General features: G+C 54.3%; 83 protein-coding genes and 2 pseudogenes (1 of these 85 only partly in view). 69 read left to right on the forward strand and 16 right to left on the reverse strand.

All coding sequences use genetic code 11. The annotated features are described in order from the left end of the window. From FHS19_RS03595 to FHS19_RS03605, 3 genes are all read left to right on the forward strand, one after another. Nucleotides 1-399 carry the 3' portion of a class II aldolase/adducin family protein gene (locus tag FHS19_RS03595; RefSeq protein ID WP_145134706.1) on the forward strand. 270 nt of this gene lie to the left of the window's left edge, so the window shows 399 of its 669 coding nt (coding positions 271-669); its start codon lies off the left edge, out of view; its stop codon occupies nucleotides 397-399. Between the two features lie 393 nt (nucleotides 400-792). Continuing rightward, complete coding sequence (locus tag FHS19_RS03600) at nucleotides 793-2,532, forward strand: proline--tRNA ligase (RefSeq protein ID WP_183578678.1); 1,740 nt, start codon at nucleotides 793-795, stop codon at nucleotides 2,530-2,532. 79 nt (nucleotides 2,533-2,611) lie between these two features. Then, complete coding sequence (locus tag FHS19_RS03605; RefSeq protein ID WP_183578681.1) at nucleotides 2,612-3,175, forward strand: GNAT family N-acetyltransferase; 564 nt, start codon at nucleotides 2,612-2,614, stop codon at nucleotides 3,173-3,175. A gap of 84 nt (nucleotides 3,176-3,259) precedes the next feature. Here the strand turns inward: FHS19_RS03605 and FHS19_RS03610 are convergent, their stop codons facing one another. After that, on the reverse strand, nucleotides 3,260-4,006 hold the full coding sequence (locus tag FHS19_RS03610; protein ID WP_183578684.1) for a hypothetical protein: 747 nt from the start codon (nucleotides 4,004-4,006) through the stop codon (nucleotides 3,260-3,262). Between the two features lie 150 nt (nucleotides 4,007-4,156). Further along, nucleotides 4,157-4,726: a GNAT family N-acetyltransferase gene (locus tag FHS19_RS03615; RefSeq protein WP_183578688.1), complete on the reverse strand. Its 570-nt coding sequence runs from the start codon at nucleotides 4,724-4,726 to the stop codon at nucleotides 4,157-4,159. Nucleotides 4,727-5,017: 291 nt separating this feature from the next. On the opposite strand from FHS19_RS03615, the gene FHS19_RS03620 reads away from it, so the two are divergent. From FHS19_RS03620 to FHS19_RS03695, 16 genes and pseudogenes are all read left to right on the forward strand, one after another. Beyond that, nucleotides 5,018-6,619 (forward strand): S-layer homology domain-containing protein, encoded by a 1,602-nt coding sequence (locus tag FHS19_RS03620; RefSeq protein WP_246426408.1) that lies wholly within the window; start codon nucleotides 5,018-5,020, stop codon nucleotides 6,617-6,619. A gap of 200 nt (nucleotides 6,620-6,819) precedes the next feature. Then, nucleotides 6,820-7,872, forward strand: a complete 1,053-nt coding sequence (locus FHS19_RS03625) for an ArsR/SmtB family transcription factor (protein WP_183578690.1) — start codon at nucleotides 6,820-6,822, stop codon at nucleotides 7,870-7,872. Continuing rightward, nucleotides 7,865-9,145, forward strand: a complete 1,281-nt coding sequence (locus FHS19_RS03630; protein WP_183578695.1) for an MFS transporter — start codon at nucleotides 7,865-7,867, stop codon at nucleotides 9,143-9,145. Before FHS19_RS03625 ends, FHS19_RS03630 begins: the two co-directional genes overlap by 8 nt. 45 nt (nucleotides 9,146-9,190) lie before the next feature. Next, a complete protein-coding gene (locus FHS19_RS03635) occupies nucleotides 9,191-10,060 on the forward strand; it encodes an MBL fold metallo-hydrolase (protein ID WP_183578698.1) in 870 nt (289 codons plus the stop codon). A gap of 99 nt (nucleotides 10,061-10,159) precedes the next feature. Further along, on the forward strand, nucleotides 10,160-10,642 hold the full coding sequence (locus tag FHS19_RS03640; protein WP_183578702.1) for a hypothetical protein: 483 nt from the start codon (nucleotides 10,160-10,162) through the stop codon (nucleotides 10,640-10,642). A gap of 80 nt (nucleotides 10,643-10,722) precedes the next feature. Then, nucleotides 10,723-11,649, forward strand: coding sequence for a DMT family transporter (locus FHS19_RS03645; protein ID WP_183578705.1), 927 nt, complete (start codon nucleotides 10,723-10,725; stop codon nucleotides 11,647-11,649). A gap of 375 nt (nucleotides 11,650-12,024) precedes the next feature. Continuing rightward, a complete protein-coding gene (locus tag FHS19_RS03650; RefSeq protein ID WP_183578708.1) occupies nucleotides 12,025-12,732 on the forward strand; it encodes a metal ABC transporter ATP-binding protein in 708 nt (235 codons plus the stop codon). After that, the gene (locus FHS19_RS03655; RefSeq protein ID WP_281382502.1) at nucleotides 12,669-13,571 is read left to right on the forward strand and encodes a metal ABC transporter permease; all 903 of its coding nucleotides are present in this window, start codon (nucleotides 12,669-12,671) and stop codon (nucleotides 13,569-13,571) included. The genes FHS19_RS03650 and FHS19_RS03655 overlap by 64 nt, the downstream gene beginning before the upstream one ends. Further along, nucleotides 13,568-14,614, forward strand: a complete 1,047-nt coding sequence (locus tag FHS19_RS03660; RefSeq protein ID WP_183578714.1) for a metal ABC transporter substrate-binding protein — start codon at nucleotides 13,568-13,570, stop codon at nucleotides 14,612-14,614. The genes FHS19_RS03655 and FHS19_RS03660 overlap by 4 nt, the downstream gene beginning before the upstream one ends. 25 nt (nucleotides 14,615-14,639) lie before the next feature. Further along, entirely contained in the window at nucleotides 14,640-15,836 is a 1,197-nt protein-coding gene (locus FHS19_RS03665) for a GTP-binding protein (protein ID WP_183578717.1), read from the forward strand. Between the two features lie 224 nt (nucleotides 15,837-16,060). Then, nucleotides 16,061-17,197: pseudogene (locus FHS19_RS03670) on the forward strand (zinc-dependent alcohol dehydrogenase). Nucleotides 17,198-17,428: 231 nt separating this feature from the next. Beyond that, complete coding sequence (locus FHS19_RS03675; protein ID WP_183581402.1) at nucleotides 17,429-18,166, forward strand: ABC transporter ATP-binding protein; 738 nt, start codon at nucleotides 17,429-17,431, stop codon at nucleotides 18,164-18,166. Continuing rightward, nucleotides 18,163-19,008 (forward strand): DUF2705 family protein, encoded by an 846-nt coding sequence (locus FHS19_RS03680; protein WP_183578720.1) that lies wholly within the window; start codon nucleotides 18,163-18,165, stop codon nucleotides 19,006-19,008. The genes FHS19_RS03675 and FHS19_RS03680 overlap by 4 nt, the downstream gene beginning before the upstream one ends. Nucleotides 19,009-19,021: 13 nt before the next feature. Continuing rightward, nucleotides 19,022-19,792, forward strand: coding sequence for an ABC transporter permease (locus FHS19_RS03685; RefSeq protein WP_183578723.1), 771 nt, complete (start codon nucleotides 19,022-19,024; stop codon nucleotides 19,790-19,792). 24 nt (nucleotides 19,793-19,816) lie between these two features. Beyond that, nucleotides 19,817-20,512 carry a response regulator transcription factor gene (locus FHS19_RS03690; RefSeq protein ID WP_183578726.1) on the forward strand — a complete coding sequence of 232 codons (696 nt, stop codon included), beginning with the start codon at nucleotides 19,817-19,819 and terminating at the stop codon, nucleotides 20,510-20,512. Beyond that, the gene (locus FHS19_RS03695; RefSeq protein ID WP_183578729.1) at nucleotides 20,491-21,972 is read left to right on the forward strand and encodes a sensor histidine kinase; all 1,482 of its coding nucleotides are present in this window, start codon (nucleotides 20,491-20,493) and stop codon (nucleotides 21,970-21,972) included. The genes FHS19_RS03690 and FHS19_RS03695 overlap by 22 nt, the downstream gene beginning before the upstream one ends. 113 nt (nucleotides 21,973-22,085) lie before the next feature. Here the strand turns inward: FHS19_RS03695 and FHS19_RS03700 are convergent, their stop codons facing one another. Continuing rightward, nucleotides 22,086-22,286: a hypothetical protein gene (locus FHS19_RS03700; protein WP_183578734.1), complete on the reverse strand. Its 201-nt coding sequence runs from the start codon at nucleotides 22,284-22,286 to the stop codon at nucleotides 22,086-22,088. Nucleotides 22,287-22,441: 155 nt separating this feature from the next. On the opposite strand from FHS19_RS03700, the gene FHS19_RS03705 reads away from it, so the two are divergent. Next, nucleotides 22,442-24,211, forward strand: coding sequence for an SgrR family transcriptional regulator (locus tag FHS19_RS03705; RefSeq protein ID WP_183578738.1), 1,770 nt, complete (start codon nucleotides 22,442-22,444; stop codon nucleotides 24,209-24,211). 104 nt (nucleotides 24,212-24,315) lie between these two features. Here the strand turns inward: FHS19_RS03705 and FHS19_RS03710 are convergent, their stop codons facing one another. Beyond that, the gene (locus tag FHS19_RS03710; RefSeq protein WP_183578741.1) at nucleotides 24,316-25,566 is read right to left on the reverse strand and encodes a methyl-accepting chemotaxis protein; all 1,251 of its coding nucleotides are present in this window, start codon (nucleotides 25,564-25,566) and stop codon (nucleotides 24,316-24,318) included. Nucleotides 25,567-25,726: 160 nt separating this feature from the next. Here FHS19_RS03710 and FHS19_RS03715 point away from each other — a divergent pair, with 160 nt between their 5' ends. Continuing rightward, nucleotides 25,727-26,209 carry a DUF1259 domain-containing protein gene (locus FHS19_RS03715; RefSeq protein WP_183578745.1) on the forward strand — a complete coding sequence of 161 codons (483 nt, stop codon included), beginning with the start codon at nucleotides 25,727-25,729 and terminating at the stop codon, nucleotides 26,207-26,209. A 6-nt stretch (nucleotides 26,210-26,215) separates the two neighbouring features. On the opposite strand, the gene FHS19_RS03720 is transcribed toward FHS19_RS03715, so the two are convergent. The 3 genes from FHS19_RS03720 to FHS19_RS03730 all read right to left on the reverse strand — a co-directional run bounded on the left by FHS19_RS03720 (nucleotide 26,216) and on the right by FHS19_RS03730 (nucleotide 29,085). Further along, complete coding sequence (locus FHS19_RS03720) at nucleotides 26,216-27,121, reverse strand: hypothetical protein (protein ID WP_246426409.1); 906 nt, start codon at nucleotides 27,119-27,121, stop codon at nucleotides 26,216-26,218. A 153-nt stretch (nucleotides 27,122-27,274) separates the two neighbouring features. Next, nucleotides 27,275-27,787: a TetR/AcrR family transcriptional regulator gene (locus tag FHS19_RS03725; protein ID WP_183578748.1), complete on the reverse strand. Its 513-nt coding sequence runs from the start codon at nucleotides 27,785-27,787 to the stop codon at nucleotides 27,275-27,277. A 467-nt stretch (nucleotides 27,788-28,254) separates the two neighbouring features. Further along, the gene (locus tag FHS19_RS03730) at nucleotides 28,255-29,085 is read right to left on the reverse strand and encodes a protein-glutamine gamma-glutamyltransferase (protein WP_312887143.1); all 831 of its coding nucleotides are present in this window, start codon (nucleotides 29,083-29,085) and stop codon (nucleotides 28,255-28,257) included. A 216-nt stretch (nucleotides 29,086-29,301) separates the two neighbouring features. On the opposite strand from FHS19_RS03730, the gene FHS19_RS03735 reads away from it, so the two are divergent. From FHS19_RS03735 to FHS19_RS03750, 4 genes are all read left to right on the forward strand, one after another. Continuing rightward, entirely contained in the window at nucleotides 29,302-30,249 is a 948-nt protein-coding gene (locus FHS19_RS03735; protein WP_183578755.1) for a radical SAM/SPASM domain-containing protein, read from the forward strand. Beyond that, nucleotides 30,246-30,695, forward strand: coding sequence for an OsmC family protein (locus FHS19_RS03740; protein ID WP_183578758.1), 450 nt, complete (start codon nucleotides 30,246-30,248; stop codon nucleotides 30,693-30,695). The genes FHS19_RS03735 and FHS19_RS03740 overlap by 4 nt, the downstream gene beginning before the upstream one ends. A 318-nt stretch (nucleotides 30,696-31,013) precedes the next feature. Beyond that, nucleotides 31,014-32,471: a MocR-like pyridoxine biosynthesis transcription factor PdxR gene (gene pdxR, locus FHS19_RS03745; protein ID WP_183578762.1), complete on the forward strand. Its 1,458-nt coding sequence runs from the start codon at nucleotides 31,014-31,016 to the stop codon at nucleotides 32,469-32,471. Then, nucleotides 32,465-33,391 carry a D-alanine--D-alanine ligase gene (locus FHS19_RS03750; RefSeq protein WP_183578765.1) on the forward strand — a complete coding sequence of 309 codons (927 nt, stop codon included), beginning with the start codon at nucleotides 32,465-32,467 and terminating at the stop codon, nucleotides 33,389-33,391. The genes pdxR and FHS19_RS03750 overlap by 7 nt, the downstream gene beginning before the upstream one ends. A 246-nt stretch (nucleotides 33,392-33,637) precedes the next feature. On the opposite strand, the gene FHS19_RS03755 is transcribed toward FHS19_RS03750, so the two are convergent. Both FHS19_RS03755 and FHS19_RS03760 read right to left on the reverse strand, forming a co-directional pair. Next, a complete protein-coding gene (locus tag FHS19_RS03755) occupies nucleotides 33,638-34,564 on the reverse strand; it encodes an aldo/keto reductase (RefSeq protein WP_183578769.1) in 927 nt (308 codons plus the stop codon). A 323-nt stretch (nucleotides 34,565-34,887) separates the two neighbouring features. Continuing rightward, nucleotides 34,888-37,002, reverse strand: a complete 2,115-nt coding sequence (locus FHS19_RS03760) for an acyltransferase family protein (RefSeq protein ID WP_183578773.1) — start codon at nucleotides 37,000-37,002, stop codon at nucleotides 34,888-34,890. Nucleotides 37,003-37,324: 322 nt separating this feature from the next. On the opposite strand from FHS19_RS03760, the gene FHS19_RS03765 reads away from it, so the two are divergent. From FHS19_RS03765 to FHS19_RS03805, 9 genes are all read left to right on the forward strand, one after another. Next, the gene (locus FHS19_RS03765; protein ID WP_183578776.1) at nucleotides 37,325-38,206 is read left to right on the forward strand and encodes a GNAT family N-acetyltransferase; all 882 of its coding nucleotides are present in this window, start codon (nucleotides 37,325-37,327) and stop codon (nucleotides 38,204-38,206) included. A gap of 293 nt (nucleotides 38,207-38,499) precedes the next feature. Beyond that, the gene (locus FHS19_RS03770) at nucleotides 38,500-39,903 is read left to right on the forward strand and encodes an NAD-dependent malic enzyme (protein WP_183578779.1); all 1,404 of its coding nucleotides are present in this window, start codon (nucleotides 38,500-38,502) and stop codon (nucleotides 39,901-39,903) included. Nucleotides 39,904-40,161: 258 nt separating this feature from the next. Beyond that, complete coding sequence (locus FHS19_RS03775) at nucleotides 40,162-41,181, forward strand: glycoside hydrolase family 130 protein (protein ID WP_183578782.1); 1,020 nt, start codon at nucleotides 40,162-40,164, stop codon at nucleotides 41,179-41,181. A 55-nt stretch (nucleotides 41,182-41,236) separates the two neighbouring features. After that, nucleotides 41,237-42,541 carry an ABC transporter substrate-binding protein gene (locus FHS19_RS03780; protein ID WP_183578785.1) on the forward strand — a complete coding sequence of 435 codons (1,305 nt, stop codon included), beginning with the start codon at nucleotides 41,237-41,239 and terminating at the stop codon, nucleotides 42,539-42,541. 118 nt (nucleotides 42,542-42,659) lie between these two features. Next, nucleotides 42,660-43,535, forward strand: coding sequence for a carbohydrate ABC transporter permease (locus tag FHS19_RS03785; RefSeq protein WP_183578788.1), 876 nt, complete (start codon nucleotides 42,660-42,662; stop codon nucleotides 43,533-43,535). Between the two features lie 17 nt (nucleotides 43,536-43,552). Then, the gene (locus FHS19_RS03790) at nucleotides 43,553-44,383 is read left to right on the forward strand and encodes a carbohydrate ABC transporter permease (RefSeq protein WP_183578791.1); all 831 of its coding nucleotides are present in this window, start codon (nucleotides 43,553-43,555) and stop codon (nucleotides 44,381-44,383) included. Nucleotides 44,384-44,413: 30 nt separating this feature from the next. Further along, nucleotides 44,414-46,222, forward strand: coding sequence for a cache domain-containing sensor histidine kinase (locus FHS19_RS03795; protein ID WP_183578794.1), 1,809 nt, complete (start codon nucleotides 44,414-44,416; stop codon nucleotides 46,220-46,222). Next, the gene (locus FHS19_RS03800) at nucleotides 46,212-47,801 is read left to right on the forward strand and encodes a response regulator transcription factor (RefSeq protein WP_183578797.1); all 1,590 of its coding nucleotides are present in this window, start codon (nucleotides 46,212-46,214) and stop codon (nucleotides 47,799-47,801) included. Before FHS19_RS03795 ends, FHS19_RS03800 begins: the two co-directional genes overlap by 11 nt. A gap of 30 nt (nucleotides 47,802-47,831) precedes the next feature. Next, nucleotides 47,832-50,150, forward strand: coding sequence for a glycoside hydrolase family 3 N-terminal domain-containing protein (locus FHS19_RS03805; protein ID WP_183578800.1), 2,319 nt, complete (start codon nucleotides 47,832-47,834; stop codon nucleotides 50,148-50,150). Between the two features lie 200 nt (nucleotides 50,151-50,350). Here FHS19_RS03805 and FHS19_RS03810 read toward each other — a convergent pair whose 3' ends face one another. The 5 genes from FHS19_RS03810 to FHS19_RS03830 form a co-directional block, all read right to left on the reverse strand. Next, nucleotides 50,351-51,187 carry a 1,4-dihydroxy-6-naphtoate synthase gene (locus FHS19_RS03810; RefSeq protein ID WP_183578803.1) on the reverse strand — a complete coding sequence of 279 codons (837 nt, stop codon included), beginning with the start codon at nucleotides 51,185-51,187 and terminating at the stop codon, nucleotides 50,351-50,353. After that, entirely contained in the window at nucleotides 51,184-51,852 is a 669-nt protein-coding gene (locus FHS19_RS03815) for a futalosine hydrolase (RefSeq protein WP_183578807.1), read from the reverse strand. Before FHS19_RS03815 ends, FHS19_RS03810 begins: the two co-directional genes overlap by 4 nt. A 171-nt stretch (nucleotides 51,853-52,023) precedes the next feature. Then, on the reverse strand, nucleotides 52,024-53,172 hold the full coding sequence (locus tag FHS19_RS03820) for a Ger(x)C family spore germination protein (RefSeq protein ID WP_183578810.1): 1,149 nt from the start codon (nucleotides 53,170-53,172) through the stop codon (nucleotides 52,024-52,026). A gap of 3 nt (nucleotides 53,173-53,175) precedes the next feature. After that, nucleotides 53,176-54,660 (reverse strand): spore germination protein, encoded by a 1,485-nt coding sequence (locus tag FHS19_RS03825; RefSeq protein WP_183578813.1) that lies wholly within the window; start codon nucleotides 54,658-54,660, stop codon nucleotides 53,176-53,178. Then, nucleotides 54,650-55,747, reverse strand: a complete 1,098-nt coding sequence (locus tag FHS19_RS03830; protein ID WP_183578816.1) for an endospore germination permease — start codon at nucleotides 55,745-55,747, stop codon at nucleotides 54,650-54,652. The genes FHS19_RS03825 and FHS19_RS03830 overlap by 11 nt, the downstream gene beginning before the upstream one ends. 216 nt (nucleotides 55,748-55,963) lie before the next feature. On the opposite strand from FHS19_RS03830, the gene FHS19_RS03835 reads away from it, so the two are divergent. Beyond that, nucleotides 55,964-56,986, forward strand: a complete 1,023-nt coding sequence (locus FHS19_RS03835) for a UDP-N-acetylmuramate dehydrogenase (RefSeq protein ID WP_246426410.1) — start codon at nucleotides 55,964-55,966, stop codon at nucleotides 56,984-56,986. A 196-nt stretch (nucleotides 56,987-57,182) separates the two neighbouring features. Then, nucleotides 57,183-57,782, forward strand: a complete 600-nt coding sequence (locus tag FHS19_RS03840) for a nitroreductase family protein (protein ID WP_183578819.1) — start codon at nucleotides 57,183-57,185, stop codon at nucleotides 57,780-57,782. A 79-nt stretch (nucleotides 57,783-57,861) separates the two neighbouring features. Here FHS19_RS03840 and FHS19_RS03845 read toward each other — a convergent pair whose 3' ends face one another. After that, nucleotides 57,862-58,299: a MarR family winged helix-turn-helix transcriptional regulator gene (locus tag FHS19_RS03845; RefSeq protein ID WP_183581408.1), complete on the reverse strand. Its 438-nt coding sequence runs from the start codon at nucleotides 58,297-58,299 to the stop codon at nucleotides 57,862-57,864. 173 nt (nucleotides 58,300-58,472) lie between these two features. On the opposite strand from FHS19_RS03845, the gene FHS19_RS03850 reads away from it, so the two are divergent. From FHS19_RS03850 to FHS19_RS03860, 3 genes are all read left to right on the forward strand, one after another. Beyond that, complete coding sequence (locus FHS19_RS03850; protein WP_183578822.1) at nucleotides 58,473-60,017, forward strand: MDR family MFS transporter; 1,545 nt, start codon at nucleotides 58,473-58,475, stop codon at nucleotides 60,015-60,017. A 220-nt stretch (nucleotides 60,018-60,237) separates the two neighbouring features. Next, complete coding sequence (locus FHS19_RS03855) at nucleotides 60,238-61,674, forward strand: DHA2 family efflux MFS transporter permease subunit (protein ID WP_183578825.1); 1,437 nt, start codon at nucleotides 60,238-60,240, stop codon at nucleotides 61,672-61,674. Between the two features lie 562 nt (nucleotides 61,675-62,236). Continuing rightward, the gene (locus tag FHS19_RS03860) at nucleotides 62,237-63,430 is read left to right on the forward strand and encodes a winged helix-turn-helix domain-containing protein (protein ID WP_183578829.1); all 1,194 of its coding nucleotides are present in this window, start codon (nucleotides 62,237-62,239) and stop codon (nucleotides 63,428-63,430) included. 67 nt (nucleotides 63,431-63,497) lie between these two features. Here FHS19_RS03860 and FHS19_RS03865 read toward each other — a convergent pair whose 3' ends face one another. Beyond that, complete coding sequence (locus FHS19_RS03865; RefSeq protein ID WP_183578833.1) at nucleotides 63,498-64,391, reverse strand: alpha/beta hydrolase; 894 nt, start codon at nucleotides 64,389-64,391, stop codon at nucleotides 63,498-63,500. A 133-nt stretch (nucleotides 64,392-64,524) separates the two neighbouring features. On the opposite strand from FHS19_RS03865, the pseudogene FHS19_RS03870 reads away from it, so the two are divergent. The 30 genes and pseudogenes from FHS19_RS03870 to FHS19_RS04010 all read left to right on the forward strand — a co-directional run. Next, nucleotides 64,525-64,731 (forward strand): annotated as a pseudogene (locus tag FHS19_RS03870) (helix-turn-helix transcriptional regulator); the annotation flags it as partial. Between the two features lie 69 nt (nucleotides 64,732-64,800). Next, a complete protein-coding gene (locus FHS19_RS35615) occupies nucleotides 64,801-64,953 on the forward strand; it encodes a WCX domain-containing protein (protein WP_446686410.1) in 153 nt (50 codons plus the stop codon). Nucleotides 64,954-65,234: 281 nt separating this feature from the next. Beyond that, nucleotides 65,235-70,700 carry a HAMP domain-containing protein gene (locus FHS19_RS03875; RefSeq protein ID WP_183578840.1) on the forward strand — a complete coding sequence of 1,822 codons (5,466 nt, stop codon included), beginning with the start codon at nucleotides 65,235-65,237 and terminating at the stop codon, nucleotides 70,698-70,700. A 327-nt stretch (nucleotides 70,701-71,027) separates the two neighbouring features. Then, nucleotides 71,028-74,135, forward strand: a complete 3,108-nt coding sequence (locus FHS19_RS03880; protein ID WP_246426411.1) for a glycosyl hydrolase 2 galactose-binding domain-containing protein — start codon at nucleotides 71,028-71,030, stop codon at nucleotides 74,133-74,135. A 45-nt stretch (nucleotides 74,136-74,180) separates the two neighbouring features. Beyond that, nucleotides 74,181-75,497: an alpha-L-fucosidase gene (locus tag FHS19_RS03885; RefSeq protein WP_246426412.1), complete on the forward strand. Its 1,317-nt coding sequence runs from the start codon at nucleotides 74,181-74,183 to the stop codon at nucleotides 75,495-75,497. 27 nt (nucleotides 75,498-75,524) lie between these two features. Next, nucleotides 75,525-77,777, forward strand: coding sequence for a glycosyl hydrolase family 95 catalytic domain-containing protein (locus tag FHS19_RS03890; protein ID WP_183578842.1), 2,253 nt, complete (start codon nucleotides 75,525-75,527; stop codon nucleotides 77,775-77,777). Next, nucleotides 77,770-79,425: a hypothetical protein gene (locus FHS19_RS03895; protein ID WP_183578846.1), complete on the forward strand. Its 1,656-nt coding sequence runs from the start codon at nucleotides 77,770-77,772 to the stop codon at nucleotides 79,423-79,425. Before FHS19_RS03890 ends, FHS19_RS03895 begins: the two co-directional genes overlap by 8 nt. 111 nt (nucleotides 79,426-79,536) lie before the next feature. Further along, the gene (locus FHS19_RS03900; RefSeq protein WP_183578850.1) at nucleotides 79,537-81,369 is read left to right on the forward strand and encodes a sialidase family protein; all 1,833 of its coding nucleotides are present in this window, start codon (nucleotides 79,537-79,539) and stop codon (nucleotides 81,367-81,369) included. Next, a complete protein-coding gene (locus FHS19_RS03905; protein WP_183578853.1) occupies nucleotides 81,351-82,778 on the forward strand; it encodes a glycoside hydrolase family 28 protein in 1,428 nt (475 codons plus the stop codon). The genes FHS19_RS03900 and FHS19_RS03905 overlap by 19 nt, the downstream gene beginning before the upstream one ends. Before the next feature lie 32 nt (nucleotides 82,779-82,810). Continuing rightward, complete coding sequence (locus tag FHS19_RS03910) at nucleotides 82,811-85,543, forward strand: hypothetical protein (RefSeq protein ID WP_183578856.1); 2,733 nt, start codon at nucleotides 82,811-82,813, stop codon at nucleotides 85,541-85,543. Between the two features lie 203 nt (nucleotides 85,544-85,746). Continuing rightward, nucleotides 85,747-87,093 carry an extracellular solute-binding protein gene (locus FHS19_RS03915; protein ID WP_183578859.1) on the forward strand — a complete coding sequence of 449 codons (1,347 nt, stop codon included), beginning with the start codon at nucleotides 85,747-85,749 and terminating at the stop codon, nucleotides 87,091-87,093. A gap of 214 nt (nucleotides 87,094-87,307) precedes the next feature. After that, nucleotides 87,308-89,443: an MGH1-like glycoside hydrolase domain-containing protein gene (locus tag FHS19_RS03920; RefSeq protein ID WP_183578862.1), complete on the forward strand. Its 2,136-nt coding sequence runs from the start codon at nucleotides 87,308-87,310 to the stop codon at nucleotides 89,441-89,443. A 43-nt stretch (nucleotides 89,444-89,486) separates the two neighbouring features. Next, on the forward strand, nucleotides 89,487-90,596 hold the full coding sequence (locus tag FHS19_RS03925; protein WP_183578865.1) for a sialidase family protein: 1,110 nt from the start codon (nucleotides 89,487-89,489) through the stop codon (nucleotides 90,594-90,596). A 107-nt stretch (nucleotides 90,597-90,703) separates the two neighbouring features. Further along, entirely contained in the window at nucleotides 90,704-91,606 is a 903-nt protein-coding gene (locus FHS19_RS03930) for an AraC family transcriptional regulator (RefSeq protein ID WP_183578868.1), read from the forward strand. 241 nt (nucleotides 91,607-91,847) lie between these two features. Next, complete coding sequence (locus FHS19_RS03935; RefSeq protein ID WP_183578871.1) at nucleotides 91,848-93,338, forward strand: DUF5605 domain-containing protein; 1,491 nt, start codon at nucleotides 91,848-91,850, stop codon at nucleotides 93,336-93,338. A gap of 36 nt (nucleotides 93,339-93,374) precedes the next feature. Continuing rightward, on the forward strand, nucleotides 93,375-94,496 hold the full coding sequence (locus tag FHS19_RS03940) for an ABC transporter ATP-binding protein (RefSeq protein WP_183578874.1): 1,122 nt from the start codon (nucleotides 93,375-93,377) through the stop codon (nucleotides 94,494-94,496). A 25-nt stretch (nucleotides 94,497-94,521) separates the two neighbouring features. Continuing rightward, on the forward strand, nucleotides 94,522-97,500 hold the full coding sequence (locus tag FHS19_RS03945) for an extracellular solute-binding protein (protein WP_183578877.1): 2,979 nt from the start codon (nucleotides 94,522-94,524) through the stop codon (nucleotides 97,498-97,500). Beyond that, nucleotides 97,487-98,467 (forward strand): carbohydrate ABC transporter permease, encoded by a 981-nt coding sequence (locus FHS19_RS03950; protein WP_183578880.1) that lies wholly within the window; start codon nucleotides 97,487-97,489, stop codon nucleotides 98,465-98,467. The genes FHS19_RS03945 and FHS19_RS03950 overlap by 14 nt, the downstream gene beginning before the upstream one ends. Nucleotides 98,468-98,469: 2 nt before the next feature. Beyond that, nucleotides 98,470-99,366 (forward strand): carbohydrate ABC transporter permease, encoded by an 897-nt coding sequence (locus tag FHS19_RS03955; protein ID WP_183578883.1) that lies wholly within the window; start codon nucleotides 98,470-98,472, stop codon nucleotides 99,364-99,366. Between the two features lie 18 nt (nucleotides 99,367-99,384). Beyond that, the gene (locus FHS19_RS03960) at nucleotides 99,385-101,532 is read left to right on the forward strand and encodes a YIP1 family protein (RefSeq protein ID WP_183578886.1); all 2,148 of its coding nucleotides are present in this window, start codon (nucleotides 99,385-99,387) and stop codon (nucleotides 101,530-101,532) included. Beyond that, nucleotides 101,529-103,811, forward strand: a complete 2,283-nt coding sequence (locus FHS19_RS03965) for a DUF5696 domain-containing protein (protein ID WP_183578889.1) — start codon at nucleotides 101,529-101,531, stop codon at nucleotides 103,809-103,811. Before FHS19_RS03960 ends, FHS19_RS03965 begins: the two co-directional genes overlap by 4 nt. After that, nucleotides 103,808-104,674, forward strand: a complete 867-nt coding sequence (locus FHS19_RS03970) for a carbohydrate ABC transporter permease (protein WP_183578893.1) — start codon at nucleotides 103,808-103,810, stop codon at nucleotides 104,672-104,674. The genes FHS19_RS03965 and FHS19_RS03970 overlap by 4 nt, the downstream gene beginning before the upstream one ends. A 12-nt stretch (nucleotides 104,675-104,686) precedes the next feature. Beyond that, complete coding sequence (locus FHS19_RS03975; RefSeq protein WP_183578896.1) at nucleotides 104,687-105,640, forward strand: carbohydrate ABC transporter permease; 954 nt, start codon at nucleotides 104,687-104,689, stop codon at nucleotides 105,638-105,640. 27 nt (nucleotides 105,641-105,667) lie between these two features. Next, nucleotides 105,668-107,089 carry a DUF5060 domain-containing protein gene (locus tag FHS19_RS03980; RefSeq protein WP_183578899.1) on the forward strand — a complete coding sequence of 474 codons (1,422 nt, stop codon included), beginning with the start codon at nucleotides 105,668-105,670 and terminating at the stop codon, nucleotides 107,087-107,089. 286 nt (nucleotides 107,090-107,375) lie between these two features. Then, entirely contained in the window at nucleotides 107,376-108,869 is a 1,494-nt protein-coding gene (locus FHS19_RS03985) for a DUF5605 domain-containing protein (protein ID WP_246426486.1), read from the forward strand. A 42-nt stretch (nucleotides 108,870-108,911) separates the two neighbouring features. Further along, nucleotides 108,912-111,035, forward strand: a complete 2,124-nt coding sequence (locus FHS19_RS03990) for a hypothetical protein (protein ID WP_183578905.1) — start codon at nucleotides 108,912-108,914, stop codon at nucleotides 111,033-111,035. A gap of 47 nt (nucleotides 111,036-111,082) precedes the next feature. Further along, nucleotides 111,083-111,973 (forward strand): 4-hydroxy-tetrahydrodipicolinate synthase, encoded by an 891-nt coding sequence (gene dapA, locus FHS19_RS03995; RefSeq protein ID WP_183578907.1) that lies wholly within the window; start codon nucleotides 111,083-111,085, stop codon nucleotides 111,971-111,973. A gap of 4 nt (nucleotides 111,974-111,977) precedes the next feature. Beyond that, nucleotides 111,978-113,171, forward strand: a complete 1,194-nt coding sequence (locus tag FHS19_RS04000; RefSeq protein ID WP_183578910.1) for an iron-containing alcohol dehydrogenase — start codon at nucleotides 111,978-111,980, stop codon at nucleotides 113,169-113,171. 11 nt (nucleotides 113,172-113,182) lie between these two features. Next, nucleotides 113,183-114,118 carry a pectinesterase family protein gene (locus tag FHS19_RS04005; RefSeq protein WP_183578913.1) on the forward strand — a complete coding sequence of 312 codons (936 nt, stop codon included), beginning with the start codon at nucleotides 113,183-113,185 and terminating at the stop codon, nucleotides 114,116-114,118. Between the two features lie 152 nt (nucleotides 114,119-114,270). Then, nucleotides 114,271-115,317 carry a dienelactone hydrolase family protein gene (locus tag FHS19_RS04010; protein WP_183578917.1) on the forward strand — a complete coding sequence of 349 codons (1,047 nt, stop codon included), beginning with the start codon at nucleotides 114,271-114,273 and terminating at the stop codon, nucleotides 115,315-115,317. The last annotated feature ends 26 nt before the right edge of the window (nucleotides 115,318-115,343 follow it).

Below are 115,343 nucleotides of genomic sequence, written 5' to 3' on the forward strand. Positions count from 1 at the left end.
GACATCCAGGCGATCGTGCATACCCATCCGGCCCACTGCATCGCATTGACACTGGTCTCGAAGGAGCTGCCGATGCTGTTCCCGGACCAGGCCGCACTTGTCGGCGACATCGCCTTCGTACCTTACGTGCTGCCGACGACCGATCTGCTGGCGAATGCGGTCGCGGAGAAAGTCGGGGACCACAACTCGATTTTGCTCGAAAACCATGGGCTTGTGACGACCGGGAAAAATTTACGTGAAGCGTACTACCGGACCGAGGTGGTGGAGGAAAGCGCGAAGGTGTACCTCGCCGCCAAGGCGGTGGGTGAGCCGAAAGTGCTGACCGACGCCGAGTACAAAGAGATCCAGTCGCTCGAAAGTGAAGCCTACCGGGTGCAGCTATTGCAGAAAATGAAGTGATATCCGGCTCTTGACATTCATCTTAATCATCCTGTAAAGTATGGAAAAAACAAACCATGGTTTGTCAAATTTCCAAAGCGATGATCAAGAGCAACAGTTCATGAGGACCGGCGTTTTCCAGAGAAGAAACCCCTGGCTGAAAGGTTTCCGCGCACGGGCATGAGCTTCCCGTCTTGTAGCTGCCGTGATGAAAGAATCTGCAGGTTCGAGTATTCATGGCCGGGTGATCCCGTTATATTGCTATTAAGGACTGCCGTACTTGCGGCGGTTGAATACAGGGTGGTACCACGAACACATTCGTCCCTTCAGGACGGGTGTGTTTTTTTGTTGTTAGAGTTCATGTTTGCCGCGGTAGTGTGCAGCATAAACAAGATAAGAGGAGGCTGATCGGCGATGAGCCGTTATGTTAGCAAGCAAACATCCCTATTGATCCCAACACTGCGCGAGGCTCCTGCCGAAGCGGAAGCCCGGAGCCACCAGCTCCTGCTCCGGGCGGGCTTTATCCGGCAGCTGGCTGCGGGAATATACAGCTACCTGCCGCTCGGCTGGCGCGTGCTGCGCCGCATCGAGGCCATCGTCCGTGAAGAAATGGACCAGGCCGGGTTCCAGGAGCTGCACCTGCCGGCCATGCAGCCGGCGGAGCTGTGGGAGCGGTCCGGGCGGTACGGGGCCTACGGGGCGGAGCTGATCCGACTGCAGGACCGGCATGAGCGCGAGTTTGTGCTCGGACCGACGCATGAGGAGGTCATTACGGCGCTTGCCGCGGCCGAGGTGAATACGTACCGCAAGCTTCCGCTTCGCCTGTACCAAATTCAGACGAAATTCCGGGATGAGCGGCGTCCGCGCTTCGGATTGCTCCGGGGCCGCGAATTCCTGATGAAGGATGCGTATTCGTTTGACCGCAGCTGGGAGGAGCTGGATCGGACCTATCAGGCGGTCCGGGACGCTTACCGCCGCATCTTCACCCGCTGCGGGCTGAAGTTCAGCATGGTGGAGGCGGAGGCGGGAGCCATTGGCGGTGAAGGGGAAACGCATGAGTTCATGGCGCCCGCGGAAATCGGCGAGGATACGGTCGTCAGCTGTCCGGCCTGCGGGTATGCGGCCAATCTGGAGAAGGCCGCAGCAGCTGCCGTGGAACGTTCGCCGGAAGAAGCGGAACGCCAAGCTCCCGCCATCGAAAAAGTTTCCACGCCAAATACAAGGACGATCGATGAAGTGAGCGCCTTCCTTGGGGTGCTGCCGTCACATATTTTGAAGACGATGATTTATATGGCTGACGGAAAGCCCGTCGCCGCCCTCGTGCGGGGTGATCATGAAGTCAACGAGAATAAGCTTGCCGCGGCAATGGGTTGCGGGGAGCTTGAACTCGCCGATCCGCAGGACGTGCTGAAGGTGACGGGAGCGCCTCACGGTTACGCCGGACCCGTTGGCCTTGATATTCCGGTCTATCTGGACCGCGATGCCGTGCTGTACGGCGGAGCGGTAGCCGGAGCGGGAGAGGAACATGCGCATGTGCGGAACGTGGTGCCGTTCCGGGATTATCAGCCGGCGCAAATCGGTGATTACCGCAATGCGCAGGAGGGGGACCGCTGTCCGAACTGCGGGGAGGCGCTGCATTTTGCCAAAGGCATCGAAATAGGGCACGTCTTCAAGCTGGGCACCAAATACAGCAGCGTCCTCGATGCCGGTTATACGGACGAAGCCGGCCGGGAGCAGACGATGATTATGGGCTGCTACGGCATCGGCATTTCCCGTCTCCTTTCGGCAGTGGCCGAGCAATCGCTCGCAGAACAAGGGATGTGCTGGCCGCTCGGCATTGCACCGTATCCAGTGCATCTGATTCCCGTCTCCGCCAAGGATCCGGATCAAGCGGCGGTCGTGGACCGGATTGTCACAGAGCTTGCCCGGCAGAGTGTGGAATGTCTCGTCGATGACCGGGAAGAGCGGGCGGGCGTGAAATTCAAGGATGCCGACTTGATTGGCCTGCCGTTTCGCGTCGTTGTAGGCAAACGGGCCGGGGAGGGCATCGTGGAGTGGACGGACCGGAGAACCGGGGGACGGACCGAAGTGGCGTGGCAGGAGGCCGCCCGGATGATTACCGAAATTTGTTCCGCGTCAAGGGAAACTCTATAATAGAAGGTATTGTGCCTGCACACGGGAACCGAAGCCCCTGGGCATATCAATGTTATGTAATGCTATGATGGAGGAGACTATGACGATCAGACTTGCGAAACGAGAAGACGCGCATCTTGCCGCCAGATTGCTGTACGATGCGCTGCATGATGTTGCGCATCAATTAACTGGAGAAGACAGCGAGGAAGCCGTGCTCTTCGCGCTTGAAGCCTATTTTGCCGCCGAGGAAGGCCGCCTTAGCTACAAGCAGACGCTGGTGAGTGAACTGGACGCCCGGCCGGTCGGCCTCGTGGTGGCATACGGAGGCGACCGGGCAGTGGAGCTGGACCGGCCCATCCTTGCAAGGCTGCGATCCATGAAGCAGGACCCGGATTTGCAGCTGGACAAGGAAGCGGATGTGGACGAATTTTACATCGACACGCTATCGGTCTCGCCGGAATATGGCGGACAGGGGATCGGCACGTCCTTGATTCGCGCAGCCGAGGAACGGGCAAGTGCATACGGATACGCTAAAATCGCCATGGCGGTTGTAACAGATAACACGAAAGCCCATTCGCTGTACCTGAAGCTCGGATACCAAACCGACAAAAACATTATGATTAACGGCCATGTGTATTATCATATGGTCAAGCATTTGGGTTGACGGAAGCCCGCGAAATATGAACGGAAAAAGGACAGCCGATTGGCTGTCCTTTGCTGTATTTAAACCAGCGCTTTTTTCGGCATATCAAGCCTCCGGTTCCCGGATCGGTTCGAAGATCGCCACCTGCCGCTTGCCGACCTTGAAATGCTGAAGCCGCTTATAACGAGCGTGCCCCAGCTTCTGGCTTTTGTCCGCGATCATGGCGACGGCCGCACCTTCGCTGCTGAGCAGCGGATAGATATGCTCGAATAAAGCGGACACCGGGTCGGCGTGGCCGCTTTCCCAACTGACGAGATCCCCGTATGGAAGGTCGGTCAGCACCAGATGGACCGGCTGATCGACGTGATCCAGGTTGTGCGGATCCGTAATATTGTCCTGGAAAACGACGCTTTCGTCCAAAGTCAAGCCGGAGACTGCAGGCTCAAGCCGGGCCAAGCTCTCCAGCGCTTCCTTATGCGACGTTTTGCCGTAGTTTTGATACAGCTCCCGCAGCTGGAGCTCCCGTTCACTGAGCCCCAGCTTCGTCAGGAGCGCCAAATTTTTACCTGCGACGGACAGGGCGTTCGGGTCGACATCCGAGGCATACATCCGCCGGATCCTTGATCCGTGAAGAAGACCGGTTATGGTCAGCAGGTAGGCTCCGCCGCAGCAGGGATCATAGAGAATATACGGGCCGGAAATTCCTCGCTTCTCCAGGATCCCAAAGCACCGCTGGACGATTTCGCTTCCGAGCCGCACCGGGAAGGAGGTCACGCCGGGAGCGTTATACAGGGCTCTGCCGCTGGCGTAATCCTCGTAGCGGCCCGCTTTTGTTTCATACAAGTATTCCATATCATTTACCTTTCAACCGTTCGTGTGTTTGCATATTTTATAACTGGTAACATTGTAGCACGGGAAGGTTCCCCGCCCCAATGCCACACAAAACGAAGGACTCAAGATCGTCCGGCAAATCGCAAGCTTTCCTTTTAAGAAAACATTCCGCTATTCCGCCGTCCGCTCAAGTCCGGGCCATTCCTCCGCCGTCACGGCAAGCAGGACATGATCTTCCCATACGCCGTTGATTTGCAAATACCGCTCCGCAAGGCCCTCCCGGCGGAAGCCGGCTTTTTCCAGCACGCGCAGCGAACGCAGGTTCCTCGGCATGACGCCGGCCTGTACCCGGTGCAGCCCGAGGCTTCGGAACGCATGATCCACGCTCATGCGGACGGCCGCGGTCATATAACCTTTACCGTTCTGTTCCTGGGCCATAAAGTAACCGATGTTGGCATTTTGAAATACACCCCGCGCAATTGCCGTCAAGGCAATCCGGCCGATCAATAGGTCCGATTCCTTTAAAAAGATGCCCAGCACACAAGCCTGGTCCAGTTCAGCGCCCGTGATGCCATTCCACACGTCCTTGATCTGTCCTTCCAGCGTCCAGAACGACTCGGGACGAATCGGTTCGAAGGGCTGAAGAAAGTCGCGGTTGTTTCGGCGCAGCGTAAAAAGCGCCTCCGCATCCTCTTCCACCAGCTCTCTTAAATAAATGGCCTCATGCGGATCCAGCAGCATTACAATCCCTCCTTACAAATGTGATCGGTCGATGGCACTCCTTCCACATTTTCACCCGCTTCATATCGGCAATCTGAATGCCTGCTTACAGTAATATAAGCCAAATTTCCAGGCCTGTCCATGGCAAATGCTGTGGGTATCATCCCGGTTTCCTCCTACGTTATTTTAATGGTGTTTATACCAGATATACCAATATTTAGCGATCAAACCGTCCGCATCTTTTTGATAGGATAAGAGTAAGAACTCTATGAAAGAAAAAAATATATTCTATGAAAAGTGAGGCACCCTCCCTTGATTAAACCGCAAAAGTTAGTAACCTTATTCGCAGCATTCATGCTGGCCGTCAGTACCGGACCGGCCTATGCCGCAGCCGGCAGCTCGAGTCTGCCTTTTCATGATATTTCGGGGAGCTTCGCTCGGGATGAAATCGTCGACCTCGTTCACGAGGGCGTTGTTGAAGGAACGGGAGGGGGAGCGTTTGAACCGCGCAAAACGGTAACGCGTGCCGAGTTTACCGCTATGACGGACCGATTGCTTAAATTGAAGGAAGTGGACGGGGACATTCCCGCTTTCAGCGATGTTCCGCGCACCTCCTGGTATTACGGCTGGGTGCAGGCCGGGCTGAACCTGGGCATCGTTCAGGGGAAAAGCGCCAGCACTTTTGAGCCGAAGGCAAATATTACCCGGGAGGAAGCCGCAGTCCTGATCGTTCGCGCGCTGAAAGAGGAACCCACTGCGGTCAGCGCCGGGCAGCTGCCTTATCAGGATGCTGCCAGCATTTCCGCATGGGCGCGCCCTTATGTCAAAGCCGCGGCTGCACTAGGCCTGATGGAAGGAGCAGGCGGGAAATTCCGCCCCAAAGCCAACATGACCCGCGAAGAAACCGCAGCTGTGCTTGACCGTGTGCTGCAAATTTCTTCATGGGATCAGGCGATCCATTCCACGCCGGCGTCCTCCCTGCAGGTCGGATGGCAGAATGGGTTGACCATATCCCAGTTTATTGCCAAGGTCAAGGCGTCCAACGTCAACACGATCGTACCCCGCTGGTTTTTCCTGGAGAAGGGGACCGGCTCCTTGTCCAACCATGTTGACGCCAGCCTGCTGAACTGGGCAAAGCAGAACAATAAGAAGGTATGGGCGCTCCTCGGCAATCACTCGGATCCCGAGCTGACGGACGATATTTTGACCGATCCTGCGAAAAAAAGCAGCGTGATCAAGCAGCTGACCGCTTATGTCAAATCGTACGGGCTGAGCGGCATCAACGTCGACTTTGAAAATGTCAGCCCCCAGGACCGTGAAGCACTGACGGCGTTCGTGACGGAACTGGACCAAAGCCTGCGTGCCGTGGGCGGCGTCGTATCGATCGACGTGTCGCCGGATCTCGGAACCGACTGGACGGAAGCCTTTGATTACAAGGCGCTGGGACAAGCGGCGGACTATATCATCCTCATGGGCTATGATGAGCATTGGGGCGGCGATCCGATCGCCGGGTCTGTCTCTTCTTATCCTTGGGTGGAAAGCGCGCTGGACAAGCTTCTTCGCTCCGTGCCGTCGTCCAAGACGATTTTGGCGCTGCCTTTCTACACCCGGGACTGGACGCTGAAAGAAGGGGGCGCTACTTCGGAGGAATTGACACTGGCTCAGCAGGGCGTCCACACGCGTTCTGTCGCCTATAACCGCAGCTGGGACGACAACCTTGGGCAGTACGTGTTCAAGTATCAAAAGCAGGGATTTACTCACAAAATATGGGTTGAGGACAGCCGGTCCATTACGAAAAAATATGTCATGGCAGCCGACCGGGGTGTAGCCGGTTACGCTTTCTGGTATATGGGAGCGGAGACACCTGACGTATGGACGGCGATGTCCAATGCGAGCAGGTATGCCTCTTACTAATCATGAACCAGTAAGATAAGTAGAGTCTGATCTTTAAATAGATCAGGCTCTTTTTTAATGTATATTTATTCAAAATAATTAGAATATATTAATCTAAAATTATTGAACATTAAAATCCACTCGATTAGAATGAAAATATAAGCCCAAATCCTGGGAGAACCCGGGTAACGAGAACATGGAATCCTGGAAGGAGAATAGATATGAACTTGCTGGATCTGTCCTTTAAAAGAACGAGCTATGAGGCTACAGTACAGACCTCCCTCTGGTATGAATGCGCACTGGGTGCAGCCGTGCTGACTTATCCGAAGCTTCACGGATCGTTGGACAAGCCCGGCGAATATTATGCCCTGCTGCGGCAAAGAGCCAGCCGCCGGCTCGAAGCCGAGCTTCAGTACTGCCAGGAGCATAATACCTGGAAAATGCTGCTCCAGCTGCTGCATTCCCTGAGCTGCGAGACGATTGATAACTTTGCTCAGGAGATTCATGCTTTAAGCAGGGAGGAGTTCCGCTATCGTGTGCTCCCGTACCTGGAGACGGCTCTGGAGCCGGCGCGCAGACGGACGGCGGAGGGAGATCTGGCTGGTGCGGAAGAGATGATGGATGCCTGCCGCGGACACCGTTTTTTTCCACAGATGATTCATGACGTAGTGACGATCGATGCGGATGCGTTAAGGGACCATTTGATTACACTGCTGCAGCTGTGGTACTCGGAGGTTATGGAGGGCGAGCGGGAGATGACGGCGGCCGTGCTGAAGCGGGATGCGGAGGAGAAAATGGCCTGGCTTCGTTCGCTTGCACCCGAGGAAGTCGTCCTGCGGGCTACCGGGGTGGAATATGCCCCCGAGCCGGGGATTCAGCAGGTGCTGCTCATTCCGCATGTCATTTATAGGCCGTTTACGGTCGAGGCTTCGCTGCCGCAAACGAAGGTGTTCTATTATCCTGTCAGCGATACCAGCCTTCCAGGGCTCCGGGATCCTTACGAGCCGCCAGCCAGGCTGGTGCAGATCTACAAGGCGCTTGGAGATGACAAAAGGCTCCGCGCCTTGAAGCTGATCGCCGGGAAGGACCGGACGTTGAAGGAGCTGACCGACGCCTTGGGGCTGGGGAAAACGACGGTGCATCATCATTTGGCCGTCCTGCGCGCAGCCGGGCTCATCCGGGTGAATGGCGGCAGCTATGCCTGGAATGCACAGTCCCTTCATCATCATGAGCGGGAGCTGAACGAATTTTTGTCCGGCAGCCACGATGAATAGGCAGAGCCCGGAACAAGCGGAGGGTGATTACCCACAGCTGAGGCGATGGCCGCAAAATTTCGCATGGCTGTATGCCGACCAGCTGCTGTCCGTGTTCGCCGGCACCTGCGGTACGTTTATCCTCTCCTGGCTGCTGTATGAGGTGACAGGCTCCAAAGTGGCGATGGGAGGGCTGTGGCTGATCAGCTTCGCTTCCCAGTGGGGCGTTCAGCTGCTTGCCGGTCCCCTGATCGACCGGTGGAAAAGAACGGCGGTCATGAAGCTGTCGGAAGCCGTTAGGGCTGTGGTTTATCTTGCAGCGGGTCTGATGTGGATAGCCGGGGAAAGACAGGCATATATATGGTATACGGCATCTTGGATCAGTTCATTTGTCATGTACGACCTGGCTTCCGGCGCCCTGCTTCCGAAGCTGGTAAGGCCGGAAGAATTGACCCGCAAGAATGCATGGATGTCGGGAAGCGTGCAGCTGATGCGGACCTTAGCCTTCCCGCTGGCGGGTCTTGGCGTACAGGTTCTTGAACCGGGAACGGTCCTTCTGATCCTTTCCTTGCTGTTTGGCGGATCTTTCATGTGCATCTGCGGCATTCGGGAGGGGCCGCCTGCCTACGCTACTTCTCCCGGACAAGGCCGTTCAGGCGCGGGAGCGGCTTGGTTCGATCAGATCCGGGCCGGATGGAGGGTGTTTTCGGGCAACCGCCTGCTGGTTGCGCTCGCTCTGTTCGTCTCCGTTACCAGCTTTGGCGTAGCGGCTACGCAGGCGATGTATATCCCGTACGTCTCGGAGGTGCTTGGCGGCGGAGCGGCGGAGTATGGCTGGTTCACGGCCGCATTTCCCTGCGGGTATGTGCTGGGCAGCTGGGCAGCCGGCAGAATACGGGGAACTTCTCCGATGCTTGGCACCATGCTCGCCGCCTTGCTGTTCGGCGGGGCGACTTATGTCGGGCTGTCACTCGTTCGCAGCCTGCCTGCTGCCTTGGTGATTGAACTGGCCGCCGGGATAGCGATGCCGTTCTGGAACGTCTTCAGCAGTAATGTTTTCTACAGGCTGGTCCCCGAGCAGGTCCTTGGGCAGGTCTTATCGATGCGTCTGCTGCTCGTAAAATCTGCCGGGCCGTTTGGTATCATCTACGGCACTTATTGCGCCGCAGCGTACGGAATTCCTCGGCTGTTCTTAACGGTCGGACTGCTGATTGTGGCTGTGACGGGAACCGGTTTGGCCTGGACGATGATGTTCAGACATAATCCGGCGGGTGATTTGAGAAAATATCCATAGGAAAACAACCGTTTTACATACCACGTGAAGGAAAAGAGGTTGACTATGGAGAAAGGTACCGATCAAGAGCTGACTTACGGATCAGACTATCATTATATTCCCGCCACCTCGGTGGCCAGCGGTGAAGGCGTGGAGGTTCGCCCGGACGTATACAGCTACACGGTGCAAATCGTCAATATTGTGCTGGCGGGTGCCCCGCAGGCAGGATCGTTCGTATTGATTGATGCAGGCATGCCGGGTTCTGCGGATGACATCATCCGGACGGTGGAGGAGCGGTTTGGTTCCGGGAGCCGTCCGGAAGCGATGATATTGACTCATGCCCATTTTGACCATGTGGGCGCACTGATCGATCTGGTGAAGCACTGGGAAGTCCCGGTATATGCCCATATGCTGGAGATGCCATACCTGACGGGACAGGAGAGCTATCCGAAGCCCGACCCGACGGTGGAAGGCGGAATGCTCGCCAAGCTGTCCTTTGCATTTCCGAATGAGCCGGTCAACGTCGGACCATGGGTCAAGCCGCTGCCGGAGAACGGTAGCGTGCCGGGCATGCCGGAATACCGGTGGATTCCTACGCCGGGACATTCGCCCGGGCATGTTTCACTGTACCGGGAAAGGGACCGGACTTTGATTGCGGGGGACGCCTTTACGACCGTCCGGCAGGATGAGCTCTACAAGGTGCTGGCCCAGAAAGTAGAAATAAGCGGACCGCCGCGGTATTTCACGCCGGATTGGTTCGCGGCCTGGCAGTCGGTCAAACGGCTGGAGGCCCTGCACCCGGATGCAGCCGTCACTGGGCACGGAAAGCCCGTAACCGGTGAGGAGCTGTCGGCGGGTTTGAAAAGGCTGGCGGAACAATTCGACAGCTTGGCCATCCCGGATCACGGGACCTACGTGAAACGGTACGAACAATAATCACAGCTTAGAACAATCAGCCGTACACCGGGCCAGATTCCCGGCATACGGCTTTTTTTCAAAATAAGATCGTTTAAAGAAAGGAAGTGAATCGCACTCTTGTCCGTAAAATCGGTGAAATGGTATGCCGTGCTTGTGCTGCTGTGCGTACTCCTCGTGTATCTCGTCGACCTGACGACCTTTCGGTACCATGGAAGGGGGATATCCGGCAACGGCAATCCCGGACTCCTGTTTTTGTTTCCGGCTTGGACCGCCGCGCTGATGCTGATGATTGTGACTTTTATTATGGCCGTCAAATATTTTGACGATCTCAGCGAGCATATCGTGAAGAAGGCTTACCGGTTCTGGTTACCGCTCATTTCCCTGCTAGCCCTGTTTCTGTCCGTTTATTTACAGTTCCGCAAAATCATGCAGTGGCTGGATACGTACCGCCAGATGACGGAGAAGTTTGGCTCTCCGCTTTTCCTTGGCGCGCTAAATCCGTATAACAATTCACTCTATTACAATGCCCACATATTATTGTTTTGTGTATCGGCGGCCATGCTATGCGGATGGTGGGTCGTATCCAGACGTCCATACTAAACTTTCGGCATGACGGGGCGGATGAGGCGTGCTACAATAACATGTTGTAACGCACCTTATGTCAGTTGAAAGGAACATCCATGAGAAAAACATCCGCACCCCTACCTACATTCATTCCATTACTGATCGGCATTACGGCGATATCGTTCTCTTCCATTTTTATAAAATGGTCGTCGGCGCCCGCGTCGGTGCAGGGCATGTACCGTCTGTTGTTCACGGCGATTCTAATGCTTCCCTTCCTGAAGCCGCATTGGAAGGAATTACGAGCCCTTTCCATAAAAAATTGGCTGCTCCTCGGGACGTCCGGCTTTTTTCTCGCGCTTCACTTCCTGCTCTGGATGGGGTCGCTCAAGCTGACGAGCGTCTCCAGCTCAACGATTATATTAGCGCTGGAGCCGGTTTTTATCGTCATTGGGGCGTTCTTCTTCTATAAGGAAAAAACGTCGGGCGCAGCCATTTCGGGCATGGTAATCGCCATTGCCGGAGCCGTTCTGATCGGATTCGGCGATATCGGCGTGTCCCGTGACAATCTGCTTGGCGATCTGCTGTCCCTCCTCGGCACGCTCGCGGTATCCGTGCACATGCTGATCGGGCAGAAAATGGTCGCCCGCGTGCCTTCCTTTGTGTACAGCTTTGTCGTGTTTCTTTCGGCTGCGGTCGTTTTCGCCGTATATAACGCGGCAGCCGGGGTGTCTTTTACGGCATATCCGGGACGGGACTGGGGAATTTTCCTGCTGCTGGCCGTCGTGCCGACGGTGTTCGGCCATCTGCTGTTTAACTGGCTGATGCAGTACGTGCCCGCATCGACGATCTCGATGAGCATCCTGGGAGAGCCGGTTGGTGCGAGCCTGCTTGCGTTCCTTATTCTCGGCGAAGCGATCACGCCGTTCCAGCTGGCCGGGGGCCTGCTGGCGATTGCCGGGCTGATCGTATTTCTGAACGCCGGAAGGTTCAAACCCCGGCCAAAAAGCGATATTTCCGCCGAGCCGGCCCATCCGGCCCCATGATTTAACCGACAACGAAGCGGCTCCGACCTGTGGTCGGGGCGGCTTTTTTTTGCAATGAAAACTTTTTATGCAGAAAAATTAATAGTAATTATTACGATTTACTTGCCAGCTTGGACGTTTTATGGTTTAATCGTTAAAGCGTAATAATTACGATTAGTAACCCATATACTGTACCGATCTGGATATTTGCAACCACGTTCCCGCGAAATGAACGGTTTGAAGGGTTATAAGCAAGTGACAGGGACGGCAATCGCTCTGAAATTCCATAATCGGTCGAAAGGCCAAAAAATTTTTGTTTAAAATTAATCGTAATATTTACGAATAAATCCGAGAGGGAATGATTAGTCCCTTGACGATGAGGAGGGAGAAAACGGGATGAATATTGCAGCAATGAACAACGTCGTATACGGCTATGATGGGGTGCCCGTCATACATAACGTCTCGCTTCGCATTGAATCCGGCGAGTTTATCGCGGTCAGCGGGCCAAATGGCGCAGCCAAGTCGACCCTGCTGAAGCTGCTGCTTGGCCTGGTGAAGCCGTGGAGCGGTGAGGTCACCTACGCCCCGGATTTTAACCGGAAGGCCATCGGGTATTTGCCGCAGCAGGCAGCCTCGTTCAACAGCGGATTTCCGAGCAAGGTGATCGAGCTGGTCCGTTCCGGCTGCTATCCGAAGCTTGGATTGTTCCGCCGCTTCGGCGCCGAGCAGCATGCGCTCGTGGAATGGAGCCTCCGGCGGGCGGGAATGTGGGAATACCGCAGCCGAAAGATTGGCGGGTTATCCGGCGGTCAGAAGCAGAAGGCATGCATCGCCCGCGTCATGGCCCAGCAGCCGGAACTGGTCGTCCTGGACGAACCGGTAACCGGAATGGACGCTAGCAGCAGAATGCAATTTTACCAATGGATGAGGGACTATGTAACCGCGGATGCGAGACGCACCGTGCTCATGGTGACGCATGGACTGGATGAAGCCCGTCCCTATTTGGACCGGGTGATCCGGCTGGAAGGAAAGGAGGGGGACTGCCAATGCTTCACTTCGAATTCATGCAGCGCGCCTTTTGGGCAGGAGGTCTTATTGCACTGATTGCGCCGATCCTCGGCGTGTTTCTCGTCCTGCGGCGGCAGTCGCTGATGGCGGACACCTTGTCGCACGTATCCATGGCGGGCGTGGCGCTTGGCAGTGTCCTGCATATGAGCCCTGTTTTGGCGGGGTTTCTGTTCGCGGTGATCGGGGGGATCGCGATTGAACAGCTCAGGAGGTCCTACCGCGCATACAGCGAGGTTCCGGTCGCGATCATCATGACGTCCGGGTTGGCGCTGGCGATGGTGCTGATGAGCATGAAGAGCAACTTGAGCAAAAGCTTCAGCAGCTACCTGTTCGGCTCGATTGTGGCCGTCAATCCGCTGCAGCTAATGATCATCGCCGCGGTGACGGCGGGCGGGCTGATCTTCTTCGCCGTCCTCCGCCGCCAGCTCTATACGCTGACGTTCGATGAGGAGACGGCTGCCGTGGGAGGCGTACAGGTCAAGCTGCTGACGTTTGCGTTTGCGGTCATGTCGGGACTGATCGTGGCTGCGGCGATGCCCATCGTCGGTGTCCTGCTGGTTTCGGCGCTGATCGTGCTGCCTTCCGCTTTTGCGCTGCGCTTTGCCGGCGGCTTTCTGCAGGCATGCATGCTCGCGGTCTGTGCCGGCCTGGCGGGTGTGTTCGGCGGCCTGACGGCTTCCTATTACACGGATACTCCGCCAGGAGGCACGATTGCGCTGACGCTGCTTCTGATCCTTCTTGCGGGTATTGCCGTCCAGAAGGTCGGCCAGCGCCGAAGACAGCGCCACTTGGGAGAAGCGGCAACGACCGTCCCGTCAGCATCCAAGCAGTTGATGAGCACATCATATCAAGAAGAGGAGACAAACGTATCATGAATAAAAGAACACCGTTTCTATCTGCACTTATCGTAAGTTCTATGATCCTGGTCCTGGCCGGATGCGGTTCAGCAGCAAAAAATGACAGCGCGGAGCCGGCTTCGGCCACCGCTCCCGCAAAGGAAAAACTTAAAATAGAGACGAGCTTCTACCCGATGTACGAATTCACCCGCCAGGTTGCCGGCGATCTGGCAGACGTGCATCTGCTCGTACCCGCAGGCACCGAGCCTCACGACTGGGAGCCGACACCGAAAGATATGGCGGCAATCGAGCAGGCAGACATGCTGGTCTATAACGGGGCCGGCTTGGAAAGCTGGGTGGACCAAGTGGTCTCCGGCTCGGACAGCAAGGGGATGACGGCGGTAGAAGCGAGCAAGGGGCTGGAGCTGATCCCGGGAACGGAAGAAGAGGAAGACCACGATCATGACCATGACGCTGCCGAAGGAGACGCGCATGCCGATGAAGCGGAAGCCGGACAAGGAGAGGAGCATGCCCATGAGCACGAACACGATCACGGTGCATTTGATCCCCATGTTTGGCTGTCGCCGAAGCTTGCCATCGGAGAAGTACGTACAATCGAAGCCGCTTTGTCCGCCAAAGCACCGGAGCATAAGGCTCAGTTTGAAAAAAATGCCGCTGCCTACATAGCCAAGCTGCAGCAGCTGGACGAGCAGTACACGAAAGAGCTGTCGGACACGAAGCGCAAAGATTTTATTACACAGCATGCGGCTTTCGGATATCTGGCCCATACGTACGGACTGACGCAGGTACCGATTGCCGGCCTCTCCCCGGAGCAGGAACCGTCGGCGCAGGCGATGGCGGAGGTCGTGAAGTTCGCACAGGCTCATCAGGTGAAGACGATTTTCTTTGAGACGCTGGTATCCTCCAGCGTAGCGGATACGATCGCCAAAGAGGTTGGGGCGAAGTCGGCGGTGCTGAATCCGATTGAGGGGCTGACCGCCGAGGATGAGGCCAATCATCTCGACTATCTCCAGATTATGCAGTCAAACTTAACGGCGCTGGTCAAGGCGCTGAATGAATAATCCCATCACAGGAGGACTTGCTCTTATGAACCAAACATCCGTCATTCCGGTCACCGTCTTGAGTGGTTATCTCGGATCTGGCAAAACAACGGTTTTAAACCATGTGCTGAACAACCGCGAAGGCGTCAAGGTTGCCGTCATCGTGAACGATATGAGCGAAGTTAACGTGGATGCGCGGCTCGTTCAATCGGAGACTTCCTTGTCCCGCACGGACGAGAAGCTGGTCGAAATGTCCAACGGCTGCATCTGCTGCACGCTGAGGGACGACTTGCTGCAGGAAGTCCGCAAGCTGGCGGAGGAGCGGAGATTTGATTACATTCTGATTGAATCGACAGGCATCTCTGAGCCGATCCCAGTCGCCCAAACATTTCATTACCAGGACGAGGCCTCCGGGATCGACCTGACGAAATACGCCAGGCTGGACTGCATGGTCACCGTGGTCGATGCGTACCGCTTCTGGCATGATTTCGCCTCCGGGGAGACGCTGATGGACCGGAAGGAGGGCGCCGGGGAGGAGGATGACCGCGATGTGGCTGATCTGCTCATCGACCAGATTGAAACCTGCGACGTGCTGCTCCTCAACAAATGCGACCTGGTGGAAGAAGAGGCGTTAAACCAGCTGGAAGGGTTGATTCGGAAGCTGCAGCCTTCAGCCAAAATCATCCGGACCGTGAACGGGCAGGTCGCACCGACCGAAATTATGAACACGGGCCTGTTCGATTTTGATGCGGCGAGCCAGTCGTCCGGCTGGATTCAGGAACTGCAGCGCGAACATCATACGCCCGAAACGGAGGAATACGGCATCGGCTCCTTCGTATACCGCAGGCGCGTCCCGTTTCATCCGGAGCGGCTTGCCGCGCTGCTGTCGGACTGGCCGGAGGAGATCGTCCGTGCCAAGGGATTGGTCTGGCTGGCTGTCCGCGGTGACATGGCGGCCAGCATCAGCCAGGCGGGACCATCAATCCAATTCGGCCCGGCCGGCTATTGGGTCGCTTCGCTTCCGGAAGCGGAGCAGCGCGAATGGCTGGCACAGGAGCCGGATCTCCGGCGGAGATGGGACGAGACCTGGGGCGACCGGATGAACGAAATCGTGCTGATTGGGGTCGGCATGGACCAGGAAGGCATTACCCGCCGTTTGGATGCGTGCCTGCTTACTGGCGGAGAGATGGAAATGAACTGGGCGGCGTTTCGCAATCCGCTGCCTTGGATCGAAATCCAGTAAGATACTTACAGAACTTGGCCGTCCGAAAAGGGTTCATTCGGGCGGCCTTTTTTCGTAAACCACCAAGTTACGTCTTCCGCATCTCTAAGGGAATCACATGCCCGTCCCCCGTTTGAATCCACAGGATTGCGTGTAAAGGATTAGGGACTTCACCCGCCGCCCATGCGTGAAAACGCAGGTTCGGGGAGAAACTACGGTCAAATCCAAGGAGGGACGATGCTGGCATGAAAGCTGTAACCTATCAGGGCAAAAAGAAGGTGGAAGTGAAGGAGGTCGGCGACGCGAAGCTTATCAAGCGGGATGACATGCTCGTCCGGGTGACGAGCACCGCCATCTGCGGCTCGGATCTTCACATTTACCACGGGCTGATTCCGGGGATGTACGACGATTACGTCATCGGCCATGAGCCTATGGGGATCGTTGAAGAGACCGGACCGGACGTCACCCGCGTCAAAAAAGGCGACCGGGTCATCATTCCGTTCAATGTTGCGTGCGGAGAGTGCTTTTTCTGCACAAACCAGATGGAAAGCCAATGCGACAACGCCAATGACGCCAAGGATACGGGCGGGTATTTCGGCTACTCGGAAACGTACGGCGGTTACATGGGCGGACAGGCGGAGCTGCTTCGGGTGCCCTTCGGCAATTTCGTTCCGTTCAAGGTACCGGAGGATGCGGAGGTGGAAGATGAGAAAATCCTGTTCCTCTCCGATATTCTTCCGACCGCCTATTGGGGCGTGGACAATGCCGGCGTGAAGCCCGGTGACACGGTCATTATTCTCGGCTGCGGCCCGGTCGGTCTGCTGACGCAGTAATTTGCCTGGCAAAAAGGGGCTAAGCGGGTCATCGCGGTCGACCATGTGGACTATCGGCTGGAGCACGCCAAACGGACGAACCACGTGGAGACATACAATTTCGAGAAGACCCATGACATCGACCAGACGCTGCTGGAGGCGACAAAGGGCGGCGCGGACGTCGTCATCGACTGTGTGGGGCTGGATGCCAAACGCACGGCCATGGAGAAGGTCGAAACGGCCCTGATGCTGCAGGGAGGATCGCTTGGGGCTTTCAATACGGCCGCCAATGTCGTCCGCAAATTCGGTACGATTCAGGTGATCGGGGTGTACGGCCTGAAATACAACATGTTCCCGTTCGGCCATCTGTTCGAGCGCAATGTGCAGGTGAAAATGGGACAAGCCCCCGTTATTCATTACATGCCGGAGCTGTTCCGGCAGATCCAAACCGGGAAAATCGACCCGACCGACATCATCACGCACAGGCTGCATATCAGCGATGCCCCGCGGGCTTACGAAATTTTCGACAATAAGGATGAGAGCTGCATCAAGGTCGTGCTGAAACCCTAGAACGGTATCATTCGCATGGAGAAGCATATGCCGCGATATAAGCGAGTCACGTATCACTGAATCACACTCCCCTAAAGGAGCGGTGTGCAGGAATGATCCTGCCCGCCCTCCTTTTTTTCGTGTCCCTGTACAGCACCTGACTCAGCTGTGTAGAAAGGTTTTTTACCGACGTTATACATTCTTTAGATTTGCCTCCTATACTTCTTGGCAGGAGGAGATCATATGAACGAAATGAATGAGACTAACGTATTGGAAGTATTGAATGTATCGAAAAAAGCGGGGACGCGTACCTTGGTGGACCAGGTGTCCTTTTCCATACAGGCGGGGGGCGTATGCGGTTTTGTCGGTCCGAACGGAGCCGGGAAAACGACGCTCATCCGGATGATAACTGGACTGATCAAACCGGGGGACGGAAGCATCCGTATTGACGGAACCGATGTGGGGCGCGAGCGGGTCAAGGCGCTGTCCCGGGTCGGGGCAATCGTGGAATCGCCCATCTTTTTTCCTTATATGTCAGGCAGGGACAACCTGCTGAACCTGGTCAGACTGCATCCGAATGTGCCGGGGACGGAGCGAAGGGCACGCGTGGAGGAAGCTCTGTCGATTGTTGGGCTGAGCGAACGGGGTTCGGACAAAGTAAAAACGTACTCGCTCGGTATGAAGCAGCGGCTCGGCATCGCCCAGGCCTTGCTTGGGGATCCGCGGCTCATCATCCTGGACGAACCGGCGAATGGCCTTGACCCGATGGGCATCCGCGAGCTGCGCCAGCTGATCCAGCGGCTGAATCAGGAGCGCGGGATTACGTTCCTGGTTTCGAGCCACCTGCTGGACGAGCTGCAGCGGATTTGCAGCCGTTTCGTCATCATCAAGGAAGGCAAGCTGGTATGGGAGGGCACAAGCCGCCAGTGGCAGGAGGCCGCAGGAGCGAAAGGGATCGAAGAGCATTTTGTGGAGATGATGACCTCATGAACAGCGGCTTGTTTCTGAGCGAGTGGGAGCGAATGTGGAAGCGGAAAATCACCTGGCTGTTCCTGTTCGCCATGCCCGCCGTCGTCGCGGCTACCGCCAAATATTATGCCGGCCACAATCGGGTAATCCCGCCCGCCAGTGCAGAGTACACCTGGGCCGGGAATTTTCCGGTGATGGCCTTGATCGAGCAGCTGATCGTCGTGTTTAACGTGATGTCCCTGATCTTGCTCACCCTTTCCGTTACGGAAGAATACCGCAGCGGGCAAATCCGGATGGTCATGCTCCGTTCGTTTACGGCGGGGCAGCTGCTGCGCGCCAAATGGCTCGCCCATACGGCGGTGATGATGCTGTATTTTACCGTATACCTGCTGTTGTCGGCGGCCGCTGGGCTGCTGTTCTTCGAGACTCACGATCCCATGCAGCTGTTTTACCACGACCATCCCGTCTCCTTAAAGGGGATGATCGGCTATACGCTGATGTATTACGGACTTGCGTTCTTGACCGTGCTGGCGATCGGGAGCGTCTTCATGGCCGCGGCCGTGATTTCGCGGACGACGACCGGCGCTGTCGGCTTGGGCCTCGGGTTTCTGCTGTGCTCGCTCGGGTTTCCGCTGGTCTATCAGCTGGCCAACCGGGTCGGTGGGCTGGGGCTGCCGGCTGTGGTGAAGTATTTGTCGTTGACCGAAATTCAGTACAGCGGGATTGCTGTTATGCTTGGTCAGGCGCAGGCGGTTAGTTCGGGCGCCGCCTCCCTTGCCGCACTGCTTGTGGGCTTAGGATATGCCGTTATTTTCGGCGTGGGGTCGCTGCTTGTATTTTCAAAATCGGACCGGTGGATGTAAGGAGGAATAAATTATGTTTGCTATGATGTTAAGCGACTGGGAACGGATGTGGAAAAGGAAAAAGACGCTGTTCAGTATGCTGATCTTTGTTGTCATCGTGGGATTAGACTGCTTGTTTTTGAGCATGCAGAAGTTGGGGGCGTTCGACAACGTATCGACGGCGCCGCTGGTGTCAGAAAATTTCGCCTTGTTTCTGTTAAAAGAGGTTTCGTTCTTTCTCGTACTCATCATCGGGCCGATGCTGATCATTGACAGCATGAACGGGGAGTACACATCTGGACAGCTGCGGATGGTACTGATTCGGCCGGTATCCTTCGCCCAGCTGTTCCTGGCCAAATGGATGAACCTTGCGGCCATGCTGCTGCTATTCACACTCGTTACGTTTGCCATCGGCGAAGCCTTTGGGTATGCCTTCCTGCCCGGCGCGGATACCGTGGTGTTTTTGAATCCGGAACAGCAATACGGCCCGGCCGGGGCGTTCTTCTACTGTTTCCAGTCTTACGGCCTCTTTTATCTGATCCTGCTGGCTCAGCTGAGTCTGACCGGCCTGATCTGCACGCTGCTGCCCGGCGTCGTGCTCAGTTATTTGTGGTGGATTGCGACCGCGGTCGGGGCGCTGTATGTATCCGATTCTTTCGGATTTCTCCTGATGGGGATGGATACGGTATTTAAATGGACGGCGGGAATGTACCATCATCCTTTTTATTTGCCGCTTCTGATCTGTCTTGGAATGGGTTTTGCCGTTACAATGGGAATATGGCAGCGGAGAGGCTGGACCAAATAGAGAGAGAAGAAAGAGGTAACTGGAATGAGCGACAAAATACTGATCGTGGATGACGAAGCCGAAATTGCCGCCCTGCTGGAGCAGGCGCTGACAATGGAGGGCTATGAAGTGAATACGGCCGCAGACGGGCGTGAGGCGCTGGAGCGGATCCACGACCGGCCGGATCTGATCATTCTGGACGTCATGATGCCGCATGTCAACGGCTTTGAGCTGTGCCAAATGATCCGGGAGGAGGTGGGCTGCCCGATATTGTTCGTGAGCGCAAGGCAGGCCGAGGCGGACCGGATTCAGGGACTGTCCATCGGTGGCGATGACTATATTACGAAACCGTTCAGCATCCGGGAGCTGAAGGCCCGCGTTGCGGCCCATCTCCGGGGGAGCCGGCGCGCAGCCGGCCAGCAGGCGCAGCGGTCCACCTTACGGTACGGTCTGCTGCAAATCGATCTGAAGGGGCGGAGCGCCGCTTACAAGCAGACCGAAATTCCGCTGACCGCGAAGGAATTCGACATCATCGAGCTGCTGGCGCTGCATCCCGGCCAGGTTTTTTCCAAAGAGCAGATCTATGACAAGGTATGGGGGCTTGAGGCGATGGGCGATGCCAGCACGGTAACGGAGCATGTGAAGAAAATCCGGGCGAAGCTGACCGGTACGGATCCGGATACCCCATACATCACGACGGTTTGGGGGGTCGGCTATAAATGGGAAAAATCGGCTTTATAGAGCGGCTTTCCGTTAAAAAGCAGCTGATCTACACGTTCGTCCTGATCATGCTGCTCAGTTTGGTGCTGACGGCGGTAACCTACATCCTTGGCTTCTGGTGGCTCACGAGCAGCAGCTGGTTCAATCCGGCCAATCACTACGAACAGAAGATTCCGGCGATTGCCGCATACTCTCGCAGCTTGGGAGAAGCGGTACTGGACCCGGCCAGCCGGCCGAAATTGGAAGAGAAGATTCCAGGAGAAGGGATCAGGTATCAAGTGATGGACGCCAGGGGCAAGGTGTTATACGGAACGCTGACCGGGCCTGTCTTTAAGCAAAAAGGGGATTTGGTCCAACGCTTGAATACCTCTTTTTCGCGGCAGCCCAGCATCGGGTTCGGAGGCGTCATTACGAAGGTTGTGCCCGTGACTTCGTCTTCCGGGGAGCTGCGAGGCGCTATCGCGCTGGAGTACAAGCTTGAGGTGACCTCAAACGGCGGCCCGGGATCAGCGGATGTCCTCAAATTCGCCCTGAATATTTGTTTTCTTGCAGCCCCTTTTATTTACATCGCACTCTTTACTTATATATTTGCAACCCGGTTCGGAAGGCGGATCAGCCGTCCGGTTCACGAACTCATCGATGCATCCGAGCGGATCCGCAGACAGGATCTTGATTTTACGATCACTTACAAGGCGGCCAACGAACTGGGTCTGCTCACCGATTCCTTTGAAAAAATTCGCGCTGCCCTGAAGGACTCCCTGCTCAGGGAATGGAAGCTCGAGCAGGAGCGCCGGGATATGATGGACGCGATTGCCCATGACCTCCGGACGCCGATGACGATTATTCAGGGCAATGTGGAGATGCTGACGGACACGGCCGGGGTGATTCCGCGCGGCAAGCTGGAGGAGCGCCTGCGTGTGGTCGAGGGCAACATCCAGCGGGTCAACCGGCTGATTCAGGATATTCAGGTGGCTTCCGAGAAGGATATGGAGTATTTTCCGCTGTATGTGAAGGAAACGGATGTCGCGGAGTTTGCAGGCGCCAAAGAACGGGAGATCCGCTATCTGTGCGCGGGCAAGCAGATCCGGCTGGAATATACGGTGACCGATGAGCGGCCGGCTCCGCATCCCGGCTATATGGACGTCCAGCGCGTCGGGCAGGTTCTGGACAACGTCATCACGAACAGCCTCCGATATGTTCCGGAACAGGGGAGCCTTAGCGTATCGCTCACCATTCGCGAGAAGGACATCCGGTACGAAATCTGCGATACGGGGCCCGGATTCAACGAAGCGGACATCCCGAATCTGTTCCGGAAGTTTTACAAAGGCGACAAGGGACAAACCGGGCTTGGCCTGTATACGGCCCGCGTCATTTGCGATAAGCATGGGGGAGGCATCGAGGCTGCCAACCGGCCGGAAGGCGGGGCGTGTATTACATTTACGGTTCGCACGGACATGCATAACCGGGAATCGGAGCAATGAACGGAAATCGCCAATAAGGCACCGGCAAAGACAGGATGCGTTCATCCTGCCTTTTGTTTAGTCAGCGGCGGGTCACACAACGATACGGCGAATGGAGGTCCCGTAACCGGTGTTTATGCGAAGGGATGCTTCCCCTTTTTTCGTCTTAACAAGCTTGAAGTAATGGCGAGCACCCAGGGCTTGCGTTTTCCCGAATGGGCGGAATGATAACGATCGGCCGATTCAGTGGTTTCGGATACGCCGGTTTGTTTGCGGCGATGCTCAGCTTGTCGGTATTCCATCAGTTTTTCTTGTACATAATGATGTTCCAGCATGTGTTCTCCTCCTCGAATAAATGTTCCTATGTTGGATGAATCTGTCTTTTATCTGTCTAATGCCATTATGATCTATCCAAAAGGGGATAAAAAGTGTATACTTGCGCAAAAGGATTTCCTCTTTTATTGGGACGTTAAGAAGGGAGGGGCTGATTATGCTGTTGGACGAAAGGTATTTGCTGCTGCATGAGCGCTTTGGAGGTGGAACGGAGCTTGGGGTACCCGTCGAAGTCACGCTCGATGAGCTGGCCGACGCGCTGTACTGCACCAGCCGTAACGCCAAGCTGATACTACGAAAACTTGAAAGCGAGCATTTGATCGAGTGGCTGCCCGGGCTGGGCCGGGGGAACCGTTCGAGGATCGTGTTCAAAGCTGATAAGGAAGCCTATTTGATCGAATATTCCCAGCATCTTGTAGAGCAGGGTGATTACAAACGCGCCTTTGACCTGATCGGGGGATTTGGAAACGGAACGTATGCCAAGCCGAAATTTCTCGAATGGCTGGATAACCACTTTGGCTACAAAAAAGGGGAAGAGGGCGATCCGGACGATACGCTGATCTTTCCCGTGCTTAAAACTCCGAACACGATGGATCCCGCCGATTTGCTGTATGCGTTCGATTCGCATTTGATCCGGCAAATTTTCGACAGGCTGCTGAGGTTTGACGAACAGACCGGCACCATTGCGCCAATGATCGCCCATACCTGGTCATCCAACGACAGCGCTACGGAATGGACGTTTTATCTGCGCAAGGGAGTCCGCTTCCATAACGGACAGGAGCTGACCTCACGCGATGTGCAGTTTACGCTTGAGCGGCTCCGGAGCGGGACGGCCAACAGCTGGCTTATGCGCGGCGTGGAACGTGTAGAGACGGTCGGCCCGCGGGTACTGCGTGTCAAGCTGAGCCGGCCTAACCGGATATTTGACCGGTTCATGTGCTCCGCGGCGGCTTCGATCCTTCCCTATGGGTTCGCGGGCGCGGAGGAAGATGCCTATTGGAGTCATCCGCTCGGAACGGGACCCTTCCGGCTGGTTACCTGGACGAAGGGACGGATTGAAATGGCGGCGTTTGACGCGCACTTCCAGGGCAGACCGTATCTTGACGGCGTGAACATCGTCATTATGCCGGAGGACTGCGGCACGGATGCGGACGGAATCGCCAAGGTCCATCACAGCCTGGATACGATGCGGATGGACCAAGACAGGCCGGAGGAGGCTTGGCAGGAGATTGAGAAGCTGTGCCAAGGCTGCACGCTGTTAACCTGGAACGTGTCCCGCGAAGGTCCTCAGCAGTCAGAGGCGTTCCGGCGGGCGGTGCGGATGATCCTTCATCCCGGGGAAATGGTGGCGGAGCTCGGCGGCGAGCGCGTGCTGCCGGCATTCGGGTTCCGGCCAGAGGGGAGCCGCTCTCATGCGATGGAGCCGATGCGTCCCGAACGCGTCCGCAGGGCGCTGGAAGAGTCGGGGTATGGCCGAGAGGTCATTCGCATGGCCTACCACGGAAAATATGGGGAAGACTGCACATGGGTCATCAACCGGCTCGCTGACTGGGGTATCCAAGTCGAAGGCGCGGATTATGAGATGTGGCCGGATTCGGATTTTGTGATCTCGGGTCTGGTGTTTCCCGAGGACGAGGTATGCGAAATTGAAGCCTACGAGCACCGGGACTGTGTCATGCAGGCTTATTTTGACCGTGAGCGGAAGGAATGGATTACCGGCCGGATCGATGCGGCGGTGGCCGCGGAGTCGACGGAGAAGCGCCGGATGTTCTTGATGGAGATCGAAGAGCATATCCGGGATGAGGCGACGGTCATTTTTCTGCATCACCGGAGGCTGAGCACCTTTTTGCATCCTTCTGTACGGGGTGTCAACCTGAATCCACTCGGCTGGATCGACTTCAAGGACGTATGGCTGGAACAGGCATGACGGAAGCCTGCATACGCAAAGTTCGTACTGAGGTATGATAAAAAAGCAGGCATGCCGCGGGATGAATCCTTCAAGTATGCCTGCTTTTTTTCACGAGATGCCGATTAGAATTTAAAAATCTGGATCGTCTTTTGCAGCTGGAACACGGCCTGTCTCATCGCCTCGGTCTCGTCGACGACCGCCTCGATCGACTTCATTTGCTCATTCATGGCGGCGGATACTTGCTCCGTACCGGCGGAGGACTGCTCGGTGATCGCTGATATGTTCTGGATGGCCGCAGATATTTTACGGGCACTGTCCAGCATCAGGTCACTTTCATTCGAGAAAGAGGTGATTTGCTCGGTTATGTATTGTACGCTTTCGACGATGTGGGCAAAGATTTGCTCGGCTTCGCGGATCCTTTCATTTTGCTGCTGCACCACATCCTCGTTGATCTTGATGTTGTCTATCGCCTGGTGAATGCTCTGCTCAATGCTTTTAACGAGGCTGAATACTTCCTGCGTAGACGCCGTTGATTCCTCCGCAAGCTTGCGGACTTCCTGGGCCACCACGGCAAAGCCGAGCCCATGCTCGCCTGCCCGCGCCGCCTCGATCGAAGCATTCAAGGACAATAGGTTGGTCTGTTCGGCAAGTTCGGAAATCGTCTTGGTGATCTTCGTGATGCCCTGGGCATTTTTGGACAGCGTGTCAATGGTTTTGGCCACGTTCTCGGTTGCCTCTACGTTCTGGCGCATCCCTTCCGCCTGCTTCTCCACGGACTGGCGGCCTTTCTCTACCAGGTTGAAGGTGATTTCGGACTGCTGCTTCATTTCCTTGGTAGAGGCCGCATAGTTGCCGACTTTGAGCTCGATGGCCTGGATGGATTCGGTCATGCCGGCGACGTCCGAGGAAATTTCGTTTGCGCCGACTGCGAGCTCGTTGGCGGAGGTGGCGACCGTCGCCATGACGGTTTTAAGCTCCTGATTTTTGTCCGCGATGCCGCGGCTCGAATCCATCACCTGGCGGGTGATGCTTGACGCGTCGTTCAAAATTTTCTTCAGCTTGTCCACCATGCTGTTAAACGAACGGCTGACATCGCCCATGGAGCCCGATTCATCGACACGGTTCGTAAAATCGCCTTTGGCAATGCTGGCGGTGGCGTTAGCAATGCTGTCGAATGAAGATGTAAGCGTTTTCTCAATGTAGCGGGCTAAAGGGTAAGTCAGTGCGGCAAAGATGACGACGAACGCCGCGCCGATCAGGATTTCCCCGATCAGAATGAAAATAATCAGGGCAGGGAGAGCGAACAATGCGGCCACCAAGTAACATCCGGCCATGACCCGCTGGGACAGAGGAAGATTCTTCAGCCAAGACATAGGAAAATAGACCTCCTTTAGTTGAGCAAATTTTACCATATTATAACATCGATATGAGCAAAAGGTCTATATATGAATATTTTTGTCGATTCATCACATGAAAATGGTTCCTTGAAGCCATAATAAACCAAAAAATGATTTATCAGGAGGTTGTTATCCGATGCGTTTGGCAGTGATGATTTGCATCGTGGCTCTAATCATGGGAGCCCAGGCAGGAGATGTATCCGCAAGGCCGGCTGATTGCAAAATCGAGGAGAGCTTATTTAAATCAAATGTGCAGCAGGAAGGCAACGTATGTAAGGTTCACGTAAAACGCAGCGATCTGAACGTATCCCTTATGGGCCGTCACCTGTCGCCGGAGCTGATGGATCTTGCCCTGGGTGCCAATTTCGAGCACACGGATTCCAATGGGGCAAACGGAGCGGTGACCGGTGAATTCGCGCTGCTGGAGGACGAAGTCAATCCGGTCATTGATGCGCTCCGCAAAGGCAAGATCAATATTTCGGCCGTGCATAACCATTGGATGCAGCAGGAGCCGGAGGTGTTGTACCTTCATTTTCAAGCGGAAGGCGACCTCGCCTCCCTCAGTCATACGGTTTACCATGCCATGGAAGCGGCGAAACACCGCGGCACGGTCCATTGAAACGCTCTATTTACCGCTCAGGTCAGTGAAGGACGGAACAGCAGGGGCCAGGCGCGGCTTTAACAGCTCGGTGCCCGCCGCGGCAGCAATGGATGCCATGCAAAGAAGTAATCCGGCACCCGCCACCACGGGCAGCGCTGACCACTCGAAAATGGTGCGGCCCGCGGCGGTCTGGATAGCGACGGCGGCAACGGACACGATCCAAGCGGCGCTGCCTGTATGAAGAAGCATTTGCGCCCGGCGGACTTCAGCCCGTGAGCGTTCCAACAGCCAACCGAGCAGCGGGAGTACCTGCAGTGCATGAAAACCAAGGCCGTGCAGGACGATGACATTGCCGCCTGCTCCTGTAAAGCGCCCGTTCAGGGCGATCATCCATAAGCCGGCCGCAAAGCTAAGCGTCACCGACACAAATGAATAGCGGATGCCGAGAATCAGCAGCGGCCGTGCGGCCAAGAGGCTGCGGCGGAAAAAGGAAACGGCTACAATGGTCGTCACGATGATAAGGATGAAGGACGCAAGGCCAAACGTAGTTCCAGCGATCGTATCGATGATTGAACCGGATTCCGAGAACCGCGGGTTCACACCCCGAAAGTGCTGGATCGTCTCCACGGCGTATGCATAGACGACAATCGGAACAAACACACGGCGGATGGTCGTCCGCGTCCTTGCCTTAACGCCGGACAGCGGCAGCAGCATGGCAATCGACAGCATGAATACGCCGATCGCCGCATTAAACGAAAAGGCACTGGCGACATTGCCCTCCGGCGGTACAACCGGGCCGAATATGCCGATATAAGCAGCGATGCCCGCGGCAAGCACAAATCCCAGAACACCAAGCCAAGCGAGCAGCTTCTCCTCCGCAAATAGGCGCCTTGCGCCCCGTAAAGCCATACGAACATCGTTTTCCATCATTCCTCAATCCTCCGTTTTTTATTTATTGATAAATAAATTTATAGGCTACAAAAAAGGCAGCTGTAACTGCCTTTTTGTATTCTTTGTTTTGTTCCAGACCGGCTGCAATTGAACCATCGGCAGCTAGTGGTCTTCATACCCCGAATTTGGTCGTTAACAGTCCTTGAAGCAAAGCATTTGCGGTAAATCCAGCACTTCAGCCACCGTAATCAGATACCCCATGCCCATAAACTGGCTTGCCGCGGCTTCAGGCTCCGGCAAACCGGCGGCAGTAAATTTCTCAAGCACCGAACTGAATATATTGGAAAACAGCCCTCTCACATGCTCACGAATCACCGGTTCCGCGATCGTATGCGCCTGCATGACGAGCAGCGTCTCTGCCCGGTAGGTGCGCATCACGTCATCAAACACTTGCCCCATCGTTTCCATAAGCTGATCGGCGGGGGCTTCGACCTGTGAAAAAGCATCGGCAATCCGGCCGATGGCCCGATCGATGACGGCGATGAACAACTCTTCCTTGTTGCTGAAAAAATGAAACACATACGGCTGCGTAACACCTGCTTCCTTGGCTACCCGCGCCGTTGTTGCTTTGTAATACCCCAGTTCGGCAAATACGTCGACTGCTTTGGTTAAAATTTGTTCTTTGCGATCCTGCCGGATGACCATCTTGGCTGCTCCCTTATTTATTAATAAATAAATAATAGCCTCACCATCTCCTGCTGTCAACATTTTCTATGTTCGGCTTGTCCCAGCATTCGGAGTAGGGACGGGGCTGATCCGGAAGACCGCGATTAGCGCTCCTTCTAGTCAGCCCCGTAGCGGGAGCTATGCATTATTTATTGCAGAACGTTACTCCTATTCTACTGGCCCGCACCGAATGCAGGAAGTCCTGCGGGATCATCACTAATGCCAAAGTCAGGATCATCGGGATTGCGATGATGTACATTTCTTTTTCGGCGATGCTTTGTTATTATATGCGCTGAAAAATGATAACTCTATACTAAAAAGCGAATGATGGTGAAAGTGAAAAACCGCCTTCTAGTGAAGGCGGTTACCTGTTTTACCCATCAATCATCATGTGCATATCTAGACTTGGTTCTGATTCAGGGTATTCCAAGCGTGGCACTGCAGCTTTAATAGCGAAGATAGATCCTGCTGCCGATCCGGGAAGCGGTGATACCGTTCTCCCTGTAGGGCTGCTGCTGCCAATTGGTGGGAGCCGGAGGCCCGCCTGCGGCGAAACCGGACAAATACAGAAAATCCGGATGGATGATCTGGTCGGTCAAATAGGCGGAACGGCTGCTGCCGGGGATCCGGTACCGGTTGAGGGTACCGATGATTTCGGCAGAAGTGACAATGCCAACTCCATGACCGTAGTACAGGTCGTCGTCCATTTGGATCGTATTTTCACCCTGCCACTCGATCCGATGGGGATTGACATCCGGATTTTTAAAATACCGGACGTCGCCAGGGTAGGAATCCCGGGAACCCGTTTTTTCAATCAATCCCAGGTCGCTGTCGTAATGCCAGTCGTACAGGAGCAGATTCGCGAACAGACGGTTGAAGTCATCTTCCCGAATCGTATCAAGCACACCCTTGTACATCACGATCACGATCCCCGTCGCGCATTCAAAGCCATACGCCCAGCCGTTCACGAAGATGTCCTGGATTCCCTGTGCGGGCGTAACATGGGGTTTGAGCTCGAAGCCGCCGCGCCGGTTCAAGTACCAGTACGCTTCGTTGCAATGGGAATTCTTGAAGGTTTCAAACTGCACGCCGCTCCGGTTTAAGTCGGCTGCTGCTCGTACGATCGCTTCACGGAGCCTAAGCTCAAAGACCAAGTGGGCCGGCGATTCGTAATGATATACGGTCGTGCTCCTCATCTTCCTGTCGTAAATTTGCCTCCACCAATCCGGCCATCCTGACGGGTTCACCGTTTCCCCGCCGCTTCCAATCGTAATCACCCCGTTCATCCCTCCTTACCGTTTATTAAAGATCGAAAAAGCCCGCGGCATATATCAGCATATGAGCAGGCCGAGCCCGGAAATAACCCCGATTGTCAGATCCAAGCGATGAGGGCTGTCCTTTGTCAAAAATACGGTTTACGTTTGCTTCGGAAGGATGATCTAATATAATAGGTTGAGAAGGTAACTTTTAAGGATCAGACTGGAGCTTCCATCATGAAAAAATTCAAAAAGTTTTACGTCGAACTGACGAGCAAGTGCAATCTGGCCTGTACGTTTTGTCCGCCGACGCACCGGGCGACCAATTATATTACGACCGAACAATTTACGCATATTCTGGATGAGATCAAACCCCACACGGAATATATCTATTTTCATGTCAAAGGCGAGCCGCTGCTTCATCCGCATATCGACCAGCTGCTGGATATCGCCCATGAGAAGGGGTTTAAAGTGAATATCACGTCCAACGGTACGCTGCTGCATAAGGCGGGACGGAAGCTGCTGAACAAGCCGGCGCTGCGGCAGATGAATTTTTCCCTGCACAGCTTTGACGGGCATGTCGGTTCCCAGGACAAAAACGGTTATATCTCCAAAGTGCTGTCTTTTGTCAAAGAGGCGGTGTCCCAATCGGGCATGATCGTATCGCTGCGGCTGTGGAATCTCGACCCGGACAACGCAACGAACTTGGAGCGGAGCCGCAATCGGGAAATGCTGGAGTACATTGAGAACGAGTTTAATCTGGATTACAAAATCGAGGAAAAAATCGTTCCGGGCAAAGGCATCAAAATTGCGGATCGGATCTACATCAATATGGACCATGAATTTAAATGGCCGGACCTGAGCGAGGAAGAGGACCTTAGCCGGGGCTTCTGCCATGGACTCCGCAATCAGGCAGGCGTCCTGGTGGATGGAACGGTGATCCCCTGCTGCCTTGACGGGGAAGGCGTCATTAATCTCGGCAACATCCACAAGACCCCGTTTTCGGAAATTATCGAAAGCGAGCGGGCGAACCGGATCGTCGACGGTTTTTCCCGGCGTGAAGTCGTGGAGGAGCTGTGCAGAAAATGCGGCTACCGCCAGCGCTTTAACTATAAGGCGAACGGCATCGCTTCTGACGAACCGCAGCCCGCCCGCTCTGAACTACAGGAGGCGACTGGACTGTGAAACATTCATTCGTGTTAAGGGCCGGCTGGAACGGCGGGCGCAACAGCGATGGACAGATCGAAGCAGGCAATCTCCGTACGCAAATTTCCATCCCGAAAGAGATGGGAGGCCCGGGCGTCGGGACGAATCCCGACGAAATGCTGCTCGGCGCTGCCGCTACCTGCTACTTAATCACGCTGGCGGCCATGATGGAGCGTTCGCACCTTCCGGTTCACGAGCTTTCGCTGGAGTCCGAAGGCATCGTGGACGTGACAGACAACATTTTTACGTACGTCAGCATTACGCATAAGCCGCATATCGTGCTGGCCCGTGAAGCAACGGCCAAAGATGTGGAGACGGCGGACAGGCTGGCGCATAAAGCGGAAGACTCCTGTATGATTTCCCGGGCGGTATCCGGGAATGTGGCCCTCGCGACCGAGCCGCGTATCGAAACCGTTACGGAATAACGGCGTTAAAGCCTTGGTGAGAGGCGAGCGCCAAACCGCTGAATGTATGAAGAGACCGCTTGGGCGAACAGCCTGGCGGTCTTTCTGTTTGCTTGGGAAGCCTCTGGAAAGCGTACAGGGCACAGATGAAATGGAGGGACGTGAGTCGGCGTCCGGCTTTCGGGCATCCTGAGTAGGAGGACAGCCGAAGCGGTTCGGCGAGAGCCGGCATCAAGGATTGCCGGACAGGTTAAACCACGCCGAGCCGGAAAACGCCGTCCGGTGGATCTTTTATCGGGCAGCGGTTTGTGTGAAGATAGGTACGGGGGGAATAACGTCATGTTTACGGATTTTAAAATTACAGAAGGCCGGCCGCTGACGGTGCAGGTCAAAGAATACTTGAAGCAGTGGATCACCAAGGGCAAGGGAAGGGTGGACCAGAAGCTGCCGTCGACGCGGGAGCTCAGCACGATGCTGAATATCAGCCGCAATACGCTGGTGGCGGTGTACACCGAGCTTGAGGAGGAAGGGTATATCTATACCGTCCGCTCCAAAGGGACCTTCGTCTCCAAAGTGGGCATCGCCTCGGTGCCTTCCTGGCATGTGGATTGGCAGCAGCAGCTGAGCCCGTCGGCACAAACGGCCACGGACCTGGATTTAATGAAGCGCGACCTGCGCGGGGAGAAGGGGATGATTAACTTCGCGAGCATCGCCCCCGACGAGAAGCTCTTCGACCTGGCCAACGTGAAGCGCGCTTTTCTGGACCGGATGGCGATCGAAGGCGAAATTTTGCTCAATTATGGCTACGCCAAAGGATACAAACCGCTGATCGAGTATCTGACGGGGTATATGGAAACGAAAGGCGTCGACATGGACGGTAAAGATATTCTAATCACGAACGGGTTCACGGAAGCTTATGATATCATCCTGTCCTCGCTGAACGTGAAAGAAAAGCATATCCTGTGCGAAAATCCGACCCATCATACGGCTATCAAAATTTCCCGGCTCCAAGGATATGACATTACCGGGATCCGCATGGAACAGGACGGAATCGATATCGGGGAGATGGAGCGGGCACTGTCCGAAAACGCCTTCGGTCTGGCGTACCTCACCCCGTCATACCACAATCCGACCGGGATCGTAATGTCGGCTGAGAAACGGGTCGAAGTGCTGCGCCTGCTGGCAAAGCACCACGTTCCATTGATCGAGGACGGTTTCAATGAGGAACTGCGCTATTCGGGCTCGCATATGGCTCCGCTGGCGGCCTTCGGCGGGGATGGAAACAGCGTCATCTACCTCGGTAGCTTTTCCAAAATATTGTTCCCGGGTATCCGCATCGGCTGGATCGCGGCGGACAGGGACCTGATCGATGCACTCGTCAGCGTGAAGCGGGCGAGAAACATCCACACCTCCACACTGGATCAGGCGGTGCTGTATCAATATTTTCATAACGGCAATTTTGAGAAGTATTTGAAACGGGCGAAATCCGAATATAAGCATAAGCATGAGCTGGCGGTAGAATGCTGCCGCAAGTATATTCCGCACAAAAGGTTAACCGGAACCGGCGGGCTCCATCTGTTCCTGGAGCTGCAGGAGGGCATCCGCGCAAGGGATATCCTGCGGGATTGTTACGAACAAGGCGTGGTGTTTACCGCCGGAGATGTGTTTTATACGGACGGCCAGGGTGAGGGGACGCTGCGGATCGGTTTTTCACGGGTGAGCGATGAAGACCTTGTGCACGGCATCCAGGTGATCGGAAAGGCGGTCCAAAGTCGAATGGAGGAGAACGGATGTTAAGCGTAGGCGTAATTATGGGCGGAGATTCCTCCGAACGGGAAGTGTCGCTGATGACGGGCAGGGAGATCATCTCGCATTTGGACCCAGCCAAATACGAAGTCCGGGCGATCGAAATCGCGAGGAAACGGGATTTGCCGCAGCAACTGGCCGGCATCGACATGGCCGTTATCGCCCTTCACGGCAAATATGGGGAAGACGGAACGATTCAGGGTACGCTGGAGACGCTCGGTGTCCCGTTCACCGGCAGCGGTGTTCTGGCGAGCAGCCTGTGCATGGACAAAAATATGGCGAAGAAGCTGCTCCGTTACGAAGGTGTAGAGACGCCCGACTGGATGCTGCTGACGAGTCCGGATGAACTGGACGATGTGCTTGCCTCGAAACCGGTCTATCCGCTTGTCGTCAAGCCAAACACCGGCGGTTCCAGCGTCGGCGTCACGCTGGCGCGGGATGCGCAGGGCTTGAGGGAAGCGGTGGAGCGCGCTTTTCACTGGGACGATGAGGTTATCCTCGAGCAGTACATCGAGGGCGAGGAAATCACATGCAGCCTGCTGAACGGCGAATACCTTCCGGTCCTGTCGATCAAGCCGAACGGGGAGTTTTTCGATTACACTTCCAAATACGAAGAAGGGGAGAGCGAAGAAGCCGTCGCCAGCCTGGATCCGGATACCGCCGAACGCGTCCGCGTGGCCGCCGAGCTCAGCTGGAGGGTACTGAAATGCAGCGTGTACGCGAGGGTGGATGTCATGCTCCATCAGGGCATTCCCTACGTGATGGAGGTCAACACGCTGCCCGGTATGACCCGGACCAGTCTGCTGCCCAAGAGCGCGCAGGCCGCAGGCATTTCCTTCTCCGCCCTGCTGGACCGGATCATCGAGGGGTCTCTGGCTGAACGCCGGCGGGAATACGGACATGTGGTGTAATCGATGGGTAACAGCAAAGGAGCTGGCTTTTCGGGCGGATCGCCCTGAAAGCAGCTCCTTTTTTAAAGTTACCAGCAAAATATAAACTTCCGAAGCGAACTATCTGATCTCGGTAGATAAGCTTCCGGTAAACGCGGTATGTCTTCCTTGAACGCACGTCGATGGACATTTCGTTTTACTTACGGGATCGGAACTTTTTCAGCCGCCAGCGTGAGTGAACCAAGTTTACACTCGGAACCCTGCGGATTATTTAAAGATGCCGCTGATCTTTTCGACCTCGGTATCCGTTAATTGGACGTCCAGCGTCTTCAGATTTTCCTTCACCTGCTCCGGTTTTTTCGCTCCGGGAATCAGGGCGTCGATGGCCGGCTGCTTCAGGTACCAGGCCAGCACCAAATGGGCCACTTCGACGTTCTTCTGCGCGGCGATCGGCCGCAGCCGCTCGACCTTGTCCAGGTTCCGGGCGAAAGCTTCGCCTTGAAAGAGCGGATTGTTCGCGCGCAAGTCGCCGAACGTGGTGTCTTTCGTATATTTGCCGCCAAGCAGTCCGGAAGCCAGCGGGAAATATGGGACAAACGAGATGCCGTTGGCTTCGCAGTATGGAAGCAGTTCCTTTTCCGCGTCCCGGGCAAAGAGGTTGTATTCGGACTGGAGCACATCCACATAGCCGTTAACGTTCGCTTCTTTCAGCTGGTCAATGCTGAAATTCGATACGCCGATGGCCCGGATTTTGCCCTGTTCCTTCAGCTTCTGCAGCGCTCCGACGGCTTCGGCCTTTGGTGTCTGCTCATCGGGGAAATGGATGTAGAACAGGTCGATGTAATCCGTCTGCAGGCGTCTTAGACTGTCTTCGACCGACTGCTGCAAAAAGGCCGGCGAATTGTCCATCACGACTTTACCATCCACAAACTTGTGCGCGCCTTTGGTCGCGAGGACGGCATTCGTTCTGCCTTTCTCCTTCAGCACCTCGCCGATCAGCTCTTCGGAGCGGCCTGGACCGTAAATGAACGCAGTATCCAGGAAATTCACGCCGAGGTCGAGGGCGGTCCGAACCACGTCCCTGCCTGTTTCTTCATTTAAATTCGGATACAGATTATGCCCGCCGACGGCGTTCGCCCCGAGCCCAATCGGATTCACTTGCAGATCGCTTTTGCCTAAACGAATCGTAGCCATGGTGATCTCTCCTTCTCTAAATTCATGTATGTACATCTCTAATGATCATATCAAATGTAGAACTGTTTATTCAATATGTACAGTTAGGCGGGAGTACATGAGAGGGAGACGGAGCAAAGATAAAAATACTATGGACGGATAGTATTCATGGATACAGACCGTTGATGCAGAAGATTTTGCTAAACTGAACGGACGGCTCCACTGAAAATGAATCTAATAAAGCCGGGAACGGAAAATTCCGTTCCCGGCTGATGTGCGGCATTGCCTGCCGAATTCCAGTAAAGGGATAACAGTCACGTATGAGAGCAAACACGCTTAACAGGTCATTTCTTTGATCCGACCGCGTCAGTGATCAGCGATGTCAGCAGCTTGGCTCCATCCGCCTTGAGATGGACCCCGTCGGGTGTAAAGAAGGACTGTCCGCTGCTCGCTTTGTACCAATCAAGCAGCGTCGCATTGTCATGGGCGTCGGCCGCATTACGGAGCGCCGAGTTAACCGTGCTTTCCCAGTTTCTCGGCACCCGGGTGTTAACGAGCACAACCTGCCGGACGTCCTTCAGCGAGTCGAGAAGCCGGGAAAGCTGTTTGGAGCTGAAGGCGCCGTTGGTTCCGAGCTCGATCACCACGTAGTCGCCGAGCTTGCCTTCCGCCCGGAGACGCTCCACGATGTCCGGCGCTTCCGACATTTGCCGGCCGATCTCGGCATCGACGACGATGCCGGGAAGGTACTGCTGTAAATATGGTGCGGCGTCCAGCAGGATGGAGTCGCCGATGGCGCTTACCGCCAGGTTCCGCTTGACCGGAGTAGGGGTGTTCGTTCCCGCTGCGGGAGCACCGGAGCCTTGCCCGGACGCTTTGCCTTGACCCTCTCCCGGCTCGCCGGTCTTGACGGGAGGCTTGCCGGCCACGCCAACGGGATTAGTGGACGATTTCGCTTTGCCGCCGGCGGAAGGCGGGTCTTCCGCTTGAGCGGTGCCCGAAGCTGTGTTATCCGCCTCCTGCTGGCCCTGGGCTGCGGGAGGCGTCTGCGCGCCAGTCTGACCGCCCGCGGAGGATTCCGCCTGGCCAGCGTCATGACGATCGCCGCCCTTTGCGGTTTGCTGGCCGGAGTCAGCGGCATCCGGGCCACCTGTGCCGCCACCGGCAGCGGAAACCTCCTGTGACGCCGAGCCGGCGCCGTCAGCCCCGGATGCGGCCGGGCCGAGCGCCTGGACGGTGGAGGCCACCGCCGGTGTCCGGGCGATGCCCGTGCAGGAGATAATGACCAGCAGCAGCAGGGTCGCCCCGGTAATCCAGCCCTTCAGCGGAATCTGGTCCAGACCCAGTTTGCCGGAGCGCAGCTTCTTCCACCCTTTTCCCAATAACCCTTTGCGGATCGGCTCTTCGATCAAAGTATACGACAGCGCAGCCAGCGCAATGCTGGCAGCAACCTGAAATACGGCTTTCAGGACGCTCACGTCTTCGGCTCCGTTCGTTGTGGATAAAATAATTACTGGATAATGCCATATGTATATGCCGTAAGAGCGAACGCCGAGCCATCGCAGCGGCTTGCAGCCAATCCATCGGCCGACCCGGCTTGCCGGATGCGCAAGCACGGCCACGGCGGCGGCTGCGGCCAGCGACAGGAGGACTAAGCCGCCGGGGTACAGGAATGCGTCGTATTCGTTGGTGCTCCAGATCATGACCAAAATCGCTGCTATGCTGAGCATGCCGACCCCATCCAGCAAGCGCCTGGAGAACCGGTCGATCCGGGGAGACAGCTTGCGGCTGGGCCAAATGATGCTGAGCGCGGCACCGATCAGGAGCGAAAACGCCCGGGTATCCGTCCCGTAATAGACCCGGCTGGGATCCGTCCCCGGATCGTAGATGACCAGCATTGCCAGGGCGGACACCACCGCGGCCGAGAGTATGAACAGAAACATTTTTCCCCGCCGCGGGGCGAGCCTCAAACCGATCAGCATGAGCAGCGGCCACAGCACGTAAAACTGCTCCTCAACCGATAATGACCACAGATGTCCGAGCGGCGAGACCGGGCCGAATTTTTCAAAGTACGAAACCTGGTGGTAGATCAGATACCAATTGTTGACATAAAAGAGTGACGAGATGGCGTCGCCCTTTAAAACAGGCATCGTAGACGGCCGCGCCAATGTCACCCAGGCGGTCACCGCGGCGAGCATGACGATCATGGCGGGAAGCAGCCTTCGGCATCGTCTGACCCAAAACTGCTTCAGGTCGAGCGTTCCGCTCCTTCGCCACTCGGCGGTAAGAAGATCGGTGATCAAATATCCGGACAGGACGAAAAATATGCTGACGCCGAGCAGTCCCCCCGGCGCCCAGTTGACGTTCAGATGATACAAAATGACAGCGAAAACAGCCAGGGTCCGGAGTCCGTCCAGTCCCGGCATATATCTTTTTTCATTCGGCGAGAGATGAATCATAGCGGCTTACCCGGCTTTCCAGGAAGGCGGGCGGCGCTGTTGTCAATGGTTATGTATGAGCTTCTCGGGATGTATGTGCCCATTCTTTAGCTGCCTCCAGACATTGATGATCGGTAAAACATAAGTTTTCCATGTCATACTTTATCATAGGGCACCGGAGGGAAAGTTACAAAATGATTGCGTTCATTTCACATTTTATTCATTATGGATATAGATTGAACTAAAGTTTTGTACTGAACTTCCTGTTGTTAAAGCCCTCTAACATTCATATCTTTAGTTTATTCGATGTAGTTAGATCTGCAGAAAGTGGGGAATGAATGAAATGAATGTAATCATGAGAAGGATGAGTGAATTTTCGCCTGCCGAGCTTACGGATCTTTGGAACGAAGGGTTCAAGGGGTATTCGGTCCCCATTACGATGAGCATGGACATGCTCCTCAAGAGAAGCGCGGATCAAGGATTGTCGCTCGCCCATTCGATCGTCGGATGCGTGGACGGCGTTCCCGTCGGTTTTGTCATGAATGGTCTGCGGATGAATGAAGGCGTGAAAACAGCCTGGAACGGGGGAACGGGGATCATCCCGGACTATCGGGGCAAAGGCATCGGCAAACTGCTGATCAAGGCCAGCCTCGAGCTGTACAAAGCGGAAGGGGCGGAAGCTGCCCTGCTGGAAGCGCTGAGTGACAACAAGCCGGCGATTTCGCTGTACGAGCGGATGGGGTATGAGGTCATTGACGAGCTCTTTTTCTATGAATGCACCAGCCTGAATGATGAAGCGCTGGCCGGCGGTTCCGGGGAGTACGAATTCCGCCGTGGCATTCCGCAGGATATCCAGAGGCTGTATGTGCCGGTCAATAACCAGCCCTGGCAGACGCAATGGGAGAGCGTCGTGAACGGCGAATCGCTGATTGCCTTTGATCCGGAAGGTCGGCCTGCCGGTTACGCACTGTATAAAAGGGGCTTCGATAATCAAGGGGCGCATACGTCCACGTCGCTGTTTCAATGCAAGATTCTAGGCGAGCAAAGCGAAAACGCTTTGACGCTGATGAAGGGTCTCTTAAGCGAAGTGCTTGGGCCGTCCAGCCGTGGACTGACCCTGCGCACCGTCAATATTCCCGGGACCGAAACGATGCTGACGAGCGTGCTGAAGGAGGCCGGTTTTGGCATATCGGTCAGCCAGGTACATATGAAACGCAGCGTATAACGGGTTCAGGCGTTCGCAGACGGTTCATTAGGCGACCGGGCGGGCGATTCGGTTCCCTTGTCTACCCCGATAGGGGGCTGATGCTTGTGCAGTTTCGCGGTTATTGTTAAGATATGTTGCGGGCGGTTTCGATTCGAAAGTCAAAACCGGACGAGCGTTTGGCCTGAATCAGGATCAAATGGATCAACTTATGTTGAAATTGGAATCGGTTACATCCGGAACATCAGGCTTGGGACGAAAGGCTTTTACAGCACAGGTGATTACTTTTATACCTTGAATCAGGAGGATGCATCATGGCGAGTACAAGTATTATTCTAAGGGTTGAGCTGGATCACGGGAAAGTGACTTTTGGGGATGTCGCCGCTGCGATCAGCAAATCGGGAGGGGACATTACCTCCATCGACGTCATCCGCCCCGGGAAGGATTCCTCTGTGCGGGATATTACGGTTGAAGTGGCCGACACGCAGGAGGATCGCGTCGTTGAATCGCTGAAGCGGCATGAAGGCATCAGGCTGATCAACGTGTCCGACCGGACCTTTCTCGTTCACTTGGGTGGCAAAATCAAGGTTCAGCCGACACTGCCGATCAAAAACCGGGATGACTTATCGCGTGTGTATACGCCAGGCGTGGCCAAGGTGTGCACCGCGATCTACGAAGACCAGGATAAAGCTTATTCGCTCACGATTAAACGCAATACGGTAGCGGTCATTACCGACGGCACAGCCGTGCTTGGACTTGGGGATATCGGCCCGCATGCGGCCGCTCCCGTGATGGAAGGCAAGGCGATGCTGTTCAAGCAGCTTGCCGGCGTCGATGCGTTTCCGATCTGCCTGGACACGACGGATACGGAGGAAATTATCCGGACGATCAAAGCCATCAGCCCGATTTTCGGCGGCATCAACCTGGAGGACATCAGCTCTCCGCGCTGCTTCGAAATCGAGACTCGGCTGGCCCAGGAGCTGGATATGCCGATATTCCATGATGACCAGCACGGGACGGCCGTGGTCGTCATCGCCGGTCTCTTGAACGCCCTCAAGGTGGTCAACAAACGGATGGAAAATATCCGGGTTGTCGTGAACGGCATCGGTGCAGCGGGCGTATCCATTTGCAAAATGCTCCTTAGCGCCGGCGTAACCAAGCTGGTTCCGGTTGACCGCGAAGGCGCGATCGTCAGGGGAGGTACATACAGCCACCCGATGTGGCAGTGGCTGGCAGACCAGCCACAGGTAGAAGCGAACGAAGGCGCGCTTAAAGAGGTCATCAAAGGGGCCGACGTGTTCATCGGCGTATCGCGCGGCAATCTGCTGAACGGGGAGGATATCCGCGGCATGGGGCCGGATCCGATCGTCTTTGCCATGGCGAATCCAGAGCCGGAGGTGTCGCCGGAAGAGGCGATTCCGCATTCCCGGGTCTATGCGACCGGCCGCAGCGATTATCCGAACCAGATCAACAACGTACTCGTCTTCCCGGGCTTGTTCCGGGGTGCGCTTGACTGCCGGGCACGCTGCATCAACGAACCGATGAAGCTGGCTGCTGCACGGGCGATCGCATCGGTTGTCACCGGCGGGGAATTGAACGAGCTGTACATCATCCCGAGCATTTTTAACGAGCAGGTTGTGATCGAGATCCGCAAAGCGGTGATCCAGGCGGCGATCCTGACCGGGGTGGCGCGCAGAATTCCGAAGGACTTTAGATAAAACGGGAGTTTGCGATGATCCACTAATTTTGTGTTCCTGAATACGAAAAATAAAACAACCGTCCCTTGCAAAGCGGTGTCACCCGGACATCGCAGCAAGGGGCGGTTTTTATTTGCCGACAATAAAAGATAACGGACATAGCTAAAACGATCTGCATTATTCGGATGTTTTCGAAAGTTTATGGGATATTTTGTACTTAGGCCGGGAGCTATAATTACCGTGACGAGAAAATAAAGGGCTTACAAGGAGGCTTTCCCCATGAAGATTACAAGACATCCGGAAAATCCGATCGTCGTTCCGGGAATATATAATTGGAGAAAAGTAACCGTATTCAATCCGGCGGTGATCATGGATAACTGCAAATTTTACATGATTGAACGGACGGCGGAATCACTGACTCCGTGTAAAAACGTTTTTGGACTCCTCGAAAGCGAGGACGGCATCCACTTCACCCATGTCAAGGATGAACCGATTGTCACACCGGACATGCTCGGTTTTCCTTACGGGAGTGTTCAGGACCCGCGGATAGTCAAGATTGAGGGTACGTACTATTTAAATTACGCGCTTCGCCCTTGCGCGATGAGCTACTATCCAACCGGTTCGGGTGTACCTGAGCGTTCCATACCTTCTTATCCGGACGGGTGGGGCGAGGAGGAGGGGCACTGGCTCACCCGTTCCTCTATACTCAAGTCGGACAATCTCTTGGACTGGGAGTTTGTATCAGACACGACGCCGCTGGATATCAATGATCGCGACAATATTTTGTTCCCCGAAAAAATAAACGGGAAATACTACCTTCTTCGGCGTCCTGAAGAATATGTCGGAGAAGCTTACGGCACAGAGAAAGCCGCGATGTGGATCACAAGCTCGGAAGACCTCATTCACTGGGAGGAGCCGGTACTCCTCGCCAAAGCCGAAAATCCAGCGTGGGAGTCTAAAAAAATCGGCGGTTCCACCCCTCCGGTACGTACGGATCACGGCTGGCTGGTCCTTTACCACGGGGTGGATGAAGACACGGTGTACCGCGTTGGAGCGATGCTGCTGGATTTGGAACAACCGGAGAAGGTCATCGCCCGGACGACGAATTATATTATGGAGCCGGAAACTTATTACGAGAAATTTGGCTACCAAATTCCAAACGTCATTTTCCCGACCGGCAACGTGGTAAAAGACGGACTTCTCTATATTTATTATGGCGTGACGGATACGGCGATTGCGCTGGCTACCGTTCCGCTGGATGACCTGGTCCAGCATATTCTGAACGAATCTTTGGTGTAGGACAGCAGCTCCAATGCTTAGGAATACTACTTTTTATGAAAAGAAGGGGAAGGGTATGAAAAAATCACAGAATCGATTGAAATGGCTGATGACAGGATTGGTTGCCGTCATGATGATGATTACAGCTGCATGCGGCAATAATCAGGCGGACGGAGGGGCGGATGCCAAGACCGGAAAAGTGACGCTGACCATGATGCATCCTTGGACATCGCCAAACGTGGACAATGATGTCTATAAGAAGCGGATCGAAGAGTTCGAAAAACAGCATCCCGATATCATTATTAAGCAGGACGGCGTGCCTTCCGCCCAATACAAGACCAAGCTGCGTACCCTCGCTGCAGGCAACAATTTGGCCGACATTAACGTGCTGTGGCCAGGAGCGGATTTGGCCCCGCTTGTGGACGGTAAACTGCTGGCACCGATCAATGGCCTGATGGACCAATGGAATAGCATTCTACCGGAAAACGCACTGGCCGGCTTTAAAGTCGGCGACCAGCAGTACGCCATTCCTACCAAGCAGACTTTCGTGGATATTATCTACTATAACAAAGAGATGTTAGCCAAAGTAGGATACGACCAGTTCCCGGATACCTATGAGAAATTTATCGATGCGGTGAAAAAACTGAAGGCAGCGGGAATGACTCCGATTTCTTTGGGAAATAAAGAGCAGTGGCCGCTGCAATCCTCCTACCTGTCCATCATCGGTGACCGGTTTACGGGCAGCGACTTTTTGACGAAAGTGATGAACAAGGAAGCCAAATTTACGGATCCGGAATTCGTCAAGGCGATCTCTGTCATTGATGAGCTCAGCAAACTGAAAGCGTTTAATACCGACGCTAACAATATGGATACGGTGCAGGCACAGGATTACTTTATCCAGGGAAAAGCGGCGATGCATATTTCTTCTTCGACCGTTGACGGCCGCATTCGCATCCAAAACGATGAAGGGGACAAGTTCGGAATCGCGTTGTTCCCGAAAGTGGATGGCGGAAAAGGTGATCCCGCCAAGAGCGCCGGAGTCGTTCAATACGGCATCGGGATCAAAAGCGGACTGGACGAGAAAAAGCAGCAGGCCGCCGAGGAGTTTCTGAAGTTTTTCGTAAACGAGGATTTGTATAAACAGCTTATTAGCAGCGGGGTTGTTGTTCCTGCACAGGTGGACATTCCCGCTGATGCAAGCAAGTATTTGAAAGAAATGATGGAACTCACCAGTAAGGGAACCGCACCGGTATTCGACAGCGTGATTCCGACGCAGGTGGTCGATGTCATGCAAAACGGCCTTCAGGCGCTGACCGTTGGCCATGGGACGCCGGAGCAGGTAGCTAAGGATGTTCAAGAAGCTTTCGATAACATGAAATAGGATAGCACTGCGAGCCTGTTCGTGTCTGAAATGAATAACATGAAGGAAACCTGGGCTTCCGGGTTTTCTTCCTTTCATCAGGTCGCATGGGTGGGGTGAAGAAAAGGAGGAACCGCATATGCACACCTTAAAAGGGACGAAGCTAGCCATCTTTGTTGGCTTGTTTCCTGCGCTTCTCATCTACCTGGGAATCGCCATCGTTCCGATCGGGTTGTCGCTGTACTACTCGCTTATGGATTGGAACGGCATCGGCTCCAAGAGCTTTGTCGGCTTGGATAACTACTTGGATATATTGAAGGACGACATTTTTTGGCTGTCGGTCAAAAATAACCTCATTATCATGATAACGGGGCTGGCAGGCCAGATCCCGCTGGGACTCTTGCTCGCCCTTCTGCTCAACCGCAAGATGAGAGGTTCCGGATTGTTTCGGACGATAGGTTTCATGCCCGTCGTCATTTCTTCGGTCATGGTGTCCATGATCTGGGGCATGGTGTACAACACGGAATATGGAATGCTGAACAATGTACTCGGCGTATTCGGCGCAGAGAGCTGGAAGCAGAATTGGCTGGGCGATTCCAAATGGTCGATGCTGTCCATCAGCATCGCCTACATTTGGCAAAACTGTGGACTATATATGGTCATCTTTCTGGCGGCATTGCAAAATATTCCCGACGAAGTCAATGAGGCGGCCGCACTGGACGGGGCGACCGGCCTTAAACGGACGCTGCGCATTACGATTCCCATGATCCGCGGGACGATTATGGTAGGCGTCGTGTACAGCATCAGCAACTCCTTCCGTGTATTTGATCTTATTCAGATCATGACCGGTGGAGGACCTGCCCATCAGACCGAGGTCATGACGATTTACATGTACAATAGCGCTTTTATGAATATGCGCTACGGTTACGGGAGTGCGGTTTCGATACTGATTCTTTTGTTCAGTTTGATCGTCATTAGTCTGTTGAACCGCCTCGGGAGAGAAAAAAACGATTAATGAAAGGAGGGTAACCCTTGGTCAGAAAGTCCAAACTGTTCCACATATTTGCATACACTTTTTTGGGCCTGTTCGCTATTATAAATATAGTTCCGTTATTCTGGATGGTCGTCAATTCGTTTAAGGAAGAGCAGGAATATTCCAGAAGCCCGTTTTCGTTCCCATCGCATTTGCAGTTTTCGAACTATGCCGGTGCTTGGGAAGTCGCCAATATGAACACGTATTTTTTGAACAGCATCATTATTACCTTCGTATCATTAGCAGTTACTGTGCTGCTCGGTTCGCTCGCCGCCTATTTTTTGTCGCGGTTTACGTTTAAGCTGCGGGGGACCGTGTACGCTTTGTTCCTGTTAGGTATGCTCGTACCCATTCATGCGACGCTCATTCCGATCTTTCTGATCATGCAAAAGGTCCATTTGCTGGATACGAGGCTAGCGCTGATTCTGCCTTATACGGCGTTCCATCTTTCCTTGACCGTGTTTATCCTGGAAGGATTCATGCGGGGATTTCCGAAGGATCTGGAAGAATCGGGAGTCATGGACGGTGCAGGGATATATCGCATTTTCTGGTCTATCCTCCTGCCGATGACGAGACCAGCCCTGGCAACGGTCATTATTTTAAATTTCATTTATAACTGGAATGAATATTTGTTTGCCCTTGTACTCATTACTTCGGGTTCCCTAAAGACGCTGCCTCTGGGTCTTTCCAACTTTGCCGGCATCGAAACGGCCAGTATGACACTGCAGATGGCCGCGCTCACGATCGCCCTGATCCCGATTATCATATTCTATCTGCTGCTGCAGAAGCAGCTGGTAAACGGTATGACGGCAGGAGCGGTTAAAGGGTGAAGCGCAGGGCAGCCTGAAGGAGAAGATCGCATGAAGACAAGCTTCAAAAGGCATCTAGGCAATTTCAGCTTGAAAAAGAAGGCGCTTGTCATATTTATGCTGTTTGTCATGTTTCCGACCCTCGGGGTTGGCGTCGTCGTTCAGCATAAATTTAATCAGATCCTGGAAGAACGCTTTATCAATTCGACCAAACGTAATTTGGACAATGTAACGAATCAGCTTGAAGAACAGACCGCGATGGTGAAGGACATTGCCAATTATTTGATCCTCAGCCCGGATATGCGGACTTTTCTAAGAAGCGCCCCTCCGCTCACGAGCGATCAAAAGACGGATCTCAAGCGGAAGATCGAAGACTTTCTGACCTTCCAGCTGATGTCGAAGAGTTACATCCGTTCGATTGAAATTTCCGGATTGAACGGAAGCTTCATCGGGATGGGAGAACCGTTCTACGGAGACGAGTCGCAGTGGATGGAACAGGCCAGGCAGCGGAAGGGAGGGATCGTCTGGACGGAAGGCTACGAACTGGACAGCGGATGGAACGGACGTGTCCGCGTACTGTCCTTGTTTCGTTTGCTTAACTCGTACAGCGAAATTACGAAACCATTAGGCAGCTTGATCATTCGCCTGGATGAGGCGAGCATCGTGGATCTCCTCGAAAAGGGGATTTTCGAGGAGGGCAGCGGGAGCGTGTTCATCGTCGGGGATCAGGGGCGGATGATTATGGAATCGAAGCATCATTTGCCGGAGGCCTATGTGCCGGACAACGGGCTGATGAATAGGCTTGAGAACAGCAAAGATGGCTTTATTACGGCGGAAATCGCGGACAAGCGGTATCTGACGCTCTATAGCCGGATCGAAAATACGGACTGGACGATCGTCTCGATGATTCCGGAAGTGAAGGTCAATCAGGAATTCCGGAGCGTCAAGATATTAATGCTCTTCATTATCGCCGTGATACAGCTTCTCGGGCTTACGGCGCTCATCGGGTTTCATTATACAATTATCCGCCCGATTCTCCGGCTGAAAAAGGAGACGAACCGCGTGACTTACGGCGATTATAACGCTCGGGTTCCGGTCAATTCCCGCGACGAAATTTCCGAGCTCAACCGTAAATTCAATGAAATGGTGGTTACGATCAAGGAATTAATTGAGCATAAATATAAGCTCGAGCTCCGCCAGCGGGAGTCGGAACTGAAGCTCATGCAGAACCAAATGGATCCCCATTTTTTGTACAATACGCTCGATATGATCCGCTGGACGGCTAGAATGGAAAAAGCGTCGAAATCGAGTCGGCTGATTGAGATGCTCTCGAAGTTTTTCCGCAGCAGCATCGATAACGGGAGCTACGAGACGCCTTTATACAAGGAGATGGAGTTTGTACGGTCATATTTGTTTCTGCAGCAGAATCGCCTTGGTGACAAGCTACAGTATGGGCTCTTCATGGAAGCTGGAATCGAGCAGGCGGAGATTTTGAAAGCGACCATTCAGCCTTTGGTGGAAAACTTTATCAAGCACGGATTGGACAAAAATAAGCCACGTCATATCGTTCATGTGAGATGCTACAAGAACACCGGCGAAATTTGGATCGATGTCGTTGACAATGGGTCGGGAATGGAACCGGGGCGTAAAGAAGAGGTTCAGGCAACGCTGGAACATGCGGGTACGAACGGCAACAGGGAGGGCGCCATGATGAACATACACGATAGACTTTCGATCTATTTCGGTGAAGGGTTCGGGCTGCAGCTCGTTCAGACTTCTAGTGACGGAACTTGGGTGCGGCTGCGGATTCCCGATGCTGACACACAGTTTAGCATAGCGGTGGATGAAAATGACGGTTAACTCGGAACAAAGCAGAAAAATCAAGATGCTCATCGTCGATGATGAAGCCGTGATCCGCGAAGGACTTCGTCATACGATCGATTGGGTTGATTTTGACGTCGAAGTTGTCGGTGAAGCGGAAGATGGCAGAGAAGCGCTGCAGCGAATTGCCGAATGCGGCGGTGTCGATCTCGTCCTCTCGGATATTCGTATGGACGGCATGGATGGGCTGCAGCTTGCGGAGAGGTTGAAGGTCCAATTCCCGGAGGTGTGGATGATCCTGGTCAGCGGCTATGAAGATTTTGATTATGCGCGCCAGGCGATGCGGCTTGGGGTGACGGATTATTTACTGAAGCCGGTAGATATCGATGAGCTGACAGCCGTCGTGAAGGGTGTTGTCAGCCGGATTGACCGGCAGGAGGATATCGGAATGCAGGAGGCGAGACTTTGGTTCGCAGGTCTTGTCAGACACGGTTTCGCTTCCGGCAAAGTGCCCGTCAGCCTGCAAGGGAAGGAATATCTGATTGTGGCTTCGCAGATCGCCGATTATCATGACCGGTTTGGCGGAACGTCACCGGATGAATTGGAAGCGCTCCAAAATCGGTGGAGTAAGGCGATTCACCGACCGTTTGACGACGATCATTGCCTGGAGTCGGTATCCGTCATGAAGAACGAAAATCTGATGATTTCGCTGATCGTGGTGAAAACCCCTCAAGAGCGTCAGATTTGGGACCACCTGCTAAGCGGAATGATTGCACGTCTCGAGGAAGTGGGTACCGTTTACTTCGGCGTCTCAACACCTTTCAATACGCTTGAGCGTGCTGCATCCGCATGCACGGAAGCGGTCAGCCTGCTGCCGTATTATGTTCTGGAAGGACATCCGTTGCTGCTTCCTGAATATCGGGAATCCCTGGAGATGCAGAGGGGAATTCCAAACTATGACACCGCGACGGCTGTACGGGAGCTGGTCAGCAGGCTTTTTAAACAAGATCCTAGTGAACTGGGAACATTTATTGCCGACATGTTTACCGTATTTCGGGAAACCGGACTTTTACTGGAGGATATCCTTCATATTTATGAAGAATTGTGGGCACTGCTGCGCCAGCAGCTGCGGCGGAGCGGAATGCCGGATATGGATGCCGGGACCAAGGCGGCTGCCGACTTGAACATTTACAATTCTTATGATTCCCTTCAAAAGCTAGTGCTGGACGAGATGCTGGAACTGCAGCGTCAAGTCAACGTAAGCGGGCTTGATAAGTCTTACTGGATTATAGAGAAAGCAAAGAAATATATGGATGATCAATTCAGAATGGATTTAAAGGCTTCTGAGGTTGCCTCCTGGCTGAAAATCACGCCTAGCCATTTCAGTTATATTTTTAAACAGAGTACTGGAAAGGGATTCACCGAGTATATGAACGAGAAACGGATTAACCACGCTAAAAAGCTCCTCGCGACCACCCATGATAAAGTATTCGAGATTGCGGACCAGGCGGGGTACAATGAGTATAAATATTTCGTATCCGTGTTCAAGACGTATACGGGAATGACTCCCAAGGAATACCGCGGATTGATGGCCGGTAAAAAGGCCGAGGGAGAGTAGCGAAGGAGATATCGGGAAGGGGACGTAAGGATGGAGAAGTATAAGCAGCCGGGTTATTCGATCGAGGAAAGGGTTCAGGATTTGATCGAGAGGATGTCACTGCAGGAAAAGGTCGGGCAGCTGAACCAGCGGATGTATGGATGGGACGCCTATGTCCGGACGGGCGAAGAGATTACGCTGACTGATGCCTTTAAAGAGGAGGTCGCCCGCGGCGGGGGAATGGGTGCGCTGTACGGATTGTTTCGCAGCGATCCTTGGTCCGGCGTACATTACGAAAACGGGATCCCGACAGAAAAAAGCGCGGAAGCCGCCAATAAGGTTCAGCGTTATGTCGTCGAAAATACACGCCTCGGGATACCGGTACTGCTGACAGAGGAGTGTCCTCATGGGCATCAGGCGTTGGACGGAACGCTGTTTCCAGTCAACCTGGGCGTAGGCGCCACCTGGAATCCGGATCTGATGCAGCGCGCCAGTACATACATCGCGTCGGAGATTCGGAGCAGGGGAGCGCATATTGGACTCGTATCGGCTCTTGATATATTGCATGACCCGCGCTGGGGGCGTTCCGAAGAATGCTTCAGTGAGGATCCTTATCTGGCTGCGCGGTTTACGGAAGCGGCCGTACGGGGAATGCAGGGCACTACGCCAGAAATGCTGGCGGGTTCAGACAAAGTGGCTGTTGTGCTCAAGCATCTCTGTGCCCAAGGGGCTGCCCAAGGAGGACGGAACGCCAGCCCTGCGGCGATCGGCGAACGGGAGCTGAGAGAGATACACCTGCCTGGCGCCAAAGCGGGGGCAAAGGCTGGAGCAGCGGGCTTTATGGCTGCCTATAATGAAATCGACGGGATTCCCTGTCATGCCAATCATGCCCTTTTAACAGGCATCCTTCGGGAGGAATGGGGATTCGAAGGGATCGTGATGGCCGACGGCGTCGCCGTGGACAGGCTTGTAGCGCTGACGGGGAGCCATGAATCCGCTGCCGCCCTCGCTTTGTCTGCAGGCGTTGATTTGAGCTTATGGGACACTGCGTTTTCCACTTTGGAAAAGGCGGTGGGCCAGGGGTTGATCTCCGAGCAAGCCATCGATCGTGCAGTCAGCCGGGTACTTTGTCTCAAGTTCCGGCTCGGCCTGTTTGACCGCCCATATACGGATGAGACCTTGGCCATATCGGCGGTAGGCACGCCGGTAGGCCGGGAAACCAATCTTCAGCTGGCACGCGAGTCTATCGTCCTGCTTAAAAATACGAATCAGCTGCTGCCGCTGAACTTTCCGAAAGGGGAGAAGCGGAAAATCGCAGTCATCGGTCCTAATGCTGACCGCTTGTACAACCAATTGGGTGATTATACGAGCGTGCAGCGGGAAGGGAAAGGGACGACCGTTCTACAAGGCATTCGAACATGCGCACCGGAAGGGACCAAAGTGGTCTTTGCGCTTGGCTGTGGAATCCGGGACGAATCGACAGCAGGCTTTTCGGAAGCTGTCGCCGCCGCCCAGGATGCGGATGTGGCGGTGTTGGTGCTCGGAGGAAGCAGCGCCCGTCAGTTTAACGGGGCTTTTGACAGCAATGGTGAAGCCATCGTTGGAGAAGGAAGTCCCTCTGAAATGGACTGCGGTGAAGGCGTAGATTTGGCCAGTCTTTCTCTTGGCGGTGTTCAGGAACAGTTGGTTGAGCAAATCGCTGCCACGGGCGTACCGATCATTGCCGTCATGATTCAAGGCCGCCCACATGCATTAACCAGCATTGAGGCGCACTGCGATGCGATGTTATGCGGGTGGTATCCTGGAACGGAGGGGGGACAGGCCATTGCGGAGATTCTGTTCGGGGAGGTGAATCCAAGCGGGAAACTGCCGGTTTCCATGCCCCGTTCCGCGGCGCAGCTGCCCGTATATTATAATCAGAAGGATCCGGGAAGACCGCGCCATTACGTGGATATGCCTTCTTCTCCCCTATATCCTTTCGGTTATGGGCTTAGCTACACGACATTTGAATACGGGAATGTTTCCCTTTCCACCGATCGGATCAAGGTGAGCGAGTTGGAAGCTGGAGAACAGGTAAGCGTAACAGTCGGGATTGTTAATGCCGGGCCGCGCAGCGGCGCCGAAACGGTCCAATTATATATTCGGGTCCGGGAATCTGGAATTAGCCGGAGGATCGCCGAGCTCAAGGGATTCCGGAAGATCGAATTGGCTTCAGGGGAACAGCAGAGCGTGGTCTTCAAGCTTGGTCACGAGGAGCTGGCTTTCTGGAAACAGGACATGCAATTTAAGGCACAGCCCTGCCGGGTGATGATCATGGTCGGGGGGGATTCCTTGGATACAGCCGAAACGGAATTATGGATCGTCCCTTAAAAAACCAATTTGGTGTTTTCAAAAATGCCTGACATAGATAACCCCCGCCTTCCAAGAGGCGGGGGTTTTATGTTGTATAAGTATAATTGGATACATATTTGTTCCGTGTGGAGGGAGGAATCGTTCACATAAGAAGCAAAGCGATGATCCCTTCACTGAGCCTCAGCGGCAATACGACTAGAATATCATCACAGAACCGCTTATTTACGCAGCGCTTCCGGATCGATCGGTGGAACCAGGCCTTCGCCGGCCGCCCGGGTGAGCAGCGAAGTGATCGCGGCGTATCCGTCGTCTCCGAGGTTGCGCGTAAAGTCGTTGACATACAGGTCAATATGCTGTTGGGCAACGTCAGGATCCAGCTCCTGGGCATGGCTCAGCACGTATTCCCGGGAAGCCTCCGGATGGGCCCAGGCATAATCGACGGACTCCCGGATCCAGTTTTCGATCGCGTTCAGGTCGAGGGAGCGCTTGGCGATGATCGCGCCAAGCGGAATCGGCAGGCCGGTGTCGCTTTCCCACCAGCTCCCGAGATCCGTCATCAAGGAAAGGCCGTAGGACGGATACGTAAATCTGGCTTCGTGAATGACCAGTCCCGCGTCAATCAAGCCGTCGCGGACGGCCGGCATGATTTGGTCGAACGGCATGACTACGATTTCGCCAATACCGCCAGGCACGTTCTGGGCGGCCCACAGGCGGAAGAGCAGATAGGCCGTCGATTTTTCGCTTGGTACGGCAACCCGGCGTCCGCTGAGTTCGGCAGGGTCGGCTTGGCCGCCTTTGGTCAACACAAGCGGTCCGCAGCCGCGGCCCAAGGCGCCGCCGCATGAAATCAGGGCGTATTCGTCCAGAACCCACGGCAGGGCGGCGTAAGAAATTTTGAGCACGTCCAGGTCGCTGCCCGGTTTCGAAGCCAGGTTGTTCGTAATATCAATATCCGCATAGGTCACTTCCAGCTCCGGTGCACCGGGAATGAGGCCGTGCGCCGCAGCATGGAAAACAAACGTGTCGTTAGGGCAAGGGGAAAATGCAATTTTCATCGTTTCAATACCTCCACTAAGATTGAGCTTGCTGCTTCAAGGGCTTCGAATGCTTCTTTCATCCGCCAGGCGGAACGATCACGGGGACCAATGGCATTCGATATCGTACGGATTTCCAGGCAGGGGAGCCCGAACAGCCGGGCGGCCTCGGCCACGCCGAAGCCTTCCATCGCTTCCGCGGCGGCATCCGCGTACCGCTGCCTTAATGCGGCAGCGGTTTGCGCCGAGCCGGTCCCCGTCGAGACCGTCAGGACGGCACCGCTGCGAACCGCCAGCCCGGCGGAAGCCATGGCTTCCTCGAGGCGGCGGACGAGCGGAAGATCGGGCTCGAGGCGCGAGCTGCCGAAACCGAGCTCGTCCACGCTGAGAAAGCCGTCCGGCGTCTCGGCGCCAAGATCAGCCGCGATCAGCCGATCGGCAATGACGATCGAGCCGATGCCGGCCCGATCCGTAAACCCGCCGCCGATACCGGCGCTGATGACCAGGCCGTATGCTTTGCCAGCCAGAACGCGAGCCGTACGGGCGGCCGAGGAGGCCGGACCGACGCCGGCCAGCTCGACGTCGATGAAATCCGGGCTTCCAAGACCGCGAAGGACCGCCTCCCGCTCGGCCTCGACCGCCGTCATGATCAGCACCCGGGAGTGAATGGTTGTTGGTAAGTTCATGTGCGTACCTTCTTATCGTATAGTTTTCAGGCCGTATATGCAGCTTCAATATATAACCTTATCCTGATCGGAGCCGTGTGTAAAGTGCGGGGGGGTGTGAAGACGGATCGCTGCGTGTTGACAACGAAGAACACCCCTGGGCCTTTTTTCGCCGCAGGGGTATGAATGCATTCAATCGATAGTATAGGTATTGGCATGCTTAATCAAGACTTTCACCTTCACATCATCAACTTTTATTTTGGACAGAACCGGCCCCCGGGAGACGGTTTGTTTCCAAAGGTCATAGTGATGACGGTATAACCATTCCTCGAACCCGAACAAGTCGATATGTTTGCTCTTCGCGTCGTTAAACTCCTTCAGGATGTCCTCTTTCAGGATCGCCTGGGCCTTTTGTTCCATCGCATGATCCGTCGCGGCAAACCCTTTAGTGTCATGCGTCTCTAGTACAGTGGCATTGACCGTAAGGTTGATATTTAAGTTTATGCTGTCCGACGTGTCCGGATTTAACGAGATTTTTGTACTTGGCGACGTCAAATTCAACGTGTTGTTCCCGCCGATTGGTTCGGGAAGGTTGAGCGGATATCTTACCAAGTGGCTGTACCGGATCAGTCTGGCGCCCATCATGTCCTTTTCCGCGACCCATCCCTCGTTCGCTCCTTTGTTGATGACGAACACGCCGGTGAGCTCCATCATAGAGGGGGTTTTATCCTTTTGGTTGGCTACCCATTTCCGGTCCGTTACGGACAGGACGGGAAGCAGGACGCTGGTTGCAGGCTCCCTGATGCTGCTCACGAGTTGTTGCAGCTGAATCGGCAGGACCGCGGATCGCTGTTTATAGGTTTCCTTCGGCTCGAACATTTCCAGCAGCAGGGGAGACTGATTCAGCGTCGTATCTGCCGTGAATATCGACGTGATCGGCTTATCGGTTCCGTACACCCAGGATGTATACCGCAGCTCCCTGGAACGCAGAAGGCTGTCGAAAATATCTTCGAGCTTTCCGAGTGCGGATTTCGTGATGACGATCGCTTTAACGTGCGTCCACAGCGTATGATGCTGGGCGGACCTGTAAACATCGTTGATGGCCAATAACACGGTCGAACCTTCGCCGATCCCAATCCAGGTGGATGCAGGCTTGGATTCCCCGCTTCCTTCCCTGGTGCCAACGGCGGAGAAATCGGTCAGCTTGACGTATACGATATAATGGTCCTTTTTGTAATCGATGCCGAGCGCCGTTACAATATTCATATCCTGTACCGTCTTCAGGTCCCAGCAGCCGGTCAATAGCAGGGAGCAGACCAGAAGAACGATGATGGCTTTCATCCGTTACTCTCCCTTGCGCGTATCGTCCTGCGTCCGCAGCACCCGCGGACGGTATTTGAACAGCTTGACCGGCTTTCGGAACAGTCCTTCCCAGAAATCCCTGGCGATATAGGGGGAAGCGGGAGCGAGATAGGGAACCCCGTAGCTATCCAGCGTGGCCAGGTGAAGCAGGACGGAGAACATGGCGATAAAAAATCCGAACATGCCCAGGGAAGAAGATAGCAGAAGCACGTATACCCTAATGATCGCCGTCGTTCCCGAAAGAATTTGATTGACCAGCGTAAAGGTGGCGATAATCGTCACAGCCACCGTTACCACCATCGTCGGCGACGTAACTCCTGCGCGGATCGCCGCATCGCCGACAATGAGCCCGCCGACCACCGTTACCGTCTGTCCGACCGATTTGGGGAGGCGGGTGCCCGCTTCATGGAAAACCTGGAACAGGAACAGCATCAAAAAGCATTCCAGCGGAAGCGAGAACGGAAGTCCCTGTCTGGAATTCATAATGGTTGCCAGCAGCGGAGTCGGAATCTGCTCGATGTTGAAGGAGGTTAGCGCCACGTAAAATCCAGGCAGGAACAAAGCGATGAAGAGACCCGAAATCCGCAAAAACCTTTGCAACGAGACGATGTGAAAGGGCATGTTGGCGTCTTCCGGCGATTTGATCAGGCTGAAGAGGGTGATAGGTGCGATGATTCCCATCGGCGATCCGTCGAACATAATCACGAACCGACCGGCCAGAAGGCTGGAGGCGACATAATCCGGCCTGCCGACATAATCGGTCAGCGGAAAGATGCTTTTAAGCGACCCTTGAACGAGGTCTTCGATTTGAGTTGTGCCAATGATCGCATCCCCATTGAAACTTTGGATCTTCTTCCTGATTTCATCGACGATATCCGGGTTAATGATATCCCGGATGTACATCAGCGCGATTTGGGTGTGTCCCCGCTCGGAAAGCACGAATTTTTCCACGCATAACGACTGGGTCCGAAGCCGCTTGCGGATAAGCGCGAGGTTCATGCTCAAGTTCTCGGTAAATCCGTCCTGGGGCCCTTTGATGGAAGACTCCGTGGAAGATTCCTCCGGAGACCGGGATGGTGTGCTGCTGACATTCAATTGATAGAAGGCGTTCATGTGCTGGAAATACAGAATCAGCATGCCCTGAAACACCTGGATATCGAGCTCGGACAGTAAATTTTGGGTCTTCAATTCCTTCAACGGCAGCGATTGATAAACCAGGATGCTGTCTTTGCTGCCGAATCCCGTTTCCTTGTACATCTGTTCCAGCCTAGGGAGGACAAACTGGTTGATTTGCACCGCGTCCGTCATGCCTTCACAATAGATCAGGAGAATGGACTGCTTCAGGTCTCCTTCCCCCACAACAAAGGGATGAAGGACGACGTCGCCGCATTGCTCGTAATACTTTTGAAGGAACGGGATATCGATGTCTTCCAGTCTGGCCTGAGGCTGCTCTGTGCTAGGTGTCATGGTGTTCTTGTCCTTTCTTTCGGGATGAAATGAGAGCCAAACCAAACAAGATGAGGGCCAAGGCTCCCAAAAAGACGGCAGAAATCGGGAAATACAAGTTTTTTAGAAATCTTAAGAAATTGATATCGTTTGGCCCGAATAGGCAGATGAGCAGAACCAGGCCCGCAGCCGCAACGTATGAAATATTTCGCGGAATCTTTTGTTTAATATTCCAAATATCCACCATAAAATACAGGGCGAGAGCAATCCGAATAAAGGCCCCCGACAGCCACTGATATATGGAGAAGAAGTCCGTTTGAGCGATATATCTCCCGATCGTGGCCACACGCCACTCCTCATACGCCGGATACAATTGCCTGGACGCCTCATACGGATCAAAGATCGTAATGGCGCCGATCAGCGGTCCCATGGTCAGCCCGATCAGGGCCAAGGCCAGGACGTATAACTGCCAGGCCTTAGCTGGCTTAGCCAATTTGGGCTGGATGAACAGGTACATGATAATTTCAAAGGATCCTGCACATGAATTGGCCAAGCCGTTAAATACGGGCGCCCAGCCTTTGGACAGCATGGGCAGCAGCTGACTGTAATCCTTGGATTGAAAATTGACCGTCATGATGAAAAATCCGAGGAGGATGACGAACGGCAGGAGAAGCCCTGCTGAAATGGCTATGGGTTTAAATCCCATGATCGCCGCATATAGGCATAGAAGCAGCAGGACAGTGGTGGTTACCGATACCGGCGTCTCGGTCAAAAAGGTGATTTTGGCCCATGTGGTCGTATCAAACAACGTGTAGAAGCAAAGCATGTATAAAAAGAGGCTCATGACGATGCGCAGAAGAACGGCGGCACCAAGGCCATACTCCTGGCCCAACCATTCGTGAATGGAGCGGTCCCCTATTCGTTTGGCCACAAAAATCGTCATTCCTGTCACCAGAAGCAGCGGCAGGGTGGACAAGGCGACCGAAATCCACGAATCCCGGCCCGAGCTCTGGAGTAGGAAAGGGATAATAAAGACATGGTTCATCAACCCGACGGACAGCAGGATCATCATGATGCCTTGGGACAAACGGGCCTTTAATATTTTCATACAGTCACCTCCGGTTTCTGGCTTCATTCTAGAACCATTATTAACCGGGTTTTTCCCGCCAATACTTTCTTCCGTAAAATGACACGTGGCGCGAAGGGTGACGATATATTAGAATAGATAGGTCTGTATTTTTAAAGAAGGCCTCTATTGAGGCACTTCATTTCCCGATGTACAGGGAACGTGCGAAGACAAGAAAGTTGAAAGCGAGAATTTGCCATGATGATTAATAACCGGATGACATTTGAAAACTTATGCTTGCGGAATGAACCGCTTGCGAACCACTCGTCCTACCAAATCGGCGGGGAAGCGAATTTCTTCGCCATGCCCGAAACGGCTGAAGAACTGATCACGCTGCTGCAGGGAAGCAGAACCCACGGGCTGGACTATTTTTTCTGCGGCATGGGGTCCAATTTGCTGTTCCCCGACACCCCGCGCAAAGATACGCTGTACATTTCCCTGAAAAGATTCGTTTATTGGGATATCACGCCGACCAAATGGTTTATCTCCTCGGGGACACCGATGTCCATGCTGTCGATCGCTGGCCTGATGTATAACATCCCTGGCTACGAGTTTACTTACTTGCTGCCCGGCGGCCTGGGGGCAGGCATTTACATGAACGCCAAGTACAACCACCGGCAGATCAGCGACATTATCAAAACGGTATATTATGTGGACTTAGAGGATCCTTCCTTGTCCGTCCAGTCGATTGATGTCAGCCAATGCAAGTATGGCTATAAGCAGTCCATATTCCAGATGAACCCGTGGCTCATTTTGGGCGCGGATATGCTGGCCGTACCGGAGCAAATGGATCCGCAGCAGGCGAACCGCCTGCTGAACCGATGGAAGGACAAAGAGGGGATGTCTTCCCTGGCCTCGTTCTATTCGTATATGGCTGATGAAGCGAAGGCGCTGCAAAGCCGGGGAATCGAGTTCCCAGCCCCGATGACCCAAATTGAGGAGTACCGGAACGGCAAACGTCATTTCGAGTATCCTTCCTGCGGATCCGTTTTTAAAAACAATTACGATTACGGCGTTCCCGTCGGCGCTTTGGTCGATCGTCTCGACTTGAAAGGAAAGACATACGGCGGCGCCATGATCTCGCCTTTCCACGGCAACATGATCATCAACACAGACCATGCCACTGCCGAGCACATTAAATATTTGATGAATGTGATTATGGAAGGCGTCGACAAGGCATTCGGCTTTGTTCCTGAACCCGAAGTCGTCGTCGTCGAGTAGCCTGTTTCAAATCCGAATATGTGAACATTGTGTGACCGCAACCCGCCTTTGCCCGCCATTGGCGGGTTATTTGATTCAAGTTCATGTCGGAGCGGCAAATCAAAGCAAAAATCTTTAAATTAAGGTATTGTAATTGGACGAGAGTGTATGTATACTAAAAAAGTAAGTAAGTAACAAAAAGGAGGATGATATAAAAATGTCTAAACAGTTTATTGATGCACTCAAAAACAGACGTTCCATATATGGAATCAGCAAGGAGCAGGTGATCTCCGACGAGAAGATTCAGGAGATCGTCAACGACGCGGTGAAATACACGCCGTCTTCCTTCAACTCGCAAAGCACACGCGTTGTCGTTCTGCTCGGCGAACAGCATGACAAGCTGTGGAATGTGACGGAGAACGTGCTGAAAGCCGTTGTTCCGGCTGACAGCTTCGCACCTACTGCTGAGAAAATGGCTGCCTTCCGCGCTGGATACGGCACGATCCTGTTCTTCGAGGATTATGAAGTCATTGAAGGACTGCAAGCAAGCTTCCCTTCTTATGCAGACAACTTCCCTGTATGGTCCCACCATACTTCGGCGATGCACCAATTGGTCATCTGGACCGCGCTTGAAGCAGAAGGTCTTGGCGCCAGCCTGCAGCACTACAACCCGCTGATCGACCAAAAGGTTGCCGCTGAGTGGAACATTCCTGCGAACTGGAAACTGATCGCCCAAATGCCTTTCGGCAAACCGACAGTACAGCCGGGCGAGAAAGAATTCAAGCCGCTTGAGGACCGCGTTAAAGTATTCAAATAAGCAGTACGGAATTAATACTTAATAAAAGTGAAAGCACCTCACGTATTATGCGCGAGGTGCTTTTTTTCTGCGTGCCATGCTATTCTGCGGCCGATTTGGAACGTCCGCCGCCAAGCGTATGGATCTGCTCTTCCATGATGCCGCTGACCTTGGCTGCAAAGTCAATGAGCAGTTCAATCTGCTCGGGTGTATAGGACGAGCCGAGCCGGACCACAGAATCGTGCAGCGGCTTGAACGTCTCGCGGACTTCATCTCTGGCAAAATATTCGGGGACGATCATGACGCGGCGTCTATCGGACGGGTCCTGCTCTCTCCGCACGTAGCCCGCTTTCTCTAGACGGTCGATCAGGGCGGTAACCGTGCCGGTGGCGAGACCGGTAATTTTGGAGAGATCTCCGGCCGTAATCGGACCGGTTTCCCACAATATATCTACGGATTTCAAATCGGTGTTGGATAAACCGAGGGAACTGGCGACATGCTGTTGGTACAGGACGGTCCTGGTTCCCAGCTTTCTCATTTGCGAAGCCAACCGTTCTTCAGGTGATGTACTGCCCTCAGCATTTTGACTTGACAAAAGCAAGACCTCCTCTTAGAATCTGAATATCTTGATGATCGAGATACTTGAATTCCGAGATAATGACTAGGTTTCATTTTATCGGAAGGGATAATATATTGTAAAGGAGATAACCAATGGAAGCGACGAAAAGCAACATTAAAATGGTCGTAGCGGGGCTGCTGCTGGCCATTTTTATGTCTGCCATTGACAATACCATTGTCGCCACGGCCATGGGAACGATCGTATCCGATCTTGGGGGACTGGACAAATTCGTCTGGGTCACCTCAGCCTACATGGTGACGACGATGGCCGGCATGCCGATTTTTGGCAAGCTGTCGGACATGTACGGAAGGAAGCGATTTTTCGTATTCGGCTTAACCGTGTTTTTGCTGGGATCCGCATTGTGCGGCCTGGCACAGACGATTGAGCAGCTCAGCTTGTACCGGGCGATTCAGGGGATCGGGGGAGGCGCGCTTCTGCCGATCGCGTTTACGATTATTTTCGATATTTTTCCGCCGGAGAACCGGGGCAAAATGACCGGGCTGCTCGGAGCCGTGTTCGGATCGGCCAGCGTGGTTGGACCGCTGCTCGGCGCGTATATCACCGATTATGCCGGCTGGGAGTGGGTATTCTACATCAACGTGCCGATCGGCATCGTGTCCCTGATTTTCATTCTGCGCAGTTACAAAGAGTCCCCATCCCATAACAAGCAAAAAATCGACTGGTGGGGCGCTTCGACACTCGTTATCGCCGTTATCAGCCTGATGTTCGCATTGGAGCTGGGAGGCAAGGAGTATGCATGGGACTCCGCTCCGATTATTGCGCTGTTTGCCAGCTTCGCGGTGTTCTTCATCATCTTCTTCTTCGTAGAACTGAAGGCGAAGGAGCCGATATTGCCGTTCTTCCTGTTCAAACGCCGGCTGTTTGCAACCTCGCAGCTGCTCGCGTTTTTGTACGGCGGAACCTTTATCATCATGACGGTATATATCCCGATCTTCGTGCAGGCGGTATATGGCGGTTCGGCTACGAACGCCGGATTGATCCTGACGCCGATGATGCTGGGATCGGTGGCCGGAAGCGCCATCGGCGGGATATTCTCCACGAAGACAAGCTACCGGAACCTCATGATCATCTCGGTCATTTTCTATTTGGGCGGCATGTATCTGCTCAGTACGCTCACTCCCGATACCGCCCGGATATATCTGACGATCTTCATGATTATCGTCGGCTTCGGCATGGGCTTCTCGTTCTCGCTGCTGCCGACGGCATCCCAGCATAACCTGGAGCCTCGCTTCCGCGGTACGGCGAACTCGACCAACCAGTTTTTGCGGTCGCTCGGCATGACGATGGGGATCACGATTTTCGGCACCATTCAGAACAATTTGTTCACGAACCGGCTTGCCGAAAATTTCAAGGGCATGGGCGGCGGGGCTAATTCGGCCATGGCCAATGTCGGCAGTCCGCAGGAAATTTTCCAATCGGCCAACCGCGCCAAAATTCCGGCGGATGTGCTGAACAACATCGTTGACGCCATGTCCCACTCCATCTCCCGCGTATTTCTGTTCGCGCTGATTCCGATCGCGATCGCCGCGGTCGTAGTGGCCGGCATGGGAAATGCCAGAGTCACCGTCGGCAAGGAACAAAAGGCCGCTTCGGCAAAACAGCAGAAGACGGTATAAATCCGGTTGAAAAATGAAAGGGCTGTCCGTTTTCACGGGCGGCCCTTTTCCGTTTGCTGGCAAAAAAAGTGCAATTTATGGATATTTTACGTTGACGTTAACGTTATATCGGGGTATGCTTTCCATAACGAATTTCGGCCCCGGTCTTGTTGTACGCCGAGGGTCTTTTTGACCGCTCGGCAACAGCCTTCCAGAGGGATACGATATATGGAGGGAAATTATGGATAGCAGCACGCCCCGAACCGCCACTTCCTTTTGGTCGGTCATCTTTGCGATTTTTTTCGGAAACTTTTTGGCTTCACTAAGCACGACCACGATCAATATTGCGCTTCCGGATTTTATGCAGGAGTTCAGCTCCCAGCTCCAAACCGTGCAGTGGATGGTCACCGGCTTTATGCTGGCGACCGGTATTATCGCCCCGGTGCTTGGATTTCTGGGGGACCAGCTTAGTTATAAGAGGGTCTACCTGATTTCGCTTAGCGGATTTACGATTTGTTCCGCACTGTGCCTGACGGCCTGGAACATCGAAAGCCTGATTTTCTTCCGCGTCATGCACGGACTGTTCAGCGGGCTCATCATGCCGGCCACCATGACGATCATTTACCAGGTCATCGGCAAAGAGAAGCAGGCCTTCGCGCTTAGTCTGTGGAGCGTAGCGGCGATGCTCGGCCCGGCCATCGGTCCGACGCTGGGCGGGCTGCTTGTGCAGTATTTTAACTGGCACGCGCTGTTTCTCATCAATCTGCCGATCGGCGTCACCGCCATTCTCGTCGCTGTGCGGCGGATCCCCTATTACAAGCTGAGCAAGAAGCAGTCGTTCGATGTCGTCGGTTTCGTCACGGTCATCGGCTGCAGCACGTCACTGCTTGTCGCATTCAGTGAAGGCAGCACTTGGGGATGGGGCTCCGTGAAGACCGTAACACTGCTGATCGCTGGTGCCCTCATGCTGGCGCTGTTCATCGGCTGGGAGCTGAAAGCCAAGGAACCGCTGCTGCACCTGCGTGTATTTCGGATCCGGCGCTTTACGTACAGCATCGTCCTGCAGGCGATCATCTCCATCTCCCTGTATTCCGGCACTTTTCTGGTTCCGATTTTTCTGCAGACCGTGCTTGAGGTATCGCCGATGCAGGCGGGGCTGGTCATGCTCCCCGGCTCGCTGATGATGGTGATCTGCGCCCCGATATCCGGCAGATTGTACACGCGAATCGGCCCGGTATGGCTGTGCATGGTCGGCGTGATCCTGATGTTCATTGCCACACTGATGCTGAGCAACCTGACGGTTTCCACGACGCGCTTTTATATCGCCTTCTGGATGGCGTTCCGGTACGTGGGCATCGCCTTTGCCAACCTGACCGTGACCAATTCGGGGATGAGCGCCGTGCCGAGGGAGGAGACGGGTCATGCATCATCGATTAACAATTGGATCAAGCAGGGAATGGGTTCATTCGCCATCGGTATCTTCAGCTCCATTTTGGCCAGTCGGACCGCGGTTCATTTGCAGGCTGCCGGTAAAGTAACCGCGATGGTGAAAGACAAGGCATTCACGTGGGGCGTGGACGACGTGTTTGTCGTTGCGACCGTCATCGTCGCCGTGGCGATTCCGATGTCCTTTTTGCTCAAGAGGAAGAAGCCTGCTTCTGCAGCTCCTGCCGCGTAAAGTGGAGGAAAGTGCTGACCGATCCCATCAAAGAAGGGCACAGAAAAAAAAGCGGCATTCCAGAACAGCCGGATCCAGTCGATGCCAGGCAGTCATCAAGCAGGCTTACCAGTACCGCCTATGATGGGGCCAACAAAAGAAATGCAATAACGAAAAGATGCTCTCCTTATCGTATAAGGGAGCATTTTTATTTGCGAATCTTCAAAGACTGAATTTGAGAAACGATTACCGACCAAGGTAACATGATACAAACTTGTGATCTTGCTACACTAGCGTGCGGTTAATTTCTATACCCTATTGTTTTTATTTCCTAGACAATGGTAAAATAACATGGGAACATGTGTTTGTTTTCTGTTTTCTACGGCTTGGGGGTATAGGCGTCGTTGAAAACGTCGAAAAGCAATTTTCGTTATTAGGAAAGGGGATTGCAGATGAAGCTCCCAAATGGATACCGCCATTATGGCAACAAAGTAAATAATCACTATATTGAGATAAGCAACCCCGTCTTCTATCATCATGTGCAAGCGGCTCGTGTTTGTTTCGTTAAGGAGTTGATGCGTACATGATCGAATTGACAAACCGGCAGGCACGGCAATTTCTGTTATTGAAGCACGGGCTGTTAGGTGAATATCGATTTACTGGAAAGCAGGGAGTATTGGATTTTGTGCGGCAGGTCGGCTGTATTCAATACGATCCCATCGATGTTTGCGGAAAAAACGCCGAATTGGTTCTGCAGTCGAGAATCGAAGGATTTACGAAGAACATGCTCGACGAGTTGCTGTATAAAGATAGATTCCTGATCGATTATCCCGACAAGAATCTCGCTATTATGCCTCTCGAGGACTGGCCGTATTTTGAGCGGTACAGGCAGGCCGCCCGACAACACGCTAAGCGCTATCCCGAAATGGAAGTGTTGACAGAGCAAGTTCGGGTTCACCTCCAACATCACGGTCCGCTTAGTTCGGATGATCTAAAATTGGATGGAAATTTCTCATGGCAATCGGCCATCCACTGGAGCAGCGGAAACAACGCATCCCGGTCGGTGCTGGAACAGATGTACTCCACAGGCGAGTTGATTATCCATCACAAAAAAGGAACACGTAAATATTACGATATCGCTGGAAAGTACATACCGCCAAACCTGCTGAATGCGTCGGAGCCGCTGGAAGCCGAGCTTGAGCATCACAAGTGGCGGGTACTGCGCCGGATCGGCGAAGTTGGCCTTTTATGGAATCGCGCATCCGATGCCTGGCTAAACATATGGGGATTGAAGGCGGTACAGCGCAACGAGGTTTTCCGCCAGTTGTTGGACGAAGCTCGCATTGTTGCTATAACCGTAGAGCAATTAAAGGATACACTGTACTGCCGCGCGGAGGACTTGCCGCTTATAGAAGCCGTCCTGCAAAATCCGGAGCCGAAATTTCGCTGCGAGCTGATTGCCCCGCTGGACAATTTGATATGGGACAGAAAGCTGATTAACGAATTGTTTGGCTTTGATTACACCTGGGAGATTTACACGCCCGCAATCAAACGGAAATTCGGGTATTATGTGCTGCCTCTATTATACGGAGAAAGCCTAATCGGAAGAGTCGAAGTCATCGCGGATCGAAAAGCCGGGACGCTCGTTGTTAAAAACATCTGGTACGAGAACGGCATTCAGCCAACAAAGCGGTTGCGAACAGCGCTGAACCATTGTTTTCAACATTTCGCTTTATTCAACGGATGCGAGACGATTTCGACAGCGTCTGTGGACTGAACTTTCCAATTTCCCGGTACCCCTCCGCCGGCAAGCCTCCTCATAGGATTGTTCTATCGAGCAATGTTCATCTGAGATGCTGGGAGATGAACAGCGCAGCACGGTCCAGAGCTTGATCGGCTTCATCGAGAATACCCGCGAACGCCTGGAAAACATGCGGGACGTCGGCAATAACGTCAAGGATTACATCTACGCCTGCTGCCCGTGCGCGGTCGGCTAACTGCGTGGAGTCGTCAAGGAGTACCTCGTTGGTTCCGACCTGCAGCAGGAGCGGCGGGAATCCCGTAAGATCGGCGAACCTGGCGGGACTTACGAGTTCGTGATTCGGGTCCTGTCCAGCGAGGTACATCACGTCCGTCATTGAAAAGCTCTCACGTGTGAAGAACGGGTCGAGCCCCACTTTACTATCCATACTTGCTCCGGAATGTGTCTTATCGAGCCCTGCCGAGAACATCACTACCGCTGCTGGCATCGGCAGGCCTGCGTCACGTGCCATGAGGCAAGTCGAGACAGCAATACCGCCACCGGCGGAGTCGCCAGCAAACGCAATGGACGTTGCCTGGGTTCCGTTGTCCAGAAGCTCCTGATAGGCGGCTAGAGCATCCATAATAGCAGCAGGGAACGGATGTTCCGGAGCCAGACGATAATCGAGTGAGACGGACTGGATACGGGTCCTGTTGACCAGGTTCGCAGTAAGGGACATGGCTGTGTAAGGGGAACCCATGATATACGAGCCGCCATGGAAATAGAGAATTATTCCTGGGCGGGCATCCTGTGCAGGGTCAACGATCACACCGGGTCGATTACCAATGGTCGCCGGCGTGGTCCGCACGCCCGCAGGTACTAACATCGTTGCCATCATGGCAGCGAAGTTAGCGCGCATTTCCTCGATGCTTTGTGGCTTGGCGGGCTCAGAACGCCGCAGCATTTCTTCCAATATTTTACGTTGTTCTCTAGACATATGATCTTCTCCTTCTCCTTCTCCTTCTTATATCGCTTTCTTCTACCGCAATCTCCCCAGCGATCCGGCTTATTCATAGTGTATAATATGAATGTGACAGAACTTGTCACTATAATCTTTGGGGGTGAATATAATGGGGAAGCCGAGGCGCCTGATTGAATTGATGATGGCGGTAAATCGAAAGCGGAAATTCACCGTCAAAGAGCTCGCCGAAGCATTTGGTGTGTCCACCCGAACCATGCTGCGCGATTTGCAGGAGCTGAGTAGAATGGGAGTGCCTTTATACTCTCAAGTTGGTGCGGGAGGCGGATACCAGGTTCTGACAGAACGAAGCCTTCCACGGAGATAAAGCTGGATTTTCCCTTGGGGAGAAGTACATCGTTCCAACGACGGTACAGGCATACTAGAGATGGGGATCTTCCCCTCAGAAATACCATTCTTCGCTGAATATTTCTTTTCGTTCGGCGCTGAAGCGGTTGTGCTCCAACCGGAAGAACTAAGAGAAGCTGTCAGAAGAAAGTTAATCCGTGCTCTCGAAGAATATAATGTTCCACAATCCTAGTCTCCCGATTTCAATGTTATTGGTGGATATAGATGTCTTTCTCGAGTTCGTTGCGGAGAACAGTGCCCTATGCAAAAGTAACTTGATACCCTCAAGGCGGTCCAGCATTCGGGCTGCTTTTTTGTGTTTGTGTGTTCGCTAAGGTGCTTTCGCTAAAGTGTAATTTTTAACTTTTAACTGGCAGAAAAATGACAGATTTTAATCGGCATAGTAGAATAATAGAGATATCATGTTTATTAGCAATGAACGGTGCAAAATTATGTCGAGAGAGGGATTTGACCATGTCGGATCAGCATTTGAAACCGGATTCGCAAGAGAGCCAGGTTCAGTCCAAAGAGCTGCTCGATGCGCTGATGGCTTTTAAAAAGGGAGACTTTACTTACCGCATGCCGTACGATCAGACGGGCATCGCCGGAAAAATCGCAGACACCTTTAATGAGATCATGGAAATGCAGGAAAGCCTTGTGTCCGAAATCGATACCGTTGCCAGGGTTGTCGGTAAAGAGGGCAAGCTGTCGCGCAGGTTTTCCCATAAAAATACCGGCGGGTCTTGGGAGGCGGCCGTAGAATCGTTAAACGGTCTTGTCAGTGACCTGATCCAGCCGACCAGCGAGATGGTGCGCGTGATCAACGCGGTTGCCCAGGGCGATTTGAGGCAAAAGGTGGATCTGGAGTTTGAAGGGCGGCCGCTGACCGGCGAGTTCAAAAAGTCCGCAAACAACATCAACAAGATGGTCAACCAGCTGAGCAAGTTTGCTTCGGAAGTGACCCGCGTAGCCAAAGAGGTGGGGACCGAAGGCATTTTGGGCGGTCAAGCCGATGTTGAAGGGGTCTCAGGGACATGGAAGGATCTGACCGACAGCGTGAACGGCATGGCGGCCAATCTGACGAGCCAGGTCCGCAGCATCGCCGAAGTGACGACGGCAGTGGCCAAGGGCGATCTCACCAAGCAGATCACGGTCAATGCCAGCGGCGAAATTTTGGAATTGAAAAATACGATTAATACGATGGTGGATCAGCTGTCGACCTTTGCGTCCGAGGTTACCCGAATGGCCCGCGAGGTCGGCACGGAAGGGAAGCTCGGCGGGCAGGCGAACGTTAAGGGCGTGTCCGGCACGTGGAGAGATTTGACGGAGAGCGTCAACGACATGGCCACGAATTTGACGGATCAGGTCCGCAATATCGCGGTCGTTACGACGGCTGTTGCCAACGGAGATTTATCAAAAAAAATTACTGCCAACGTGCAGGGTGAAATTCTGGAACTCAAAAATACGATCAACACGATGGTGGACCAGCTGTCCATGTTCGCTTCCGAAGTGACGAAGATCGCCCGCGAGGTCGGCACCGAGGGCATACTGGGCGGACAGGCGGAGGTCAGCGGCGTTGCGGGAACCTGGCGTGATTTGACCGAAAGCGTCAACTCCATGGCCAGCAATCTGACCAACCAGGTGCGCAACATCGCCGAAGTGACGACGGCGGTGGCAAAGGGCGACCTGTCCAAGCATATTACGGTCAACGCCAAGGGTGAAATTCTCGAGCTGAAAAATACGATCAACACGATGGTGGATCAGCTCAGCACGTTTGCGTCCGAAGTTACCCGCGTCGCCCGCGAGGTCGGAACGCTCGGCATGCTTGGCGGTCAAGCGCAGGTGAAGGGCGTGGCCGGCACGTGGCGCGATCTGACCGAGAACGTCAATTACATGGCTTCGAACCTGACGAACCAGGTGCGCAATATCGCCGTCGTGACGACGGCGGTGGCGAACGGTGACCTGTCGAAGAAGATCACTGCGGACGTGCAGGGCGAAATCCTTGAGCTGAAAAACACGATCAACACGATGGTGGATCAGCTCAGCACGTTTGCGTCCGAGGTCACCCGCGTCGCCCGCGAGGTCGGAACCGAAGGGAAGCTCGGCGGACAAGCCGAGGTCCGTGGCGTCGGCGGCACGTGGAAGGATTTGACTGAAGGCGTCAACAACATGGCCCGCAACCTGACGAATCAGGTGCGGAACATTGCCGAAGTGACGACGGCGGTAGCGAAGGGCGACTTGTCCAAGAAAATTACGGTCGACGTCAAAGGCGAGCTGCTCGAGCTGAAAAACACGATGAACACGATGGTGGACCAGCTCAGCAATTTCGCGTCGGAAGTAACGCGGGTGGCCAGCGAGGTCGGCACCGAGGGCAAGCTCGGCGCCCAGGCGAACGTCAAGGATGTGTCGGGAACCTGGAAGGACCTGACCGATACGGTGAACAACATGACACGCAACCTGACCATCCAGATGCGGAACATTGCCGGTGTGACCACAGCGGTCGCTAACGGGGATCTGTCCAAGAAAATTACGGTCGACGTCAGCGGCGAGCTGCTGGAGCTGAAAAATACAGTCAATACGATGGTGGACCAGCTGAACTCGTTTGCGTCCGAGGTCACACGCGTCGCCCGCGAAGTCGGAACGGACGGCAAGCTGGGCGGACAGGCACAGGTGAGTGGGGTCGGCGGCATCTGGAAGGATTTGACCGACAACGTTAACATTATGGCGAACAATCTGACGGATCAGGTCCGCGGCATCGCCAAGGTCGTGACCGCCGTGGCGAACGGGAACCTGAAGCAGAAGCTGAACGTGGACGCGAAGGGCGAAATCGCCGAACTGGCCGATACGATCAACAATATGACCGAGACGCTGGATACGTTCGCCGATCAGGTCATTACCGTCGCCCGTGAGGTCGGCGCGGAAGGCAAGCTGGGCGGTCAGGCCAGCGTGCCGGGAGCCGCAGGCACGTGGCGGGATTTGACCGACAATGTCAACTATATGGCGAGCACATTGACCACGCAGGTTCGGGCGATCACCAACGTGGCCACGGCGGTAGCCAAAGGGGACCTGTCCCGGACGATCGATGTCGCAGCGGCCGGTGAGGTTGCCGCGCTGAAGGACAATGTGAACGAAATGATCCGGAACTTGAAAGAGACGACCCGCATCAATACCGAGCAGGACTGGCTGAAGACCAATCTTGCCAAGTTTTCGAGATTGCTGCAGGGACAGCGCGACTTGTATGCCATCAGCCGCATGATCCTGTCGGAGCTGGCGCCGCTCGTGTCGATACAGCACGGCGTCTTCTATATCAGCGAGCCGGAGAACGACGAACCGGTGCTGACGCTGTTTGCCAGCTACGCCTACCAGAACCGGAAGCATCTGTCGAACCGCTTCCGTGCCGGCGAAGGGCTGGTCGGCCAGTGCCTCGTGGAGAAGCAGCGCATCCTGCTGACGAACGTGCCGCAGGATTATGTCATGATTTCCTCGGGACTCGGCGAAGCCGTGCCGCTCAACATCGTGCTGCTGCCGATTATATTCGAGGAGCATGTGCTTGGCGTGCTGGAGCTGGCGTCCTTCCGGGCGTTTACCGAGATCGACCTGGCTTTCCTGGATCAGCTGACCGAATCGATCGGCATCGTTGTGAACACGATGCAGGCGAACCGCCGGACGGAGGAACTGCTCATGCAGTCGCAATCCCTGACGGAGGAGCTGCAAAAGCAGCAGATGGAGCTTCAGCATACGAATGAGGAGCTCGAGGACAAGGCGAAGCTGCTCGTCCTGCAGAAGGCCGAGGTCGAGAGCAAAAACCAGGAGGTCGAGGTTGCGAAGCAGTTCCTGGAGGAGAAGGCGGAGCAGTTAGCGCTGACCTCCCGCTATAAGTCGGAATTTTTGGCCAATATGTCGCATGAATTAAGAACGCCGCTCAATTCTCTGCTCCTTCTTGCCGAACAGCTTGCGGATAACCCGGATGAGAACCTGAGCGAACATCAGGTCAAATTCGCCAAAACGATCCAGGATTCGGGTCTGGAGCTGCTGAACCTGATCAATGAAATTTTGGACCTGTCCAAAATTGAATCGGGCACCGTTACGCCGGATTACAGCGAAGTGTCCCTCAAAGCGCTGACGGACGGCCTTGACCGGTCGTTCCGCCCGATGGTGGATAACAGTCTGCTCGAGTTCAGCATCAAGCTGGATCCGAACGTGCCGGATACGGTGGTTACCGATCAGAAGCGGCTGCAGCAGGTGCTCAAAAATCTCCTGTCTAACGCCTTTAAGTTCACAAAGAAGGGACAGGTTACTTTGGCCCTGCGGCGGGCCAGCGAAGGCTGGAGCAAGGATAACGAATCGCTGAATCAAGCGCCGAATGTGCTGTGCTTCTCGGTCAGCGACACCGGGATCGGCATTCCGGAGGACAAGCAGCAGATCATTTTCGAGGCGTTCCAGCAGGCGGACGGCAGCACAAACCGGGTGTACGGCGGTACGGGGCTCGGATTGGCCATTTCCCGCGAGATTGCCCATTTGCTGGGCGGGGAGCTGACGCTTTACAGCGTCGTCGGCAAAGGCAGCATTTTCAATCTCTACCTGCCGGTCGACACCGAAATGGGGCCGCAGGAGGAAATTGCGAAATACGTGCCGGAAATCATCGACGTCACGCCGCCGGAGCAGAAGCTGACCTTCAGCCGCAAGGCGGATGCCGTGAACGACGACCGGGAGCAGATCGAGCCGGGGGACCGCGTCTTTCTCATCATTGAAGACGACGTGAAGTTTAACGAGATCCTGCTGGAGCTGCTGCACCGGAAGAACATCAAGGCCGTCATCACAACGAAAGGATCCGGCGCACTCGAGCTGGCGAGAAAATATCAGCCGGAGGCGATTACGCTGGATCTGCGTCTCGGCGACATGGACGGCTGGATGGTCATTGAGCACTTGAAGAACGATTTGGCCACCCGGCATATTCCGGTCTGCGTCATTACTGTCGAGGAGGACGAAGTAGAACTGCTCCGCAAGGGAGTTTATGAGTATGTCTGCAAGCCGGTCACCAACGAAGACCTCGAGAAGGCGCTGGATCAGTTGAGCCGCTTTGCCGCTGAACAAAGCCGCAGCCTCCTGCTGACCGGAACGCAAAAAGATCGCTGCCAGGAATGGGCGGCTCTTCTGGGCAGTGAGGACGTGCGGATCGTCATGGCGCAGACCGCCCGGGAAGCGCTCGAGACCTTGAAGAAGGAGCATTTCGACTGCGTGCTCGCGGATAACGATCTGGAGGATATGAACATTCTCCAGTTCGTCCGGGAAATCCAGAAGAATCCAAAGAACAAGCACATACCATTAGTCTTGAACCGGAGCGTCAAATGGAACCATGCGCAGGAGGAAGAACTGGAGGAGCTGACCAAATCCGCGGTCATCAAGGAAGTCAAGACACCGGCTCAGCTGGTCGACGAGACGAGCTTGTTCCTGCACCGCAAGCTGGATGACCTTCCAGACCAGTCGGGAGAGCTTGTGCGCAAGCTGTATCAATCCGACGAAATGATTCAGTATAAAAAGGTGCTGGTGGTGGACGACGATATCCGCAATATTTTTGCCTTGACTACCATCCTGGAGCGCCATCAGATGATGGTCGTTCCTGCCGAAAACGGACACGAAGCCATTCAAATCCTGGAGCAGACGCCGGATATCGAGATCGTGCTGATGGACATCATGATGCCGGTCATGGACGGCTACGAAACGACCCGGGCGATCCGCAGCAAGCCGCAGTTCAAGGATCTCCCGATCATCGCCCTGACCGCCAAGGCGATGAAAGGCGACCGGGAGGAATGCCTGGAAGCCGGAGCATCCGATTACATCACCAAGCCGGTGAACAGCGCGCAGCTGTTGTCGATGATCCGCAGCTGGCTTGGAACGACGGCACCCGAGGAGGATGCCGGGTCCGACCAGGAGGAGTAAGGGAAGCGAGTCCAAAATCCAGTTCTTTATGGCAGAGATGACATACCGACCCTTCCAGAACGTACAGAAACCCACAAGAGAGACACTTTGATGAAAAGTGTTCCTTTTGTGGGTTTTTTGCTACTGAGGATTTCATCAGGAAGGGATTGGAGGAGAACGGCTCGGTATGCAAGGGACCCACGCTTCGGAATTGAATTCTGTACAGCGATCGCCGCCGTATGGTTGAAATGACCTATGAATATGCAGGGTTGACGGATTGTGCACCTATATTGGGGGTGCTACGATGATCAAAATAAGTTGCAATATGAAAAAAAGGAGGATTCCCGATTGTCTTCTACAGAAACGGAAACGGGCAGGCCGCAGGCCATGAACCCTTTTGCAGAAATTGCGTTCCGCGAGCATCCTTTGGCCAAAGACGGCATGGAAGAAATAAAGCCGAGAGCGTGGGAGCGGAAGTTGTTCCGCAGCAGCGGGTCGGCCGCTGAAGCCTATGCGGTGAAGGGCTTTGAAGAGCGTATGGAATGGTTCAAAGAGGAGCTGAACAGGCTTCGATTGCAATATCGCCCCTACTTACGAAGCCTGTCGCCGTCCTCTGTCTATATACGGCCCAGGCAGGAGCTAACCCGATTTGACTTTCGCTATGCCGATGAACGGCGCGGTGAATTTTCGCAGGTGCTGCTGGGCGAGGGAGAATGGGAGCATGTATCCATTCCCGATTTTCGAGGACCGACCAAGGAAGAGGGAAGGTGGACCGGCTACTACCGCACAACGTTCAACGATCCGAAACCGCAAGCCGGTCACAGGGTGTACCTTGTGTTTAAGGGTGTTGACTATGAGGCGGCCGTCTACGTGAACGGCAAATGCGTCGGGATGCATGAAGGACTGTTTGCGCCGTTTGAGTTCGATATTACTTCCTTGCTCGAAGAGACAAACGTGCTTGTGGTCGAAGTGAACAATGATTACCCGATGATGGGTGTGAACGGTACGCGCCTGGACGGCGACAAAATGTATGCCGCCACGGGTCCCGGCTGGGACGAACCGGTGTACGGCTGGCATCACTGCCCGCCGGGTGCGGGAATCTACAACCGCGTCTATTTGGAGGAACGGTCCGGGCTGTTCGTCGATGATATTTTTGTCAGGCCGGATCCCGAAAACGGTTCTTTCGAAGCCTGGGTCGATGTGACGAATACAACGGCCGGATTGATCGAAGGGGCTGAGCTGTCAATTGACGTGTATGCGGACAATTTCGAAGGCAAGGGACTCTCGGGCATAGGCTTTCCGATAGAATACGCCGGCCCGGGCAGCAACAATTACCGCTACAGGATTGACTTCGAATCAGCCCGTTTATGGGAACCGGACGCCCCATGCTTGTACCGGATCCGGGTAAGTCTCAAGCACGAAGGAGAGCTGCTGGACGTAAAGGACCGCTGTTTTGGCATGAGATCCTTCCGGATGGATGAGTCGGAAGAGCCTAAAGGGTCGCTGTGGCTGAACGGCCAAAAGGTGATGCTGCGCGGAGCGAATGAAATGGGGCATCTGCAGCAGTGTGTCATGCAGGGAAACGAGGAACAGCTGATCGACGACATTCTGATCGCCAAGCTTGCGCATATGAATTTCTACCGGATTACGCAGCGCCCCGTGCAGGAGGAAATTTATGACGCCATGGATCGGCTCGGCATGATGAACCAGTGCGATTTGCCGGCGTTCAGCTACATACGCAGAAGCAAATTCAGTGAGGCGGTGCGTCAAGCCGGCGAGATGGAACGGTTGGTCCGCAGCCATCCGAGCGTCATTATGGTATCGCTGATCAATGAGCCGTCCCGCCCGGCCAAACGGGGGAAAGGCCATCGGCATTTATACCGGGATGAGCTTGAAGCCTTTTTCGTCTCCGCAAGAAATGCCGTATCCATTGAGAATCCCGATCGTGTCGTAAAAAATGCCGAGGGGGACTATGATCCGCCGACCGATGCCGGTTTGTCCGATGTCCACTGCTATACGATGTGGTACACAAATCATATGATTTCGTTCGGAGAACTGTACAAGGGCGGACTCCCGCCGATCAGAAAAGGCTGGAAGACCGGGTTCGGCGAGTATGGCTCGGAAGCGTTGGATCATCTTGCCCTGATGCAGCAGCGCTACCCCAAGGCATGGCTGCCGCAGCGGCTGGATGATGTTTGGATGCCCGATGCGATTGTGGACAGCCAAACCTACTCGCTGCATGGGGATTGGTATCCGGAATCGGAACGGATTGAAGACTGGATTGAGAACAGTCAACAATATCAAGCCTTTGTCACCATCTTGATGACGGATGCGATCCGCCGGCGCTCAGACCTCATTGTGCAGTCCGCCATTCACCTTCTTATCGATGCCTGGCCGTCGGGGTGGATGAAATCTCTCGTAGGAGCAGACCGGGTGCCCAAGCCGGGCTACTTCGCATACCTCGACAGCCTCACACCGCTGCGCGTCCACTTGCGGGGAGACCGCTGGCGGGCATATGCCGGCGGGCTCATTGAGCTGGAGGCTTGGCTGCTTAACGATACGCCTTGCGACTATGAAGGACTGCGGCTCGTTGTGACGCTGCGGGATGACGACCGTGACTTTGCTTCATATGAGCTGGACGCAGAAATCGGGAGCGCCGCATCCGCATGTGTTGGGACTGTGCAGCTCCGCATGCCGAAAATGGATGGACGAAAAACGTTCCATGCCGATATTTCGATGTATGACCAAAGCGGAGAGCACCTAAACAGTGAGCGCTTCAGCATCGAGGTATTTGCGGAGAACGCGCAGGTGGCGAAAGCTGCGGCCGGCCCCACGATTGTCACCCTTGGGCAGAACGCGGAAGCCTTGGTCACGGCGATGGGGGCGGAGTGCAAAAAATATGAAGCCGGACGCCCGTTTGATGTTATTGTGATGTCCTCTATCGTAGCTTACCTTCAGCATGAACCGCAAATCGCGAGTCTGATTCGTGCTGGAGCAAGAGCAATCGTTCTTCCTGATGAAGAAGGGGAGACCGACTGGCCCATTGGCGGAAATGTGGTGCAGCAGACGAAGGTGAGCAGCTTATATACGCTTGCTTTTGATGACAATGAGCATTGGCTCAAGTCGTATAGGACCTATGATTTTCAATATTTCTATAACCAAACGTCCGATCGGATGGACGCGCTTACACGCTGCGCCTGGCAGTCGGAATCGGTCGTTCCGCTACTGTATACCTACGCGAAGCCGAAGCAAGGCTCGGATTCTGCCGGAACACGCAAAAGGCGGGTACCCGTCGTAGGCTCCGTACGTCTCGGCACCGGTGAGTACATTATGCTGGGATTGCGGCTGGAAGGGAGAATCGGCTATAATCCGCCGCTGGATTACCTTATGCAAGATCTTGTTATCGGCAGGGGGCAGTCCCCGGCAAAACACACGCATGATAGCGGCAACCGATAGGCTCTGCCGAATTGAAACAAAGAGCTGTATGAGGAGGAAACGAAATTGACTAATCCGTTAATGCATCAGAATGAGAGAACAGAATGGTTTACGCATGACCGGTTCGGCCTGTTTATTCACTGGGGATTGTATTCGCTGGGTGCCCGCCACGAATGGCTGAAATCCCGCGAATTTATGACAACCGAGCAATACGATAAATACTTCAAACGGTTTGACCCGGATCTGTACGACCCTGAATTGTGGGCGGAGGCAGCCTCCAATGCCGGAATGAAGTATTTCGTCATTACGACAAAGCATCATGAAGGCTTCTGCTTATGGGACTCCAAGCTGACGGACTATACAGCAGTTCACTCCCCGGCAGGGCGTGATTTGCTCCGGCCCATGGTGGACGCGTTCCGAAAGCGCAATATGAAAACAGGCCTGTATTATTCGCTGCTCGATTGGCATCATCCGGATTATACCGTCGATGTGAAGCACCCGCTGCGTTATAATCCGGAGTTTGTGCAGCAGGACGGCACACGCCAGTTTCAGCGTTATGTCGATTATATGTTCGGACAAACGAGAGAGCTTCTTACGGGATATGGACCGGTCGATCTGATGTTCCTGGACTTCTCCATTCCGCCGGAAGAAGGATTCGCCGGCAAAGGGAAAAACGAATGGCAGAGTGAGAAATTCGTAAATATGGTCCGCGAGCTGCAGCCGAACATCCTGCTGAACGACCGGCTCGAAGTCGCCGGGGATATTACGACGCCGGAGCAGTATATGCCGAAAGAGTGGGTCAAGGTCGGCGGGCGCCCCGTCGTCTGGGAGGCTTGCCATACGTTCAGCGGTTCGTGGGGGTATTACCGCGACGAGGAATCGTGGAAGAGCGTCGACATGCTGATTAAAATGCTGATCGACAGCGTCAGTAAAGGCGGCAATCTGCTGCTGAACGTTGGACCGACGGGACGCGGTGAGATCGATGAGCGCGCCCTGGAGCGCCTGCAGGGCATCGGCGAATGGATGAAGCGGCATAATCGTTCGATCTATGGCTGCACCGCCGCTCCCGAAGGCGTGAAGGCCCCGGACGACTGCCGTTTTACGTACAATCCGAAGACGAATCGTCTGTACTTGCACATGTTCAGCTGGCCGTTCAAGTCGATTCACGTGAGCGGGTTAGCCGGCAGGATCGAATACGCGCAGCTGCTGAACGACGCATCGGAGATCAAGATGAAGCAGGGAGCAAAGGCAAGCTCGATGGCTGCCGGAGCGTTAAGCGAAGGAAGGGATGCAGACACTGTAACGCTAAGCATCCCGGTGAAGAAACCGAATGCGGCCGTCCCGGTCATCGAACTGTTTCTGAAACCGGGAGCCTTTGCTTAATATCCCGCGAAGAAAGGGGGAGGTCCTGTGAAAGCCGGTAAGGCCGACATTTCCTACGAAGTACCGTGGACATTGGACACCGCTTATTGCCATGATGGAATTCCGCTCTCGAACGGCGTGTTGGGGGCGCTGGTCTGGTTTCAAGACCAGACGTTGATGCTGACGGTGAACCGTGCCGATTACTGGGATCATCGCGGAGGCACCGTATGGCGTGATGATTGCACGTACGATCATTTAAAAGCACTGCTCACGAGCGGTGACTTTGAAAGCGCGCGCGGACTTTTTCCGACCGCAAAAGTGAATGGCAAGGAGAAACGGCCGACGCGGCTTGCGATGGGGCGCTTCGAAGTGAAGCTGCAGCCGGGAGCCCGCATTCAATCCGCCTCTCTGCTGTTAACTGAAGGGGAAGCTCGGTTGGTCTGTCATGTCAGAGGAGAGGAACATCTGATACGCCTAACCGTCGCGATCGACCAGCCTGTCCTGCTGCTCTCGGACCCGGACAGCCTCGTGACGGCAGTAAAGCCCGTACCATCCTACTCGTTTGCCCGGACGAAAGCCTACTTCGATGATTTCGGCATTGCTGCGCCAACTTCCTTGAAGGACGGATGGGTGCAGGAACTGCCGGAGGATCCGTCGTGCGCGGTGCTGCTGCACCGGCAGGAAGGAATGTTTGCCATCGCCGCGGAATACGGGGCCGATCCGGAAGACGCGGTGGGCAGGACGCGTGCGATTCTGGATGCCTATTCTCGGGCTGCTGCGGGTTACGATGGCATAGCGGCAGGGACACGGGAGCATTGGCGGTCATTATGGAGAGAAGCGGCGGATATCCACCTGCCCGACGACGAAATAGAGCGGATGTATTATTTGGGCATCTACCGGATGCTGGGGAGCTCCATGCCCGGCCGGATCGCGCCGACGCTGCAAGGCCCGTGGGTGGAAGAATTCCGGAATCCGCCGTGGAGCTGCGATTATCATTTTAATATTAACGTCCAGCAGTGCTTGTGGCCCGCTTACGGTGCAAATTTGCTGGACTGCCTCATGCCGCTGTTCAAGATGATCGACGGCTGGAAGCCGATATTGGCCCGGAACGCCAAGCGGTTCGTGGGCATAGAAGACGGGTACATGCTGGGCCATTCGGTAGACGACCGGGGCCATCCCGTCGGCGGGATGTGGACGGGTACGATCGATCAAGCGAATACCTCGTGGATCGCCCAAATGATGTGGCAGTATGCCCGGTATGCCGGTGATGAAGCGTTCATGCTGGATGAAGTACATCCCTTCATGGTGAAGACGCTTCGCGTGTTTCACCAGATGATGGAGCGGGACGGCGATCTATATTCGCTACCGGTGAGCGTTTCGCCTGAATTCGGCGGTTCGTCGCCGAGAGGGCTCGCCCGGAACTCGACTTTTTTCCTCGTCAATGTACGATTTTTGTGCGAGAAGCTGCTCGAACTTGAGGAGAAGTACGCCGTCGATCCGGAAGCTGCGGCCATGGCTGCGGATATCTATGCGAAGCTTCCGCCTTACACGGCGGGCCCAAGGCAATTCCAGGAGTTCAGCACCAAGCCTGGGCTTGAGCTGTACCTGTGGGAGGATCAGCCGCTGTCCGAATCGCACAGGCACCACTCCCATTTAGCCGGCATCTTCCCTTTTGACACGATGGATATGGACGATCCCGCCCAGAAAGAGGCGGCAATGAATGCTTACAGGTCATGGGTCGATAAAGGGATGGGGCGCTGGTCGGGCTGGTCGATGCCTTGGGCGTCGATCCTGCACAACCGGCTGGGCTCCCCCGATATGGCTCTTTTGTCACTTCGGCTTTTGAAGGATGTTTACATGATGCCTAGTTATGCGACCAGACATAATGCCAACTACAGAGGCTTCAGCGAATTTACGGGCGGAGACGTCATGCAGGTCGAGGCTTCGATCGCTACAGCCGCAGCGATCCTGGAAATGTATGTGAGCTGCGTCAGGGGTACCGTCCACGTGTTCAGCGGCTTGCCGGGGCGGTTCAAGGATGCATCTTTCTCAGGGATCCGGACGGAAGGTGCCTTCCTGCTCTCGGGCGTAAAGTCTTCCGGAAAGGTACGGACGGTTACGGTATTCAGTGAGCGGGACGACACGCTTCGGCTCGCTAATCCTTTCGGCGGGAGGGCAGCGATACGCAAGGACGGCTCGCTGACTTGGACGGAGGAGGACGTTATTGTCCTGGAGCTTCGGCGCGGGGAATGCCTTGTCTTAGAAAACGCTGAGAATGGGGGAACAGCAGCAAATGGGTAATCGATCTTCAGCCAGCAGTACCAGATTCGGCATTCAGGGACCTGTGGTGGCGTGGCAGGATCCTTGGGCGGGAGACGCGTCCGACCGCGTGATGCGGACGGGGACGGGCGCGGTGTACCCCTCGCAGGACGATGCGCCTTCCGGGGAGTCGTTTGTCTCCGCGCTGCAAAGCCTGGGTGCAGATTTTTACGTCCATCATGTGCTGCCGGGCATGGAAGGCTTCAAAGACATGGTGGAGGAAATGAAACGGTCCGGCATGGACGTCTGCCTAGGGAACGAGTACGGCAATATTAACGGCCCTTGGGCGGATGGAACGAACCGGTGGGATGTGCCGGATGAGGCTGTTACGGAGGCGGCAGGGAGCGGAAGGCTGATCGGACTGCTGTACGATGAACCGGAGCATTTGCAAATCAATGCGGCACAGTACCGGAAAGACGGTTGGCATCCGCACTGGGGAGCAGCTGACGGGCTTGAGCTGAAGGAAGCGGCCGCCGCGGTTGCGAATACCGTTCAAGAACGGGTTACCCGCGTCACGGAGCTGGCAAAAAGCAGCGGATGCGCCCAAGCGGATATTCCCCTTATTGCAGAGCATGTGTTTCCGGTAATGTTCCATGTGCACGCAAGCGGCGGCATGGCGGTGTGCCCCAAGATTATGAAGGAATCGTTTCAGGCGCTGCAGCTGGGCACGGCGCTTGGGGCCGCCAAGCAGTACAAGCGGCCGATGTGGATATGCGCAGATCTATGGGGACCGGACATCGGCCATTGGTTTACCCGACTCTCGGGGTTCCCCGGGCACTCGCCCGAGGAATTCGCATCGGCGCTGCGGATGGGCTATTTGATGGCCCCTACGCATTTATTTGCGGAGAACGTGGATGCACTGCTTCACCACCGGGATCACCGATTCGTGCGGACGGAATTCGGAGAGGTATGGGAGCAGTTTATCCGCGAATATGTGCCAACCCATCCGCTGGATTGGTCTCACGCCGATATCACTCCCGACACGGTCCTGATTCATGCGGATGACAGCAATTACGGCCAGAACGCAAGACTGTTCGGCAGCCGGACTGGTGAAGCTGAAGAATCGACGAAGAGCGTATTCGCCGCATGGCATCTGCTGAGTCACGGAACCATTCCGGCGCACGGCAGCTGCATGCATATTCCGGGGTATGACTTCCCGAGGCATCAACTCAAGCGGCACGCTGCCGCAGGCAGCTTCCCTTTGCCTTCGGGTTATCCGGACCTGCCGCAGACGTCGATGCATACGCTGTTCCACCCTGTTAATAACGTAATCGTTTTCGATGAAACGGTGCGGTACGAGCAGCTTGGGCAGCCTAAGCTGATTCTCGTAGCGGGCTCGCGACTTTCCAAAGCGACGGCTGCGGCGATTAGACGCCTGGCAGAGGAAGGCTCCGTCGTCGTCATTATGTCATGGCTTGCGCCGCAGGCCTGGCGAGACAGCAAGGTCTACCCGGGCGGAGGAGCTTGGGTTGTGACGGACGACTTCCTGAGCGGAGAGGCATGCGAAGCGGCCGCTCCGCACTTGGGATCTGATGACTGCTGGAGACTCTGCTTTGGCGAACATGAAGTTCGTTTCTATAAGGGGGATCCTTCCGGCAGGACGCTGGATATCGAGGTGCTTCACCGTTGATGATTTGCTGAATGCTGTTTTTCCCCCTATAAAAACAGCGGGTTTAACCTATAAACGAAACGGCGGGAACGTGTAAAGTTATTGTCAGGCGTACGACAAAGGAGAGCAGGCATGGAGCAGTTGGAAAATCATATTCGATATGTTGGCGGCGTGACCGCCAACACGGATTATCATCACGGACAGCTGCGACCGGTGATCGGTGTCCGCAGCAGGCAGGTCGTCAGGGCCAATCGGACGCGGCCCGAGCTTTCAGACGGAACGGGGTGGACGTATAATCATGCCCCGATGCTGGCTTATTGGAAGGGACAATTTTATCTCGAATATTTAAGCTGCCCTGTACATGAGCATGTGCCGCCGGGGCAAACGCTATTGACGGCTTCGAGGGACGGCTGGCTTTGGTCGGCTCCCGTCATCCTGTTTCCGCCTTACCGGCTGAACGAGGAGTTTGTTTATCCTGACGGAGAACGGATTCCGGAAGGAACGTACTGTGTCATGCATCAAAGAATGGGTTTCTATGCTTCATCCAATGGGCGCTTGCTGGCATTGGCCTTCTATGGGTTTTGCCCGCAGCCGAGCATCAGCCCGAACAACGGCAGGGGGATTGGCCGTGTGGTAAGAGAGATCATGGAGGACGGCAGCTTTGGGCCGATATATTTTATCCGTTTGAACCGGCATGCCGGGTGGACGGAGCCAAAGGTTCAGTATCCCTTGTTCACCGCTTCCGGCGATCAAGGTTTTATTGAGGCCTGCGAAGAGCTGCTCGCAGACCGCATAGCAACGCTGCAATGGTGGGAGGAAGACCGCAGTCCCGATGATTTCTACGCCGTGAAAGGCGGAACCGCCTTTAATTCATACAGGCTGCCTGATGGAAGAATCATGGGATTGTGGAAGCATTCGGTCCATGCGATATCGGAGGACGAAGGGCGCTCATGGACGCCGCAGAGCCGCGCGAAATCCCTGATCATGGCCGGCGGCAAAGTATGGGGCGAACGCACCTCGGACGCCAAATACGCGCTTCTGTACAACCCTTCGCCGGTTGGAAATCATCGCTGGCCGCTTGCGGCGGTAACGAGCAATGACGGCCTGAAATTCGAAGACATGCTTGTCGTCAACGGGGAGGTCCCCCCGCGGCGATTTTTCGGTAACCACAAAAATTATGGCATGAGTTACACCCGCGGCGTTGAGGCGGGGGATGCGCCTCCAGGTGGCAGCATGTGGGTAACCTACAGCTCAAACAAAGAGGACATATGGGTGAGTGAAATTCCTGTTCCGATGCGTTCTGCGGTTAGTGAGCCCGTCCACGATACGTTTAACGGCCTGAAGGAAGAGGACAGAGTGCCCGATTGGAATATTTACAGCCCGCTGTGGGCCAGCGTTTCCGTCTCCCCCGTTCCGTCCGAAAGCGACCGAAGCCTGGAGCTGTGCGATGCGGATCCTTACGATTATGCGAAGGCGGAGCGCGTATTTCCTGAATGCGCTGCAGGCGAGATGAGGTTGCGGCTGATGGCAAAGCAGTCGGATCGAGGACAGTTATACATCGAACTGTGCGATGCCAAAAGCTCGGCAGCAATACGGTTGCGGTTAGAATCAGGCGGTATGCTGCAGGTGCTTCAAGCGGGTACATGGATGACGCTGCAGTCGTATGAGTCCGGCATCTGGTACGACATAGCCATTTGTTTTGATACGGGGGGCCAGCGCTTCACTGTGAAACTGAACGATCGTGACGCTGCGAAAGCGTATTCGTTTTCCATGCCGGCTTACACGCTTGAAAGGCTTACGCTCAGAACCGGTCCGGCCCGGCGGGAACCGAATATTGAGACGCCGCTGGTTACTGGGGATGTGGAGCATCCGGACGAACCGGTTCCTGCCGTTCATTATTATATTAACGAAATGCATATCAACCCGTTGAAAGGAGAGGCCGATCCATGGCAGCGACAAAACTGACGGAAGAAAAAGACTTGCCGTTCGATATGCCTGCAGTGGAATTGCCCGTCATTCCGGACGAGGAGTTCAATATTGTAGATTTCGGCGCGAGGGGCGACGGGCGGCATGATAATACGTCATCCATCCAAGCAGCGATTGAGGCCTGTTCAATGCAAGGGGGCGGAACGGTCCGCATTCCGGCGGGAATTTGGCGGACCGGGCCCATTCGGCTCCAGAGCCATATGCGGCTGCATGCCGAATCCGGAGCGCTCATTATTTTCAACAGCAACCGCGATGATTACCCGTTGATTTTTACAAGTTATGAAGGACTCCGAACCGTTCGCTGCATCCCGGCGATTTACGGTGCCGATCTGGAACATGTCGCGATAACGGGACAAGGCGTTTTTGACGGATCAGGGGAAGCCTGGCGGCCGGTCAAACGGATGAAATTGACGGATGGCCAGTGGCAGAAACTAACCAACTCCGGCGGATATGTCGAAGGGGGCACCTGGTGGCCGACGGAGATGTCTTTAAAGGGCGCAAGCCTCGTCAAGAGCTTGATTGCGAAGAACATTCAGGATCCGGCGGCTTTCCGGCCCGCCCGCGATCATTTGCGCCCGACGCTCGTGCAGCTGGACCGCTGCCGGTATGTATTGTTCGACGGTCCCACCTTCCGGAATTCGGCAGCATGGAACGTTCATCCATGGTTATGCGAACACGTAACGATTCGGAATGTCTCGATCCGCAATCCGTGGAACTCACAGAATGGCGACGGACTTGATCTCGACTCTTGCCGTTATGCAAACATCTGCGATTCGGTCTTCGACGTAGGGGATGACGCGATCTGCATCAAATCAGGCAAGGATGCCGACGGCCGGGATCTTGGAGCGCCGACGGAGTACGTGACGATCCGGAACTGCCAGGTGTTTCACGGGCATGGCGGCTTTGTGATTGGCAGCGAAATGTCGGGCGGCGTCCGCCATGTTTACCTGACAGACTGCGTATTCATCGGTACGGACGCCGGACTCCGCTTCAAAAGCACCAGGGGCCGCGGGGGGACAGTGGAGAAAATTTATATCCGCAACGTCAGGATGAAGGATATCGGCAAGGAAGCGATTATTTTCAGTTCGTATTATTCAGGAAAGAACAACACGGAAGAGGCGGTCCCCGTAACGGAAGAGACGCCCGTGTTCCGCGATTTTACGATCCGCGACACAACCTGCGTCGGTGCCGGCAGAGCTGTTCTCATCAAAGGACTGCCTGAAATGCCGGTTCAGAATGTCCTCTTCGACAATGTGCTGCTGGCAGCCCGGACGGGGGCAGCCTGCGCAAATGCCGAACATATTGTGTTCCGAAACACGACCGTCATACCAGAGCAAGGAGAAGCTTTTACAGTGGATGATGCGGAGAAGGTCATCATACCTGAATAACAGTGACGCTACATGGACTGGGAGGAAGACGCATGCTGGAAATGATCACGATAGGCTACGATATGGATTCATCGCCTCGTATAAAGCACGGTGTGGGAATGCTGAAGTCAGCGCTTGAGGCATGCGGGTACAGTGTAGTAGAACGTCCGGGTGGCTGGACGTGGGACCGTTACAGGGAAACGGAAGGCAGCAGAATCTATGTCGGGAGCCGCACCCGCTCCGAGCTGCTTGCGGGACTTGAGGAGCAGGAGGTTTTGCTGTACCACAAAGAAGATCCTGCCTTGGAAGGGTTCTATCTGTTCTCCTGTCCGGGACAGCTTACGGTTGTGTCCGGAGGGGACGACAGCGGCGCATTATACGGATGCCAGGAATTGTCGAGGATCGTCAGGGAACAGGGCTTGCTTCCGCGCGAGTTGGCATACGGAGACGCACCCCGTTTGGTTTGGCGCGGGCCTGCGGTCGGCATTCAAAAGCAGGAGGTCGAGCCTGGGCGCGAGCCGTTTGAATATCCGTGGACGCCGGATCGCTTTCCTTGGCTGTACGATAAAGCGATGTGGCTGGACTACTTAGACATGCTGCTTGAACACCGGGGTAATGTGCTCTTTTTGTGGAACGCCAATCCGTTCTCCTCGTTAATCGATCTGCCGGAAGAACCTGAAGCGCTGGAAGTGACCAGATTGCAGCTGGAGCGGAATGCCGGCATGCTGAGTTGGTTGGCTGACGAGGCCGATAAGCGCGGCATTCGGGTCTTCTTGTCTTTCTACAGTATACATATTCCCCATAAGTTTGCTGACAAGCATGGGCTAGCCTACAAGCAGATTCAGCCGACCTCAGTGACGAGCCAATATTATCGGCGGCTGCTGTCCGAATTTGTGCTTGCCTTTCCGGCCATAGGGCTGATGGTGTGCCTCGGTGAACAACTGAAAGGGGAAATGTACGGGGCGGAGTGGCTGTGCGAGACGATTCTACCTGGAATTATGGACGGTGTGCGGCAGTCTTCCGCCGCGGAGCCGCCGCCGGTCATTGTCCGCTCACACGGCATTGAGATCGAGAAGGTAATGGAGGCCGCCGCACCTCTGTATCCGAATTTGCATTCCGAAATGAAGTATAACGGAGAATCGCTTACGACGTGGACGCCGCGAGGCGCCGCACAGAAGGTCCACCAGCGGCTTGGATCGCGGGCTAACGAGCATGTCGCGACGATTCATTCGGTAACCAACCTGGAACCTTTCCGGTGGGGGGCGCCCTCCTTTATTCAGCGGTGCGTCCAAGCCGTCCATTACCGGCTGAAAGCCTCATCCCTCCAATTTTACCCGTTGTCCTATTGGGGCTGGCCGTATTCGCCAGACCGGACGGATATCCGTTTGAAGCAGATGGAGCGGGACTGGATCTGGTTTGAAGCATGGCTTAGATATGCCTGGAACCCGGACAGGGATGCAAGAGCCGAGAGGCAGCATTGGATTGCCCGCCTGGAGCACAAGTACGGCAGCAAGGAGGCCGGCGAACGAATCCTTGATGCGTACGAAGCCTCCGGCAAGTGCGCACCGATGCTGCTTCGACGTTTCGGGATCACGCAGGGCAACCGCCAAACGATGAGTCTTGGAATGACGATGAGCCAGCTGACGAATCCGGACCGGTACGTGCCTTGGTCTGAACTGTGGAAGTCGCATGCTCCTCCCGGGGAACGTTTGGAAGAGTACGTTCTGAAGGATTTGGCCGGTCTTCCGCATGTCGGGGAGACTCCGCTCGATATCGTCAAGGAGGTGGAACGGTCTTCCGACGAGGCGTATAACGCCGTGAATCTGGCCAGAAATTCCGTGATGAAGGGTAAATCTGAGTTCGAACGATTTGCCAGTGATGTCGAAGCGATACGAGCCATGACGGGCGTGTATACGTGTAAGGTAAGAGCCGCCATGCTCGTCTTGATGTATAAGCATATGGTTGGAGGGAGGTATACACAGAAGGTTGAGCTGCTGGAAGAAGCAGCCGATTGGGTAGAGCGGAGTGTGGCGGAGTACCGCAGGCTGACTGAAATCACCGAAAGCCAATATTGGTACGCCGGCGGCATGCAGACGAGACTGCGTAAAGTGCCCTTCCGCGATGGCAAAGCCTTTAACCATTGGAAGGATTGCTTGCCGATGTATGAACGCGAGCTGGACGTTTTCCGCCGGAGAATCAGCGAACTGCGCGCGGGTCAACTGCCCTCCGAATTGCTCAGTCCGTCACCTCCATATGAGCGTTATCGTCAATCCCAATTTACTTTGCACAGTGAGCATGCCGAACTGTTCCGGATTGAGAAGGGCGCCCGCGTGTTCAAGGATGGAAATATTCCGATTATTTACTGTGCGGAAGAATTGTCCGGTTTGACGGGAATCCGATTCAGCCAGATGCAGGCCGCGCACGAAGAGATGAGTTTGGACATCGAGCTGCAGAGCCCCGCGCTAGTCCTGCTTGGATATTTTCGTTCCCAGGACGATCCGTGGCTGAAACCAACCGAGCGGGAAATCGAAGAAATCCAGCGGACGGAACTGGGTCCCGTACTGCATAAGGGCTTACGTTTGTTCGCTTACCCCTCCGTAAATATTCATGCATTGCCATATCCGGCAGGGAAGCATACCCTCCGTTTTGGGAGAGGGGCCTTCCTCATCGCTGGTATTATCGAAACCGATCAAAAGCTGTCGGACCGGGAGTTCAATCCGCGGAATAATGACAGAGTCCTGCTCGATTGGCTGTATGAAGCAGCCGAGGAGCGCATCACGCCATAGCGATTTGAAGTTTGTTGCATCCCCCTATAGGTAAGGTTGCTTCGCCCTACGAATCTTCCCGCATTCCTAACTATAATTAGCAACAGCCAAAGATAATTCAAGCCATACGCAGAAAGGGGGACGAAGCTGTATTTTCCAGCAGAATAGATAGCGCTTACAAGAAAGGGAATTCAGGGTCCATTCAAAGGGAGGAAATAATTCTGATGGTACGTAAGATGATGACGACGGTGCTATCCGCCGTGATGCTGTTATCCGTTCTGGCAGCATGCACGGGCAAGGGTGCTGAACCCAATGCCGAAGAGTCGCAAACCACCAAGCCGGCGGACGCGAAAACCGAAGAAACCGCCAGCACAAATAACCCGGATGAGATCACAGCCGACCTGACCTGGTTTGGTCTTGCCTCACCCAAGGATTTTGAGGACCGGTACGGACAGTATATAAAGAAAAAATTCCCTAATATCAAAATCACCTACATTAATCAAACGGATGATCGCAAATTGGAGCAAGTCATCGCATCAGGCACGCAAATTGATATGTATCTGTCCTCTGCCGGCGAATTGCGCGAGGATTACATTCCGGCCAATATGGCGCTTGATCTCGGTCCTTTGATTAAGTCGCACAATATTCCCGTAGATACGATCGAACCTGCTTATTTGGGACCGGTGACGATTGATCAAAAAACCTATTTACTGCCTGTCAGCGACAATAAATTCGTGATGTACTACAACAAAAGCATCTTTGATAAATTCGGTGTTCCATATCCGAAGGACGGCATGACTTGGGACGAAGCGATTGACCTTTCCAAGAAAATAACCCGGAATGAAGATGGCAAGCAGTATATGGGATTATGGTTATCTCCAAAGCATTATTTACGCGTTGCTCAAAACTCTGCCGGGTTTGTTGATCCCGAGACGAATAAGGCAACGGTCGATAACGACCAGTGGAAATTCATTTTCGATAACATCTTCTATAAGCTTTCAAGGGACCCGGGAGTACAGCAGCGTGCGCTTGAGAAATTTTATTCCCATGAGGACTTTATGAAGGATTCGGTCATCGCCATGTATGTGTACACATCCGGCTGGATGAATTCTGATGATTCGCTTCCACCGGATTGGGATATCGCATCCGTTCCGGAGTTCAAGGAATACCCGGGATTAAATACGCAGACATATGCAACTTACATCGGCATTTCGGCCACATCCAAACAGCAGGACGCTGCCGCGGAAATTTTGAAATATTTAACCTCCGAAGAACATCAGACCACCATGTCCAAACGGGGATTCATTACCCCGCTTCTTACACAATCGGTACGTGATGCTGCCTTTACCGATTACCCGTTCGCCAAAACGAAAAATATTCAAGCCCTGTATCATGGCAAACCGGCTCCTTCAAGAACTATGACGCAATATGATGAACTTGTTATAGAGGATGCCTTTCAAACGGATGCCATTCCCAAAATCGTAAGAAATCAACTCGATGTCAACACCGCATTAAGGCAAGCCCAAGAGAATTCGGATAAATTAATTCAAGAACAAATTGCAAAGCAATAATTAAGCTAAAGTCCTCCCCCTGCCTCGTGACGGGGGACGGACTTTCTACTGAATGAATTGAAAGTAGGGGATTCCGGTAAAACCATCACAGACTCGGGTCGAAATATGATTCGATTGCCCTATAAATCCTCCAGCGAAACCCAATGAACAATCTTTACTACAGCACTATGCTAATACCATGGGGCGTAGGCACATGACAGGAGGTGCGTTACGTATGATCGACAATAAGCTTAGGGCGGGGATGAAGACGCTGCGTACGGTTCCCGGAGGCTTGTTGCTGGGTTCCACGGGCGCGCGTCTCTGGGCGGATTATGTGAAGCCTGCTCCAGGCTTCGCCGGCCGGTTCGACTTTATTCACAAAGTTAACATCCCGCTGTTGTTCCAGATTTCAATTAACGGGCGATCCTGCAATATGGACACGGCAATCTCCGATTGGTATCCCAGCCAGCTTCGGATGACGTACACCGACGATTGGCTCCGCTTCGAGGAAACGAAATTCATAACGTGGGACGACTGCGCCGTCTCCTGCCAATCGTGGACAAACCGGTCCGATCAAGAAATACGGCTGAAACTGGAGGCGCCTTCCGGGTTTGCTGCAGCCTATGAGGAATACCTGCAGGGCGGGTTTGATATTCCGTTCTACTCCTTCGATATCGATGCGTGCATCGCAGCGAGCGATTCACTGTTATTAAACGAAGGAATTAAGGTAGCTCCCGGAGAAGTGAAGACATTTATTGTTGTCCTTAGTGCGGGGATCCGCTCGCAGGATCCGATGGACACCCTGAAGGATCGAGCGGTTCAGGCGGTCGGGAAGTATACGGCTGACCTAGCTAAGGCCTCGTCCGAGCAGGAAAAAGCATTTGAGAAATGGTTCGACGGCACCCCGCGATTTAAATGCAATGACCCACTGTTGAACAAAACCTGGGCGTATCGCTGGTTTCTGCTTCGCCATAATTTGGCGGATCCCCGTTATGGATTGCTTCAGCATCCGCTGTTTTACGAAGGGCGGTCGCACAAGAAGAGCAAACGCCCGTTTTCAAAAGGAGGATGGGAGTTCAGCAAGCTGATCAATCTGTCCGTCCCGCTTCACATGACCGACGCCAAATGGCATCACGATTCGGCCGCGAGCATGGGGGCGCTGCGCAATATGCAGGATACGCCGGCGGAAAACGGCATGTACTGCTGTTTAACGGTGGATGAACGCATGCATTCTTTTGCCAATTATATCGGATGGGCGGCCTACCAATTATTCCTCGTGCACCGGGACGAAGCTGCGGTTTTGGAGGCGCTTCCAGGACTCAAAGCACAGGTAGCGAGCTGGCAGGAAGTTTACGGCAATGAGACCGACGGCTTAATGACGGAATACCGCCACACCCGGACGGGCAAGGAATACCAGCCGAGCTATTGGTATTTTCATAACTATCCACAGAACCCGAAAGATCCGGAGACATACACCCATGTAAAGCGCGTGGACCGAACCGTCTATCATTATATGAATATTATCGGCGTCGCCCGGCTGTGTGAAATGGTTGGCGATCCGGAGGCTGCCATTTACCTGCAGCTGGCCGAGAGGGTCAAGAACGATGTACTGGTGAAAATGTGGGACGAAGCTACGGCCTTTTTCTACGATCTGCATTATCAGACGGACGAGAAGGCCTTCGTTAAAAATATCGTCGGTTTTTACCCGGCATGGGCGGGGTTGCTGGACAGCAGACATGATCAGCTTGTCAAGCATTTGCTGAACCCGGGTGAATTCGCTACAACCTGCCGCTATCCGAGCGTGTCGGCCGACAGCACGGCTTATGCCAAAGAAGGCGGCTGGTTTGGCCTTTTCGTCAAAGGACGCAACGGGTGCATGTGGAACGGGCCCACCTGGCCCTATACCAACGCCATTACCCTGGATGCGTTGGCCCGCGAGAGCAAGCGGAGCGATCATGCGTACGACGGCGAATTCGCGAAGGGGCTCAGGGAATATTCCTTCCTGCATTTCCAGAACCGTGATTTGTCGCGGCCATGCCTTGTTGAGCATTATAACAGCCAGACGGGCGAACCGCTTAGCGATGAGCAGGAATACAATCATTCTTATTATATTGACCTCATCATCAGCCATGTTGCGGGGCTATCCCTTTCGGCTGACAGCCTGAGCCTTGAGCCGCTCGATATCGGGTTGGATTATTTCGAGCTGGACCGGGTGAAGGCAGCAGGCCAAGACATCCGGATTACATATGGTAAGCCGGGACTCGGCAGGTACCCTGACGGCATCGAAGAGGGCTACAGATTGTATGTGAATGGCAGATTGGTCTGTAAGCAGGACCGATTAGCAAGTGTCCAAAGTATTTCTATTACTTAAGAGGTCTTTTGAACTCGCATGATAAGAAAAGGGGAGAGGTCTAATGAATGCAACTGAAAGATTTAACGGCATGTTGACACCGTCTGCGCAGGATCCGCAGATCACGGAAGCGTATCTGCCGATTCGGTATGAGCCGGATAGTCATTCGGCCAATTTGCTCGAGCTGGACAATGGCGATTTGCTGTGCGTCTGGTTCTCGGGGAGCGGCGAGGGCAATCCGGATACGAACGTGCTGCTGGCGAGGCTTCCCGCCGGTGGGAACCGTTGGGAGGAACCGATTGAAGTCGCTTCAGATCCGGATCGTTCCGAGCAGAATCCGCTAGTATTCCAGGCACCCGATGGGAGAATCTGGCTCATGCATACGTCGACAGAGCCGCATAATCAGCGCACCTCGCGAGTCGTCGTCCGGATTTCGGATGATCGGGGCGATACCTGGGGCAAGCCATATATCCTGCATGAAGGCCCCGGCCTGTTCCTTCGCCATCCGATCCTGGCCATGAGCAACGGGGAATGGCTGCTGCCGTGCTATTACTGCAAAGCAGGGGGGCATTACAGCGTCGTTCTGATCTCCAGCGATCAGGGAGCGACTTGGCAGGAATTCGAAATAGACGGCAGCCTGCACCGCGTTCAGATGAGCGTCGTTGAACGTCAAGACGGAACGTTGTTCGCCGTCTACCGCAGCCGCGAGGCCGACCGGATCTACAGCACGGTTTCGTCCGATTTCGGCAGAACCTGGAGCCCGGCCGCCCGAACGACGCTGCCCAACAATAATTCGTCCGTGCAGATGACGAAGCTGTCAAACGGGCATTTTGCGCTCATATTCAACGATTCTACCATGGAGAGAGACCAATGCCGCTTTGTACAAAGCAAGGGCGAATGGCGGAAAAAGCCGCTGCGGACGCCGCTGACCGTCGCGGTTTCGGAAGACGGCGGAGCCACTTGGCCTTATGTGAAAAATATTCAGGTTTCCGATCTCGAGTATCGGGAATCGCAAATGGGTTACTCGTACCCCAGCATCATACAAACCAAGGATGGCTCAATCCATGCGGCCTATTCCTACCTGCGGAAGGCCATCAAGTACGTTCGATTCACAGAAGAGTGGGTGAAGGAGAACGGCAGGACACTCTTAGACTATTCCATCATGGATGATTAGTCGGTGTTCCTCATTCCAAAGGAATTGTAAACGCTTTATCCCCACGTTGCGGCGTGACACGGGAAATTTCTCAAATCCATTTACACACACTTAACCGGGGTGATGATATGGACTGGCGCGTAACCGAACTGAGCGGTAACAAATTTTTTCAACCTGAATTCGATATTTTTATCAACCGTGAAATTGAATCATTCTCTCTCTCACAGCATACCCACGATTTCATCGAAATTAGTTTCGTCGAAGAAGGAAGCGGTTTTCATTATATCGAGGATCAGATGATTCCGATTAAACGCGGGGATCTGTTCGTGATTCCAATTGGAACGTCACATGTGTTTCGGCCTTCTTCCCGGGATAAGCAGCTTGTCATTTACAACTGCATCTTTAAGGTCGAATTATTGGAGCAGCTGCGGTCCGTGATTAGCGAGGCTTCGATGCTGTACAGATTTTTATATGAAGCGCCGCCCGCTTCCGTCAAGTGGCTGCATTACCAAGACAAGTTTGACAAGTTTCTCAACATCGTCCTTAACATGTACAGGGAGTTTATTAACAAGAGTCCCTGTTACGAATACCTCATGATGGGGCAGCTTATTCAGGTACTTGCGATGCTGCAGCGCTATGAGTGCGACGGCAGCCTTGTTTCGACACCGTCCAATAACATGGATGATGCCATTCTGTATATTCATGATCACTTTGCGATGAACATCACGGTCCAGCAAGTAGCAGAGCGATCGTTCATGAGCCCGAGTCATTTTCAACGGTTGTTCAAAAAAACGTCAGGTGTAACATTCATGCAGTATCTGCAAAATATCCGGATACAGCGCTGCTGCGAGCTGCTCAAATCGACCGAGCTGTCCATTCAGGAGGCCGCCAATCAAGTGGGTTACCAGGATATGAAATTTTTCCATGCACTGTTTCGCAGGAAAACCGGCGTGACACCGAGACAGTACCGAAAAAGCTCACAAGATAACGAAGAGCATTCATTCGGAGCTTCGGAACAAAAAGTCATATGATGAGGATCGTAAAAAAGATCGTCCGCCCTGATGTTTAACGGGGTGACGATCTTTTTTGTTTTACGGTGTTTTGCGGTTTAGGGGACCTGAAAGGGGGCATCCCTATGTGAGCGCTTGCATCCCCCTATAGAATCGACTTTAATCCCCTATAAACCTGTGAAATTCGCATTGTATAATGAGGAAAATTTACTTCCGGCGGTTCTCTTGACGTGGTCGGCCGGTCATCTGGGAGGAGAGAAGCATGACAACAGACCATGCGGTGGAACGCTGGGCTGTATATGAAACCTCGATTCACTCCAGCGAAGCAATCGGGAATCCGTATCGCGACGTCTGGCTGCTGGCCGTATTCCGGAACGGCGACCGGGTCGTCAAGGCAGACGGTTTCTATGACGGGGACGGCGCATACAAAATCAGATTTATGCCGGATTCCGTCGGCAGATGGGTATTCTCGACAAAAAGCAACATACCGTCAATGGACGGAATAGCCGGCGAATTCGAGTGCATGGATCCCGGCAGCGGCAACCACGGGATGGTTCGGACCGTGTCCCCGGACCATTTCGAGTATGAAGACGGCACGCTTTATATGCCCTTCGGCACGACTTGTTACGCTTGGATTCACCAGAGCGAAGCACTACAGGATGAGACGCTCGCCGTGCTCAAAGCGTCACCTTTCAATAAAATTCGCATGTGCGTATTTCCAAAGAGGTATACGTATAATACCGCCGAGCCGGAGCTGTTTCCGTTCCAGGGCTCGAAAGAGCTAGGCTTTGATCTTGAGCGCTTTGAGCCGCGCTTCTTCCGGAAGCTTGAGCGCAGAATCAAGCAGCTGGGGGATATGGGAATAGAGGCGGATATCATCCTGTTTCACCCGTATGACAAGGGGCATTGGGGATTCGACCGTATGAGCGCTGAAGATGACGACGCTTATCTCCGGTACGTCATCGCCCGGCTGTCGGCCTACCGCAACGTATGGTGGTCCCTCGCGAACGAATATGACTTCATGCGGGAGAAGCGGACGGAGGACTGGGACAGGTTCTTTCAAATCGTTCAACAGCATGATCCCTATCAGCATCTTCGCTCGATTCATAACGGAACCAAAATGTACGATCCGTCCTCGCTTCATCTGTACGATCACGCGAAGCCATGGGTCGATCACGTGAGTCTGCAGCATTGGGACCTGACCGTCACGGATGCGATCCGGCGCCAATACAACAAGCCGGTCGTGATTGACGAATGCTGTTATGAAGGGGACATCCCCCGCCGATGGGGCAACATTACCGGTGAAGAAATGACGCACCGCTTCTGGGAGGGCATGGCCCGCGGCGGCTATGTCGGACACGGCGAAACCTATTTGCATCAAGACAATATCATCTGGTGGTCGCATGGCGGGCAGCTGCACGGGACGAGTCCGGAGCGCATCCGGTTTCTGCGTCAGATCCTTGAAGACGCGCCAGGGAAGCCGGTTGTCCTGGACACGGTGAAAGACGTGCCGGCAATAGGCATGGAGGGCGGCTATTACTTACTATACTTTGGTGTTCACCGTCCTGCTGTTTTTCCTATGGAACTGCCGGAAGGGAAAGAGTTTACGGCAGAAGTCATCGATACGCAGAGCATGACGATCGAGCGGCTGAAAGGAACTTTTTCCGGAGCTTGCAGCATTCCGCTTCCTGGGAGGCCGTATTTGGCGTTACGGGTACGCTCGCTGGATTCTTCGGCAATGAATAGGCAATAGAGCGGAATCCTTACATTATGGTTCGGAGGTGCCGTCATGGGGCGCATTGTACTCAAAAATGTGGATAAACGGTTTGGCAAAGAAAAACAGTACGCCGTGAAGGATTTTAACCTGGAGATCGAGGACGGCGAATTTCTGGTGATGGTCGGCCAGTCCGGCTGCGGTAAATCAACGACGCTGCGCATGATCGCCGGGCTCGAGGACATTACTTCAGGAGAGCTGTATATCGGGGATAAGCTCGTGAATCACCTGCCGCCGAAGGACCGGGATATCGCCATGGTATTCCAGAACTACGCGCTGTACCCGAACATGAACGTGTATGAAAATATTGCGTTCGGCCTGCGTCTGCGCAAGGAGCCGAAGCATGAGATCGACCAATCCGTAAAGTCGGCCTCCCGCACGCTGGAGATTGAGCAGTATCTGGAACGAAAGCCGAAGGCGTTATCGGGCGGCCAGCGCCAGCGGGTGGCGCTGGGCAGGGCAATCGTGAGGAAACCGAGCGTTTTCCTGATGGATGAACCGTTATCCAACCTGGATGCCAAGCTTAGAGTGCAGATGCGCACGGAAATTATCCGGCTGCATAAACAGCTCGGGGTTACTACGGTATATGTGACGCACGATCAGGTGGAAGCGATGACGATGGGAAACCGGATTGTCGTGATGAAGGATGGCGTCATTCAGCAGGTTGATAGCCCGCGCGTGATTTACAGCAATCCGAAAAATATGTTTGTAGCGGGTTTTATCGGGACGCCGCCGATCAACTTTATCGAAGGAACCGTTGAGGAACAGGGCGAGAAGCTCCAGCTGAAGACGAAACGGACCTATTTAACCATTGCGGACCATCACGCGGAAATGCTGCGGAAGCACGGCAAGGTGAACCGCAAGGTCGTTCTTGGAATCCGTTGTGAGAACACGTACGCGGATCCGGAGATGATCGGCCGTCATCCGCAATCCCAAATCCCGGGTACCGTGAAACTTTCGGAGCTCATGGGCGCTGATACATATCTATACCTTGATATCGGCAGCGATTCTTCCTTCATCGTTCGAACGCTGACCGGATCGGACTATAAAGACGATGAGCCCGTTACCATCTCGCTGGATATGTCGAAAGCGCTTTACTTCGATAAGGATACGACGGAAAACCTGATGTACGTATGATATTGGCGAAAGGGAGAGACGGTTCATGTTAAGGGCATTTAAGAAACGGTTTTCAGTGATTGGTCTGGCCTTGATTCTCGCCTTGATGCCGGCCTCGGCGGGGCTTGCGGAGAATGGCGGCGGGGGGCAGCCCTCCGACCAGAAGCAGAGTTCATACGCAGCGGGTAATCAGGAACCGGTTTCTGTAAACGCTGACCATACCGATGAACCCTATTTTCATGAAAAGCTTGCGGAATGGAAGCAGTCCGGCGCGTCCACCGATCATAACGGCAGCATCGTTGTGCCGGTTGCCGATTATGCGCGCACTTCGGAACAAGCCCATGTTCAGATCGCCACTGTAGACGGCAAAGCGGGCGTTCTGGATTGGCGCGTCCAAAGCAGCGAATGGATCGAATACGAGCTGAACGTGACGCAAGCCGGGTTGTACCAAATTCATATGACTTACCGCCCCGTCACAGATGAAAACCGGAAAAGGCCGATTCTGCTGAATGTCACCTTGGACGGCAAGAACGATTTCATTGAATCCAAATCCATCTCGCTGGACCGGAGATGGAAAGATCCCGACAAGCTGTCCCTGGATGCGCATGGCGACCAGATTCGGCCAGTAGCCGAGGATATCAGCGGCTGGATGACGACAGCGCTCCGTGATGCAGGCGGCGCCTACGTCGAACCGCTGGAATGGTTCCTGCAGCCCGGCAAGCATACGCTTCGCTTGACAAGCAATGAGCCGTTGTCCATTTCGGGGATTGAACTGGGTGCACCCGACCAAATCCAAGATTATGCAGCTGTAAGCAAGTCCTATGCGGAAACGAACGTTGGCAGCGCAGAGGCTAAGCCGATTGTGATCGAAGCGGAGAAGGCCGACTGGAAAAGCAATTCCTCGATTTCTTTTAAATACGACAGCGAGATCGAGAGTACGCCCTATAAACGAGGCAAGATCCGTTATAACACCATCGACGGCGCCCGCTGGTCCTCCGGTAACGGTGAACTCAGCTGGACATTCGAGGTTCCTGAAAGCGGATACTATAAACTCGGCCTTCGCGCCAAGCAAAATTTCTCGTCCAACCGTTCCTCCTTCCGAACGATCCGTATCAACGGCCAAATACCGTTCGCCGAAATGGAGACGTACCGGTTTCCGTATGCGTCCGGTTGGCAGGGGATCAAACTGGCGGATGATAATGAGCAGCCGTATTTATTTTATTTGAATAAAGGGACCAACACGATTTCCATGCAGGTGACCCAGGCACCCGTCAAGCCGATGATCGATGAGCTGGAGAGCATCGTAAGCAAGCTGATGGCTCTTGGCGAGGATCTCAAGGCGCTGACCGGGGGCTCGGATGATGAGAACCGGACCTGGAAAATGGATCAGGACTTGCCCGGTTTCACGGCGGACGTGGATCAAACCGCAGATACGTTGGAACGCGTCCAGCAGAGCCTGGTTGAAGTGAATGGCAGGAAGAGCGATGTCACGCAAGGACTGCTCACTTCACTGAAGGATATCCGGTCTATGCTGTCCGACCCGAACCAAATCCCCTATCAAATCGACAATTTCATTACGATCCAGGGAAAGGTAGCCGACCTGCTGCAGCAGTTAAAAAGTCAGCCACTAGGACTGGACCGCCTGTATATCGTACCGTCGAACCAGCCGTACCCGCGGATGGAATCGACGTTCTTCGAAAAGGTGGAGGGCTCGTTCGTCAATTTCTTTTACTCCTTCCAATCCAAGGATAAGCTTGGCGATATGGATGAAGATGTGCTGAACGTGTGGGTGCTGCGCGGGCGCGATTACATCAACGCATTGCAGGAGCTTGCGGATGCGGAATTCACGCCGAAGACGGGAATCAAGGTAAAAATCAACTTGCTGCCGGATACTAACCTGCTGGTTCTGATGAACGCGGCGGATATTTCCCCAGATATCGCACTCGGATTGCCGCAGACGCTTCCCTACGATTACGCCATTCGCAACGGATTGTACGATCTCTCGAAGTTCCCTGATTTCAATTCGATGTATCAGCGCTTTGCGCCGGGGACGTGGCTGCCTTTTTATTACGACAATGGGTATTACGGGGTGCCCGAGACCCAAAGCTTCTCCATGCTGTATTACCGCAAGGACATCCTCGACAAGCTGGGGCTCAACGTTCCAAACACGTGGGAGGATGTCTATGACATGCTGCCGATTTTGCAGCAGAACAATTTGAATATGATGACGGTCCCGCATACGCCGTTCTTTTACCAGAACGGAGCGGAATATTTCACGAAGGACGGCATGCATACGGGCATAGGCACGGAAGCCGGCTACAAGGCATTTAAAGAGTGGACCGATTTGTACAACGTGTACGCCGTTCCGCAGCAGGTCGCCAGCTTCTACCAGTCGTTCCGCAGCGGCACCGTGCCGATCGGGATCGCCGATTTCAGCATGTACATTCAATTAATGGTGGCTGCGCCCGAGTTGAACGGATATTGGGGAATTGCCCCGGTTCCGGGCGTTCCGCAGCAGGATGGAGAAGTCGCCAGATGGATGGGAGGAACGGAACAGGCAGCCGTCATTTTCAAACGTACGAAAAAGGCAAGCGAAAGCTGGGAGTTTCTCAAGTGGTGGACGTCGGCCGATACGCAGGAATCGTACGGTTCCGATCTGGAAACGCTGAACGGCCTGACTTTCCGTTGGAACACCTCCAATATCGAAGCTTTTGTCCATCTTCCTTGGAGGCAGGACGACTTGAACGCGATTCTTGAGCAGTGGCGCTGGTATAAGGAAATTCCAAACGTACCGGGCAGTTACTTCCTGGAGCGGGAACTGCAGAATGCCTGGAACCGTACCGTTGTCGACGGAATGAATTACCGGAGCTCGCTCGAAACGGCTATCGGAGAAATCGAGAGGGAAATGCAGAGGAAGATGCAGGAATTCGGGATTACGGACAGCCAAGGGAAAGTTCTCCGCAAGCAGGAGCTGCCTGAAGTGAACAAACCGTGGGAAGGGGTGGATCCATATGTCCAGAAGTGATACTCAGGTGATGAACCGCGGTTACGCCCCCGGTACCACCGTTCGCACGAAGGGGAAGCTGTCTCTCCTGATGAAAGAGATTTGGCGCTATCGGCTGTCATACCTATTCATCGCGCCGTTTATGATCTGCTTTACGTTTTTTATCCTAGTCCCGGTCGTGTGCGCGCTGCTGCTCAGCTTTACGTCCTATAACTCGCTCGAACCGCCGCGTTTCATCGGTTGGGCGAATTTTCGATACATGATTTCAGGCGATTTGCTGTTCCTGCAGTACGCATTGCCGAATACGTTTAAATTCGCTGTTATTGCCGGGCCGCTCGGTTACATTGCTTCTTTCCTGCTGGCATGGCTCATTTCCATCCTTCCCGGCGTCTGGCGCAAATGGTTCGCACTCGCGATGTATTCGCCCTCACTCATGGGCGGGATCGCGATGACAATTGTTTGGCTGCCTCTATTAAGCGGGGACCGCATCGGTTATTTAAACAGTTTCCTGCTGGAATGGGGATTCATTAAAGAGCCGGTCCTGTGGGTCACGAGCAAGGACCATCTCATGACATCAATGATTGTGGTCACTTTGTGGTCCAGTATGGGAATCGGCTTTCTAGCGATGCTGGCAGGGATATTAAACGTGAATCCGGAGCTGTATGAAGCCGGAAAGCTGGACGGCATTAAATCCAGACTGGAAGAAATCTGGTACATTACGATTCCGTCGATGAAGCCGCAGATGCTGTTCGGCGCCGTGATGGCGATTGTCGGCACGTTCAAGGCCGGCGGCATCGGGACGCAGCTGTCCGGCATGAATCCGACACCGCAGTATTCGGGTCACCTCATCATGAACCAGATTGACGATTACGGCTTTATCCGCTTCGAGCTTGGCTATGCAAGCGCATTGTCCGTATTCCTGCTGCTGCTGATGTATTTATCCAATAAGTTCTGCTGGCGGCTGTTCGGATCAAAGGGGGATGAATAACTATGACGATCCCTTTCACTCGAAAGCGGTTCCGTTTCAGAAGGCGATCCAAGCTGTTCAGGCTGAGCCGGTTTGAGGTGCTGATTACCTTGCTGCTGGTGCTGCTGAGTGCGTTCATGCTGCTGCCGCTCGTTTACATTTTCAATCATGCATTCAAGCCGTACGATGAATTGTTCATCTATCCGCCGACCATATGGGCACGCCAACCGTCGCTGCAAAACTTTATCGAGCTGTTCAATATTACATCGGAACAAGTTGTGCCGGTTACGCGCTATATCTTCAACAGCTTGGTCGTCGCCGTGCTCAGCGTAGTTGTGGTCACGCTGGTCAGCGCATTATGTGCGTACCCGCTGTCGAAGCATAAGTTTCCCGGTTCCCAGCTCGTGTTCGCGACGATCATGCTCACTATGCTGTTCGCGCCGGAGACAGTAACGATTCCGCGGTATCTCGTCGTCAGCCATTTAGGCATTATGAATACGTATTGGGGTCACGTCCTGCCCATGGTTGCCGTACCGGTCGCCGTCTTTCTCATGAAGCAGTTCGTTGACCAAATTCCGGACGATCTGCTCGAGTCGGCACGGATGGACGGGGCCCGCGAGTTTACGGTGTTTCTGCGTATTGTCGTGCCCGTCATCATGCCTGCTGTCGCCACCATCGGCATTATTTCGTTCCAGACCGCCTGGGGCAACGTCGAATCGTCCACGTTATTTATGCAGAACGAAGAGATGAAGACATTCCCTTATTTTGTATCGACGCTGACGGCGAATATGGCCAACAGCGTGGCAAGACAGGGGGCGGTCGCGGCGGCGGCGCTGTTCATGTTTATACCGAACCTGATTATTTTCCTTGTTTTCCAAAGCAAGGTGATCGCAACGATGGCCCATTCCGGCATTAAATGAATCACGGGAGGAGAACTTATGAAGCCGGCAAAGTTGAAAATAATCCGTCTCCTGTGGGGCTTGTTGGCTGTGTGCCTCGTATGGGTCGGTTATCCGGCGGTTGCATCCGCCGATTATCCTTATGCAACGAATTATAGAAGCGAAACGGATCCGCTGGTATGGACGCAGGCCGCATTCGCGCCGGAGCAGGTGCTGGGCCGGGATATTTTCATCCCTGATCCGGAGGATCCGCAGAAGCAGGTGCTCTCGCCGCTTGCGCAGCCCAGCGACCTGTTCGTCGATTCGCAGGATGTTATCTACGTCGCCGATACAGGCAACAATCGGATCGTCGTCTTCCAGCGGGACGGAACGTTTGATCGGGTGCTCCCGGCGCTTCCGGAAAAGCCGCTGTCAAGCCCGAAGGGACTGTACGTTGACGGGAAGGGCCATATTTATGTGGCCGATACCGGCAATGCACGGATCGTGATGCTTGATTCAGACGGAAAGCTGCTGAAGGAATATACGCTTCCGAAATCGCGTTTCATTCCCGAAGGATACCGCTTTGAACCGATCAAGGTCGCGGTGGATAAGCGGGGATACGTATACATCGTCTCGCTGGGTAGCTATAACGGGCTCCTTCAGCTTGATCCTGACGGCGGTTTCGTCCGATTCTTTGCTGCGAACAAGGCGCCGTTCACGCTGCTGGACTCCATTAAGCGGAAAATTTATACGAGAGCGATGTACGAGAAGCAAATCAGCAAGCTGCCTCCTGCGATCAACAATGTAAATATCGACGAACGCGGTTTTGTGTACACCGTTTCGTTTGGTGAACAGCTGAAGAGCTCGCAAGTGAAGAAGCTGAATTACGCTGGTAAGGATTTTCTCGCTTCCGATAACTCGACGGGAACGAGCAACGATACATTCGGCGAAATCCGGTTTGCTGCTGCAACCCAGATCCCGAACTTAACCGATATCGCCGTTGACCGGCTCGGGAATTTCTCCGTCATCGACAGCGATTCGAAAGTGATCAGCCAATATGACACGTTCGGCAACCTGCTGTTTTTCTGGTCAGGCGACGCAAGTCCGAACACCACGCAGCTCGGCATCGTGAAGAGCCCGGCGGCCATCGACATCAATTCCCAGAACGAGATTTACATTCTGGACAACAATGCAAACCTGATTCAGAAGTTCCGCCAAACGGAATTCGGCGCACTCGTCTATAAAGCAAACAATTTGACCATCGACGGAAGATATAAGGAAGCGGAGCCCGTCTGGCGTGAAGTGCTGCATCTGAACGCGTATTATACGCCGGCCGTTATCGGCCTCGCCCAAGCAGCGTATTCCCGCGGGGATTATCCGGAAGCGAAGAAGCTGTACCTTCAGGCAGGCATACAAAAAGGGTACTCCAATGCGTTTTGGCAAATCCGTCTCGAATGGCTGCAGGATCGGTTCGGCCTCTTAATGAACATCCTGATTGGCGTCATTGTCCTGTACATTCTGTACAGGATCGCTGCGAAACGCTATCCCGCGCTGAGCCGGTTAAGGCTGTCGCGTATCCGGCTGACCTCGCGGTTTATAGGGCAATTAAGGCACACCTTCTATGTTCTGCGGCATCCGGTTGACGGCTTCTATGCGCTCCGGTATGAACATAAAGGCAGTTACCTGAGCGCATGCGTCGTTCTCGTGCTTGCCTATATCTCCTATGCCGTCATCCGATCGTATACGAGTTTTTCCTTTAACGCCGAGGCGATCAAAGCGCTGAGCGCAACGACCGTATTTCTGCAGTTTTTCCTGGTATGGGTCGGATGGGTGATATCGAACTACCTGGTGAGCAGCATTATGCGCGGCGAAGGCCGGTTTAAGGACGTATTTATCGGCAGCTCCTATGCGCTTACGCCGTTCATCGTCGTAGGTTTGCCATTAACGCTTATATCAAACGGCATGTCGTTGAGCGAAGAGTCCATCTATCAATTTCTTCATCAAGGGATGTACGTATGGGTGTTTCTGCTGCTCATCTGGAAGGTGATGTCGATTCAAAATTATACCGTTGGCGAGACGGCCGTTAATTTACTGTATACCGTCGGTACGATGGTTATTATCGGAGTGCTGTGCTTCATCCTGTTCGGTCTGTCGACCGAGCTGCGCAGCTTCATCTACTCGATCGTTCAGGAGGTGTCGGTGCGTTGACCAGGGCAAGAAAGCGAGACTTCAACTTCAAGCTGACGAAGCTGCTTCCCGGAACCGTTTGCATCCTGGTTGCAGCGGCGGCCGGCATCTACATATGGACGCATTCCGTCAGCGGAACATCAAATGTCACCGAGCAAGCGCAGGCGGCAGAGGCCGCCATTCCTGCAGATTTGAAACCGGCTGTCAGTACAAGCGGCGATTTACCGAATGATGCCGACTTTGAGCAGGTAGCAGAAACAGGCAAGCTGGTTCTGTATGCGGATAAGCACACCGGACATTTCAAGGTCCGTGACAAAAGGGACGGCCATGAACTGAGGTCGTACCCGAATCCGGAAGATTGGCCATATGAAACCATCAGCGGCAATTGGCGCAGCAATCTGCTCTCCCCGATTATGATGGAGACGATCGACACGGCTAAACAGACCGAGGTTCTGGTAAGCAGCTTGCTGTCGCAAAAAGGCGGCATCATGAGCTGGAAACCGGTCGAGCACGGATTCGCGGTCACTTTCGCGCTTCCTTCGCTTCAATTAATAATTCCGGTCGAGGTCACGATTAAGGACGATTACGTGGAAACAAAGGTTATTGATTCGGGCATTGCCGAAGGAAAGAACCAGCTGCTCAGCTTAAAAGCCTATCCGTTTCTGGGCGCTGCACAGCCCCGCGGGCAAGAGGGGTACATTCTGCTGCCGGACGGTTCGGGCGCGATCTATAACCTGAAGGAGAATATCACGAATGACCGCAGCGTGTACCGTGAGCCGATTTACGGCCCCGACAGCGCGTACGCCCCGATATTTACGAACCGGAAGCCGGTCACGATGCCGATCTACGGCATCAAGTCGGGCGGCAGCGCTTTTCTGGCTGTAGCGGATCAAGGGGCGGAATACGGCGCTATTTATGCGGCCCAAGCAGGCGTGTACAGCAAATATGCCTGGGCTACGATTGAGCAGGAATATCGCATGCAGTACTTCCAGCCGACCTCGGTCGATCAAAAGACGGGTTTTAATACGTACAGCAAAGTCAGATTCGGGGAGGACCGCGCGGTCCGTTATTACGTTCTTCCCAAAACGGAGAGTGATTACTCCGGTATGGCCGCAAGGTACCGTCAATATTTAACCGAAGAGCAGAACATGAAGCGGCTTCAGACAGCCGGCTCACCGCTTCCTTTATTTCTCGATATCGTGGGCGGCGATTCGCAGAAGGGCTTCCTTCAGAACAAGTTTATTACCGGAACGACGACGGTTGAGGCGCAGTCGATCCTGGATCGCCTTCATTCGCAGGGCATCCCGTTCATTGTGGCCACCTATCAAGGATGGCAGACCGGAGGGGTCAGCCGGTTCGGGTTCGGGACGCAGGTTGATAAGCATCTGGGCGGCAACACAGGTATGAAAAGCCTGGCTGAGTACGCGAAGTCAAAAGGAGATACGCTTTTGCTCGAGACGAATTACACCTTGAATACGGACGGCGGCGATTTTAACCCGAAAAGGGAAGCGATGCAGGATCAGGCAGGAGGAATACTCAAGTTTAACCGCCGCGAGGCGAACGATCAGATTGCTTTGGTCAGTCCGGCGGTGTCGCTGGACAGGATCAAGAGCCGGATCGATTCGTTTAAGGCGCTGGGAGTCGATGGACTGGCGCTTGCCGGCACGGGCTCGAGCCTGGACAGCAACTATAACCGGAAATACGCGGCAAACCGCAGCGAGGCTGCGAAACTGCAGCAGGAATTTATCGATACGGTCAAGTCGGAGTTTTCCACCGTGAGCACGATCGGCGGCAACGCTTATGCTCTTCAGAAAACGAATGCCGTCCGGTCCATTTCAGGGGACTACTCTTACGATTTGTTTTTGGATGAACCCGTGCCGTTTGCGCAAATGGTACTGCATGGCTTGGTCCCATATACGATGAACTGGGGGAATGCAAGAGACGAGTATCAAAAAGACTTCCTGCGCAGCATCGAATACGGGGCTGCTCCGGCCTTTGGCGTGATGCAGGCAAAGACAGAGGAGATGAAGCGTGCATACTCGGTTTGGCAGTACAGTCTGAACTTTGACGAGTGGGAGCCATCTATCCTGCAGGAGTATAAGCGATATAGCGAAGCGCTCGGGGATGTTCAGGACCAGTTCATCATGAGTAACCGGACGGTCGCTCCCAATGTGAAGGAGACCGTATATGCGAATGGGAAGAAAATTATCGTGAACTACAACAATACGCAAGTCACGGTGGCAGGACGGCAGATTCCAGCAAATGATTTTATCGTCGTGAAAGGAGGAGAGGGGTCATGAGCGGCTGGATTCGGATAAAGAACGTTTTCACCCAGCGGTATGAGGGGATATTGCTCATCTTGCCCTGGATCGTCGGGTTCCTGTTATTCGTTTCGTTCCCCCTCTTTTATTCGCTGTATATGAGCTTTCACAGCGTACGCATTACCGGGAACGGTATTCTTACCGAATTCGTCGGATGGAAGTATTATTCGAATATTTTGTTCCAGGACGGCGGCGTCTTTTACGATCAGCTGCTTCCGTTTCTGCGGCAGGTGCTGTTTATGATTCCAATCATCGTCATCTTCTCGTTTATGATTGCGATCATGCTGAACCAAAAGTTTTTCGGGAGGGGCTTGTTCCGGGCGGTCTTCTTTCTTCCGGTCATTTTTTCATCGGGCAACGTCATCCAGCGTTTCCTAAGCCAGGGCCGAGGGGAGCTCGGGTTCCTCGAGAAATATTCCATCTCGACGGCGCTCACGCAATACTTGCCTGCTTCCTGGTCAATGCCAATCGTCACCGTCCTGAATTCCTTCATCCTGATTCTATGGTATTCCGGCGTTCAAATTTTACTGTTTCTTGCGGGACGGCAGACGATCTCGTCATCGGTGTACGAGGCCGCTCGTATTGACGGAGCCAATCCATGGGAAGTGTTCTGGAAGATCACACTGCCGGCGATGATGCCCTTTGTGCTCTTGAATACGGTTTACACGGTCGTAGACTTGTTTACGTTCCCCGGGAATCCGATCATCGCGAGCGTCAATCCGACGCAGTACGGCCCTACGAGCGCGCTGATTTGGGTATATTTCATCATCATCCTGCTGTTCCTGGGGCTTGTATTCCTGGTGCTGGGAAGAGCGGCTCGGGGCACGACATTTACGAGGTAGGGGGAGACCACGATGGAGAAAGTGATAAACGTCCTGCGGAAGCAGCATATGCGCTCCGGTTTATACGGGCTTGGCGAGCGCCTTAGGGTCCTGCTGTTCGGACGTGAAGCCGATAAGGGGCTGATCTTCCGGCTGTTCATTTACATTGTGCTGATCGAAACGGCATACCTGTATTTGAATCCTATACTTTATATGATTTCTACCATGGTTAAGGGACTGAGCGATTTACTGGATCCGACTGTAAATTGGATCCCGAAGTCGATCTATTGGGGACATCTGAAAGAAGCATGGACGTCGCTGAATTACCCGGTTTCGTTCGGCGTCAGCGCCAGCCTGTCCCTCGCATCTTCGCTCATTCAGCTTATTTCCTGCGCTATGGCGGGTTATGCGTTCGCGAGACTAAAGTTTCCGTTCAAGAAATTTTGGTTTGCATGCCTGATCTTCACGTTCATTATTCCGCCGCAGGTCACCGTGCTGCCATTGATTTTGATGTACAGGGAAGTAGGATGGGTTGACACGTATTTCCCGATGATCATCCCCACGCTGTTTGGGCATGGACTGAAGGGCGCGCTGTATGTCATCATTTACCGTCAGTTTTTCTCTGTCCTCCCAAAGGAGCTGGAAGAAGCGGCGAAAATCGACGGTGCGAGCATATACCGCGTTTTCTTCAAGGTGATGCTGCCGATCGCGACGCCCGCGATTGTCGTCGTGTTCTTGTTCTCCTTCGTATGGAGCTGGAACGACAGCTATTTTCCGATGATGTTCCTGTTCAAAATGCAGGATGTGCCGCTGTCCATTGCGCTGGCGAAAGCGACCGCCGCCACGGGCACCAATGAAGGCAAAATATTCGCGCAGTCGATCGAAATGGCAAAGTCATTTTTATCCGTGATGCCGCCGCTCGTCTTGTATATGTTCACGCAGCGCTGGTTCGTGGAAGGCGTTGAGCGGACCGGTCTGGTCGAATAGCAATGGAATGGAGGAGCTTATAAACTCATGGAGATGCAAGAAGTCGAACGCTGGGGAATGTTTGAAATCGCATTAGAGGGGCCTGCGGAAGGAAATCCGTTTCAGGATGTGGAACTGTCGGCGGAATTTCAATACCGGAACGACCGGATTGCCGTTGACGGCTTCTATGACGGGGCGGGGATATACCGAATCCGGTTCATGCCAGACCGGGAGGGCGCTTGGCGTTTCATCACGAAGAGCAGCGCCAAGGAGCTCGACGGTCGCTCGGGTGACTTTGTATGCACGAAAGCATCATTTGAAAATCATGGACCGGTTCGCGTACGCAAAGGCTATTTATTCGAATACGGGGACGGAACGCCTTTCCTGCCATTCGGTACGACATGCTACCACTGGACCCATACGGGGGACGAGGAGCATGAGCGGTTAACGATAGAGGAGCTCCGGAAATCCCCGTTCAACAAGGTCCGAATGTGCCTGCTTCCCACGCGGGATATGCGTCCGGGCGCGGTAGCATATGAGGGAACATGTCCAGAAGACGCGGACACAACCCGGTTTAACCCGGCTTTCTTCGCCCACTTGGAAAAATGCATACATGAGCTGATGCAGATCGGAGTCGAAGCGGACCTCATTCTGTTCCACCCTTACGATAAGCAGGGGGGATGGGGCTTCAACGGCTTGTCAAATGAGCAGGATTTCTTTTATTTGCGCTACGTGATCGCGCGACTTGGCGCGTTTCGCAATGTATGGTGGTCGTTATCGAACGAATACGATTTTAACCGGATGAAGACGGTGGAGGATTGGGACCGGCTGCTCCTATATGTGCAGCGCAGAGATGCTTACCAGCATCTTCGTTCGATTCATAACGGAACCAAGATGTATGAGCATGCCACCGTATACGATTTCACCAAATCGTGGCTCACGCATCAAAGCATTCAGCATTGGGATGCGGGTGCAACGACAGAACTGCTGGCCAAGGCGCACAAACCGGTCGTTATCGATGAGATATCCTATGAAGGCAATGTCGCTAAACGCTGGGGAAATATTACGGGTCTCGAACTGATGGACCGGTATTGGGAAGGTATGACGAGAGGCGGTTTCGTTGCGCACGGCGAGTGCTTCGAGAATAAACCGACCGGTGCCTGGATTTCGCGCGGAGGAAGGCTGTACGGGGAAAGCCCCGAACGCATCCGTTTCCTGCGGCGGCTGATTGAAGAAGGACCCGAGGATTGGATGGGTGCGCGTGAGGAAGGCTCCTATGCGCTGATTTATTTGGGCAAATATCGCTTCTCTTCCTATAAACTGTCGATGCCTTCCGACCGGCAGTACCAGATCGAGCTCATTGATATTTGGAACATGTCGGTATCAAAAGTAACAGGCACATATACGGGACAGAGCGAGGTGACGCTGCCGGCCCAGCCTTATATGGCCTTGCGCCTCCAGGCAGTATGAGAGAGGATGTTCAAAAAGTTGTCTTCCGATGACGAAGTAGTTCAAGGAGCGGAATCGACGTAGAATCTTGAATTCAGCCGGGCCAAAGCGGGTGCTTCCGAAGGATGTTTCTTACAGAAACATTTCAGTACGTAGATCTGTCTACGCTCCGCTACTTAGTCCCTAGCTTTCAGCTCAAGCGTTTTGAAAAAACGCACTTCGGAAGCATACGCTTCGGTCCTAGAAACCCGACTTTTTGAACTTACATTTTGAACTTACATTATGAGAGAGGAGAGGAAAACGATTGATGCAATTCGAAGACACGGTCAGGCGTTGGGATGCGTTTGAACTGCGGCTTCCCTCTGATCCGGATGACGCATTGTACGCGGAAGCAGGGCTCCGCACTGTATTTGCAAAGGGAACGCGGCAGTTGTATGCGGACGGCTTTTACGACGGGAACGGCTCGTTGATCGTCCGCTTCATGCCGGACGAACAAGGGGTGTGGTCGTTCCATGCGGATGGTCCGTCGCTCCCTATCGGCGGATTGAAGGGTGAGTTTTTGTGCCTGCCGGCGGATGCCGGCGTGCATGGGCCTGTACGCGTGGCCGACGCAACGCATTTTGCCTATGCGGATGGAACGGCTTTTACGCCATTTGGTACGGAACTGTCAGCATGGCATATCCAGGACGATGCATGCCGTGCCAAGACGATCCATACGCTGCAAGCGTCGGTTTTCAATAAAGCCCGTATGAGTTTGATGCCGAATGCGGAAAACAGAGGACCGGGGGAAACTGTCTTCTCGCCGTTCGCGGCCGGCGAAGGCGGCAAGCTGGACTTCGATCGCTATAACCCGGCTTATTTCGCCAGATTGGAGGAATGTCTGCAGGCGCTGGGCCAGCACGGGATCGAGGCGGAGCTTACGCTCTTCCCGGCAAATGAAGCGGATATTCAGCTGACGCCGGTGCAGGAAGAACGTTACATCCGCTATGTCGTATCGCGTTTGGCGGCTTATCGGAATGTATGGTGGACGATAGCCGATTTGGGAGACGGCACGCTGCGACGGGATAAAGATTGGCGGTGCGGCTGCCGAACCGTCCGTGAATGCGATTACGGCCAGCATTTGCTTACCGTTCATGGTGCGCCTGCTGCGTATGATTGGGGGGCTCCTTGGCTGACCCATATCAGTCTCCGGCATGAGGAGGTAACAATTGCCTCAACCTTTACGCTTCAGTATGAGAAGCCGGTCATCATTGACCACTGCGGTTATGAAGGAACCGGGCCGGGAAAAGAAAACGCCTTGCCGCCGGAAGAGCTGGTGTACCGGATTTGGGAAGGCCTGACCCGCGGCGGATATGTGACCCATGGTGAAGCGCTCATCGGCTCCGGGGACACGTGCTGGTCCATTCATGGCGGCGAGCTGCAAGGGGAGTGCTGGCCGCGCATCGATTATTTGCGCAAGCTAATCTCTGATGCGCCGGAATTTTTGACGTACAACAGAATGCGTCATGACGTATCGACGATAGAGCGGCAAGGCGATTACTCCCTGTCTTATTTCGGAGCACATCGCTGCACGTCACGCTTATTCGCAATGCCGGGCGGCGAATTCGCGGTGGATCTGATCGATACCTGGAATATGAAGCTCGAGAGGCTGGACCAGACCTTTCAGGAACGGTTTGTGATCAAGCTGCCGGGCAAGCTGTATTATGCACTTCGTCTCCAAAAGGTTAGCGATGTTCCGGTAACCGGCACCATTACAGAGCAGGAACAAGAACCGCTGCTGGCCGTAGGAGACGGGGATTGATCCTGTCCGGATGTAGAAACGATAGGGAAGGAGCGTGGCAGAATGAAGACATTCCGGCTGGCAAGTCGTGCCGGTAATCGAATCGTTGAGCTGCGGCAGTCGGACAACGATATTGATTGGCAGCTGACTAGCGGGGGAGACGCCAAGCCTTATTTTAGCGATTCGTTAAGCCGTATGGCGGTGTGCTCCCAAGGGCGTCCATGGCGCGCCGATCGGATCACGCTTAAGTCTTCGCGGGTCGAGTGCGATGACGATATGCTGCGCGTGGCCGCGGATTGCGGTGAGCTCCACCTTGCGATCGAGCTGAGCTTCGATGCGGAAGGACTGCTCCGCGTGGATGTGACATGGGAAAACACGGGAGACGTGACTTTGAAAGACGCCGCCGTGGGCCTGGAATGGGAGCTTGGCACCCGCGGCAAAGAGAACGTGACCATTCCGCATATGATCTACAATAACAATCCGTCCGCCGATCCGGCAAGGCTTGTACCGCGTCTTGGCGTCGGGGAGTTTCAGGGGTTCATCTGTGAAGAGCACCGGCTGCCCATTCCATGCGTCAACGTGGAATGGGAGGAGGATAAGGGTCATCAAAGGTCGTTCACCTTGTTCTCACTGCCCTCTTATATCGAGTCGGAGGACGGCACCGTTCATTACGGCTCGCTCGGCGCATACAGACGAAACGGAAATATTTCGCTGACGGCTATGAGCGGCGTGCTGATGTTCAACGGCGAAAAGGATATCGTCTATGTGAGTAAAAGCTTGACGGGACCTTATGACGGCGGCTATACCGATTTTCCCCCGGGTTTCTCCCTAACAAAGCATTATGTGTTGGAATGGGGTCCGCAGCAGGTGCCGGGCCGGGCCTTCTCACAGGTCGTTCACCGCGCTGTCCGGCTGTATGAGCCGAGAGGGGCAGCCCCGCATTCAATTGATGAGCTGATCCGATTGAAGACTCTGGCGATGGATGACCGCTGGCGGGAGACGGAGCAAGCTGCCGGTTATGTGAAGTTCAATGACCGGAATGCATTCGGCCTCGTTTCGAAGCATGGGCTGCATTATATGTACGGCTGGACGGGACAGTGCCTGAAGCTGGCGTGGTGCGACGCTTTTATCGGATTCGGCGAGCGGGATTCCGAACGCATGCTGCGGTGCAAAAAAGCGGTGAGCTTTTACCTGAAAGGAAGCGGTACCGCGGTGCCCGGGCTTCGCAGCAGCTCGTACCATCTGTCAGACGGCCGCTGGGAAAATTTCCATCGGCAGCTGGAGGCGGTCGTCTCAAGCCGTGCCTTTGGAGAAACAGAGAGCGACTTGGCGGACATTATTCTGTTATTCCGCAGCAGAGGCGAGGCGGTGCCGGAGGATTGGACGGATGAGCTTAAACGATCCGCGGATTTCCTGCTCAGCGCAGCCATGCCTTCAGGCATTTTTCCGGCGAGCTGGAGCTTGGATGGGCAAGCAGCCGAGACGGAAATTACGGCTGCCGGCATTCCGTGTGTCATCGCATTACTGAAAGCTTACCAGGTTACGGGCGAAGCCACCTACCTCCAAGTCTCGACATCCTCCATGGAACGCTATTATGAGCTGCATGCCAAGACCTTTGAGCGACCATTCGCACGGTCCACGCTGGATGCAAGATGCGAGGACAAGGAGGCGGGGATGTTTTTCTTCATCGCGGCCTATGAGCTGTTCCGGCTGACCGATGAAGCTGAGTACCGGGAATGGGCCGAAATCGCAGCGGACTGGATTCTGACTTATGTGTATCTGTGGAATCCGGCTTATGATCAAGGATCAGCGTTTAGGGAACGGGGATTCAATGCCGTGGGCTGGCCGGGCGTGAGCGTGCAGAATCATCACCTCGACGTCTTCTTTCCGACGTATGAGCTGTGGCAATTCGGACGCCTTACTGGAAACGAAATGTACGTTCGCCTGGCCCGGACGATCTTTGACGCCCTTGGCCAGGGCATTTGCACCAAGCCGGGCGAGTGGGGATTTACCGTCGTTGGAGAACAGGCCGAAGGATTTTTTCAATCCAATTTTCAGGGGCGGGGGCGCTCCAATACCTGGAATCCGTCATGGGTCATTTCGGAGGTGCTTCATCATGCCCTTCGTTTTCGGGCTGCCCTGGCACAAGAGGATGAAGCGCTTCAAGGAAGGGTCAATTATCACTGACGATTTCGGGGAACCGGGATCGGCGGTGTTTAGGGGAGTGATGCATAATGATTAAACCGCAAGGTATTATTCCTGCCATGGTGACGCCGTTCGATGACAATGGGCGCCTTCATGAAAAGGTTGTCCGTCAAATGATTCGCCGTTTGCTGCAGGCAGGGGTTCACGGAATATTTGTGCTTGGGACCAATGGCGAGTTTTTTGCGATGAACGATGATGAGAAGGTTGAACTGGTGCGTATCGCGGCGGATGAAATTGCAGGCCAGGTTCCGCTCTATGCCGGTTCAGGCGCGGTGACGACAGCGGAGACCGTCTCGTTGTCCCGCAAATTGGAGGAGGCGGGTGCAGACGTATTATCCGTGATCACGCCTTACTTTGTTCCGGTGAATCCATCGGAGATCCATGAGCATTTTAAGGCGGCGGCGGGATCCACGGACCTGCCGATCGTTCTCTACAACATCCCGGCACGTACGGGTGTCATGCTGGAAGCGGGTACGGTTGCCTCGCTGTCGCAAATCCCCAATATCGTCGGGGTGAAGGATTCGAGCGGCAACTTCGAGCATATGCTTCAGCTTATTCAACAGACGGATCCCGACTTCTCCGTTCTTGCAGGTACGGACTCCTTCATTTTATCGGTTCTGATGGCGGGCGGATCCGGCGCCATCGCCGCATCCGCGAATATTGCGCCGGAAAAGGTCGTCTCCATTTACAGCCATTGGCAGGCCGGGCGGCATGCCGAAGCTGCAAAGGCCCAGGCTGACATCGCGGTCGTCCGCAAGCTGATGCAGTACGGGACGATCCCCGCGGGGCTGAAGGAAGTGATGAACCAGCTCGGAATCGAGGCTGGCTCGCCCCGCCTGCCTGTGCAGCCGGTCAGCGCAGAGGTGCGGAGTACCATTGCTCATGTTTTGGGCGAGGCAGGCTTCGTGAAGGGGAGGTAAGGTGATGGCGGTTCTGTTTCAGACGGCCGGATCCATTCTGGCCGGGGGAGGAACGTTCCATACGGTCGCAGAGCAAATCCGGAAGCAGCTCGGTCCAATCCAGCGCGCGCTAATCATCACGACACAAAGCCTCAGGAGGAACGGAACTGCGGAACAGCTTCAGGAGCAGCTGCGCCATTCGGACATTGCCGCTGACATTCTCGGGGAAGACATTCTTCCCGAACCGACGGCTGCGGCGATAGAAGCCATTCATGCGGCAATCCACGGCGAAGCGTACGAAGCTTATATCGGGATCGGCGGCGGCAGTGTGCTCGACGCAACCAAGCTGCTCTCGGTGCTGGCGACGAACGGCAAGCCGATCGAAGACATGCTTGGCACGGACAACATCGAACACGAAGGCATTCCGACCGTGCTTATTCCAACGACATCAGGCACAGGGGCGGAGGTTACGCCCAATGCGATTGTGACGCTGCCTGAGCGCCAATTGAAGATCGGAGTCGTAAGCCGCCGCTTATATCCCAGGTTGGCGGTGCTGGACCCCGAGCTGACGCTTACGCTTCCGAAGGCGGTGACCGCATCGACGGGCATGGATGCTTTTACCCATGCGCTGGAATCGTTCATAGGACAAAAAGCAAATCCAATCAGCGATTTGTTTGCGCTTGAATCAATCCGGCTGATCAGCGGAAGCATCGTGGAAGCATGCGAAGACGGAAGCTCCATTCGCGCCCGCTCAGCGATGCTGTACGGCTCGGCGTACGGCGGAGCAGCCCTTGCAGCTTCGGGTACGGCTGCCGTGCACGCGATGGCCTATCCGTTAGGCGGCCGGTTCGGAATTCCGCATGGCACGGCGAATGCGATGCTCCTGCCCCATGTCATGGAGATGCAGCTTGACGCAATCGCCGGCCGCCTTGCGCAGGCAGCGGCAGCGATGCGGCAGGGCATGGGCCACGCCGCAAGCCGTGACAGTCATGCCCGCGCCGAAGCCGAATGGGCGCTTGGACAGATCGCGGAGTGGACGGACCAGATTGGAATCCCGCAGAATTTGGCGGAATACGGCGTGATGGAGCAGGATCTCCCGGCGATGGCCCTTGGGGCCTCGGAGGTGAAGCGCCTTATGGATAACAATCCGAAGCGGTTCTCTCTTGAAGAACTGGAGAGCATCTATCGAAAACTGTTGCCTACAACGAAAGTGAAATAGGAGGTACCCATATGCGGACCATTGTGGTGGATCAAAGCGGAAACGGAGATGTTCTTACGGTGGCGGAAGCGATCGCAGCTGTGCCGGATCATGCCGCCGAACGAACGCTCATCATGTTGAAGAACGGGGAGTACTGCGAAAAAATAACCGTTCCGGCAAGCAAGACGAACCTTTGTCTAAGTGGCGAAAGCAGGGACGGCGCCGTCATCGTGTATGACGATTCGGTCTCAAAGTTAAAACCGAACGGCGAGAAAATGACGACTTACGAAACGGCCACCTTTACCGTGCTGGCTAACGATTTTTACGCGGAGAATGTGACCTTTGCGAATTCTGCCAGCAGGCTGGAGCGTGCTGGGCAGGCTGTTGCCCTTGAAGCGGCAGGGGACCGCGCGATCTTCCGGAGCGTCGCAATCCTGGGACACCAGGATACTTTATATACGCCTGGAAATGGCAGACAATTGTACGATCGTTGTTATATTGAGGGAACGGTGGACTTTGTGTTCGGGTCGGCGACAGCCGTGTTCAAGGAATGCGAGCTGCATAATCTGAACCGCCATAACGGCTATGTGACGGCCGCTTCGACCGGTATTGAGCAGCCTTACGGTTACGTGCTGCTTCAATGCAGGCTGACGTCATCCACCACTGCGGAGACGGTAAGCCTGGGCCGGCCATGGAAACCATACGGAAGCACGATCTTTGTAAATACGTGGATGGATCGCCATATCCGCCCGTCAGGTTGGGATAACTGGCGTGATCCGAGCAAAGAGATTACTTCACGGTATGCGGAATACGGAAGCACGGGACCGGGTGCCGTGCAGGCGGACCGGATCGGCTGGGCCAAAATGCTGACGGAACAATCGGCGGCCACGTTAAGCGTCAGCAGCGTGCTGGCAGGGGAAGACGGATGGAATCCGGAGGAGATCGGCCTTCCGACGGCATCAGCCTGATTTGGCTTCGCGATTCTTAATCTTTGATATGAACCTTTGAAGCCTTAAAAACACCGAAGCTCCTAGACTTCCATAAGTCAGTGCGCGGGCGGGCGATATCTCGGTAATCAGACTTACACAGAGCTTTCTTACGGAGAGAGGAGTGAATAGCGTTGTGGAATCCTGATTCTTTTATAGAGATGCTGTATGCAAATTCAGACCCTGCCAGAAAGGAAAACTCCAAGCTAAGCCGCCCAGCGCGCAAAGCGCTGTTGAAAGAGCAGCTTCAATCTTCGCTGACGCTGGCATTATTCGATGACATGCGCACACCGCTTGAGCCGGTTATTCTGGAACGCGTCGAATATGAAGATTATATCCGGGAACGCGTCGACATCGGTACAGTCACCGGACTGCGGATGCCGGTCTATATCCTCATTCCGAAAAAGCCGGCAGCGTCCGGTAAGCTTCCAGGCATGCTGGCGCTGCACGGCCATGGCTATGGGAGCCGAGAGGTCGTGGGCCTTGCCGAAGACGGCACGATCCAAGAGAAGAAAGGCGGGCATAACAGCTTTGCGCTCGAGCTCATGAAGCAGGGGCATATGGTCGCAGCACCGGAAATGATCGGCTTGGGCGACCGCAGGCTCATCCGTGATACGAAACCGGGCAAGGAAAGGAGCTCCTGCGTTTCCCTGACCGGCCAATTGATGATGTACGGCATGTCCCTTGCAGGGCTTCGCGTATTCGAAGCACTTCGAGCGCTGGATTATTTGGCGTCCCGGCCTGAAGTCAATCCCGGGCAGATCGGCTGTATGGGTTTTTCCGGCGGCGGTTTGGTCGCAGCCTACGCATCGGCGCTGGATGAGCGGATACGGGCAGCGGTGCTGTGCGCCTTTACCAATACGTTTATTGGCAGCATTCTATCGATCAATCACTGCATAGATAACTTCATACCCGGCGTACTCGGTTATGCCGAGCTCCCCGACCTCATTGGCATTATTGCCCCGCGTCCGCTTTTCATCGAATCGGGAGCAAACGACCCGATCTTTCCAGCCGCTTCGGTCCGGGAGGCGGTTGAGATTCTTCAAAACGTTTATCTTGAGGAAAACGCGGCGTCCATGCTCCAGTACGATATATTCCCGGGCGTGCACGAAGTGAGCGGACGCGCTGCATATCCATGGCTTCTCTCGACATGGCGCGGCGGCAAGTCGGCCGCACAGTGAAGGATGGCGTATTGCCGTGACAAGAA

Origin of the sequence: Paenibacillus rhizosphaerae, from assembly GCF_014192015.1 — a bacterium.
GTDB lineage: Bacteria > Bacillota > Bacilli > Paenibacillales > Paenibacillaceae > Paenibacillus_AQ > Paenibacillus_AQ rhizosphaerae.

Excerpts from the sequence above, each read along its gene's own strand:
- FHS19_RS03910 (WP_183578856.1), top strand. The coding sequence starts at position 82,811 with ATGCTGGAAATGATCACGATAGGCTACGATATGGATTCATCGCCTCGT.
- FHS19_RS03720 (WP_246426409.1), bottom strand. The coding sequence starts at position 27,121 with ATGATGGAAAACGATGTTCGTATGGCTTTACGGGGCGCAAGGCGCCTA.
- FHS19_RS03935 (WP_183578871.1), top strand. The coding sequence starts at position 91,848 with ATGACAACAGACCATGCGGTGGAACGCTGGGCTGTATATGAAACCTCG.
- FHS19_RS04005 (WP_183578913.1), top strand. The coding sequence starts at position 113,183 with ATGCGGACCATTGTGGTGGATCAAAGCGGAAACGGAGATGTTCTTACG.
- FHS19_RS03930 (WP_183578868.1), top strand. The coding sequence starts at position 90,704 with ATGGACTGGCGCGTAACCGAACTGAGCGGTAACAAATTTTTTCAACCT.
- FHS19_RS03770 (WP_183578779.1), top strand. The coding sequence starts at position 38,500 with ATGGCGAGTACAAGTATTATTCTAAGGGTTGAGCTGGATCACGGGAAA.
- FHS19_RS03915 (WP_183578859.1), top strand. The coding sequence starts at position 85,747 with ATGGTACGTAAGATGATGACGACGGTGCTATCCGCCGTGATGCTGTTA.
- FHS19_RS03750 (WP_183578765.1), top strand. The coding sequence starts at position 32,465 with ATGTTAAGCGTAGGCGTAATTATGGGCGGAGATTCCTCCGAACGGGAA.
- FHS19_RS03775 (WP_183578782.1), top strand. The coding sequence starts at position 40,162 with ATGAAGATTACAAGACATCCGGAAAATCCGATCGTCGTTCCGGGAATA.
- FHS19_RS03605 (WP_183578681.1), top strand. The coding sequence starts at position 2,612 with ATGACGATCAGACTTGCGAAACGAGAAGACGCGCATCTTGCCGCCAGA.
- FHS19_RS03950 (WP_183578880.1), top strand. The coding sequence starts at position 97,487 with ATGTCCAGAAGTGATACTCAGGTGATGAACCGCGGTTACGCCCCCGGT.
- FHS19_RS03700 (WP_183578734.1), bottom strand. The coding sequence starts at position 22,286 with ATGCTGGAACATCATTATGTACAAGAAAAACTGATGGAATACCGACAA.
- FHS19_RS03715 (WP_183578745.1), top strand. The coding sequence starts at position 25,727 with ATGCGTTTGGCAGTGATGATTTGCATCGTGGCTCTAATCATGGGAGCC.
- FHS19_RS03850 (WP_183578822.1), top strand. The coding sequence starts at position 58,473 with ATGGAAGCGACGAAAAGCAACATTAAAATGGTCGTAGCGGGGCTGCTG.
- FHS19_RS03960 (WP_183578886.1), top strand. The coding sequence starts at position 99,385 with ATGAAGCCGGCAAAGTTGAAAATAATCCGTCTCCTGTGGGGCTTGTTG.
- FHS19_RS03755 (WP_183578769.1), bottom strand. The coding sequence starts at position 34,564 with ATGGCTACGATTCGTTTAGGCAAAAGCGATCTGCAAGTGAATCCGATT.
- FHS19_RS03695 (WP_183578729.1), top strand. The coding sequence starts at position 20,491 with ATGGGAAAAATCGGCTTTATAGAGCGGCTTTCCGTTAAAAAGCAGCTG.
- FHS19_RS03990 (WP_183578905.1), top strand. The coding sequence starts at position 108,912 with ATGAAGACATTCCGGCTGGCAAGTCGTGCCGGTAATCGAATCGTTGAG.
- dapA (WP_183578907.1), top strand. The coding sequence starts at position 111,083 with ATGATTAAACCGCAAGGTATTATTCCTGCCATGGTGACGCCGTTCGAT.
- FHS19_RS03690 (WP_183578726.1), top strand. The coding sequence starts at position 19,817 with ATGAGCGACAAAATACTGATCGTGGATGACGAAGCCGAAATTGCCGCC.
- FHS19_RS03980 (WP_183578899.1), top strand. The coding sequence starts at position 105,668 with ATGGAGATGCAAGAAGTCGAACGCTGGGGAATGTTTGAAATCGCATTA.
- FHS19_RS03795 (WP_183578794.1), top strand. The coding sequence starts at position 44,414 with ATGAAGACAAGCTTCAAAAGGCATCTAGGCAATTTCAGCTTGAAAAAG.
- FHS19_RS03650 (WP_183578708.1), top strand. The coding sequence starts at position 12,025 with ATGAATATTGCAGCAATGAACAACGTCGTATACGGCTATGATGGGGTG.
- FHS19_RS03635 (WP_183578698.1), top strand. The coding sequence starts at position 9,191 with ATGGAGAAAGGTACCGATCAAGAGCTGACTTACGGATCAGACTATCAT.
- FHS19_RS03845 (WP_183581408.1), bottom strand. The coding sequence starts at position 58,299 with ATGAGAAAGCTGGGAACCAGGACCGTCCTGTACCAACAGCATGTCGCC.
- FHS19_RS35615 (WP_446686410.1), top strand. The coding sequence starts at position 64,801 with ATGGGGATCTTCCCCTCAGAAATACCATTCTTCGCTGAATATTTCTTT.
- FHS19_RS03900 (WP_183578850.1), top strand. The coding sequence starts at position 79,537 with ATGGAGCAGTTGGAAAATCATATTCGATATGTTGGCGGCGTGACCGCC.
- FHS19_RS03685 (WP_183578723.1), top strand. The coding sequence starts at position 19,022 with ATGTTTGCTATGATGTTAAGCGACTGGGAACGGATGTGGAAAAGGAAA.
- FHS19_RS03970 (WP_183578893.1), top strand. The coding sequence starts at position 103,808 with ATGAGCGGCTGGATTCGGATAAAGAACGTTTTCACCCAGCGGTATGAG.
- FHS19_RS03725 (WP_183578748.1), bottom strand. The coding sequence starts at position 27,787 with ATGGTCATCCGGCAGGATCGCAAAGAACAAATTTTAACCAAAGCAGTC.
- FHS19_RS03805 (WP_183578800.1), top strand. The coding sequence starts at position 47,832 with ATGGAGAAGTATAAGCAGCCGGGTTATTCGATCGAGGAAAGGGTTCAG.
- FHS19_RS03760 (WP_183578773.1), bottom strand. The coding sequence starts at position 37,002 with ATGATTCATCTCTCGCCGAATGAAAAAAGATATATGCCGGGACTGGAC.
- FHS19_RS03810 (WP_183578803.1), bottom strand. The coding sequence starts at position 51,187 with ATGAAAATTGCATTTTCCCCTTGCCCTAACGACACGTTTGTTTTCCAT.
- FHS19_RS03780 (WP_183578785.1), top strand. The coding sequence starts at position 41,237 with ATGAAAAAATCACAGAATCGATTGAAATGGCTGATGACAGGATTGGTT.
- FHS19_RS03815 (WP_183578807.1), bottom strand. The coding sequence starts at position 51,852 with ATGAACTTACCAACAACCATTCACTCCCGGGTGCTGATCATGACGGCG.
- FHS19_RS03905 (WP_183578853.1), top strand. The coding sequence starts at position 81,351 with ATGGCAGCGACAAAACTGACGGAAGAAAAAGACTTGCCGTTCGATATG.
- FHS19_RS03955 (WP_183578883.1), top strand. The coding sequence starts at position 98,470 with ATGACGATCCCTTTCACTCGAAAGCGGTTCCGTTTCAGAAGGCGATCC.
- FHS19_RS03860 (WP_183578829.1), top strand. The coding sequence starts at position 62,237 with ATGATCGAATTGACAAACCGGCAGGCACGGCAATTTCTGTTATTGAAG.
- FHS19_RS03895 (WP_183578846.1), top strand. The coding sequence starts at position 77,770 with ATGGGTAATCGATCTTCAGCCAGCAGTACCAGATTCGGCATTCAGGGA.
- FHS19_RS03825 (WP_183578813.1), bottom strand. The coding sequence starts at position 54,660 with ATGACACCTAGCACAGAGCAGCCTCAGGCCAGACTGGAAGACATCGAT.
- FHS19_RS03875 (WP_183578840.1), top strand. The coding sequence starts at position 65,235 with ATGTCGGATCAGCATTTGAAACCGGATTCGCAAGAGAGCCAGGTTCAG.
- FHS19_RS03945 (WP_183578877.1), top strand. The coding sequence starts at position 94,522 with ATGTTAAGGGCATTTAAGAAACGGTTTTCAGTGATTGGTCTGGCCTTG.
- FHS19_RS03680 (WP_183578720.1), top strand. The coding sequence starts at position 18,163 with ATGAACAGCGGCTTGTTTCTGAGCGAGTGGGAGCGAATGTGGAAGCGG.
- FHS19_RS03985 (WP_246426486.1), top strand. The coding sequence starts at position 107,376 with ATGCAATTCGAAGACACGGTCAGGCGTTGGGATGCGTTTGAACTGCGG.
- FHS19_RS03855 (WP_183578825.1), top strand. The coding sequence starts at position 60,238 with ATGGATAGCAGCACGCCCCGAACCGCCACTTCCTTTTGGTCGGTCATC.
- FHS19_RS03735 (WP_183578755.1), top strand. The coding sequence starts at position 29,302 with ATGAAAAAATTCAAAAAGTTTTACGTCGAACTGACGAGCAAGTGCAAT.
- FHS19_RS03665 (WP_183578717.1), top strand. The coding sequence starts at position 14,640 with ATGAACCAAACATCCGTCATTCCGGTCACCGTCTTGAGTGGTTATCTC.
- FHS19_RS03710 (WP_183578741.1), bottom strand. The coding sequence starts at position 25,566 with ATGTCTTGGCTGAAGAATCTTCCTCTGTCCCAGCGGGTCATGGCCGGA.
- FHS19_RS03925 (WP_183578865.1), top strand. The coding sequence starts at position 89,487 with ATGAATGCAACTGAAAGATTTAACGGCATGTTGACACCGTCTGCGCAG.
- FHS19_RS04000 (WP_183578910.1), top strand. The coding sequence starts at position 111,978 with ATGGCGGTTCTGTTTCAGACGGCCGGATCCATTCTGGCCGGGGGAGGA.
- FHS19_RS03625 (WP_183578690.1), top strand. The coding sequence starts at position 6,820 with ATGAACTTGCTGGATCTGTCCTTTAAAAGAACGAGCTATGAGGCTACA.
- FHS19_RS03675 (WP_183581402.1), top strand. The coding sequence starts at position 17,429 with ATGAATGAGACTAACGTATTGGAAGTATTGAATGTATCGAAAAAAGCG.
- FHS19_RS03800 (WP_183578797.1), top strand. The coding sequence starts at position 46,212 with ATGACGGTTAACTCGGAACAAAGCAGAAAAATCAAGATGCTCATCGTC.
- FHS19_RS03765 (WP_183578776.1), top strand. The coding sequence starts at position 37,325 with ATGAATGTAATCATGAGAAGGATGAGTGAATTTTCGCCTGCCGAGCTT.
- pdxR (WP_183578762.1), top strand. The coding sequence starts at position 31,014 with ATGTTTACGGATTTTAAAATTACAGAAGGCCGGCCGCTGACGGTGCAG.
- FHS19_RS03975 (WP_183578896.1), top strand. The coding sequence starts at position 104,687 with ATGGAGAAAGTGATAAACGTCCTGCGGAAGCAGCATATGCGCTCCGGT.
- FHS19_RS03615 (WP_183578688.1), bottom strand. The coding sequence starts at position 4,726 with ATGCTGCTGGATCCGCATGAGGCCATTTATTTAAGAGAGCTGGTGGAA.
- FHS19_RS03835 (WP_246426410.1), top strand. The coding sequence starts at position 55,964 with ATGATGATTAATAACCGGATGACATTTGAAAACTTATGCTTGCGGAAT.
- FHS19_RS03610 (WP_183578684.1), bottom strand. The coding sequence starts at position 4,006 with ATGGAATACTTGTATGAAACAAAAGCGGGCCGCTACGAGGATTACGCC.
- FHS19_RS03830 (WP_183578816.1), bottom strand. The coding sequence starts at position 55,747 with ATGAAAATATTAAAGGCCCGTTTGTCCCAAGGCATCATGATGATCCTG.
- FHS19_RS03940 (WP_183578874.1), top strand. The coding sequence starts at position 93,375 with ATGGGGCGCATTGTACTCAAAAATGTGGATAAACGGTTTGGCAAAGAA.
- FHS19_RS03705 (WP_183578738.1), top strand. The coding sequence starts at position 22,442 with ATGCTGTTGGACGAAAGGTATTTGCTGCTGCATGAGCGCTTTGGAGGT.
- FHS19_RS03865 (WP_183578833.1), bottom strand. The coding sequence starts at position 64,391 with ATGTCTAGAGAACAACGTAAAATATTGGAAGAAATGCTGCGGCGTTCT.
- FHS19_RS03630 (WP_183578695.1), top strand. The coding sequence starts at position 7,865 with ATGAATAGGCAGAGCCCGGAACAAGCGGAGGGTGATTACCCACAGCTG.
- FHS19_RS03920 (WP_183578862.1), top strand. The coding sequence starts at position 87,308 with ATGATCGACAATAAGCTTAGGGCGGGGATGAAGACGCTGCGTACGGTT.
- FHS19_RS03600 (WP_183578678.1), top strand. The coding sequence starts at position 793 with ATGAGCCGTTATGTTAGCAAGCAAACATCCCTATTGATCCCAACACTG.
- FHS19_RS03840 (WP_183578819.1), top strand. The coding sequence starts at position 57,183 with ATGTCTAAACAGTTTATTGATGCACTCAAAAACAGACGTTCCATATAT.
- FHS19_RS03785 (WP_183578788.1), top strand. The coding sequence starts at position 42,660 with ATGCACACCTTAAAAGGGACGAAGCTAGCCATCTTTGTTGGCTTGTTT.
- FHS19_RS03660 (WP_183578714.1), top strand. The coding sequence starts at position 13,568 with ATGAATAAAAGAACACCGTTTCTATCTGCACTTATCGTAAGTTCTATG.
- FHS19_RS03645 (WP_183578705.1), top strand. The coding sequence starts at position 10,723 with ATGAGAAAAACATCCGCACCCCTACCTACATTCATTCCATTACTGATC.
- FHS19_RS03820 (WP_183578810.1), bottom strand. The coding sequence starts at position 53,172 with ATGAAAGCCATCATCGTTCTTCTGGTCTGCTCCCTGCTATTGACCGGC.